86 protein-coding genes, 1 pseudogene and 1 CRISPR repeat array (1 of these 88 running past the window's edge) are annotated in these 115,343 nt (G+C 34.6%); of the genes and pseudogenes, 42 read left to right on the top strand and 45 right to left on the bottom strand.

Going from position 1 to position 115,343, the window contains the following annotated elements; all coding sequences use genetic code 11:
• A protein-coding gene (locus ACFPH8_RS11375; protein ID WP_376861053.1) for a glycosyltransferase family 2 protein crosses the window boundary here: on the bottom strand, positions 1 to 875 show its 5' portion. The gene continues 106 nt to the left of window position 1, outside the view; the window shows 875 of its 981 coding nt (coding positions 1-875); the start codon lies at positions 873 to 875; its stop codon lies beyond the left edge, outside the window.
• A 4-nt stretch (positions 876 to 879) separates the two neighbouring features.
• The gene (locus ACFPH8_RS11370) at positions 880 to 1,329 is read right to left on the bottom strand and encodes a type I restriction enzyme HsdR N-terminal domain-containing protein (RefSeq protein WP_376861051.1); all 450 of its coding nucleotides are present in this window, start codon (positions 1,327 to 1,329) and stop codon (positions 880 to 882) included.
• Between the two features lie 106 nt (positions 1,330 to 1,435).
• On the opposite strand from ACFPH8_RS11370, the gene holA reads away from it, so the two are divergent.
• The gene (gene holA, locus ACFPH8_RS11365; RefSeq protein WP_376861049.1) at positions 1,436 to 2,440 is read left to right on the top strand and encodes a DNA polymerase III subunit delta; all 1,005 of its coding nucleotides are present in this window, start codon (positions 1,436 to 1,438) and stop codon (positions 2,438 to 2,440) included.
• Positions 2,441 to 2,583: 143 nt separating this feature from the next.
• The gene (locus ACFPH8_RS11360) at positions 2,584 to 3,144 is read left to right on the top strand and encodes a type 1 glutamine amidotransferase domain-containing protein (RefSeq protein WP_376861047.1); all 561 of its coding nucleotides are present in this window, start codon (positions 2,584 to 2,586) and stop codon (positions 3,142 to 3,144) included.
• Positions 3,145 to 3,324: 180 nt separating this feature from the next.
• On the opposite strand, the gene ACFPH8_RS11355 is transcribed toward ACFPH8_RS11360, so the two are convergent.
• The 10 genes from ACFPH8_RS11355 to ACFPH8_RS11310 all read right to left on the bottom strand — a co-directional run bounded on the left by ACFPH8_RS11355 (position 3,325) and on the right by ACFPH8_RS11310 (position 18,056).
• Positions 3,325 to 3,801 (bottom strand): hypothetical protein, encoded by a 477-nt coding sequence (locus tag ACFPH8_RS11355; RefSeq protein ID WP_376861045.1) that lies wholly within the window; start codon positions 3,799 to 3,801, stop codon positions 3,325 to 3,327.
• Positions 3,802 to 3,914: 113 nt separating this feature from the next.
• A complete protein-coding gene (locus ACFPH8_RS11350; RefSeq protein WP_248398919.1) occupies positions 3,915 to 4,292 on the bottom strand; it encodes a DoxX family protein in 378 nt (125 codons plus the stop codon).
• A gap of 137 nt (positions 4,293 to 4,429) precedes the next feature.
• Positions 4,430 to 6,841 carry an alpha-ketoacid dehydrogenase subunit alpha/beta gene (locus ACFPH8_RS11345; RefSeq protein ID WP_376861043.1) on the bottom strand — a complete coding sequence of 804 codons (2,412 nt, stop codon included), beginning with the start codon at positions 6,839 to 6,841 and terminating at the stop codon, positions 4,430 to 4,432.
• Positions 6,842 to 7,026: 185 nt separating this feature from the next.
• Positions 7,027 to 9,795 carry a gluzincin family metallopeptidase gene (locus ACFPH8_RS11340; RefSeq protein WP_376861041.1) on the bottom strand — a complete coding sequence of 923 codons (2,769 nt, stop codon included), beginning with the start codon at positions 9,793 to 9,795 and terminating at the stop codon, positions 7,027 to 7,029.
• 65 nt (positions 9,796 to 9,860) lie between these two features.
• Positions 9,861 to 11,144, bottom strand: coding sequence for an endonuclease/exonuclease/phosphatase family protein (locus ACFPH8_RS11335; protein ID WP_376861039.1), 1,284 nt, complete (start codon positions 11,142 to 11,144; stop codon positions 9,861 to 9,863).
• A gap of 12 nt (positions 11,145 to 11,156) precedes the next feature.
• Positions 11,157 to 11,846, bottom strand: coding sequence for an LOG family protein (locus ACFPH8_RS11330; protein WP_248398927.1), 690 nt, complete (start codon positions 11,844 to 11,846; stop codon positions 11,157 to 11,159).
• Positions 11,847 to 12,070: 224 nt separating this feature from the next.
• Positions 12,071 to 12,241: a lmo0937 family membrane protein gene (locus ACFPH8_RS11325; RefSeq protein ID WP_148367455.1), complete on the bottom strand. Its 171-nt coding sequence runs from the start codon at positions 12,239 to 12,241 to the stop codon at positions 12,071 to 12,073.
• A gap of 54 nt (positions 12,242 to 12,295) precedes the next feature.
• A complete protein-coding gene (gene uvrA, locus ACFPH8_RS11320) occupies positions 12,296 to 15,130 on the bottom strand; it encodes an excinuclease ABC subunit UvrA (RefSeq protein WP_376861036.1) in 2,835 nt (944 codons plus the stop codon).
• Positions 15,131 to 15,311: 181 nt separating this feature from the next.
• Positions 15,312 to 15,968, bottom strand: coding sequence for a response regulator transcription factor (locus ACFPH8_RS11315; RefSeq protein WP_376861034.1), 657 nt, complete (start codon positions 15,966 to 15,968; stop codon positions 15,312 to 15,314).
• A 66-nt stretch (positions 15,969 to 16,034) separates the two neighbouring features.
• On the bottom strand, positions 16,035 to 18,056 hold the full coding sequence (locus ACFPH8_RS11310; protein WP_376861032.1) for a tetratricopeptide repeat-containing sensor histidine kinase: 2,022 nt from the start codon (positions 18,054 to 18,056) through the stop codon (positions 16,035 to 16,037).
• Between the two features lie 248 nt (positions 18,057 to 18,304).
• Here ACFPH8_RS11310 and ACFPH8_RS11305 point away from each other — a divergent pair, with 248 nt between their 5' ends.
• Positions 18,305 to 18,829 (top strand): hypothetical protein, encoded by a 525-nt coding sequence (locus ACFPH8_RS11305; protein WP_248398935.1) that lies wholly within the window; start codon positions 18,305 to 18,307, stop codon positions 18,827 to 18,829.
• A 308-nt stretch (positions 18,830 to 19,137) separates the two neighbouring features.
• Here the strand turns inward: ACFPH8_RS11305 and ACFPH8_RS11300 are convergent, their stop codons facing one another.
• The 4 genes from ACFPH8_RS11300 to ACFPH8_RS11285 are packed head-to-tail and all read right to left on the bottom strand — an operon-like array spanning position 19,138 to position 23,076.
• Entirely contained in the window at positions 19,138 to 19,854 is a 717-nt protein-coding gene (locus ACFPH8_RS11300) for a hypothetical protein (protein WP_376861029.1), read from the bottom strand.
• Positions 19,855 to 19,860: 6 nt separating this feature from the next.
• A complete protein-coding gene (locus ACFPH8_RS11295) occupies positions 19,861 to 20,760 on the bottom strand; it encodes an ATP-grasp domain-containing protein (RefSeq protein WP_376861027.1) in 900 nt (299 codons plus the stop codon).
• Positions 20,761 to 20,771: 11 nt separating this feature from the next.
• Positions 20,772 to 22,469, bottom strand: a complete 1,698-nt coding sequence (gene ggt, locus ACFPH8_RS11290; protein ID WP_376861226.1) for a gamma-glutamyltransferase — start codon at positions 22,467 to 22,469, stop codon at positions 20,772 to 20,774.
• A gap of 7 nt (positions 22,470 to 22,476) precedes the next feature.
• Positions 22,477 to 23,076: an acyl carrier protein phosphodiesterase gene (locus tag ACFPH8_RS11285; protein ID WP_376861025.1), complete on the bottom strand. Its 600-nt coding sequence runs from the start codon at positions 23,074 to 23,076 to the stop codon at positions 22,477 to 22,479.
• A 73-nt stretch (positions 23,077 to 23,149) separates the two neighbouring features.
• Here ACFPH8_RS11285 and glmM point away from each other — a divergent pair, with 73 nt between their 5' ends.
• Together glmM and ACFPH8_RS11275 are read left to right on the top strand one after the other, a co-directional pair.
• Positions 23,150 to 24,538: a phosphoglucosamine mutase gene (glmM, locus tag ACFPH8_RS11280; RefSeq protein WP_376861023.1), complete on the top strand. Its 1,389-nt coding sequence runs from the start codon at positions 23,150 to 23,152 to the stop codon at positions 24,536 to 24,538.
• Positions 24,539 to 24,563: 25 nt separating this feature from the next.
• Positions 24,564 to 26,078, top strand: a complete 1,515-nt coding sequence (locus tag ACFPH8_RS11275) for an aminotransferase class V-fold PLP-dependent enzyme (protein WP_376861021.1) — start codon at positions 24,564 to 24,566, stop codon at positions 26,076 to 26,078.
• A gap of 6 nt (positions 26,079 to 26,084) precedes the next feature.
• On the opposite strand, the gene ACFPH8_RS11270 is transcribed toward ACFPH8_RS11275, so the two are convergent.
• A complete protein-coding gene (locus tag ACFPH8_RS11270; RefSeq protein ID WP_376861019.1) occupies positions 26,085 to 26,978 on the bottom strand; it encodes a lysophospholipid acyltransferase family protein in 894 nt (297 codons plus the stop codon).
• 62 nt (positions 26,979 to 27,040) lie between these two features.
• On the opposite strand from ACFPH8_RS11270, the gene ACFPH8_RS11265 reads away from it, so the two are divergent.
• Entirely contained in the window at positions 27,041 to 27,691 is a 651-nt protein-coding gene (locus ACFPH8_RS11265) for a rhomboid family intramembrane serine protease (protein WP_248398950.1), read from the top strand.
• Positions 27,692 to 27,747: 56 nt separating this feature from the next.
• On the opposite strand, the gene ACFPH8_RS11260 is transcribed toward ACFPH8_RS11265, so the two are convergent.
• Positions 27,748 to 28,875, bottom strand: coding sequence for a redoxin domain-containing protein (locus ACFPH8_RS11260; RefSeq protein WP_376861016.1), 1,128 nt, complete (start codon positions 28,873 to 28,875; stop codon positions 27,748 to 27,750).
• A gap of 112 nt (positions 28,876 to 28,987) precedes the next feature.
• Here ACFPH8_RS11260 and mnmE point away from each other — a divergent pair, with 112 nt between their 5' ends.
• On the top strand, positions 28,988 to 30,379 hold the full coding sequence (gene mnmE, locus ACFPH8_RS11255; protein ID WP_376861014.1) for a tRNA uridine-5-carboxymethylaminomethyl(34) synthesis GTPase MnmE: 1,392 nt from the start codon (positions 28,988 to 28,990) through the stop codon (positions 30,377 to 30,379).
• 152 nt (positions 30,380 to 30,531) lie between these two features.
• Positions 30,532 to 30,921, top strand: a complete 390-nt coding sequence (locus ACFPH8_RS11250; protein WP_376861012.1) for a hypothetical protein — start codon at positions 30,532 to 30,534, stop codon at positions 30,919 to 30,921.
• A gap of 63 nt (positions 30,922 to 30,984) precedes the next feature.
• Here ACFPH8_RS11250 and ACFPH8_RS11245 read toward each other — a convergent pair whose 3' ends face one another.
• Positions 30,985 to 32,691: a potassium channel family protein gene (locus ACFPH8_RS11245; protein ID WP_376861010.1), complete on the bottom strand. Its 1,707-nt coding sequence runs from the start codon at positions 32,689 to 32,691 to the stop codon at positions 30,985 to 30,987.
• Positions 32,692 to 33,179: 488 nt separating this feature from the next.
• Here ACFPH8_RS11245 and ACFPH8_RS11240 point away from each other — a divergent pair, with 488 nt between their 5' ends.
• The 3 genes from ACFPH8_RS11240 (at position 33,180) to ACFPH8_RS11230 (ending at position 38,067) form a co-directional block, all read left to right on the top strand.
• Positions 33,180 to 33,929, top strand: a complete 750-nt coding sequence (locus tag ACFPH8_RS11240) for a hypothetical protein (protein WP_376861006.1) — start codon at positions 33,180 to 33,182, stop codon at positions 33,927 to 33,929.
• 357 nt (positions 33,930 to 34,286) lie between these two features.
• Positions 34,287 to 37,688 carry a type II CRISPR RNA-guided endonuclease Cas9 gene (gene cas9 / locus ACFPH8_RS11235; protein ID WP_376861004.1) on the top strand — a complete coding sequence of 1,134 codons (3,402 nt, stop codon included), beginning with the start codon at positions 34,287 to 34,289 and terminating at the stop codon, positions 37,686 to 37,688.
• 49 nt (positions 37,689 to 37,737) lie between these two features.
• Positions 37,738 to 38,067: a GIY-YIG nuclease family protein gene (locus ACFPH8_RS11230; RefSeq protein ID WP_376861002.1), complete on the top strand. Its 330-nt coding sequence runs from the start codon at positions 37,738 to 37,740 to the stop codon at positions 38,065 to 38,067.
• 193 nt (positions 38,068 to 38,260) lie between these two features.
• Positions 38,261 to 38,953: a CRISPR direct-repeat array (repeat unit 36 nt; unit sequence GTTGTGGTTTGATTAAAGATTAGAAAACACGATATT).
• 421 nt (positions 38,954 to 39,374) lie between these two features.
• Here the strand turns inward: ACFPH8_RS11230 and cas2 are convergent.
• Together cas2 and cas1 are read right to left on the bottom strand one after the other, a co-directional pair.
• Positions 39,375 to 39,704, bottom strand: a complete 330-nt coding sequence (gene cas2 / locus ACFPH8_RS11225; RefSeq protein WP_376861000.1) for a CRISPR-associated endonuclease Cas2 — start codon at positions 39,702 to 39,704, stop codon at positions 39,375 to 39,377.
• Positions 39,695 to 40,579 (bottom strand): type II CRISPR-associated endonuclease Cas1, encoded by an 885-nt coding sequence (cas1, locus tag ACFPH8_RS11220; protein WP_376860998.1) that lies wholly within the window; start codon positions 40,577 to 40,579, stop codon positions 39,695 to 39,697. The genes cas2 and cas1 overlap by 10 nt, the downstream gene beginning before the upstream one ends.
• A 317-nt stretch (positions 40,580 to 40,896) precedes the next feature.
• On the opposite strand from cas1, the gene ACFPH8_RS11215 reads away from it, so the two are divergent.
• A complete protein-coding gene (locus ACFPH8_RS11215) occupies positions 40,897 to 41,430 on the top strand; it encodes a hypothetical protein (RefSeq protein WP_376860996.1) in 534 nt (177 codons plus the stop codon).
• A 123-nt stretch (positions 41,431 to 41,553) separates the two neighbouring features.
• Here ACFPH8_RS11215 and ACFPH8_RS11210 read toward each other — a convergent pair whose 3' ends face one another.
• Entirely contained in the window at positions 41,554 to 42,414 is an 861-nt protein-coding gene (locus ACFPH8_RS11210) for a hypothetical protein (RefSeq protein ID WP_376860994.1), read from the bottom strand.
• A gap of 332 nt (positions 42,415 to 42,746) precedes the next feature.
• Between ACFPH8_RS11210 and ACFPH8_RS11205 the strand changes: the two genes are divergently transcribed.
• From ACFPH8_RS11205 to ACFPH8_RS11145, 13 genes are all read left to right on the top strand, one after another.
• A complete protein-coding gene (locus ACFPH8_RS11205; RefSeq protein WP_376860993.1) occupies positions 42,747 to 43,160 on the top strand; it encodes an HYC_CC_PP family protein in 414 nt (137 codons plus the stop codon).
• A 107-nt stretch (positions 43,161 to 43,267) separates the two neighbouring features.
• The gene (locus ACFPH8_RS11200) at positions 43,268 to 47,149 is read left to right on the top strand and encodes an efflux RND transporter permease subunit (protein ID WP_376860991.1); all 3,882 of its coding nucleotides are present in this window, start codon (positions 43,268 to 43,270) and stop codon (positions 47,147 to 47,149) included.
• A 138-nt stretch (positions 47,150 to 47,287) separates the two neighbouring features.
• Positions 47,288 to 47,647, top strand: coding sequence for a four helix bundle protein (locus ACFPH8_RS11195; protein WP_376860989.1), 360 nt, complete (start codon positions 47,288 to 47,290; stop codon positions 47,645 to 47,647).
• Positions 47,648 to 47,754: 107 nt separating this feature from the next.
• A complete protein-coding gene (locus tag ACFPH8_RS11190) occupies positions 47,755 to 48,918 on the top strand; it encodes a TolC family protein (RefSeq protein WP_376861224.1) in 1,164 nt (387 codons plus the stop codon).
• A 71-nt stretch (positions 48,919 to 48,989) separates the two neighbouring features.
• Positions 48,990 to 49,376 (top strand): DUF302 domain-containing protein, encoded by a 387-nt coding sequence (locus ACFPH8_RS11185; protein ID WP_248398997.1) that lies wholly within the window; start codon positions 48,990 to 48,992, stop codon positions 49,374 to 49,376.
• Between the two features lie 72 nt (positions 49,377 to 49,448).
• Positions 49,449 to 49,781 (top strand): transposase, encoded by a 333-nt coding sequence (locus ACFPH8_RS11180; RefSeq protein ID WP_376860986.1) that lies wholly within the window; start codon positions 49,449 to 49,451, stop codon positions 49,779 to 49,781.
• A gap of 30 nt (positions 49,782 to 49,811) precedes the next feature.
• Entirely contained in the window at positions 49,812 to 50,036 is a 225-nt protein-coding gene (locus tag ACFPH8_RS11175) for a hypothetical protein (protein ID WP_376860984.1), read from the top strand.
• Between the two features lie 63 nt (positions 50,037 to 50,099).
• Complete coding sequence (locus tag ACFPH8_RS11170; RefSeq protein ID WP_376860982.1) at positions 50,100 to 52,817, top strand: heavy metal translocating P-type ATPase; 2,718 nt, start codon at positions 50,100 to 50,102, stop codon at positions 52,815 to 52,817.
• A gap of 192 nt (positions 52,818 to 53,009) precedes the next feature.
• Entirely contained in the window at positions 53,010 to 53,498 is a 489-nt protein-coding gene (locus tag ACFPH8_RS11165; RefSeq protein ID WP_376860980.1) for a DUF305 domain-containing protein, read from the top strand.
• Between the two features lie 67 nt (positions 53,499 to 53,565).
• Positions 53,566 to 55,323 (top strand): efflux RND transporter periplasmic adaptor subunit, encoded by a 1,758-nt coding sequence (locus ACFPH8_RS11160; protein ID WP_376860978.1) that lies wholly within the window; start codon positions 53,566 to 53,568, stop codon positions 55,321 to 55,323.
• A 34-nt stretch (positions 55,324 to 55,357) separates the two neighbouring features.
• On the top strand, positions 55,358 to 55,807 hold the full coding sequence (locus ACFPH8_RS11155; RefSeq protein WP_376860976.1) for a heavy-metal-associated domain-containing protein: 450 nt from the start codon (positions 55,358 to 55,360) through the stop codon (positions 55,805 to 55,807).
• Positions 55,808 to 56,051: 244 nt separating this feature from the next.
• Positions 56,052 to 57,344 (top strand): aminopeptidase P family protein, encoded by a 1,293-nt coding sequence (locus tag ACFPH8_RS11150; RefSeq protein ID WP_376860974.1) that lies wholly within the window; start codon positions 56,052 to 56,054, stop codon positions 57,342 to 57,344.
• Positions 57,345 to 57,352: 8 nt separating this feature from the next.
• On the top strand, positions 57,353 to 58,561 hold the full coding sequence (locus ACFPH8_RS11145; protein ID WP_376860972.1) for a M24 family metallopeptidase: 1,209 nt from the start codon (positions 57,353 to 57,355) through the stop codon (positions 58,559 to 58,561).
• A gap of 115 nt (positions 58,562 to 58,676) precedes the next feature.
• Here the strand turns inward: ACFPH8_RS11145 and ACFPH8_RS11140 are convergent, their stop codons facing one another.
• From ACFPH8_RS11140 to ACFPH8_RS11130, 3 genes are all read right to left on the bottom strand, one after another.
• Positions 58,677 to 60,035 (bottom strand): S28 family serine protease, encoded by a 1,359-nt coding sequence (locus ACFPH8_RS11140; protein ID WP_376860970.1) that lies wholly within the window; start codon positions 60,033 to 60,035, stop codon positions 58,677 to 58,679.
• A gap of 169 nt (positions 60,036 to 60,204) precedes the next feature.
• On the bottom strand, positions 60,205 to 60,822 hold the full coding sequence (locus ACFPH8_RS11135) for a response regulator (RefSeq protein ID WP_376860968.1): 618 nt from the start codon (positions 60,820 to 60,822) through the stop codon (positions 60,205 to 60,207).
• Positions 60,823 to 60,833: 11 nt separating this feature from the next.
• The gene (locus ACFPH8_RS11130; protein ID WP_376860966.1) at positions 60,834 to 63,902 is read right to left on the bottom strand and encodes a ligand-binding sensor domain-containing protein; all 3,069 of its coding nucleotides are present in this window, start codon (positions 63,900 to 63,902) and stop codon (positions 60,834 to 60,836) included.
• 195 nt (positions 63,903 to 64,097) lie between these two features.
• Here ACFPH8_RS11130 and ACFPH8_RS11125 point away from each other — a divergent pair, with 195 nt between their 5' ends.
• The gene (locus ACFPH8_RS11125) at positions 64,098 to 67,199 is read left to right on the top strand and encodes a T9SS type A sorting domain-containing protein (protein ID WP_376860964.1); all 3,102 of its coding nucleotides are present in this window, start codon (positions 64,098 to 64,100) and stop codon (positions 67,197 to 67,199) included.
• Between the two features lie 101 nt (positions 67,200 to 67,300).
• Here the strand turns inward: ACFPH8_RS11125 and ACFPH8_RS11120 are convergent, their stop codons facing one another.
• The 4 genes and pseudogenes from ACFPH8_RS11120 to ACFPH8_RS11105 all read right to left on the bottom strand — a co-directional run bounded on the left by ACFPH8_RS11120 (position 67,301) and on the right by ACFPH8_RS11105 (position 74,750).
• Positions 67,301 to 68,554, bottom strand: a complete 1,254-nt coding sequence (locus ACFPH8_RS11120) for an FAD-dependent oxidoreductase (protein WP_376860962.1) — start codon at positions 68,552 to 68,554, stop codon at positions 67,301 to 67,303.
• Positions 68,555 to 69,216: 662 nt separating this feature from the next.
• On the bottom strand, positions 69,217 to 69,831 hold the full coding sequence (locus ACFPH8_RS11115) for a lipocalin family protein (RefSeq protein WP_376861222.1): 615 nt from the start codon (positions 69,829 to 69,831) through the stop codon (positions 69,217 to 69,219).
• Positions 69,832 to 70,093: 262 nt separating this feature from the next.
• Positions 70,094 to 71,302: a hypothetical protein gene (locus ACFPH8_RS11110; protein WP_376860960.1), complete on the bottom strand. Its 1,209-nt coding sequence runs from the start codon at positions 71,300 to 71,302 to the stop codon at positions 70,094 to 70,096.
• 1,198 nt (positions 71,303 to 72,500) lie between these two features.
• A pseudogene (locus ACFPH8_RS11105) lies at positions 72,501 to 74,750 on the bottom strand (arylsulfatase).
• Between the two features lie 366 nt (positions 74,751 to 75,116).
• On the opposite strand from ACFPH8_RS11105, the gene ACFPH8_RS11100 reads away from it, so the two are divergent.
• The gene (locus ACFPH8_RS11100; RefSeq protein WP_376860958.1) at positions 75,117 to 76,742 is read left to right on the top strand and encodes a tetratricopeptide repeat protein; all 1,626 of its coding nucleotides are present in this window, start codon (positions 75,117 to 75,119) and stop codon (positions 76,740 to 76,742) included.
• A 43-nt stretch (positions 76,743 to 76,785) separates the two neighbouring features.
• Here the strand turns inward: ACFPH8_RS11100 and ACFPH8_RS11095 are convergent, their stop codons facing one another.
• A complete protein-coding gene (locus ACFPH8_RS11095) occupies positions 76,786 to 79,044 on the bottom strand; it encodes an FUSC family protein (RefSeq protein WP_376860956.1) in 2,259 nt (752 codons plus the stop codon).
• Between the two features lie 270 nt (positions 79,045 to 79,314).
• Here ACFPH8_RS11095 and ACFPH8_RS11090 point away from each other — a divergent pair, with 270 nt between their 5' ends.
• Positions 79,315 to 79,653 (top strand): DUF4870 domain-containing protein, encoded by a 339-nt coding sequence (locus tag ACFPH8_RS11090; protein ID WP_376860954.1) that lies wholly within the window; start codon positions 79,315 to 79,317, stop codon positions 79,651 to 79,653.
• Positions 79,654 to 79,766: 113 nt separating this feature from the next.
• On the opposite strand, the gene dnaN is transcribed toward ACFPH8_RS11090, so the two are convergent.
• The 4 genes from dnaN to ACFPH8_RS11070 form a co-directional block, all read right to left on the bottom strand.
• Positions 79,767 to 80,885, bottom strand: a complete 1,119-nt coding sequence (dnaN, locus tag ACFPH8_RS11085; RefSeq protein ID WP_376860952.1) for a DNA polymerase III subunit beta — start codon at positions 80,883 to 80,885, stop codon at positions 79,767 to 79,769.
• Between the two features lie 130 nt (positions 80,886 to 81,015).
• Positions 81,016 to 83,400 carry a gliding motility-associated ABC transporter substrate-binding protein GldG gene (gene gldG, locus ACFPH8_RS11080; RefSeq protein ID WP_376860950.1) on the bottom strand — a complete coding sequence of 795 codons (2,385 nt, stop codon included), beginning with the start codon at positions 83,398 to 83,400 and terminating at the stop codon, positions 81,016 to 81,018.
• A gap of 140 nt (positions 83,401 to 83,540) precedes the next feature.
• Complete coding sequence (locus tag ACFPH8_RS11075) at positions 83,541 to 83,837, bottom strand: putative quinol monooxygenase (RefSeq protein WP_376860948.1); 297 nt, start codon at positions 83,835 to 83,837, stop codon at positions 83,541 to 83,543.
• A 3-nt stretch (positions 83,838 to 83,840) separates the two neighbouring features.
• Complete coding sequence (locus ACFPH8_RS11070) at positions 83,841 to 84,677, bottom strand: SAM hydrolase/SAM-dependent halogenase family protein (protein ID WP_248399030.1); 837 nt, start codon at positions 84,675 to 84,677, stop codon at positions 83,841 to 83,843.
• Positions 84,678 to 84,787: 110 nt separating this feature from the next.
• Here ACFPH8_RS11070 and ACFPH8_RS11065 point away from each other — a divergent pair, with 110 nt between their 5' ends.
• The 3 genes from ACFPH8_RS11065 (at position 84,788) to ACFPH8_RS11055 (ending at position 87,520) form a co-directional block, all read left to right on the top strand.
• Complete coding sequence (locus ACFPH8_RS11065) at positions 84,788 to 85,741, top strand: PhoH family protein (protein ID WP_248399032.1); 954 nt, start codon at positions 84,788 to 84,790, stop codon at positions 85,739 to 85,741.
• Between the two features lie 200 nt (positions 85,742 to 85,941).
• Positions 85,942 to 86,454, top strand: a complete 513-nt coding sequence (locus ACFPH8_RS11060; protein ID WP_248399034.1) for a hypothetical protein — start codon at positions 85,942 to 85,944, stop codon at positions 86,452 to 86,454.
• A 118-nt stretch (positions 86,455 to 86,572) separates the two neighbouring features.
• The gene (locus ACFPH8_RS11055; protein ID WP_376860945.1) at positions 86,573 to 87,520 is read left to right on the top strand and encodes a phosphoribosylaminoimidazolesuccinocarboxamide synthase; all 948 of its coding nucleotides are present in this window, start codon (positions 86,573 to 86,575) and stop codon (positions 87,518 to 87,520) included.
• Between the two features lie 64 nt (positions 87,521 to 87,584).
• On the opposite strand, the gene ACFPH8_RS11050 is transcribed toward ACFPH8_RS11055, so the two are convergent.
• Both ACFPH8_RS11050 and ACFPH8_RS11045 read right to left on the bottom strand, forming a co-directional pair.
• On the bottom strand, positions 87,585 to 88,412 hold the full coding sequence (locus tag ACFPH8_RS11050; protein ID WP_376860943.1) for a hypothetical protein: 828 nt from the start codon (positions 88,410 to 88,412) through the stop codon (positions 87,585 to 87,587).
• Between the two features lie 71 nt (positions 88,413 to 88,483).
• Positions 88,484 to 89,011 (bottom strand): DUF4833 domain-containing protein, encoded by a 528-nt coding sequence (locus ACFPH8_RS11045; protein ID WP_376860941.1) that lies wholly within the window; start codon positions 89,009 to 89,011, stop codon positions 88,484 to 88,486.
• 204 nt (positions 89,012 to 89,215) lie between these two features.
• On the opposite strand from ACFPH8_RS11045, the gene ACFPH8_RS11040 reads away from it, so the two are divergent.
• Positions 89,216 to 90,589, top strand: coding sequence for an alanine/glycine:cation symporter family protein (locus ACFPH8_RS11040; RefSeq protein ID WP_376861220.1), 1,374 nt, complete (start codon positions 89,216 to 89,218; stop codon positions 90,587 to 90,589).
• A gap of 112 nt (positions 90,590 to 90,701) precedes the next feature.
• Here ACFPH8_RS11040 and ACFPH8_RS11035 read toward each other — a convergent pair whose 3' ends face one another.
• Both ACFPH8_RS11035 and ACFPH8_RS11030 read right to left on the bottom strand, forming a co-directional pair.
• Positions 90,702 to 92,867, bottom strand: a complete 2,166-nt coding sequence (locus ACFPH8_RS11035) for a hypothetical protein (RefSeq protein WP_376860939.1) — start codon at positions 92,865 to 92,867, stop codon at positions 90,702 to 90,704.
• Positions 92,868 to 92,875: 8 nt separating this feature from the next.
• Entirely contained in the window at positions 92,876 to 94,795 is a 1,920-nt protein-coding gene (locus ACFPH8_RS11030; protein WP_376860937.1) for a transglutaminase domain-containing protein, read from the bottom strand.
• A 124-nt stretch (positions 94,796 to 94,919) separates the two neighbouring features.
• Between ACFPH8_RS11030 and acs the strand changes: the two genes are divergently transcribed.
• The 4 genes from acs to ACFPH8_RS11010 all read left to right on the top strand — a co-directional run bounded on the left by acs (position 94,920) and on the right by ACFPH8_RS11010 (position 100,200).
• Entirely contained in the window at positions 94,920 to 96,827 is a 1,908-nt protein-coding gene (acs, locus tag ACFPH8_RS11025; RefSeq protein WP_376860935.1) for an acetate--CoA ligase, read from the top strand.
• Between the two features lie 55 nt (positions 96,828 to 96,882).
• Positions 96,883 to 98,601 carry a serine hydrolase gene (locus ACFPH8_RS11020; RefSeq protein ID WP_376860933.1) on the top strand — a complete coding sequence of 573 codons (1,719 nt, stop codon included), beginning with the start codon at positions 96,883 to 96,885 and terminating at the stop codon, positions 98,599 to 98,601.
• A gap of 102 nt (positions 98,602 to 98,703) precedes the next feature.
• Complete coding sequence (locus ACFPH8_RS11015; protein ID WP_376860931.1) at positions 98,704 to 99,486, top strand: NYN domain-containing protein; 783 nt, start codon at positions 98,704 to 98,706, stop codon at positions 99,484 to 99,486.
• A gap of 81 nt (positions 99,487 to 99,567) precedes the next feature.
• A complete protein-coding gene (locus ACFPH8_RS11010) occupies positions 99,568 to 100,200 on the top strand; it encodes a MarC family NAAT transporter (RefSeq protein WP_376860929.1) in 633 nt (210 codons plus the stop codon).
• Here ACFPH8_RS11010 and ACFPH8_RS11005 read toward each other — a convergent pair.
• Positions 100,178 to 101,398, bottom strand: coding sequence for a multidrug effflux MFS transporter (locus ACFPH8_RS11005; RefSeq protein ID WP_376860927.1), 1,221 nt, complete (start codon positions 101,396 to 101,398; stop codon positions 100,178 to 100,180). The two genes, ACFPH8_RS11010 and ACFPH8_RS11005, sit on opposite strands and share 23 nt — an antisense overlap.
• A gap of 137 nt (positions 101,399 to 101,535) precedes the next feature.
• Here ACFPH8_RS11005 and ACFPH8_RS11000 point away from each other — a divergent pair, with 137 nt between their 5' ends.
• The 5 genes from ACFPH8_RS11000 (at position 101,536) to ACFPH8_RS10980 (ending at position 106,462) form a co-directional block, all read left to right on the top strand.
• Positions 101,536 to 102,636: a sensor histidine kinase gene (locus ACFPH8_RS11000; protein WP_376860925.1), complete on the top strand. Its 1,101-nt coding sequence runs from the start codon at positions 101,536 to 101,538 to the stop codon at positions 102,634 to 102,636.
• 3 nt (positions 102,637 to 102,639) lie between these two features.
• The gene (locus ACFPH8_RS10995) at positions 102,640 to 103,968 is read left to right on the top strand and encodes a sigma-54-dependent transcriptional regulator (protein ID WP_376860923.1); all 1,329 of its coding nucleotides are present in this window, start codon (positions 102,640 to 102,642) and stop codon (positions 103,966 to 103,968) included.
• 391 nt (positions 103,969 to 104,359) lie between these two features.
• Entirely contained in the window at positions 104,360 to 105,655 is a 1,296-nt protein-coding gene (locus ACFPH8_RS10990; RefSeq protein WP_376860921.1) for a Glu/Leu/Phe/Val family dehydrogenase, read from the top strand.
• 16 nt (positions 105,656 to 105,671) lie between these two features.
• Entirely contained in the window at positions 105,672 to 106,085 is a 414-nt protein-coding gene (locus ACFPH8_RS10985; RefSeq protein ID WP_248399063.1) for a GreA/GreB family elongation factor, read from the top strand.
• Positions 106,085 to 106,462 carry a hypothetical protein gene (locus ACFPH8_RS10980; RefSeq protein WP_376860919.1) on the top strand — a complete coding sequence of 126 codons (378 nt, stop codon included), beginning with the start codon at positions 106,085 to 106,087 and terminating at the stop codon, positions 106,460 to 106,462. The genes ACFPH8_RS10985 and ACFPH8_RS10980 overlap by 1 nt, the downstream gene beginning before the upstream one ends.
• A gap of 88 nt (positions 106,463 to 106,550) precedes the next feature.
• Here ACFPH8_RS10980 and ACFPH8_RS10975 read toward each other — a convergent pair whose 3' ends face one another.
• The 5 genes from ACFPH8_RS10975 to ACFPH8_RS10955 all read right to left on the bottom strand — a co-directional run bounded on the left by ACFPH8_RS10975 (position 106,551) and on the right by ACFPH8_RS10955 (position 111,550).
• Positions 106,551 to 108,092, bottom strand: a complete 1,542-nt coding sequence (locus ACFPH8_RS10975; RefSeq protein WP_376860917.1) for an acyl-CoA carboxylase subunit beta — start codon at positions 108,090 to 108,092, stop codon at positions 106,551 to 106,553.
• A gap of 103 nt (positions 108,093 to 108,195) precedes the next feature.
• A complete protein-coding gene (accC, locus tag ACFPH8_RS10970) occupies positions 108,196 to 109,638 on the bottom strand; it encodes an acetyl-CoA carboxylase biotin carboxylase subunit (RefSeq protein WP_376860915.1) in 1,443 nt (480 codons plus the stop codon).
• Between the two features lie 107 nt (positions 109,639 to 109,745).
• Positions 109,746 to 110,231, bottom strand: a complete 486-nt coding sequence (locus ACFPH8_RS10965) for an acyl-CoA carboxylase biotin carboxyl carrier protein subunit (RefSeq protein ID WP_376860914.1) — start codon at positions 110,229 to 110,231, stop codon at positions 109,746 to 109,748.
• 68 nt (positions 110,232 to 110,299) lie between these two features.
• Positions 110,300 to 110,971 carry a PrsW family intramembrane metalloprotease gene (locus ACFPH8_RS10960; protein ID WP_376860912.1) on the bottom strand — a complete coding sequence of 224 codons (672 nt, stop codon included), beginning with the start codon at positions 110,969 to 110,971 and terminating at the stop codon, positions 110,300 to 110,302.
• Positions 110,972 to 110,998: 27 nt separating this feature from the next.
• A complete protein-coding gene (locus ACFPH8_RS10955) occupies positions 110,999 to 111,550 on the bottom strand; it encodes an NUDIX hydrolase (RefSeq protein ID WP_376860910.1) in 552 nt (183 codons plus the stop codon).
• Between the two features lie 34 nt (positions 111,551 to 111,584).
• Between ACFPH8_RS10955 and ACFPH8_RS10950 the strand changes: the two genes are divergently transcribed.
• Positions 111,585 to 114,026 (top strand): penicillin acylase family protein, encoded by a 2,442-nt coding sequence (locus tag ACFPH8_RS10950; protein ID WP_376860908.1) that lies wholly within the window; start codon positions 111,585 to 111,587, stop codon positions 114,024 to 114,026.
• 144 nt (positions 114,027 to 114,170) lie between these two features.
• Here the strand turns inward: ACFPH8_RS10950 and ACFPH8_RS10945 are convergent, their stop codons facing one another.
• Positions 114,171 to 115,259, bottom strand: coding sequence for a M42 family metallopeptidase (locus ACFPH8_RS10945; protein WP_376860906.1), 1,089 nt, complete (start codon positions 115,257 to 115,259; stop codon positions 114,171 to 114,173).
• Between the last annotated feature and the right edge of the window lie 84 nt (positions 115,260 to 115,343).

Genomic DNA, 115,343 nt, shown 5'->3' with positions numbered 1-115,343 from the left:
AGGTTTTTATAAAAACTTAAATGCGCTTTTAATACAGCTAAAATATGCTGAAATTTCAACGTGAATAAAAACATAATGCTGGCAAGTCCATCTAATAAGAGTCGTGTAAAAATTAGGAAGAATAAATTGCCAGACGCATTTTTTGTGATTGTAAATAAACTATTTCTAAAGTTTAAATAGGTTTTTTTAGGGTTGGTATTTTTTAGTGTTGCGCCACCTACATGATAAACTGTTGATGTTCCTATATGAACCGTTTTTAAATCTTGATTGAAAGCGCGCCAACATAAATCAATTTCCTCCATGTGCGCAAAAAACGATTCATCAAAACCGCCTAAATTTTTAAAAACTGATTTTCTGATGAAGAAACAAGCTCCTGATGCCCAAAATATATTGGCCTTGTCATTATATTGCTTATTATCTTTTTCAAGAGTATTAAAAACACGTCCACGGCAAAACGGATAACCATATTTATCTATAAAACCGCCTGCTGCGCCAGCATATTCAAAATAAGCCTTGTTTTTATAATCTAAAATTTTTGGTTGAATGATAGCTGTTTCAGGGTTGTTTTCAAATTCTTCAAGAATCGATTCTAACCAATTTACTGTCACCTCCACATCCGAATTCAACAAACAATAGATGTCTTCCTCAACCTGTTTTAAAGCATCATTATAGCCCTTTGCGTAACCACCATTTTCAGAATTTTCGATAATGGTGATTTCTGGAAAGTTCTCCTTTATATAATGGACAGAATCATCGGTAGATGCATTATCGGCAACATAAATATTAGCTTCTTCAGAAAAAGCCATAACGGCTGGCAAAAACTGCTCCAACAGTTTTTGGCCATTCCAATTCAATATAACAACAGCTATTTTCATAGTATTAAACACGTGAATAATCGGGAATATCTTTTAAAAATGCGTAGCATTCCGCTTCTAAATCCATTTGGCAATAATAATGATTTAAACCATTGGTTACCATTAAATAGGTAGCGTTTAGGGTTAAATTATATTGCGCAATTTGGTCAAAAGTACTTTGATTAATTGGGATGCTGGGCGCTTTACATTCAACAATTAGGTGAATGGTACCATCAGAATTATAAACAACAATATCATAACGTTTCTTTAAATCGTTGACACGTAATTCCTTTTCAACGTTAATAAGCGATTTCGGATAGTTTTTATCCAGAATTAGAACTTGCAAGCAATGTTGACGAACCCATTCTTCTGGTTGTAAAATCACAAATTTTTTCCGAATAGGATCGAATATAGATACTTTATTTTCGCTATTTTTGAAACGAAACGAAAACTTCGGAAAATTGAGTGCTTGCATAGTTGCCACTTATGGTTTTGCCAAAGTTAACGTTCAATAATCAAAAACCAAATGCCTTAAGCCTTTTTTAAGATTAGGTATTTTAAATTTCGAAAAGTCAGCAATTTTGGACGAAGTTAAACAATTAGTAAGTGATATTAAGAAACGGAATTTTAAGCCTATTTATTTTTTAATGGGTGAAGAGCCTTATTATATTGATAAGGTTTCCGATTATATTCAAGAAACCGTTTTAACGGAAGACGAACGCGGTTTTAATCAAATGGTATTATATGGTCGTGATGTAACTATTGATGAAATTGTTGGTAATGCCAAACGTTTTCCCATGATGGCCGAATACCAAGTCATTATTGTTAAAGAAGCACAGGATTTATCACGAACGATTGAAAATTTAGTGGAATACGCTAAAAACCCTCAACCTTCAACCATTCTGGTGTTTAATTATAAATATAAAACAATTGACAAACGCAAATCGTTATATAAGGCATTGAATAAAACGGCTCTTGTGTTTGAAAGCAAAAAATTATATGACAACCAAGTGCCGTCTTGGATTAATAAGGTTTTGGCAGGAAAAAACTATAGTATCACGCCAAAAGGAGCGCAGATGTTAACCGAGTTTTTGGGTACAGATTTAAGCAAAATTAGTAATGAATTAGATAAACTGCGAATTGTATTACCAGAAGGTACACAAATTACACCTGAACTAATTGAGGTAAACATAGGAATCAGTAAAGACTATAATAATTTTGAGTTACACAAAGCAATAGGCTATCGTGATGTGGTAAAAGCGAATAAAATTATCAACTACTTTGGCGAAAACCCAAAGGATAATCCAATGGTTTTAACCGTTGGTTTTTTATATACGTATTTTAGTCGCGTGTTACATTTACATGGTTTAAAGGATAAATCATCAAGAAATGTAGCAGCTGCCTTAAAAATATCGCCTTATTTTACGGAGGAATATATAGTTGCGGCTCGTAATTATCCCATGAAAAAGGTCAGTGCTATTATTTCTGATCTTCGTGTTTTTGATGTGAAAGGAAAAGGCGTAGGCGCCAATGCGGTTCCACAAAGCGATTTACTGAAAGAACTTATGGTTCGGATTATGTATTAACAGTTTTTCTTCATTTTAACATCTCAACTTTATCCTTTAACATTTTTTATTAAACTTCCGTTAAATGACGGCTCAAATTCGTTGGGAGCCTAGATATCTATTATATTAAGGTAAACGAATTAATAATCTTAAAAATACTTAAAATGAAGAATTTAAATAAAAAGAGAGTAGCTATATTAGCTACAAATGGTTTTGAAGAAAGTGAATTAAGAGAACCAAAAAAAGCACTAGAAGAAGCAGGAGCTCATGTAGATATTGTGAGTTTAGAATCAGGAACTATAAAATCATGGACTGATGGTAATTGGGGTAAAACCTATACGGTAGATAAAACGTTAGACAATGTATCGCAAAATGATTACAACGCTTTAATGTTACCGGGAGGAGTTATTAATCCTGACGTATTGCGAAAGAATAAAAATGCCGTGAGTTTTGTGAAATCATTTTTTGAAAATCACAAACCCGTTGCAGCAATCTGTCATGCACCTTGGTTATTAGCAGAAGCAGATGTTTTAAAAGGCCGAAAAGTAACATCTTACGGATCTATTAAAACAGATATCACAAATGCTGGCGCAAACTGGGTCGATGAAGAAGTTGTGGTGGATAGTGGTTTAGTAACAAGTCGTTCACCGAAAGATTTACCAGCTTTCAATAAGAAATTAGTGGAAGAAGTTTATGAAGGTAAACATGAAGCACAGATGGCATAATCTATTTGTCAATCCTATATTAAAAAACGCAAGCCATAAGGTTTGCGTTTTTTTTATGTTTATTCAAACCTGCGTCATGCTGAACTAGTTTCAGAAACCCATCATTTTTTTCTAAACAATGAAAACGTAGAAATTGTACCGACTTTCATAGGCGTATAATTTAACGCCGTATTTGATTTATTATTCTTTCAACTCTTCCAATACCAGGTTATAATCATACTGTAAATCTTCATGTAGGGTTTTAACAATTTTTTCAATCATTAAAATTTGCCTTTCAAAAATATTAGTAAGCGTTACATTTCTTTTTATTGAAGGTGTCATATCTTTTAAGCTTTCACAAAAATAGAGCAGAAGCTCGACTTCCGTTTCCTTTTTTAAGGAATAGCGTGCGTACTTTTTTATGAGTCGCAAGATTTTCCGAACACTTTTTTTGATATAGAAATAACTTGTAGTATTAATGGTTGAAAACTGCAAATCGATTTCATTTTTAACAGATTCTATATAACCCGTTTCATCATGAGACTCAAATAACAAATAGGTGAGCAACTCCTTATTTTCTTTTTTAAATTTAGACAAGCGCAGCACCAATTCCATTAAATTTTTATCGGATTTATGCTGTAACTCTTTTTTTATGGTAACTACGGAAACGGCTTTCATATTTATTTCTCGTCAACCTTAATACATATAGGCATGGACGGGAATTTTTTAGTTTAATTAAATCAAATCAACCCCTCAAAATGAGGAATCGTTTTATATTTTAGGGGTCAGAATTAGCGTTTATCTAAAGCGTACTTTCCAGGTCCTGCTAAAAATATCACTAGAAATCCAACAAGGTATAAAAGTGCTTTTTCTTTGGTGCCAAAATCATCTTCCCAATGCACAATAAATGCCGCAACAAACATGGTAATGGCTGCCGGTAGCGCCGCTAATTTGGTTTTAAAACCAATGATAATGAGGATAGGAGCAACTACTTCTCCAATAAGGGCTAATATTAATGATAATGTTGGTCCAACTCCAATAGGGTCGCCAAACTCAATAGGACTTGTAAATAAACGTTCAATTTTAGGAATTCCATGAACAAGCATCATTCCAGAGAGTCCAACTCTTAAAATAGCTAAAGCTAAATCGTTGTAATTTTTTGTCAGCATAGGGTCGTTTTTTTCTGAAGCCAATATAGATAAAAAGCGTCATTGTTTTAGTTAGAGCATAAATATAATAAAAACAAAAAGACCTGATTGTTAATTTAAACAATCAGGTCTTTAAAATTACTTTTAAATATTGCGACTTATCTCAATTTTGGAAAATCGCTAGGATTTGATTCATGCATGACGTTGTAAACCGCTTCAAAAACATCTTCAACAGACGGTTTAGAGAAGTAATCACCATCCGTTCCATAAGCTGGTCTGTGTGCTTTGGCAGTTAATGTTTCTGGCTTACTATCTAAATGTTTATAGGCGTTCTGTGTATTTAAAACTTCATTTAATATATATGCAGAGGCACCTCCAGGAACATCTTCATCAATAACCATTAAACGATTTGTTTTTGCCACACTCTTAACAATATCATGATTTAAATCGAAAGGCAATAGAGATTGTACATCAATAATTTCGGCATTAATACCTACTTCTTGCAATTCTTTAGCAGCTTGCTCAATCACCCGAAGTGTTGAACCATAAGACACTAACGTAATATCATTACCTTCCCGAATGGTTTCTACAACACCTAATGGTGTTTTAAATTCACCAATATTAGTTGGCATTTTTTCTTTTAAACGGTATCCATTTAAGCATTCTACAATTAAAGCAGGTTCATCACCTTCTAATAATGTATTATAAAAACCAGCAGCTTTGGTCATGTTTCTTGGAACGAGTACATGAATCCCACGAATTAAATGAATAACACCACCCATTTGTGAACCTGAATGCCAAATACCTTCCAGTCTGTGACCACGTGTTCTAATAATTACAGGCGCTTTTTGACGACCTTTAGTTCGGTAATGTAAACTTGCTAAATCATCACTCATAATTTGCAAGGCGTACAGAATATAATCCAAATATTGAATTTCAGCAATGGGACGTAAACCACGCATGGCCATACCAATTCCTTGCCCCAAAATAGTGGCTTCGCGAATCCCAACATCGGAAACCCGTAATTCACCATATTTTTCTTGCATACCTTCTAAACCTTGGTTAACATCGCCAATATGTCCAGCGTCTTCACCAAAAATAAGCGCTTCAGGGTATTTGCTAAAAATGGCATCAAAGTTATCACGAATTACTAAACGTGCATCTACTTCTTCACTAGAATCGTCATAAGTGGGTTTCACTTCCTGAACTTTCAATGCCGATTTATCAGAATGTGAATATAAATGTGAACTGTATTTTGGTTGAACCTCCGCTATATAGCTATTAATCCACGCGGCTAATTCATTTTTAGTTTCTGATGTTTCGTTTACAACATAACGCAATGCTTTTCGTGCTGTAGATAAAATATCTTTACGAATGGGCTCTGAATTATCAGCTAAATCATTTTTAAGCTTTTCAATAAACACTTTATTAGAACTAGCTGCAGCAACTTTTTCTAGTAAAGCAACGAGTTCAATCTTCTCATTTTTTAAAGGTTGTGTAAAAGCGGTCCAAGCGGCTTTTTTACCGTCGCGAACTTGCTTTTTAATGGTTTTTTCAACAGAGGATAAATCCTCATCCGTGGCAATACCATTGGCAATAATCCATTCGCGAAGCTTGGAATTACAATCGCGTTCTACTTCCCAAGCCAAACGCTCTTCATTTTTATAGCGCTCATGTGAACCAGACGTTGAATGCCCTTGAGGTTGTGTTAATTCCTGAACGTGTATTAAAACAGGCACATGTTCTTCACGTGCAATTTTAGACGCTTTTTGGTAGGTTTCAATTAAGGCTGGATAATCCCAACCAATAACACGCAAAATTTCATATCCCTTTTCGTCATTTTCACGTTGGAAACCTTTTAAGATTTCTGATATATTTTCTTTAGTTGTTTGATGTTTAGCATGAACTGAAATACCGTATTCATCATCCCAAACACTCATTACCATTGGTACTTGTAAAACACCAGCAGCATTAATAGTTTCAAAAAACAACCCTTCACTTGTACTGGCATTTCCAATGGTTCCCCATGCTACTTCATTTCCTTCGTTTGAAAAGTTAGTGGTATCAATACCTTTTACATGTCTGTAAATTTTTGATGCTTGTGCTAATCCTAATAAGCGTGGCATTTGCCCAGCCGTAGGCGAAATATCTGAACTTGAATTTTTTTGTTCTAGCAAATTTTTCCAATTTCCATGTTCATCCAAACTCTGCGTAGAAAAATGGCCACCCATTTGGCGTCCTGCAGACATTGGTTCTTCTTTTAAATCCGTATTAGCATACAGTCCAGCAAAAAACTGCTCGATATTTAGTTTGCCAATAGCCATCATAAAGGTTTGATCACGATAATATCCTGAACGAAAATCGCCATTTTTGAATGCCTTTGCCATGGCTAATTGTGGTACTTCTTTACCATCGCCAAAAATTCCAAATTTTGCTTTACCAGAAAGCACTTCACGACGACCTAATAAACTACACTCGCGAGAGGTAACAGCTAGGTGATAATCGTTTAAAACTTCGGCTTTAAAATCTTCAAAAGAAAGGTCTTTGTTTACTTCAGGATTTGCTTTCATACGTGAATAGTTGTTTTTGCAAAGGTAATTATTATAAGTAAGATTCACAACGGGAAATACTGTTATAAAAATGCATGATTATAAGGAAATAGCCTGTTTTTCTATTAAATTAATAATAAAATGATGATTTTAAGGATTCTGTTACAGATAGTGTAGTGAATGAGAAGATGCTACTTTATAAATATTTAATACCAACGTCTCGTAAATAATCCTAACAGGGTTTTAAAATCTAAAGTCACAATAAATCTAATTTTCTCGGCATATTGTGGTTGGGTAACTTCCCATCCTAAATTGGAATACACTGGAAAATAGAGTTCAAAATAATCTTCAATTAAACTCACACGTACACCTGTATCATAAACAAATTCGGCACCATCATTATGGTTTTTCACGAAACCAACATCACCATAAGCCATGATGTATTTCCAAATAGTCATACTGCCATTTAAGGTGGTAATCCATTGGTTGGCAAAACTAGGTTCTAATTGCGATTTAAAACCACCTTCCGCAATTATAAGTTGCTGGCTGAATAACCCATCACTTTCAGAGCGTCCGTAATAGTTGTAGTCGAATAAATAATCGGTTGGTCTATCCAGAGCAAAGCTGAAGTAATCAGAATCATTGTAGGTCTTATTATAAAGAAACACACCAGCAAAGAAGCGTAAATTATATTGACGGTTGTTTTTTGAAAGCTTTCTATACTCATAATTCAGCGCTACTTTTCCGAATTTTTCCGAAAACTGCGTGTCCGCAAACCATGAGGAGTAGTTCACCAAATCTTTGTCAATATGATTATAACGCAAATTAAGAACACCATAATTAGGCTGATTGGTTTCAGAAGTCAGTAAAGCAGTAGGATCCGAATCCCTGTTAATATCCACATAGCGTAGGTTTAAATAGTGGCGCTTGTTGGAACGTAGGTTGCTTTTATCACGAAACGATAATTGAACGGCAGGTGTAAACTTCCGTACAAACAAACCATCTGCATAACTGGAATAACTGGCGCCAACACCATAATTAATGTTGAATAATGGTGAGGAATCATCAATATACTGAATGTAGTTTAGCGTAATAGAACCGGTAAGGGATTGTGATTTTAAACCATATTGTGGTGCTACTTTATAATAGAAATTTTTGCGTAACACTGTTTTATTGTAAGCTTTAACACCTAAAACAATACCATCATAAATATTATTAAATTCCACAATGGGCATGAGAAAAATCTGGTTGTAATCAGGATCTTCAATATCTTTAATTAACCGAACTTGTAATGGCCTGTTAAATAGTGCTTTTGTGAGCGTCTTGGTGTTGTTACGCATATTAAATTCTGGAACAACTTGGTCATGATTTAAAACAACCTTCGTGGTTTCTGTATCAGGAATCGTTACCGTTAGCGAATCTTTAATACTACCTAACCAAATTTTTGAGGTCACCGTTTTATCGGTGAAAGAGAATAAGGTGATTGGCACATTAATATTGCTTTTATTTTTAATAGTTACCCGAATGGAGTCGTTTTCGCGAACGGCTTTGGAAATGGTGTAATCAATATATTTTTTTGAGTGAATGTAATCGGTAAAAAACCAGTCTAAATCTTTATCAGTTTTCGATTTTAAAAAATGCTCAAAACCTTCGGTGGTTACTTCTTTATTTCTATTAGTGTTTAGAAATTCGGTTAGGGTAGAATCTACCGTGTTGTTTCCTAAATAATCATTAACATACTTTAAACCAACGCCGGCTTTATACTTATTGGCTATGTTTTCATTAAATTTTATTAGCGAATCTTTTGCCATGCTTAATGGCTGATCAATATTTTGGCGCGCCATATGCATATATAGAAAACTATATTGTGCATTGAAATCCAATTGCATAGCATGAAATGACTTGATACCCCAAATATTAGAAAGCGTTCCAGCTAGTTTCATATCTGGATAATTCTCATCCACATATTTCATTAAATAGTAGGTTTGAATCCCATCTATTAACCATTGGTCCGTTCGTGGATTAATTAGTAGTATATTTTCTAAATAATTACGAAGTCCTGTTTTTAATATTTTTAATTCGTACTGAAAGTGATCAGGGAAAGGTCTTATGAAACTCGGCAATAAATTCAATCCATAAATAGGACTTTTACGATAATCAATATCCGTAATCAATAAACGTTCATGTGGATATTCGCCTAAATTAGTGGTTAAAAACTGAACTATTTTGTCCGTAACCAATGCTTTATTCATGACACTTAGATTCTCATCATCTACATTGGAAACAATGGTGAATTGATCTGTTTCTATCTCACGATATAAAGACAGTTTGTTTAAAAACAACTTGGAATTAACACGATTTTTCCCTGAAAACACAACCGTTTGTGTGTCCTTTACATGGAAATAATCAATTTTATCTAATTCAGATTCTAGATAATAACCTAATGGACAGGTAACTTCTAGTCGGATATCTGAGGCCGGCACAAACATATCATCTAAATCTTTATGACTGCTATATTGCCAATCGCCATTATAAACAGCTGGCGTAATATACCAGTACCGAAGATTATAGTCGCCAAAGGAACTCACCCCATATCGTGTAAACTTGTCATTGGGTACTTGAACAATATAATTTAATTGAATGGTGTATGAATTGTTTGGAAGTAAGGGGTTTTCTAATTCCACCTTAACAACATCAATATGCTCTTTAACACGATCAAAACGTAATTCTTTATCATTTTGATGGATGGATGTTATTACCGAATACCCACGATCTTCATTTTTTGCAAAGTGAAACTCTGTTTTAAACTCTTCAGAAAAACGTTTTGCTAAAGGCGTACTTTTTGTTGCAAAACTGTTGCTCCAATCGTTTAAATAAATGGTTTGAAGTGTATCATTAGTTTTATTAAAATAGGTAATAGATTGCGCAATGCGTATCTGATTTTTTTCCACATCAAACGTCGCTTTAATATTCATGGCATTTTGTCCAAATGCTAGAATACTAAATGAAAAAAAGATGCTCGTTAATAGATATCGAATGCTCAATGTGTTTTAATAAACTTTAAAGGTTCAACTTGTGTGTTGTTGGCTACAATATAATAGATGCCAGCAGATAAATTTGTTAAGGTTACGTTATAAGTATACGCAGTTTTAACTGGGATGGTTTTTACGTGTTGTCCTAATGTGTTGTAGATTTTTAAATAGTTCGTTCCTTGAGGAAGCGTATTAACTTTTAAGGTTAAGGTATTTTGTATGTAGTTTGGACCAACAATTTCAATTGGCTTGCTTATAGAAGTTATAAATTCTGGGATTGATAAGGTGGCATTCGTAGAAATTTTTAGGGTTACTGGTAAGTGATCACTAAAGTAATAAAGTGCTTCACGAATGCTAACGGAAAACTTGGCTCCTGCACATTCCGAATCAATTATAGATTTATTATAGCAAGGTACATTACCATTATTACCATAAACTTGATAACTGTTTGGACTGTAATACAAATCTGAATTGGTTATCATATTTTCCGAAGTCATGATAAAATCAAAACGATCATCAAATCCGCCATTTGAACCGCCAAAACCCGTTTGGGTTCTAGTAGATTGTGTAAATACATTGACATAATTGGTGTTATTATGCCAACTTCCCATGCTATTTGCAGGATCTACAAAAGTGATTGGGTTTGTGGTGTCAATTAATTCCAGAAAAGCAGGTTCTGAACTGGTATATACATTAAAATCGCCCGCCAATAGGACATTACTATTGGTTGGTAACCCACCTAAATAGGTTGTTAAATCGTTAACCATTTGCAGCCTGGAAGCTTGATTTTGGGTTCCGTTAGATGCTTTTAAATGACAAACTATGGCATCCAAATATAGTGGGTTGGTGTCTTGGTTAACCGTATTTAGTTTTAAGCGATAGTGATTAAAATCTCTGTAAATAGTAGGTACAATTGTTTGGCTCTCTAAAGTGAATTTAGAACCATCATAATAAATCAGGTTTTGTAAATCGTTTTGGTTCCCAATAGTATCATCAGAGGTATTGGTTTGAAATGTTGCCATCTCAAAATCATTGTTAATTCTCTCTTGAATCATTTGTAAAATACTATTTGCTCCAAACTCATTGTTGAGTTCACAAACCATAAAAATATCAGGACGATAATCATCCAAAATCACTTCTAAATGAGCAATTCTATTTGGCACAGCATTTTCTGAAGGAAAGTTCAGGATATTGTAAAACATCACATTAAAAGATGCTTGAGAATATATTCCTGTAAAATTTAAGATACCGAAAAGCACCAAAAAGAATCCTTTGTTTTTTATGTAGGCCAATATGAGACGTTTTTAGAAGTTAGGCGACAATTCAGATTCCTTATAGAAACTGTCTAGAATTGGAATAACTTCATCAGCCGTATCAACGAGGTGAATTAAATCTAAATCATGGGCACTTACATTGGCAAAACCATCTAAAACGGTCGCTTTAATCCAATCCAATAATCCGGACCAAAAATCAGTTCCAACTAAAATAATGGGGAATTTTTCAATTTTATTTGTTTGAATTAGGGTAATGGCTTCAAATAATTCATCTAAAGTTCCAAAGCCACCAGGCATTACCACAAAACCTTGTGAATATTTTACAAACATGACTTTCCGCACGAAGAAATAATCGAAATCTAAACTTTTATCAGAATCAATATATGGATTATCATGTTGCTCAAACGGTAAATCAATATTTAAACCAACCGATGTTCCACCTGCAATATGAGCACCTTTATTTCCAGCTTCCATAATTCCAGGTCCACCACCAGTTATAACACCATAGCCATGTTCTACTATTTTGCAAGCTACTTCTTCAGCTAGTTTATAGTATTTATGGTCTGGTTTGGTACGAGCAGAACCAAAAATAGAAACACAAGGACCTATTTTACTTAATTTTTCATAGCCATTCACGAATTCACCCATGATTTTAAAAATAGCCCAGGAATCGTTTGTTTTTACTTCATTCCAACGTTTGTGGTGTTGTTCTTTTCTCATTCTTATTATAATTTTTTTCTAATGTTTTATTATTGAAATACTTGGGAAATGTAAATCCAAAAGCAAATTTAAGAGAAATAAGCACATTAATCATGCTTTATTTAAATCATTTCGATTTCCGGCTCCTAACTGATTTCTAATTAATATTTAAATTTTTGAGGTTAATGCATAAAAAAGACAAACCAAAATGATTCGTCTTTTAAAAATAGTTTAAATCTTTAATTTTATCTCAAAGGACCACGTCCTGAAATAAGGTTGTACAATACTACAATTATGGCAATTACCAGTAGTATGTGAATTAAATTACCTGTAGGCATTCCAGATACAATTCCAAAAAATCCTAAAATCCAAATAACAATACAAATTACGGCTACAAGCCAAAGTAAACTTCTCATATTTTTAAATTTTAAAGGGTTATCCTACTAAACTACTAAATAAATTTGAGATGTTTATTGTTTTAGTTCTTTTTTGAGAAATTGGGCTGTATAACTTTTTTTGTTTTTTATAAGTTCTTCAGGTGTGCCTTTGGCTATAATTTGGCCACCACCTTTTCCGCCTTCTGGACCAACATCTATAATATAATCTACCGTTTTTATTACATCTAGGTTGTGTTCAATGATTAAAATCGTATTTCCTTTATTAACCAATTTATTTAACACTTGCATTAAAACACGAATATCTTCAAAATGCAAGCCTGTTGTAGGCTCATCTAAAATATAAAAGGTGTTTCCTGTATCGCGTTTGCTTAATTCGGTTGCTAATTTTATCCGTTGGGCTTCACCACCAGATAATGTGGTACTTTGTTGGCCTAGTGTAATATAACCCAGTCCAACATCCTGAATGGTTTTTACTTTTTTATGAATTTTAGGAATGTGCTCAAAGAAATCAACCGCTTCATTCATGGTCATATTCAACACATCGCTAATAGACTTTCCCTTGTATCTAATTTCTAATGTTTCCCGATTAAAACGCTTGCCTTGACAGGTTTCACATTCCACATAAACGTCCGGAAGAAAATTCATTTCAATAACGCGTAAACCACCACCTTGACAGGTTTCACAGCGACCACCTTTAACATTAAAGCTAAAACGTCCAGGTTTATATCCACGAATCATGGCCTCCGGAATTTTAGCAAATAGACTTCTAATTTCACTAAAAACGCCTGTGTACGTGGCTGGATTGCTTCGTGGTGTTCTACCAATTGGCGATTGATTAATATCTATAACTTTATCAATATGCTCCAGACCCTTAATGCTTTTATATGGCATAGGTTTTTTAACGCCATTAAAATAATGGGCATTCATAATCGGGTAGAGGGTTTCATTTATTAATGTAGATTTTCCACTACCAGAAACACCGGTAACACCAACCATTTTACCCAAAGGAATATCTATAGATACATTTTTTAAATTATTTCCCGTACAGCCTTTTAAAGAAAGCGTTTTACCGTTTCCCTCACGACGTTTTTCAGGAATTTCAATCTCTTTTTTACCGTTTAAATAATCGGCCGTTAAGGTATTGTGTGTTTTTAATTCATCTGGTGTACCAATGCTTATAATTTCGCCACCATATTTACCCGCTCGTGGACCAATATCAATCACATAGTCGGCATGTTCTATCATATCCTTGTCGTGCTCTACCACAATCACGGAATTACCAATATCTCGTAATGCTATTAGTGACTTGATCAGTTTTTCATTATCACGTTGGTGTAAACCTATACTCGGTTCATCTAAAATATATAATACACCAACTAACTGCGAACCGATTTGTGTAGCTAAACGAATCCGTTGCGCCTCACCACCTGAAAGGGATTTAGAACTTCTATTCAATGATAAATAATCTAAACCAACATCCAATAAAAATTGGGTACGGGATGAAATTTCTTTAATTATCTCTTCGGAAATTTTAAGTTGCTTTTTAGATACATGTTTCGGTAAATCCTTAAACCAAGCAGCCAAATCTACAATGTCCTTATTTGCTAATTCTGCAATGTTTAAACCATTTACTTTAAAATAAAGCGATTCTTTTCGCAGTCGTGCACCGTCACAAGTTGAACAAATTACTTTGTCCATATACTCTTTAGCCCAACGTTTTAAAGAGGTTGTTTCGGCCGTGTTGTATTGATTTTCTATAAAATTAGCAACACCTTCAAAGTCAATTTTATAATCTCTGGTTACGCCTAATGTTTTATTTTCGACTTCAAATTTTTCATTTCCGCCATATAAAATCATCTGTTTGGCAGCGGCTGGAATATCTTTATACGCATCGTTTAATGAAAAATTATAGCGTTGCGCAATGGTTTCAAACTGTTTGAAAATCCAACTGTTTTTTTGTGGGCCATGTGGTACCAAAGCACCAGCTTTTATGGATAAGGAATCGTCTGGAATAATTTTATTTTCATTTACCTGATACAAGGTTCCAATACCATTACAGGTTGGACAAGCACCTTTTGGCGAATTGAATGAAAAATTATTAGGCTCCGGATTTGGATATGAAATTCCTGAACTCGGACACATTAAATTTCGACTAAAATAGCGTGCTTCCTGGGTGTCTTGGTCAATAACCATCAGGACATCTTCACCATGATACATGGCTGTATTGATGGTTTCGGTTAAGCGTTTATTATTATCTGCTGTGGCATCAATTTTAAGCCGATCTATCACAATTTCAATGTCGTGATTTTTATAACGATCCAGTTTCATGCCTTTAACAATATCCCGAATTTCGCCATCCGTCCGAACTTTTACAAACCCTTGTTTACCAATTTGTTCAAACAATTCGCGATAATGCCCTTTTCTTGAACGTACCACAGGTGCTAAAATGTTTATACGTTTGCCGTTAAAGGTTTCTATAATCAGTTCCTTTATCTGATCATCATTATAACTCACCATTTGTTCGCCTGTGTTATAACTATAAGCATCACTGGCTCTGGCGTATAATAACCGTAAAAAATCGTAAATTTCAGTAATGGTTCCAACAGTAGACCGTGGCGATTTACTCGTCGTTTTTTGCTCAATGGCAATAACGGGCGAAAGTCCATCAATTTTATCCACATCAGGTCGTTCCAGTCCACCTAAAAATTGACGTGCATAGGCTGAAAATGTTTCAATATAGCGCCTTTGTCCTTCGGCATAAATAGTGTCAAAAGCCAATGATGATTTACCACTACCAGACAAACCCGTAATAACAACCAGTTTTTCTCTTGGAATGGAAACATCTATATTTTTTAGGTTGTGAACGCGTGCGCCTTGAACCTCAATGGTGTCTTCAAATTTACTCATAGCATAGCAATCTTGTCTGATTTACAGACCAGTTTGCAAAGGTACAGATAATGCCTTTAAATATAAAACGATGTCTGTTTATGCTTTTTGGCGTAAAAGTCTTCATGGTAATTTACAAAGTGTATCATGTTACACGCAAAGGCTATTAAACAAATGGGCCTTAATGAAGGCGTATTATTAATTAACTTTTATAAGCCTTTGCCCAGTTAATTAGCGTGTCTGGCGCTGGGTTTAATTGCAGTTTTTCAATAATATTTGTCCGATGTTTTTGTATAGTTCTTGGAGAGACGCAAAGCATATCGCTAATTTCTATAGATGTTTTGCCTTCGGCTATTAATTGAACTATTTTCCGTTCAGAGGGTGTTAATAGCGCTAATTTTTTCAATTCGTTTTCAATATTTAATTCAAAATTATCAGAAAAAGAACTGCTGTAATATGAATCATTATTCAAAACGGCCGCAATACAGGTTTCAATTTCGTCCAAGCTATCTTCTTTTAAAAGATATCCATGAACACCAGATTTTTTGGCCTGTGCTACAAAGTTTTTCTCTTTGTGATACGTCATCACAATATAACGTGTTTGTAGGGCTTTGTTTTCGGTACATATGGCTATCACTTCAAAACCCGTTAGTTTAGGCATTTCAATATCTAAAAGTGCTATTTTAGGATTTAGTTCTGAGACTATATTTACAGCATCGTTACCATTTTCGGCCGTACCAATAATGCTATAGCCAGCTTGTTCCAATTCTTGCTTTAAACCTTTAAGCATGATAGGATGATCTTCAGCAATAACAATGGTAATATCTTTTTTAAGCATATTATTATTTGATGATGACATTTCTGTGCTTGGTAAAAATTTTATTGATGAAAGATAATCATTCTAGTCTTAATTGTAGATAAAATACTACATTTTTGACTTTGGTATGGCAATAACTAATTGCGTGCCTTTACCTAATTCAGATTCAACATGTAAGGAGGCCTTTATTATTTTACTACGTTCCAAAAGGGATTTCATTCCCAAGCTTTTGGAAGTCTCTAGTGCTTTTTGATAATCAAATCCTTTACCATTATCTTCTATTGTAATTAGAAGCGTATCTGATTTGATTTTCAAACTCACAAAAACGGCTTTTGCTTCGGCATGTTTTATCGTATTGCTTAATGCTTCTTGCGCCATACGATACAAATGCAAAGCATTCTCTTTAGAAATAAGGTGATTCGCATTTTCAATTTCCATAGTAAAAAATACGTCGGTATTTTCATCCAATTCGTTGACCAAATCTTCCAATGCAGATGAAAACCCTAAACGTTCCAAAGTAGCAGGATATAGGCCCTGGGAAATGGTTCTTAAATTGGCTAAAGTATCATGGGCTAAATTTTCATAATCTGGATTGTTAATCGTTTTGAGTTTCCGGGTGAGCAACATGAGTTGTTGTCCAACAGAGCCATGCAATTCAAAAGCTAATCTGGTACGTTCCTGTTCTTGTGTATTTATAATGTCCTGTGTGAATGCTTCTTGCAAAATCTGTTTCTTTTTAGCGTAATTTCGGGAGCGTATAATTGTAATAAACCCAAAAACCCCAAAAAGACCTAATCCACCAAATAGGAGCCACTGTTTTTTTAGGTTGTTTTCTGAATCTAATAGGGCAATATTGTTTGTTTGATTTTCAATAATTAAATCTCGTTTTTCAGTTTCATACTGCGTTTGATAATAGGCTAAAACGCGTGTGTTTTGAGTATTTACAATGGAGTCTTTGATTTTGGTGTAATTCTTATAATGCAGAAGCGCTTGGTTTGTATTTCCCATACGCTCATAGATTTTTGATAAAAACAAGGAAGCCTCTTGCAATTCTTCATATTGATCACTGTCATTCTTTAAATTAAAATGTTCAGTTCCATATCGTAAAGCTTCCGCATAATTTTTTTCCGCAAACGCATAATGCATTTTAGCGCTTAAATAAAATGGCCTGTTGTATCCGTTTATGTTGGTGTCATTGCGCTCTAATTCTTCAATGATGGTTTTTGCTTGTTGCAAACTATCATTTTCTGATAAACCAACGGCTAGGCCAAATTTAAGAGGAGCATCAAAATAAGCTTTATTTTTTAATCTGTTATTGGCCGCTACCGCTAATTTTAAATTTTTAATTCTGCTTTTTTCATTGTTTAGTTTATGGTCGTCTGTGGCATTATTGTAATATACTACAGGTAAATTATGATAGGAATCTGTTGTATTGGCAATTTTTATAAGTTCATCTCTTTCCCTTTTTGCTTCATCAAAGAATCCATTTTTACTGTATAATATGGAGATAGAATTTTTCGCACTTAACCAATATAGCGTGTCTTTTTTATTTTGAAACATTTTTGAAGCTTCTTGAAGTGTAATTGAAGCTGAACCAAAATCGCCTATATTTACAAGTGCCATTCCTTTTGCAAATTTGGATAACTCCATGAATTCTGACTTATATTTTTCGGCATAATAATAAGCACTATCAAACAACTTTATAGATTCATCAAATTGTCGTGAATCGTAGTAAAGATAGGCGGCTTCGTAATAAAAATCATCAATTAAATTGGGTTTCGTTACGCGAGGGACAATACGTTGAGTAGCACGAATAATTTGCTTGGCTTGATCATAATCATTGCTTCCGTAATTAAGATAATTTATAAAGTTGGTTGCATGTTTAATAGCCAAATTTATAGAGTCCAATTGTTGCGCATAACTAATGGTAACCCTAAAAACCGAATCGGCATTAAAGGTAGAGTCGTAACGAATTTCACTAGATAGACTATCTAAAAATTTTAAACGTTCGACACCAGAAGCATATTTATTGCTTAATTCCAATAGGTTTTTATTCTGATCCAAATCTCTGTCTTGTGCTAACGAAAAAAACGGAAGCACAAGCAATAGGATTATAAGGGATGATCTCATTGTATTTTTTTCGTTTAGGTAAAATTATAGCTTTTAAAGTTGATAATAACATGTCTAAAAAAAATAATTAAGCGTTTATAATGCTCTTAAATGGCGTTAAGTTAAAGCGCATATAATTAATAAATCTGGCTGAAACATGCTTTAGAATATCAAGTAATTTATTATTATTGTATATCAATTTAGATATAAACCCATCCTCAATTCTGCCTTAAAAATCAGTTATAACAGGAAATTAAAATATATATTTTATGCAAATACTAGGAATAAGCTCAAGGATTAATCACCCCGAATTTGGAAAAGGCGTCGTAACCAACGTTACCTCAAAACATTATTGGGTAACTTTTATTGAAAGCGGTTTAGAAACCATAGATATTAATTCTGAATTTGACATTATTGAAGCAGCCGAAGATGATGTGGATACGGTTAGTTTTGCCGAAGTAGAAAGTAGCTTGGTGCAAATTTTAAAGCGTTGGAGTGATGCTAGCGAAGTCGTTCATATTGCGGATAAATGGAAAGGCGGAAAACTGATTTTGGAACCAGGAGATAGTAATTTAAAGTCGAGCGAGGTGCCTATAGATACTTTTTTCCATAAGATTACCATGGTTCGTGATAGACTCCGTGTTATGGAACAAAAAATAAACTCGAGCAATTTAGAAGAACAAGAAAAAATAGATTTACAGCAATACATAACGAGAAGTTATGGTAGTTTAACATCGTTTAATGTGCTGTTTAAGCTGAAAGAACAACAGTTTGTTGGGCAGCGTTCAAAATAGGATTCAAGGTTTAAGGTTCAAGGTTTTAATTCAAGGTTTCAGGCTTAAAAGATTCGCGATACAATTCGTACACTTATCAGGTGTGAAATTCAATCCAACCAAGAGCAGGCAGGCAAATTGATGGCCGTTATTTTTGTATAATAACTCGTGTGTTCGCGTGATTTAGATGAATGAAAAATTGTGTCGAGAACTTTATCAGGTTATTTATTTAGTTTGAAACAACATTGCATCAAACTTTATTCAAGATTAAAGTAACAGATATTTATTTTAAACTGAACACTGAACACTGAACACTGAACACTGCAAACTCATTCCCTCCCAATTATATCATCCAATTTTATACCCAAAAATAACATTTCATGGAAAACGGGAAGTATGGCGCCACTTTCAGTTGTTGTCCAATCGTTCCAGGAAGCTTCTAATCCGCCAATAGGCAGGATGTCTACCCACATTCTGAATTTTACAGGTTTGTTGTTGGTATCCAAAATCCACAAATACGAATCGCCAGGCGTTGTGCCACCAGATGTGTAAGTCACCAAAAGCGCGTCTTGATTATTTTTCCACTTAACCAAACGTCTTTCCGTTCCAGGATCAAATATTTTATAAGGAGCTACTAACCAAAACGAATCGTTATTAAAATAGGTAAGTGCTGTTTCTATATGTTCAGCGGCTTGCTCACCTTTTACTTCAAAATTATGGACGTAGGCTGTGCTTAAACTTGGATTATCTAAATTTAGATCAACTTTGTAATCTTTCCAATGCACAAGGCAGGTGTTCTCATCTTTTTTCCATTTATAATGGTGTTTGTTTTTAAACGTCCATTCAATATAATTAGTTTCTAAATAGGCCTCATGATTTAATGCTTTTAGCATATTGAGAGCCAATGCTTCAGCTTGAGGGCCTTGTTTTCCATTGGGTAAGTCTTCATTGTATTTAAAATAAACGAAACCAAAAAAGAGTAAACTGGGTAAGGTGAAAAAGATTATAACGCCAACTACTATTTTAAGGATTTTTTTCGTTTTCATAAACAATTATTTTAAGCACAATGATATATGTTTGGCGAGTATTTTAGCCGCTTTAGAATCATTTCTGAACCATAATTCGGGTTCTATAAGTTCTAATTCGGATACAGCTAATTGATTTGTGTTATCAGTAAATATATCAACTCTGGCGTAAATAGGCAATTCTGGACAGGCTTTTGTTGCGTTTATAGCGAAGGCTATTTCCGTTTCAGTCGGTGCGTATGGAATTACGCTTCCGCCAAAATCATCTTGAACACGAAAATCGCCAGCCTTGGCTTGTTTTAAAACAGCATGACTGTATTCACCATTGAAAACGATAAGAGACATTTCGCCTTGCGTAACAATGTTATGTTGAAACGGTTGAAGCATCATAGATTCTTGTTGAATTAACTCCGTAAAAATAGCTTCATGTTCTGCAATATTATGTGGTGTTAGTCTATATGTATGTCTTCCTGCTCCTGAAACACATGGTTTTAAAACGGTTTCTTGCCAATTTAATTGTTGGTGTAATTCAGTGAGGGTTGATTGGGTTCCTGTTTCAATAAAAAAGGATTTGGCAACATGAATGCCTTTGGCTTTTAATTCTAATAAGTAGTGTTTGTCTATATTCCAACGGATTATTTTCTCGGAGTTTAACAACCGCGTTTTTGTTGAAACCATAGCTAACCATTTTGAAAATTCAGAAAAGCGATCAAAATAATCCCAAGTCGTTCTAAAAAGTACTGCTTTGGTGTCAGACCAATTGAAATTAAGATCATCCCAAGCTAAGCGGGTGACTTTTAAGTTTTCAGCTTTTAAGGCTTCTTGTACCAAAAAATCTTCATAAAACACGTTGTGTTTGTAGGTGTTAGTTTCAGAATCTTCTAAATACCGGTTGTCTGTAAGTATGACTATGTCAAAAGTTTTCATATATAAAAAAATTAAAATCCAACAGCTGTATCGTCACCTCTGTGGTCTGCGCCACCTTCTAATGTCTTATCATCAAGCACCAAAATACCATCTACTTTCCCAATTACCGGTGAGCGTGTTTCATTAATGGTGTAGCCTTTAGCAATTAATTGTTTCATGATTTCCGTATCAAAACCATTGGGTTCCATTCTAATATAATCTGGTAACCATTGGTGGTGAAAACGGGGCGCATCTACGGCGTCTTGCATGGACATATTAAATTCTTCAACATTTAATATGGTTTGCAAAACCGATGTGATAATTGTAGAACCTCCAGGTGTTCCTAAAGTCATAAGTAGTTTTCCGTTTTTTTCCACAATAGTTGGCGTCATAGAGCTTAACATGCGTTTTTCTGGCACAATACTATTGGCTTCCGCACCCGTTAAACCAAACATATTTGGCACGCCTGATTTGCTGCTAAAATCGTCCATTTCATTATTCAAGAAAAACCCAAGTTCCGAACAAAATAAATAGGAACCATAGGTGCCATTCAAGGTGGTCGTTACGGCAATGGCATTTCCAAACTGATCAACTATAGAATAATGTGTGGTTTCATCACTTTCAATAAACGTTACATTACCATGAGAAACATTACTAGACAGCGTTGCTTTTTCAAATGAAAAATCGCTCATACGTTTTTGAAGGTAGTCATCACTCAATAAAGTTTTAGTGGGAATATCCACAAAATCGGGATCGCCTAAATAATAATTTCTATCGGCATAGGCACGACGTTCTGCTTCCGCAAGTACTTGAATGGTTTTTAGGGAATTATGACCAAATTCTTTTAGATTATAAGGTTCAATCATTTTCATAATTTGAGCCAAGCAAATACCTCCACTTGATGGCGGTGCCATGGAAATAACGTTAATGTCTTTATATTTAAAAGCAACTGGTTCGCGCCATTTGGCTTCATATTTAGCCAAATCTTCTAATGTGATGATGCCACCTTTTTCCGATAGATAGTCCACTAGAATTTGAGCCGTTTCACCTTTATAAAATTCATCTTTACCATTAAAAGCGATGCGTTCAAGCGTTTTTGCGAGTTGTTTGTTTTTTACTGTGTCGCCCGCTTTGGTGTTTTTTGAATATAAAATTTCTTTACCATTTACAGCTCTAAAAATACTATCGTAATTATTAATGCCATTTTGCTGTTTTTCCGTTAATGCATAGCCGTTTTTAGCCAAGTCAATCACCGGTTGTAAAATGTCTTTTACTGATAATTTACCAAATTTCCGTTGTGCTTCAAAAACACCTGCCACCGTGCCAGGAACGCCAACAGCCATTTCGCCAATAATACTTTTATTAGGAATAACGTTTCCTAAAGAATCTAGATACATATTTTTTGTGGCCGCTAGAGGTGCTTTTTCGCGATAATCTAATGCGCCAGTTTCGCCAGAATGTAATCGGTAAACCATGAAACCACCACCTCCTAAATTACCAGCGGAAGGGAAGCAAACGGCCAGTGCCATTTCAGTTGCCATCATGGCATCAAATACGTTGCCTCCTTTTTCTAAAATATCGCTACCAATTTTCGAGGCTTCTTTTCTGGCAGACACCACCATCGCGTTTTGCGTTATTAACCCACGATTTTGAATTTTTTCTAATGTTTCTGGATTGTTTTTACAAGACCAAATAACTGAAATAACAAGTAGGAGTATTAAACGGTTCATCATCATATTATATAGTTGTATTGGAAAGGATTTGTAATTTTTCAGCAGCAAAAACGCGCAATTCTTCAAAGAACAGGGTGAATTCTTCTTCAAACTCATTGTAATATTTAAGGAGTTCGTGTGTAGCTTCGTTCATTTTAGATTTGTATTTCGTGCGTCTATTCATACCATCTAAAACGCTTTGGATACCTTCAATTTCTGCATAGCTTAACAACCAGTTACCAGATATCATAAAGGGTAACAGGTGTTGTGTTCGCTCTGGTAAAATATCAAAATTATCTTGTAATAATGAATAAAATCTTTGAGCATAATCGTCTAAAGGTTCGTTAGAATAGTGCGCCCAGTTTTTAGCCAAAAAATGATCGTATAAAATATCTACAATCACACCACTGTAATGACTGTAATTTTCGTGGAGCCTTTTCGTGCTCTGTCTTACAATAGGATGGGCATCTGTAAAAGTGTCAATTTCCCGATGTAATAAAATACCAATTTGGATTTCACGTGGATACTTTTTGTACTGTTTACCGCGAATACCATCAGCCATAAAATTTCCTATGGATACATTTTTATGATTGAAAGAAAGATAAATATGTGCTAAAAAGTTCATGTTTCGAATTTACAAATTCATAGGAAAGAAAACGCATAGAAAACTTATATTTGTTGAAAATAAACATAAAAATATGACACTTATAAAATCTATTTCAGGAATCAGAGGAACCATTGGTGGCGCCGTAGGCGACAATTTAACGCCAATTGACGCGGTGAAATTTGCTTCTGCTTACGGAGTTTGGTTAAAAGGACAATATAAAAAAGAAAATTATCGGGTAGTGGTTGGTCGTGATGCGCGAATTTCAGGCGAAATGATTCAGAATTTAGTCATGAACACACTTGTCGGGTTGGGAATTCATGTTATTGATTTAGGTCTTTCTACCACACCAACGGTTGAGGTTGCTGTACCAATGGAACATGCTGATGGTGGCATTATTTTAACGGCCAGCCATAATCCAAAAGAATGGAATGCTTTAAAGCTTTTGAATAATAAAGGTGAATTTTTAAATGGCGAAGAAGGTGCTAAAATTCTTGCTATTGCTGAAAGTGATACCATGAGTTTTGCTGATGTAGATAGTTTGGGGAAAATAACAAAAAATGATGCTTACATCGATTTGCATATTGATGCCGTTTTAGATTTAAAACTGGTTAACAAATCGGCCATAGAAAAAGCGAATTTTAAAGTAGTGGTAGATGGTGTAAATTCTACAGGAGGAATAGCCATTCCATTATTATTAGAACGTTTGGGTGTAGAATGTGTTACATTGTATTGTGACCCAACGGGTCATTTTCCTCATAATCCAGAACCATTAAAGGAGCATTTAACTGATTTATCTGAAGCTGTGGTTAAAGAACATGCAGATTTTGGAATTGTGGTTGATCCAGATGTGGATCGGTTAGCCTTTATAGACGAAAACGGTAATATGTTTGGGGAAGAATATACATTAGTAGCCTGTGCAGATTATGTGTTAAGTGCAACACCTGGAAATACCGTTAGTAATATGAGCTCCACTCGTGCCTTGCGGGATGTTACCGAACAACATGGTGGAACCTACGAAGCCAGTGCCGTAGGTGAAGTGAATGTCGTGGCATTAATGAAGAAAAACAATGCTGTTATTGGCGGCGAAGGAAATGGTGGAATTATATACCCAGAATCTCATTATGGGCGTGACGCCTTGGTTGGTGTAGCCTTGTTTTTAAGTTTGCTGGCAGATAAAAAAATGTCAGTCAGTGCTTTGCGTGCCAGTTATCCGAATTATTTTATGAGTAAAAAGAAAATAGCCATAACACCAGAATTAGATGTGGATGCTATTTTAAAAGCCATGGAGGCAAAATATAGCCATGAACGTGTTACGACAATTGACGGGGTGAAAATTGATTTTGAAGATAGTTGGGTGCATTTACGTAAAAGTAATACCGAGCCTATTATTCGTGTTTATACGGAAGCACCATCACAGGAAGCGGCTGATGCACTCGCTGATAAAGTTATAGCAGAAATTAAGGCTGTCGCTAATAATTAGTACCTTTGCCATTTAATTTATACGCATGATTACTACAAAAACATCTTCAGACATTCAAACGGATTTAGAAACCTATTTTGGTCAGTTTAGAAAGCACATTATTGGTGTGAATCAAACCTTTAAATCGCCTTACGGTTCTCAAAAGATTATCTATACGGATTGGACTGCGTCTGGCCGTTTATACCAACCGATTGAAGAGCGAATCAGTCATGTTTTTGGACCTTATGTTGCCAATACACACACAGAAACCACAGTTTCAGGAACCGCTATGACGAAAGCCTACCATGAAGCCAGGCATATTATTAAAGCCCATGTTAATGCACATGATGATGATGTGCTAATTGTTTCAGGTAATGGCATGACAGGCGTCGTGAATAAATTTCAGCGTATTTTAGGGTTAAAGGTTCCTGAAAATTTAAAGAAGCACACTGTTGTTCCGGAGGACCTGTGTCCTGTAGTTTTTGTTTCGCATATGGAACATCATTCTAATCAAACGACGTGGTTGGAAACCATTGCTAAAGTGGTGGTTATTCCGCCAGCAGAAGATGGGTTGTTTAGTTTGGAGAATTTAGAAAAAGCATTGATAGCGCATCAAGATTGTACCATTAAAATAGCCTCTGTTATTGGTGGTTCAAATGTAACCGGTATTCAAAATCCACATCATGATATTGCGCAAATGATGCATAAACATGGCGGCGTTTGCTTTGTAGATTTTGCCTGTTCAGCACCTTATGTGTCTATGGATATGCATCCCGAAGATGAAACCAAGGCTTTGGATGCCGTATTCTTTTCACCACACAAATTTTTAGGAGGACCCGGTTCTTCAGGTGTCCTTATTTTTAATAAGAAATTGTATAAAAATATGATCCCAGATTGTCCAGGAGGCGGAACTGTTAGTTGGACAAATCCTTGGGGAGAACATAAATATATTGATAATATAGAAGATCGTGAGGATGGTGGAACACCCGGTTTTTTACAAGCCATAAAAATAGCCCTTGCTATTAAATTAAAAGAACAAATGGGTGTTGACAATATGCTAGAACGCGAGCATGAGATTCTAAAAGTTGTTTTTAAGGAATTAGGAGCGCTTCCAAATTTACACATTCTTGCGGGTCAGCATGAAGATCGTTTGGGTGTAATTTCTTTTTATATCGATAACTTACATTTCAATTTAGGTGTGAAATTATTGAATGATAAATTTGGTGTGCAAACACGAGGTGGCTGCAGTTGTGCGGGGACGTACGGACACTTTTTACTGCATGTAGATCAAAAAACATCTCATGAATTGACACAGGAAATATCATTAGGTGAATTAACGCGTAAACCTGGTTGGATACGTATGTCTATTCACCCTACAACTACCAATGCCGAAGTGCAGTTTGTATGCGATAGCATTAAAGCACTAGCCAAAAACCATGTAGCTTGGGCTGTTGATTATGAGTATAATAAAAGGAATAACGAGTTTGTCCATAAGTCGTTATTAGATTCTGAAACCGATGACATAGATACCATGGTTTCTAGTTGGTTCCAATTATCTTAACAGGACTTAAGACTTGTATTCTGCAGGAACTTTATCACGATGTTTCCAACGTTTATGTGTCCATAAATAATATTCTGGGGCTTCGTTAATTTGGGCTTCAACTAAATCCAAGAACCTATCGGTGATTTCGTAATTTGGATAATCATTTGGGTGATACGCCAGGGTTTTAAACGAGGTTTCATAATATCCACGTTTTAATTTCTTAACACCAAAGAATACCACAGACATATCGAGCTTTTTCGCTAACATTTCGGCTCCTGTATGGACCGGAACCGTAATACCCATAAATTCATTCCAATGGAATGCTTTTTCTGCTTTAGGTGATTGATCTGAAACAAAACCACAAATGGTTATTTTCCCTTCCCGTTTAGATTGCATTAAAACAGGAATACTTTCCTTGGTAGTAATCAAGTGGCTGTTATACTTTGCACGAATACGTTTTACAAGTCTATCAAAATATTTATTGGCCAGGCGTTTGTAAATCGCGTAACCTTTGTTACTCATATAGGTTTGAAGGATAAAAATCCATTCCCAACTCCCATAATGTGCACACATAAGTGCAATACTTCTATTTTCGCTTTCCAGTTTTTGAATGAGCTCTACATTGGAAAAGGTAAAACGTTTTTTCATTTGGGCTTCAGAAATGGTCATAGATTTAATAGACTCCATAACCATATCACACAAATGGTGGTAGAATTTTTTCCGAATACGGTTTAATTCAGCATCTGATTTATGGGGAAATGCCAGTTTCAAGTTTTCTTTAACCACTTTTTTTCGGTAGCCAATAATATGGTAGATTACAACAAATAAACCATCGGAAACCGCGTATAATAATCGGAAGGGTAAGATGGAAACCAACCATAAAATGGGATAAATGAGAATATAAGCAAGAAGTTGCATGAAATAATTTTAGATTTGCAATTACAAAGATATGTTATATTCTTTTTAAACGTTTAAAATTTATGGGTGATTTAAGTATAGTAACCATGGTAATTATTGCTGCCAACGCGTTAATATCATTTAAAGGGTTTAGTGATTATTCCTTTTTTGAACAATACAAATTTAATGTAGGCGCTATTATCAGAGGTGAAAAAATACGCATGTTAACATCTGGCTTTTTACATGTGGACACGGCGCATTTATTTTTTAATATGTTTTCCTTATACTTTTTTGCCGATGTGGTAATTGCTTATTTAGGAAGCTTTCAATTTTTAATTGTTTATTTAGGGAGCTTATTGTTAGGGAATTTACTGTCCTTATATTTTCATAAAAATGAATACCATTACTCTGCTGTAGGTGCTAGTGGCGCTGTTATGGGGATTATTTATTCAGCTATACTTCTACAACCAGGTATGAGTTTATATCTATTTTTTATACCTATTCCTATTCCGGCTTATATTTTTGGTATTGGCTATTTATTGTATTCCATTTATGGGATGAAAAACAGAGTGGGTAATATTGGTCATGATGCACATTTTGGAGGTGCTATTGGTGGTTATGTAATTACCTTAATTTTGGCGACTTGGTTATTTGAAAAGAATTTACTGATGATTGGCTTATTAGCATTGCCTATTATTTTGTTGTTTGTTTTAAAGAAATTAGGAAAAATATAAGCATAAAAAAACCTTTCAAAACTGAAAGGCTTTAGTATCTATTTATATAGAAATTCTTAATCTAAAAGCTCGGCCATTTTAGCTTCTAAAGCGGAGCCTCTTAAATTTTTAGCAATTATCTTTCCATCAGCATCTAAAATATAGGTTGCTGGAATAGATTGAATATTATATTGTTTAGCGACAGGATCGTTAAAATATTGCAAGTTGGAAACTTGGTGCCATGTTAAACCATCCTTTTCAATAGCTGCTAACCATTCACCTTTAGCATCTTTTTGTCTTGGCGTACCATCTAAAGACACACCTATAATTTCAAGACCTTTTTCGTGATACTTTTCGTAAACCTTAACGACATTAGGGTTTTCTCTTCTACAAGGCGCACACCAAGCGGCCCAGAAATCAATGATAGTTACTTTTCCTCTAATGTCCTTTAAAGCAATCATTTCGCCATCTGGATTAGGGGCTGTAAATTCAGGCGCCATGCTTCCGATAGCTGTAGCCATAGCACTTGATAGCATTTCATTAATACTTTTACCAATGCGGCTGTTTTTAACAGGCTCGGTGAAATTATCATATAATTCTTTGGCTTCAGAAGCTTCAATACCTTTTGTTTTGATAAGGTTTTCTAGTATAGCTGCACTAGTTACCACATCATTATTTTGTTTAATAGCGGCTAGATTTTCCTTATTCCCCTCGTCAACAATTTTCTGAAATTCAGTTTGAATAGCCGTCATTTTCGCCGTATCACCAGCTGTTCTTGCCGCCATAAATTCCTGTCCCATTGTTTGGTTTTTTGCTCTAATAGGATCCGAGATATCCTTAAATAATTTAAAAATATCATTTTCATGACTCCCTGAAACAACAGACGTTTGTAAGCTGTCCTTATAAAACTGAATTGAAATCTCTTCATTTTCTAATACAAGTGGTACGCCACCAGGAACACCTTCAATAGTTAGTAAATATAAATCTGGAGAATCAACTTTACCTGTAAACGTTGCTTTTCCATCTTTAATTACCGTGGAATCAGAAAACGTGATATTATTTAAATCGGCATTTTGCAATCTCATTGTTTTTCCTTCTACGGATTTATCAATAGAGCCGGTTAATACATAACCTTCTTTAGTTTCTTCATTCTTACAAGACGCTACAAGAATAATTAAAGATAGTAGTATGAATTTTTTAATCATTTTCAATATTTTTTAGTTTGTGCAAATATAGTGGATTGTTAAAAAATATTTGTTAAGAATTCACTAATATCTATATACGTGTTTTCTGTGGTGATTTTAGTACTTTTGTAGCATGAATCAAAACGATACAATTGTTGCGCTTGCTACGCCTTCGGGAGCTGGTGCTATTGCGGTTATTAGGCTTTCAGGTGCCCATGCTATAGCCATTGCCGATAGCTGTTTTCAATCGGTTTCGAAATCGAAAACACTGTCTCATCAGAAAACCCACACCATTCATTTAGGCCATATTGTTGATGATAACCGGGACATTGATGAGGTTTTAGTATCTGTTTTTAAAAACCCCAATTCCTATACAGGTGAAAATGTGGTAGAAATATCCTGCCATGGTTCTAATTACATCCAGCAACAAATTATCCAGTTATTTTTACGAAAAGGTTGCAGAATGGCGGATGCTGGCGAGTTTACTTTGCGTGCGTTTTTAAACGGGAAACTAGACTTAAGTCAGGCGGAAGCGGTAGCCGATTTAATTTCGAGTGATAATGAAGCATCTCACCAAATTGCCATGCAGCAAATGCGTGGTGGTTTTTCAAGTGAAATTGCCAAGCTACGTGAAGAGCTTTTAAACTTTGCCTCGTTAATAGAATTGGAACTGGATTTTGCGGAAGAAGATGTGGAATTTGCCGATAGAACCCAATTTAAGGAACTGATAGCGCGTATTACCTTTGTATTGAAACGCTTAATAGATTCGTTTGCGGTTGGAAACGTGATTAAAAACGGGATTCCCGTTGCTATTGTTGGCGAACCCAATGTTGGAAAATCTACCCTGCTAAATGCTTTATTAAATGAAGAACGTGCTATTGTTAGTGAAATAGCTGGAACCACGCGGGATACTATTGAAGACGAAATAAGTATTGGCGGTATGGGTTTTCGCTTTATTGATACCGCAGGAATTCGTGATACCAAAGATGTTGTAGAAAGCATTGGAATTAAAAAAACCTTTGAAAAAATAGAACAAGCACAAGTGGTTATTTACTTATTTGATGCTGGAGAATTTAAGCATCAAGGTGCCAAACTTCAAGTGGAGTTGGAGAAAATTAAAAATAAGTATCCATTAAAGCCATTGCTTGTTATTGCCAATAAGATTGATAAGATTGACGATATGGATTTGGCGGAACTCCAACAGGCCATTCCAAACGTACAGCTGTTATCTGCAAAAAGTGGCTTTGGTGTGGAACAGCTAACCAATGCCTTATTGAATTTGGTGAATACAGGTGCCTTACGGAATAATGAAACTATTATTACCAATACGAGACATTATGATGCCTTATTAAAAGCGTTTGAAGAAATTCAGAAAGTTAAATACGGTTTGGATTCCGGATTGTCTGGCGATTTAATGGCCATTGATATTCGGGAGGCCTTATACCACTTTGGACTGATTACCGGAAGTGTTACTAATGATGAATTGTTAGGTAATATTTTTGCTAATTTCTGCATCGGGAAATAGCGTATTTAATTCCAAATTCCAAATGTCAGGTGATATTAGTTGCTTTAAAAGCATGAGCACTATTGGTTATTTCTTATTAAACGGATCATAAGGTTTTAGTTTATAAATGGTATTTTTGGAGCCTAACAATTATTACCCTACAATTTTAGCTTATGGCGTATCAAGATGTGTTTCTACTTTTTTGGAATCAAGTAACCGAAAGTATTCAAGAAGAACGCTTTGCTAAATTAACCATGGCAAAAACCGTGGGTAAACCAAATTTGAAAAACATTTTTGTCAGACCCATTTACGCCAAGGATGACTTTAAGGTGTTGGTGAAATTGCGCTATGCTTCCAAAGAAACGGAAGATGTTGAAGAAACACATTCTATAGAAGAAGCGTTTGAGATTGTAAAACAGCATCTAAAAGCGCCCTTTTTAACCGTGCTTTTGTTTACCACCACAAAAGATGTCACTTTTAAAATTAATAAGAAAGGTGCTGGCAGTGTTACCGAAAACGCACCTACGTTTCGGGATATAACCCAAGCTAAAACGGATGCTTAAATAACATAATAATAGCTATATATTAATTGGTCTTTGAAATGGTAAAGGACTTTAAAAATCTTATTAAGCACGGTTAACATATATTTTATTGAATTTCTGTTTCATGTCTATATTACCAAGCATGACTATTTCCGCACCATGTGGCAGTATTGTTTTTGCAGATAATAAGGTTACCACTTCATCGTTTTCTTTTATGGCAATAACAGATAGTCCCGTTTTAGCGCCTATGCCGGATTCAGCAAGGGTTTTACCTTCTAATGACTTTGGAATGGCAATAATAAATAGGGTGAAACCTTCACCCAAAACGGTTAATTCTTGACCTTTAGAAATAGATAAAACCGCTTCTGATCCCAATGTTGAGTAACTCAATACAAAATCGGCGCCTGCTTTTTGCATAATATCAATATTCCGCGCTTCCGAGATACGGCTCACGATTCGGACGTCCATATTTAATTGACGACAATAGGAGGCTAAATAAATATTCATAGTATCGTCATGGGTCGTGAGTAATACCGAAGGTGCTTTTAAAACGCCGGCTTTTTTTAATAGTTGATAATCTGCAGCATCACCAATAAATACCTCATTGCAAAATGGACTTACTTTTTTGCATATTTCTGGATCCTTATCAATTACATTTACTAAAACACCATTTTTATGTAATGATTGTGCGGCTGCCAACCCAACCTTGCCTGCTCCAATGAGTAGTACAGGATTGGGATTTACATTATAATCTAAAAACAGCTCGTCAATTTTATTAAGTTGTTCTTTGTTACCAATAATTACAAGCACGCTTTCGTGTGTTAATATTTCATCTCCTTTTATAGGTTGCAATCTCCCGCGTTCCCAAATGCCTACAATGCTTACACCGAATTTTTGTCTTAAGCCTATCTCGCCAATAATTTTAGAAACTAAAGGTGTATTGTGGATGGGTAATTCAGCAATTAACAGATCCTCATATTGTCCGATGGCATGAGATTCCGCATGCTGGGTGTTAACCCTATTGGCTAATTGTTCGCCTAGCCATTTTTTTACGGGTAGTACATGGTCCGCGCCACTTAGTTGTTGTACATCCACAGAATCTATATCCGTAGCTATAGCAACAATAGGTATATTAGGCGCCAAGTCTCTAATAGTCAGTATTATTTTGGTGTTTAAAATATCATTTCTATTGACTAATATCATTTTCGCGTCCTTAATGTTGGCATCCATAAAGGTTTTCTCGTCATCCAAGGCCCCAAATAGCACGGCAACACCATCTTCATGATTTTTTATGGCTTTGTCTAAATTGCTTTCAATTACAAAATAAGGAATGGTATCCTGGTTAAGTCGCTCGATGAGATCTCTAGCAATAATATCATAAGAACATATTAAGATGTGATCCTTTGTTCCGGCAGGTACTTGACGCAGAACTTTTTTATTCTTTTTAGATTCTAAAAGCGGAATATAGAAATGTCTAATAAATGCGAATGGTAACACAATCATTAACATGAAAATACCAGAAAGCAAAACAACAATACTAAAAAGACGACCAAGGTCGGAGGCAAAGGTAATGTCTCCAAATCCAAGCGTGCTCATAACCGTAAGTGTCCAATAAAAACCGGTTATCCAGGAATGATCTTGGCCTTCAAAAGCCATGATAAAATGGAAGAGGAGTGAATAAACTATAATGACAATTGCTAAAAGCACTAGATATTTAAGAAGAACCATGGAGTTATTTTTAAAATCCCTGTCGTTCATATAAAAGGCTAACTGACTGCCGATAAATTTCATATTCTTTATGTTTAAAATAAGTTTGCTTTAAATCCTTAAATCCCATCGTTTATGGAATGGTTTATTACATCTTGAAGCGTATTTCAAAGATAGCATTCTAATTATGCAAAGCTGCGTCTTTTCCGTAAAAAAGGGCGAGCAATTGCTATGCTTTCAAACACGTTTGATGTTCAATTTATAACTGTAAATGAGAACATAGCGTAAGGCTAGAGGTAATTTGCTTGAATGGTGCTGGGTAGTTTGGGATTCCTTTCTTCGGCAGGCAGGCGTGGTTTGAAGTTTGAGGTACAATGGCTTAATCAATATTTACTTTATGCTATAAGCTTGTTTTAATCATTATTTAAGCATACTATAACCACGCTATAACCTTTACTTTTATTTTCGTATATTTGGGTTATATACGCTTGATTATGAATTATTTATATGTGGTAGTATTGATTCTGGTTGTTGTGATTGGAACTGGGTTATTCATTTTAAAATTTCAAAGTATGGCAAAGCAACAAGGTATTATTCCATTGGTTGGGACGATTGGTGGGATTAATTTTTATTATTTGAATGGGAAACCTGTGGCGCGTGTTGCAGGTGGTGGGTTTAATGGCACGGCTATAAAAACCAAAGCTAGTATGCGGCGGGTACGTGAAAATGGAAGCGAGTTTGGACATTGTTCACGCGTAAATAAAGCCTATCGTATGGCGTTACGGCCGTTTTATACCCAGCATAAGTTTACGTTTTTTCATAGCCGGTTGATGACCATGTTTACTCAGTTGAAAACTTTGGATACTATTCATGCGCGTGGTGAACGCCGCGTTGCAAACGGTTTAACGACGGATTTGGGCAAGCAATTGCTTCAAGATTTTAACTATACACCTGATTGTGTGGTGCAACAGGTACTGCCTTTTGCGTCTTCTATGGATTGGGCTACTCATACATTAGCATTTCCTAAATTTAATATGACGCAGGTGTCTTTTATTCCGGGTGCTACCCATATTGCCTTGCAGTTTGGTATTTTGGATTTTAATTTTGAAACGTTAGATTCTGCCTTGCACTTGGCAACACCTATGGTTTTGGCTAAAGATTTTGCTGGCACTTCCTTGAGCTTTACACCTGTTAGCGTGCCGAGTGGTTTGGGTTTGCAGATAGCTGTTTTAGGTCTTCGGTATTACCAAGAAGTTGATGGACTGATGTATTTGTTACATGCGGCTAATGGCGTTGGGATTGGTGTTTTGGATATTGATTAGAGAAAAGTTAAAAGTGAAAAGCTAAAAGTGAAGTGTGAAGTTTAAAGTGGTTTATGCTGTTGTTTGCAGTTTGCTTTTTGTTGTAGTGTTTGTCTTGGTGATGAGGTCTAAAAGTTGGGAGTTATAAAGATTTTGGAATTGTTTGTTGCGGTATTTTTTTTAAATAAAAAAAGTCCTACCGAAGCAGGACTAAAGATTTTCATCTACGGCATATAGCCTTATTGTGATAAGATTAAAGATTAGAAATTTTAATCAGTTTCAAATATAAGAAAAACTTATTTAATTAACAATGCGGGATTCCGTAATGGGTAGAATTTTGTTTTTTGTACTTTCAAAGCTGATTTAATTTTAGAAATTATGAGTAAGGTATTAGGTTTGGATTTAGGGACTAACAGCATTGGTTGGACTATTGTAGATGATGATAAGAAAGAAATTCTAGGAATAGGAAGTAGAATATTCCCTGAAGGTGTAGTTAATTTAGGAGAAGGTGAAGGGAGAGAGGCCTCTAAAAATGCCAGTAGAACCGATGACAGAGGCACGAGACGTCAATTTTTTAGACGTCGGTTGCGCAAACGTTATTTGTTGCGCGAGCTTGCCAAATACAACATGTGCCCTGTTAATTATACAGCAGTGAAAATATGGAATCAAAAAGAAATTTTTAGTGATAAAAACCTGCAAGCATGGTTAAAATTAAATCCTTACGAATTAAGAGCGAAAGCAATCGGCGAAAAAATCTCTTTATTGGAATTAGGAAGGGTATTTTATCATATTATTCAACGTAGAGGTTTCCAAAGCAATAGCAGAAGTGCAGGTGCTGAAAATAATGAAAAAAGTGTCATTTTTAAAGGTGATCTTAAATCAGGTAAGATAGGTATAAGTGAGACTGCTGAAAGTATAATAGAAAGTGAAACACTTGGTAACTATTTAAATGACATTTATCCAAAAGAACATGCGCCTTTTTCCGGCGAAACCGAACGCATAAGAAATCGATATACTACCAGGCAAATGTATATTGATGAATTTGAAACTATATGGGAACACCAAAAAGCATTTCATGAAGAACTAACTGACGAACTCAAAACCATTTTTGGGGGACGTAAAAAAGATGGTTACCCTGAAGATGGTGTATTGTTTCATCAACGACCATTGCGAACACAAAAACATTTAGTAGGAAATTGTACGTTTGAACCAAAAAAAACAAAATGTCAAATTAGTGCTATTCCAAATGAGCAGAGACGTGTTCATGAATGGCTTAATACTCTGAAATGTGATTTAGCAGGAGAACCAGTTGAAATCACAAAAGAAGATAGAGAGGTAATAGTTAATCTGCTGTTTTCAAAAGAAAAAGTAAATTTTAAAGATATTAGAAAAGCTATTAATAAACTAGATGGATACTATCAATTCAATTATAAAGATGATGATAAAATTTATGGCAGTCATACTATAAGTAACCTCTCTAATAAAAAGTTTTTTGGACAACAATGGTTCATCTATTCCGATAAAGAACAAGAAGATATTTGGCATGTTCTTTACAGTTTTGACGATAGAGACAAACTGAAAAAATATGCCCTAGAGAAATGGGGTTTTTCAGAAGAAAAAGCTGATAAAATCTCAAAATTTAATTTAAAGGATGGCTATTCACAATTAAGCAGAAAAGCCATTCATAACATATTGCCTTTTTTAAAATTTGGCTTTACTTATGATGTCGCTGTAGCTTTTGGTGGAGTAAAAAATGCATTAGGAGAAAAATGGGTTGAACATAAGCAGTTTATGTTAGACAATGTTCCAGAAATAGTGCGTTCCAATTTAAAAGGAGGTTATATAGACCCTTTAAAAGCCATGCTTAAAGCAGAATGTCAAGTAACAGATAAACAATTGTTAAAATTGTATCATCATAGCAGTGCTATTGAAACTTCAAAGCTATTAGATAAATTGCCTGTAGATTCTGAAGCTGACAAAGAAATACAGCGTATTAAAAACCCTGTAGTTACAACAGCTCTTTTTGAAATAAGAAAACTGGTTAACGAAATTATTGATGATTATGGAAAACCAGAAGAAATAAAGGTAGAATTGGCACGCGATTTAAAAATATCAAAATCCAAAAGATTTGATATTAGACGAGAGCAAAAACGATTGGAACGTGAAAATGATAGAGTAAAAGCTGAATTGGATTATATAGGTCAACGTCCAACTCATGTAAATCTTCTAAAATATAAACTTTGGGAAGAGTGCAATAAAATTTGTCCTTATACTGGACGAAACATAGAGGTGAATCAGTTGTTTGGTGGCGAAGTACAAATTGAGCATATTTTCCCTTGGAGTCGCTCATTAAATGATAGTTTTATGAACAAGACTCTTTGTTTTGCTGATGAAAATAGAGCAAAAGGTGATTTGACACCTTATGAGTTTTACAGCAGGCAAGGCGAACAAAAATGGAACGATATTAAGTTGCAAGCATTAAGCTGTTTTAAAAATAAAGCCAATTATCCAAATGCTTATTATAAATTCAAGCAGTTTGTTAAGCAAAAGCATGATTCCGATTTTATAACGCGACAATTGAACGATACACGCTACATAAGTAAAGAAGCTAAAAATTACTTATCGAAAATTTGTAATAATGTTTTGGTAGCACCAGGACAGATGACTTCCAATTTACGTCATCATTGGGGATTGAATACTATTTTGAATCAAGAAGATGACATAAAAACAAGAGAAGATCATCGTCATCATGCTATTGATGCCCTAGTAATGGCTTGTTCTACCAGAAGTCATTTACAAGAATTAAGTAAATGGAATAGATACGATAGAAGTTACGAACTTGATAATTTTCCAAAACCTTGGAAAAACTTTAGGGAAGATGCAGAACAAGCAGTTAAACAAATATTAGTTTCTCATAAAAAATCAAAATCGATACTGACAGTTAGAACTCACACGACTCATAAAAATGGAGAAAAACATAAGAATATTGGTGTAGCAGCACGTGGGCAATTACATAAAGAAACAGTTTTTGGTAAACGACAAGCACCAAATAGTGAAGAAGCCTTTCATGTAAGAAAACCAATTGATAGTATAACAACTGAAAAACAGTTAGAGAAAGTTGTTGATAAAACAATTAAACAATTGATTTTTAAACGGATTCATGTGCTTGGAGGTTTTGTAAAAGGAAAAATACCATCAGAAACTTTTTTTACAGTTGATGAAAACGGTTTAAAACAATCTCAAATATTTCTACCAAATAAAAATGGGAATCCTGTTCCAGTTTTAAAAGTAAGAATGCGAGAAAACATTGGGGGTGCCGAAAAATTAAAAGATGATGTGAACCAATGGGTTAATCCAAGAAACAATCATCATGTATTGATTTATAAAGACGAACATGACAATTTAAAAGAGGACGTGGTAACTTTTTGGACCGTCGTGGAACGTAAACGGAATGGTTTTCCTGTTTATCAATTACCCGTAAATGGCAAAGAAATAGTAACAACTTTACAAATAAACGATATGTTTTTACTGGGTTTAAATGAAGATGACATTGATTGGGAAAACTTGGATTATAACGTTATAAAGGAACATTTATATAGAGTTCAGAAGTTATCTTCTAAATTTTATGAATTTAGATTAAATACTGAAGCTTCAATACAAAATAATTTTTTTCCATATTACATTAGAATTCAAAGTTTTGGAGAAGGTAAAACAGGTTGGTTAGCTTTTAACCCCATAAAAGTAAAAATCTCTGTTTCAGGAAAAATTCGAAAGGTGTAATTTGTCATTTCGAACGTAGTGAGAAATCGCATTAAGAGGCATTATAAACATGATAGGATTTAACGAAAATGAAGGCAGTCATACATACTATGTCTATATTATAACAAATCCTTACCGTACAACTTATTATATAGGAATGACCAATAATTTAGGAGAACGTTTAAAACAACATAAGGAAAATATAACGAAAGGTATTAAAAGCTTTGCGGCAAAATACAATTTACAGCATTTGGTTTACTACGAAAAATTTAGCTGGGTTCAAAATGCTATTGCAAGGGAAAAGGAGCTTAAAGGCTGGAGAAGGGAAAAGAAATTGGATTTAATACATTCGTTTAATGGTGATTTTGAATTTTTAGAGAATAGGTTTATAAAGCGGTAATTGTTGTCATTTTTAGGTATGAGAAACGTGGGTTCAACGAATCTAAATCCCATAGAATAAAATCAGCCATAACTATGTGATTCCTCGTGCCTCGGAATGACAAAAGACACGTTCTTTGACATAAGATTTTCTGCCTTAAACATCTAAACCACAACGAAAAATTGACCTTTTTAATTTTTCTTAACGATTTTTCGTTGTGGTTTGATTAAAGATTAGAAAACACGATATTCTTATGAAAACACAAGCCAACAACGACCACGTTGTGGTTTGATTAAAGATTAGAAAACACGATATTTACGTTTTCGTTATCCAAATTAGCCATAAGTTGTGGTTTGATTAAAGATTAGAAAACACGATATTTGTAAACACAAACACTAAAAGCTTTGGTGAGTTGTGGTTTGATTAAAGATTAGAAAACACGATATTTACTATGAGAGCTTTAGTTCAATCTAGTGGTTGTGGTTTGATTAAAGATTAGAAAACACGATATTAAAAGGCTCAAATATAAGTAAGAAATTATGGTTGTGGTTTGATTAAAGATTAGAAAACACGATATTAGCTTGCATGTAGTTATCATGAAATTGCTGGTTGTGGTTTGATTAAAGATTAGAAAACACGATATTGCAATGTGATATACACGTTGTTAGCAACTGGTTGTGGTTTGATTAAAGATTAGAAAACACGATATTTAACAGGTGATGGCGATATTACGCTAGCACGTTGTGGTTTGATTAAAGATTAGAAAACACGATATTTACATTTAGAATGTATGGAAACAGTAAGGGTTGTGGTTTGATTAAAGATTAGAAAACACGATATTGATAGTTATTGGAGTGCCGATGAAGTAAAGGTTGTGGTTTGATTAAAGATTAGAAAACACGATATTAGTTGGCTTGTTACCTTCTGATATGCAGTTAAATAAGATGAAATATCGTTTAAAAAAATGCTGCTTTTTTGTGCTAACACTGCAAGATTGAGGCATTTTTTTGATTATAACAGTGCTGGTTTACAAACACCACACTTTTATTTTAGAGGTGTGTTTGTGAATCGAAAAAATTATATTTCGTTAAAAGCTTTGAAATTTCGTGGTTTTTTCGATTTGATTTTCAGATTAGAAAACACGATATTTAGTTGGCTTGTTACCTTCTAGTAGTCAATAGAATAAGTTGAATTATCGTTTAAAAAAACGCTTCTTTTTTGCAGTGATAAGGCAAGATTGAGGCGTTTTTTGGTTTGTAGAAACTATAGTAATTTTTTATGAGATTCCTCGTTCCTCGGAATGACAGCATAGGGTTTGTTTTATTATTCTAAAACAATTCCAATTGGGTTGGTAATGGTTCTTTGGGAAGTTCTGCTTTTCCCCAAAAGTTCATAATATTTCCAAATTGTTTATCGGTAATTCGTAACACGCTTACTTTGCCTAATGGCGGTAATAACCGTTTTATTCTTTTTTCGTGTACATCCGCGCTTTCGCTACTAGCACAATGGCGCATATAAACAGAATACTGCATCATGGTAAAACCATCTTTTAACAAGTTTTTCCTGAAGCCTGCCGCATTGCGCCTATCTTTGGCTGTGTCCGTTGGTAAATCAAAAAATACAAATAACCACATAATTCTATAACCGTTTAATTCCATAATTTTGGATACTTTATTTTCTTTCGTTTACCCGAATAACACTGTTGCAACGAACTAGCCGTTTTTTGTAATGCCACCATTAATGGACTTTTTTCATCTTTAAAATAAACGGTTCGTGTGAGTGTTTGAAGTAAAACCGATTTAATTTCGGTATTTAATTCTTGTTCATCGTAGTGTTGCATGATGGTATGGACGGCTTCGTCTATTATGGGTCTGAAAGGTTCCATTATATCATCGGCTAGGGCAAAGGCATTGTACTTGCTTTTGTGATGAATGCCCAATGTGTTTAATAAGCCACTTCCAGACAATGCTCTTGCAGTAGCGGCTCTTAAAATAGCATATCCATAATTCAAAAAATTGTTTGGATAATCGCCAAAGCGCTCGCGTTTAAAACCGTGTTCGAAAAAGGATTTCCAATAAAAACTCGCTGCAACACCTTCCATATTTGTAGTGTCTCCACTTGTAACTTTACTTGCTAAAAACTCAAAATTGTTTTCAGATTTTGTAATCTGTTTCAATAATAATCCTTGATTTATAATTTTCTCTTTAACGGTTTGTTGCCAAAGTTGTTTTTTTAATGGTTGACTTGCGTTTATTTGATTTTTGAATAGTTCTTGTTGGATGTGATGGCTGTTTAAATTTAGAAATAAACCATTTGGTAAGTGTGTTTTTCCACATATAATTACGGCGCTGTTGTTTTCTATGAGTAAATTTAAAGCGGTAATACTTATATAGACTTCTGGATTGTCAATTATAATAAAACCTATATCCTCAATAGGAATAGTAGCTTCGCGGATTTCACTTTTTATGAGTAGTTGTAAGTTTTTACATGTAATTTGGCTCTTTTTCTCTATTAGAATTGATTTTTTTAGCATGTTAAGTACGTGAGACGCTTTTGGTTATATAACTAAAATAGTAATTTAAAAATAATTGAATGTGATATAGTAGATTTAGGTTACTATATTTCCATTTGTTTTACTACTTTATTTGTTTTCTATGTTAACCTTCAGTTTTAAATTATTTAGTTTTTGTAGCGCATTTTCTTAAATTTATATCTTTGCCTTTGTGAAGTTTCGCTATTGTTGAAAATGTTTAAACTATAGGTACCGTTCTACATGCTATTAGTAATATAGAGATTAGTAAGGTGGCTGTGCTTGCTAATAAAGAGGTATATCTAGAACAGCTAAAGGCCTTGCAATTAAAACATACCCTAACACCGACGTTTTATGAAAACGGTGTTTTTAAAGCCTATGTTTTAGATACAGGCAATTGGACTTATAATTTGCCAAGCACTTATGATAAAGAAACGGATAGTTGGTTACCCGATTCAGATTATCCCGAGATTATTTATTTTGATAGTCCATTTGCATTTTCTGTAGGTGTTTATTCATCTTGCCTAAAAGTATCTACTATTTACAGATATGGGTTTTTATACAAGCTGCAAGATTTGGATAGTTTGCGGGATTTTAGGCAAACCCTTTTTAATATTATTAGCATTTTTGGTGGTACGGAAGTGTTGTATTTAACAGATCAAGGCAATGCTGTTTTAAGCGATTATTTATGTAATTGGGTTGAGGAAGGCGCATCATATGCTTCTGTAAAACAAGATGTTATTTGCAAGGGAATTCCATTACTTACTGAATATACAGATTTAGATGAAAATAGATCTTTACGCGCAAGCAGTGAAATTATTTTGGATGATTTTCAGGATTTAAAAAGCAACTGAAACGTCTTATAAACGCCAGAAATTCATGAACATGAAAATCGCTTTAAACCCAAACTTAAACGTTTGATATTAAAGCGATTTAAATTAAAATCTAAATACAACCAACGAACCTAATTTAATGGTTTAGTTTTTCTCGAATGTTAAGTAATCGGTTCCGCCACCTCCGCCACCTCCGCCACTTACATCTATTAACTCAATTCTGGTTGCTGATTGTGATACAAAGTCCCAATCGTCATTTAAATCTTGAAAATTATTGGTAAGATTGAAATTGATGTTTAAGTCTAAATCATCCAGGCTGTCATCATTACTATTACTATCGGTTATACTCCAGGTGCCATTGTAATCCGTTGTGCCATTGTTGGCATTTAAAACACCAGAACTATTAAAGGTGAAATTATAACCTGTAAAATTGGTGGTTTCATCGGTTCCTGAATCCACGAAATTAGTAATTCGCCAGGTTCCTGTTGCCACATTATCTTGAATGGTGGTTTGTGTGGATGATGTGCAATTGCTGTTTGGAAAGCCCACCTCAAACGTTAAATAATCGGTTCCGCCATTACCACCACTTATATCTATAAGTGCTACGGAATTTGAGCTATAACTTATAATGTCCCAATCATCATTTAAATCTTCAAATTCATTGATGAGGTTGAAGTTGATGTTAAAATCTAGGTCGTCTTGGCTGTCATCATTACTGTTACTATCTGTAATGCTCCAGGTTCCTGTGTAGGTATTATTACTACTGGTTGCTGTTAGTGTGCCGTTAGCACCAAATTGAAAGGTATAGCAGGAAAAATGACCGGTTTCATCATTTCCAGAATCTACAAAGCGTGTAATGATCCAGGTATTGGCTGTTACATTGGCTTGAATTTGTGCTTGGGTGTTTTGATTGTTATTGCTGTCATCATCTGATGAACAAGACCATGCCATGATGCTTAATCCGAAAAGGAACAGGATGTGGTGCTTAAATTTGATTGGTTTCATGTTAATTGCTGTTTTATATGTTATTGTAAAATAACGAAATAGTACCGATTTCATTGTATGAGGTTGTGATTTTTTTAAAAGCATTTAGTTGATTGTTAATTATTTAGGATGTGTAATCTTGTCATATTTAAAGCATCCTGAACTTTTTATCGCATGCTCCAGTAGTGATATTTGGTATTTGTTTTATTGTTTTTTCTTATGTAAGCTTTTATTAATTATAACCTATAGGTATATAAAAGTGCTTATAAATCCAGTTGTTTCTTTTTTAAAATAGGTAAACTTCTGTTAAAGAAAATAGTGAGTTATAAATTTTTTGTAACTTCGTAATTCGTATGAAAAAAATATTCCATAATATACTATCTATTGCTATGGCATTTGTCGTGTTATTTTCGACATTGTCATTCACGGTTGATATGCATTATTGTGGTGGTACTTTGGTAGAAACCGCTATTTTTAATAAAGCCAAAGGCTGCGGTATGGATATGAATAAACCATCTACGGAAGGCTGTACGATTACCAAAAAAGATTGTTGTAAAAACGAACAAACTCTAGTTGATGGTCAAGATGAACTCCAATTACATGTTGACAAAATTTCTTTTGAGCAACAGGTATTTATTGCGTCATTTGTACAGACATACCTAAACCTTTTTGAAGATCTTGACACCCAAGCTCCTTCTTATACAACATACGAACCTCCACTCGTTATCAGGCAAATCTTCAAGCTTGACGAGACTTATTTAATTTGATTTTTAAACAATAAACCCTGTTATCCAGTGATTCATTTCATTAGGATGACTTCTTGCGTTCGATGTTTTTCTAACATCAATGTCTAACTGTTTAATAATCAATACTCATGCTGAATAAAAGCATCAAATTTTTAATAGAGAATAAACTCGTCGCTGTTCTGTTACTCGTCCTTTTTATAGGTTGGGGAACTGTGAATGCCCCTTTTAATTGGGATACTGGGTTTTTACCAAGCGATCCTGTAGCAGTAGATGCTATTCCTGATATTGGAGAAAATCAACAAATTGTATTTACCAAATGGGAAGGGCGTTCACCCCAAGATATTGAAGACCAAATTACCTATCCTTTAACGACGTCTTTATTGGGAATTTCAGGTGTAAAAACCATCAGAAGTTCTTCCATGTTTGGGTTTTCAAGTATCTATATCATTTTCGAAGAAGACGTAGAATTCTATTGGAGCCGAAGCAGAATATTAGAAAAACTCAATTCCCTACCTAGTGGATTATTACCCGAAGATGTGAATCCAGCGTTGGGTCCAGACGCCACAGGTTTAGGACAAATTTTTTGGTACACATTAGAAGGTCGTGATAAAAACGGAAACGTTACTGGTGGTTGGGATTTGCACGAATTGCGAAGCATTCAAGATTATTACGTAAAATATGCCTTATCGTCGGCAAGTGGCGTTTCTGAAGTGGCTTCTATTGGTGGTTATGTTCAAGAATATCAAGTAGATGTGAATCCAGAACTGATGCGTCAATACAATGTGGGGTTAGACCAAGTTGTAAAAGCCGTTAAAGAAAGTAACAAAGACATTGGTGCGCAAACATTAGAAATCAATCAAGCCGAATATTTAGTGCGTGGTTTGGGTTACGTAAAATCTATTGCAGACATAGAAAATGCTGTTGTGGCTTCCGAAGATTTCACATCCCTAAAAATTAAAGACATTGGTAAGGTATCATTAGGGCCTGCAGCACGACGCGGCATATTAGATAAGGAAGGTGCAGAAGTTGTTGGAGGCGTTGTTGTGGCACGTTATGGTGCAAACCCGATGGAAGTTATCAACAACGTCAAAGAAAAAATCAACGAATTAAGTTCTGGATTGCCATCGAAAGTTTTGGCAGATGGTAGTACATCCCAACTGACTATTGTACCATTTTACGATAGGAGTGAACTGATTCAAGAAACTTTAGGCACACTAAACGAAGCCTTAACATTAGAGATTTTAATTACCATTTTGGTGATTATCATTATGGTATTTAACCTTCGCGCTTCTATTTTAATTTCTGGCTTATTACCCGTTGCGGTTTTAATGGTATTTATCGCCATGAAACTCTTCAATGTCGATGCCAATATTGTGGCACTTTCAGGTATTGCTATTGCTATTGGAACCATGGTGGATGTTGGTGTCATACTTTCAGAAAACATCATCAGGCATTTGGAAGTTGAAAGTGAAAAGCGAACAGTTAAAAGTGAAAAAGTAAAAATTAAAAATGATTATAGCGACGCAGATTCTGAAGGTGAGATTCTTCACGCTGTTCAGAATGACAAACGTTCAATAAACCAAATTGTTTACAACGCTACAGCGGAAGTTTCTGGAGCCATTGTAACGGCCGTGATGACAACCATTATTAGTTTTATTCCTGTGTTTACTATGATTGGAGCCGAAGGCAAACTATTCAGACCATTAGCCTTTACAAAAACCTTTGCATTAACCGCTTCCCTTATTGTGGCTTTATTTATAATTCCACCTTTTGCAGCCTATTTATTCCGAAGAAAAAGCATCAAAACGCGTTTTAGTTACCTTATACATGCAGCTTTAATAATAACAGGAATAATGGGTCTTATTTATGGCTATTGGTTAGGAATCATTTTGATAGGTTTTGGAATTTCAGGTCTATTAAAACTTCAAAACATAGTTGAGGAAAAGCGCGCAAATATTATTAATATAATCATTTCTGCAGCTGCTATCGTGTTCCTTTTAGCTGAATATTGGAGACCATTAGGAGTCGATAAAAGCATCTTTTGGAATCTCATTTTTGTAAGTGTCATTTGTTTTGGATTGTTGGGTGGTTTTATGTTATTCCGAAGTTATTACACACGTATTTTAAGATGGTGTTTAGATAATAAACTATTGTTTCTATCTGTTCCAACGGCGATTGTAATTGCTGGTTTTTTCATCATGAAAAACACAGGAAAAGAATTTATGCCATCATTAAACGAAGGTTCTTTCTTATTGATGCCAACCTCCATGCCACATTCTGGAGTTGAAGAAAATAAACGGGTGTTACAGCAATTGGATATGGCCGTTGCCAGCATTCCAGAAATTGAAACCGTTGTTGGTAAAGCAGGACGAACCGAATCGGCTTTAGATCCGGCACCTTTATCGATGTATGAAAACATGATTCAGTATAAACCGGAATATATGCTGAATGATGATGGCGAGCGTCAGCGTTATAAAGTGAATGATGATGGTTTGTTTGAATTGACCGATGGACGATTGGCGTACGATGGAAGTGAAAGATTCAAGGAGACGTCAGGTCGAGTGTCACGAGGCACGAGTGATGTATCGAGACCCAATACTTCTCGATACAATTCTGATAAAAAATCAGAATCACTCGAAGTGACAACTAGCGTTAAACAATCTCAACTAATAGAAGACAACGATGGTGAATTCTACCGAAACTGGCGACCAGAAATTACATCACCTGATGATATTTGGAATGAAATTGTAAGAGTCACCAAATTACCAGGCGTAACGTCAGCACCAAAACTACAACCTATTGAAACCCGATTGGTCATGCTTCAAACAGGCATGCGTGCACCCATGGGAATCAAGGTAAAAGGACAAGACTTAAAACAAATTGAAGCTTTTGGCGTGCAATTAGAAACGATATTAAAAGAAGCTGAAGGTGTTAAAAAAGAAGCGGTTTTTGCCGACCGTATTGTTGGGAAACCGTATTTGCTAATTGATATTGACAGAGAAAAAATAGCCCGTTATGGTATTTCTATTCAAGATGTGCAAGACGTAATACAAGTCGCAGTTGGTGGCATGGTACTAACCCAAACCGTTGAAGGCAGAGAACGCTATGGTGTTCGTGTGCGTTATCCAAGAGAATTACGAGGCAATCCGTCTGATTTAGAACAAATTTATATTCCTGTTTCAACAGGTAGTCCTATTCCTTTAAGTGAATTGGCAAGCATTCGTTATGAACAAGGTCCACAAGTGATTAAAAGTGAAGACACCTTTTTAGTCGGTTATGTATTATTTGACAAGCAAGCTGGTTTTGCAGAAGTAAGTGTTGTTGAAAACGCACAAGCTTTAATACAAAGTAAAATAGCTTCTGGTGAATTGATTGTACCTAAAGGGATTAATTACCAATTCACAGGAACCTATGAGAATCAGTTGCGAGCCGAAAAAACCTTATCGGTTGTTGTGCCTTTAGCTTTAGCAATTATCTTTTTGATTCTGTACTTCCAATTCCGTTCTGTAACCACGTCTTTAATGGTGTTTACCGGAATTGCGGTTGCCTTTGCAGGTGGATTCATCATGATTTGGTTGTATGGACAAGATTGGTTTTTAAACTTCAATGTCGCTGGAGAAAATATGCGCGACTTGTTTCAGATGCATCCAATTAATTTAAGTGTGGCCGTTTGGGTTGGGTTTATTGCGCTCTTCGGAATTGCAACTGATGATGGTGTGGTTATGGCGACTTATTTAACGCAAACATTTGATAGAAATACGCCACAAAATAGAAAAGAAATTAGAGCATCTATTGTGGAAGCCGGCGAAAAACGCATCAGACCCTGTTTAATGACCACAGCAACCACCATTTTAGCATTATTACCCATTTTAACATCTACAGGACGCGGAAGTGACATCATGATTCCGATGGCTATCCCAAGTTTTGGAGGCATGTTAATTGCACTAATCACCTTATTTGTGGTTCCCGTATTGTATAGCTGGAGGGCGGAGTTGAAAGTGAAAAACTAAAAGTGAAGAGTGAAAAGTGAAAAGTGAGAAGTGAGAAGTGAAAAGTGAGAAGTGAAAAGTGAGAAGTGAAAAACTAAAAGTGAAGAGTGAAAAGTGAGAAGTGAAAAGTGAGAAGTGAAAAACTAAAAGTTTAAAGTTATGAGTAAAAGCATTTTAAAAGATAAAAGTTATGCCTTTGCAGTTTTGGTAGTAAAGTTGTCCCAATTATTGGTAAATGAGCGAAAAGAAAATGTTTTAAGCAATCAGTTTTTGAGAAGTGGAACTGCAATTGGCGCATTAATTCGTGAAGCGGAATTTGCTCAAAGCAAGGCCGATTTTGTACATAAAATGAGTATTTCACTGAAAGAAGCTAATGAAACATTGTATTGGTTGGATTTGTTGAAAGATACTGGTTATATACATGAAGACGCACATCAATTACATGTTGGTTTTAATAAAGAATTAGTTGCCATGTTAGTAAGTTCTATTAAAACCACTAAATCAAACATTCAAAAATGAAACAGTTTATAAACATATTACGAATACCAGTTTTTAATTTTCCGCAAGTCACCTGTCCTTTGCGAATTGTTTTGATTTGTAGTTTTTCACTTTTCACTTTTCACTCTATGAGTGCTCAAGAGTTAAACACACTCATAAACGAAGCTCTAGAGAACAATCCCGAAATTCAAAAGGTTGATTTTCAATATCAAATTGCTTCCGAAAAAGTAAACGAAGTCAACAGTTTGCCAAACACCGAATTTAATTTGGGCGTTATGGCTGTGAAACCTGAAATGGAGATGCCTATGGAAAACTTTAGGGTATCCGTTATGCAAATGCTGCCTTGGTTTGGAACTATAACTGCACGAGAAAATTATGCAGCTTCTATGGCTGATGCGCAATATATAGACATCACCATAGCCAAACGGAAATTAGCATTGGCTGTGTCGCAATTCTATTATCAACTGTATGAAATAAGCGCCAAGCAAGACGTTCTTGATGCCAATATTAGCTTATTAAAAACCTATGAACAATTGGCATTGACTTCGGTAGAAGTCGGCAAAGCATCAGCCGTAGATGTCTTACGTTTACAGATTAGACAAAACGAATTACAACAAGAGAAAGAGGTGTTAATTCAACAACATACAGGTATTCAAGCTGCTCTGAATAGTTTACTGAATCGGGACTACGATGTTGAGGTGTCTGTGGTTTCAACCATGAAAATTCCGGAAAGCGACAATTTGTTTAGCTATGATAGTTTATCTATAAACCCAGAATTACTCAAGTATGACAAGTTGTATCAATCTGTGGAACAGTCCGAATTATTAAACCAAAAAGAACGTGGACCCATGATAGGTTTTGGTGTAGAATACATTAATCAAGAAAATAGCCCCATGATTACCAGTTCCTATAAAGATATGGTAATGCCCATGCTGACGGTTTCTATTCCCATTTTCAATAAAAAATACAGCTCACAAAGCAAGCAAAATGAATTACGGAAACAGGAAATACAATCTCAAAAGGCGGGACGCTTAAATATGCTAAAAGCGGAACTGTCGAAAGCCATTTCGCAGCGTAATCAGTCGCGAATTAAATTCGATACGCAGGAGAAAAATCTAAAACAAGCCAAAGATGCTGAAAGGATTTTAGTGAAAAGCTATGAAACAGGAACCATTGATTTTAATGATGTTTTGGATATTCAGGAATTACAATTAAAATTTCAAATGAATCAAATAGAGTCCATAAAAACTTATTACGTTCAAACGATACTTATAAATTATTTAACGAGTTAATTTTTCGTATTTTAAGATTGAACAGACCTGTTAGTTCTAAACTATATTATTAACATTAAAAACAGCACATTATGACGTATTATTTTAACAAAACAGTAAAAGGAAATTTTAACGACGCTATAGAAAACGTAACAGAAGCACTCAAAACGGAAGGCTTTGGCGTTTTAACGGAAATTGATATTAAAGCAACGCTTAAAAAGAAACTGGATGTCAATTTTAACGACTACAAAATTTTGGGAGCATGTCATCCAACGTATGCGCATAAAGCACTATTGGCAGAAAATAAGATTGGCACCATGTTACCTTGTAATGTTATTGTACAGAGGTTGGAATCTGGCGATATTGAAGTTTCCGCCGTAAATCCTATGGCTAGCATGCAAGCTGTAGAAAATGATGATTTAAAGGGGATTGCCGAAGAAATAACCAATAAATTGAAATCGGTTATTGATACGCTTTAATTAATAAACCAGACCTAAAAGACCTAACAGGTTTTTGAAACCTGTTAGGTCTAAATAATAACACAAATAAAAATGAAACATCAACCTTTTGAAGCAGAACATTTTTTCCATCTATACAATAGAGGGAATAATGATGAAAACATTTTTTTAGAACAAGAAAACTACAGCTATTTCTTGGTTTTAATGAAGAAGTATTTGCTTTCTGAAGCGGATGTTTACAGCTATTGCTTACTACCAAATCATTTTCATATTATTATAAAATTCAAAGAGGAATCGCAACAAGAAGTTGGTAAAAATAATAGTAAAATCAGTTTGCACCAACCTATTTCAAACATGATGAACGCTTATACTAAAGCCATTAACAAAAGGTATAATAGAAGAGGAAGCTTGTTTCAAGAACATTAAAAGCGAATAAAAATTACAGAAGAGAATTACTTGAGAAACCTTATTATATATGTAAATACAAATTCTACCCATCATCAAATAGAAGATTATAGAACATATAAACATTCATCTTATGATGCCTTGATAAGCGATCAAGAAACGTCTATAAAAAGAGATGAAGTAATAGAGCTATTTAGTGATGTGAATAATTTTAAGCATGTATTAAGTTCCAAAAAGTTGAATATTGAGACGTTGCAGGAATTAATTTTAGAATAAAAAAATATACCAGACCAGACCTAACAGGTTTCAAAAACCTGTTAGGTCTATAAAACAACAAAAATGAAACACACATATCACATACACGGCATGACTTGCAACGGTTGTCGTAGTCACGTTGAAGACATACTTTCTAAAGTAGAAGGTGTTTCTAATGCAACCGTCAATTTAGAAAAGGCAGAAGCTACGATTGAAATGGCATCGCATATTCCTATTGAAACCTTTCAAGAGGCTTTGAAAATGGATGGTGACACTTATACGATTCACATTCAGAACGATGACGAGATGAAACACACATATCACATACACGGCATGACTTGCAACGGCTGTCGCAACCACGTTGAAGACATACTTTCTAAAGTAGAAGGTGTTTCTAATGCAAGTGTCAATTTAGAAAAGAAAGAAGCTACCATTGAAATGGCATCGCATATTCCAATTGAAACCTTTCAGGATGCCTTAAAAAAAGATGGAGGAAATTACAGCATTCACAAGCAAGGCGAAAAACCAGTTCAAGATAAAAAAGTAAAAAAACCTAAAGGCATAGGCACTGGAACATTTTATTGCCCAATGCATTGTGAAGGCGATAAAACCTATGACAAAGCTGGCGATTGTCCGGTTTGTGGAATGGATTTGGTAGAAGAACAAAACCTTTCAACTTCTAATGCAGAACAATGGACTTGCCCAATGCATCCAGAAGTTATTAAAGATGAATCTGGTTCGTGTCCAATCTGCGGAATGGATTTAGTGCCTATGGAACCCGACTTATCTTCAGAAGAAAAAACTTATAAAAAACTCTTGAAGAAATTTTGGATAGCATCCCTATTCACCTTGCCAATTTTTATTATTGCCATGAGCGAAATGCTCACCAACAATCCATTATACAACCTTATGGATCAAGTCAACTGGAATTGGGTACAGTTTGCGCTATCCATTCCGGTTGTATTTTATGCTACTTGGATGTTTTTTGAACGTGCTTACCGAAGCATCAAAACGTGGAACCTCAATATGTTCACGCTTATTGGTATTGGAGCTGGTGTGGCATGGTTATTTAGTGTGTTTGGGATGTTCTTTCCTGACTTTTTTCCAGAGCAATTTTTATCAGAATCTGGCGCAGTTCATGTCTATTTTGAAGCTGCAACGGTTATTTTAACCTTGGTATTACTAGGGCAATTGTTAGAAGCACGTGCGCATAGTAAAACCAATTCAGCCGTAAAAGAATTGTTAAAACTGGCACCAAACAAAGCCACAAAAGTTGTAGATGGCGAAGATGTTGAGGTAAGTATTGATAAAATAGAATTAAACAATATTTTAAAAGTAAAACCAGGAGATAAAATTCCTGTAGATGGTTCCATAACCGAAGGTGAAACTACGGTTGACGAATCCATGATTTCTGGAGAACCAATTCCTGTTAACAAAACGGTTGGTGATAAAGTAAGTAGTGGTACCATAAATGGGAATCAAGTGTTCCTGATGAAAGCCGAAAAAGTTGGAAGCGACACCTTGCTTTCTCAAATTATCCACATGGTGAACGATGCGAGCAGAAGTCGCGCACCCATTCAAAATTTAGCCGATAAAGTGTCTGGTTATTTTGTGCCAGTTGTGGTTATCATTTCATTAATAACCTTCGTAGTTTGGGCCATTTGGGGACCAGAACCCGCTTATGTGTATGCCTTTGTGAATGCTATTGCGGTTTTAATTATTGCCTGTCCATGCGCATTAGGATTGGCAACACCTATGTCTGTTATGGTTGGTGTTGGGAAAGGCGCTCAAAATGGTGTGCTGATTAAAAATGCCGAAGCCCTCGAAAAAATGGACAAAGTAGATACTTTAATTGTAGATAAAACAGGAACCATTACCGAAGGCAAACCCACCGTGGAAAAAGTTGGTGCTTTTGGAAATGAATATTCCGAAGAAAAAGTCCTTCAATATATTGTGTCCTTAAATAGTAATTCTGAACATCCATTAGCTGAAGCAACCGTTAAATATGGAAAAGATAAGAATGCCGAATTATTGAAGTCTACTGATTTTAGTGCTGTAACAGGTAAAGGTGTTGAAGGAACCATAAACGGTAAAACCGTAGCATTAGGAAACCCTAAAATGATGGAACATGCAAATGCTGAAATTTCTTCGGAAATGGAAGACGAAGCAAAAAGCTATCAAAAACAGGGTAAAACCGTTTCTTATTTAGCCATTGGCGAAAATGTTGTTGGTTATGTCGTCATTGGCGATAAAATCAAAACCACAAGTGCCAAAGCCATTAAACAGCTTCAGGACAAAGGAATTGCGGTTATTATGTTAACAGGCGATAATCACAATACAGCACAAGCAGTTGCAACCGAACTTAATCTTGCCGATTTTAAAGCCAGCATGTTGCCCGAAGACAAATTAAAGGAAGTCGAAAAACTTCAAAAACAAGGTAAGGTGGTTGCCATGGCTGGTGATGGTATTAACGATGCCCCAGCATTAGCGAAAAGTGATGTTGGTATTGCTATGGGAACAGGAACTGATGTCGCCATTGAAAGCGCTATGATTACTTTGGTTAAAGGTGATTTGCACGGCATTGTAAAAGCCAAAAATTTAAGTCATGGTGTTATGAAAAACATCAAACAAAACTTGTTTTTTGCATTGGTCTACAACACACTAGGCGTTCCAGTTGCAGCAGGCGTTTTATTTCCGTTTTTCGGATTATTACTATCGCCAATGATTGCAGCACTGGCCATGAGCTTTAGTTCGGTTTCTGTTATTGGGAATGCCTTACGATTGCGAAGTGCAAAAATTTAATAATTAATGCAAAACGAATTAAAATGAAAACGATGAGTTCTCTAAAGTATAAATTTAGCGCGAAACCAAACCTAACAGGTTTTAATCCCGATAGCTATCGAGGACTGTTAGGTTTCAAAATTCCGATAACGATTATGGACTATTAAAGAACAACAAAAATTTAAACGACTATTAATTTAAAAACTTAAAATCATGAATACACAAGAAGATACAAGCAAAAACGGAATGAACAATTACACAAAATTCTTTCTAATGTTGGTTTGCTCATTTATAGCCATGTATATTACCATGTACTTAAACACTTATGAGTTTGACCATGTCTGGTTCAGTTTAACCAGATTTTATATGGTCTGTTTAGGCATTGCAGCCATGGCCTTAATTATGTTCTTCTTTATGAAGACTATGTATAAGGATAAAAAGAAAAATCTGGGAATAATCATTGGTAGCATCGTCCTTTTTCTTGGTGCTTTAGGTTTGGTACGTGACCAAAAATCAACCGTTGGCGATGTGTTATGGATGAAAGGTATGATTCCACATCATTCCATTGCGATTTTAACAAGTGAACGCGCAGATATCAAAGACCCAGAAGTCAAAAAGTTAGCAGAGGATATTATTGAAGCACAGCGAAAAGAAATTGAAGAAATGAAGGCAATGATTAAGCGTTTGGAAAATGAAAAATAATTACAATCCTAATCCAGACCTAACAGGTTTCAAAAACCTGTTAGGTCTTGGTCAAAAAGAATAAAGTATGAAAAAATATAGCATTTACATCGCAATTTTAGGAGTAGGATTACTTTTAGGTTGGTTAATTTTCGGTAATTCATCCAATACAAAGCGTGAACACAATCATAACCAAGTCGCGGAAACCAATCAAATGTGGACCTGTTCTATGCATCCACAAATTATGCAACCCGAACCTGGCGATTGTCCTATTTGTGGCATGGATTTAATTCCTGCAGAAGCTGGTGCAGATGGTTTGTTAGCCGATCAGTTCAAGCTCACCGAAAACGCCATGGCTTTGGCAAACATTCAAACCTCTATTGTTGGAAGTGGGCAAACAGAAGGTAATACCATCAAATTATCTGGAAAAATTGTGGAAAATGAAGAGGCAAATGCCGTACAAGTCAGTTATTTTTCAGGACGGTTAGAACGCTTGAACGTGAATTCTACAGGCGAAGAAGTTCGTAAGGGTCAGTTATTAGCAACTATTTACTCGCCAGAACTGTATGCCGCACAACAGGAACTCATTACAGCCTCGTCTTTAAAAGAGTCGCAACCTGCTTTATACAAAGCGGTTCGTAATAAATTGAAGTTATGGAAATTGTCTGAAAACCAAATCAATCAAATTGAAACATCGGGAAACGTACAAGAAAATTTTCCTGTGTATGCAACCGTTTCTGGTACGGTTTCAGACAAACTGGTTGAACAAGGCGACTATGTTAAACTAGGTCAGCCATTACTTAAAATAGCCAATCTCAATACGGTTTGGGCAAGTTTTGATGTGTATGAGAATCAAATTGATTTATTTAAAAAAGGTCAGGAGATTTCTATAACAACAAATGCTAATACCAATGAAGACATTAAGGCGAAAGTCGATTTTATAAACCCGATTTTAAATACCCAAACACGGACTGTAAAATTAAGAGCGGTTTTAAATAATAAAGAGAATATCTTTAAACCAGGTATGTTTGTTGAAGGGCAAATTAAGGGTGTTACTTCAACTAAAGATGAGGTTTTAACCATTCCAGCTTCAGCGGTTATGTGGACAGGTGAACGCTCTGTGGTATATTTAAAAACCGATCCTAATCAACCCATTTTTGAAATGCGTAACATTACTTTAGGTACTAAGATAGGTGATAACTACCAAGTTTTAGAAGGCCTATTTGCTGGAAACGAAATCGTAACCAACGGCACATTTACCATAGATGCCGCAGCACAATTACAAGGGAAAAAATCCATGATGAATAAAGCGTCAGGTCACGAAGCACATCAAAATATGGAAGAAACAGCTTCAATTGAAACTAAAGCGCCTTTCAATTTGAATGAAAGGGTCAACGTACCAAAAGCATTTCAAAATCAATTAAAAACCGTTTTTAATGACTATATCCAATTAAAAGATGCTTTAGTTGAAGATGATTCCAAAAAGGTACAAAGCAAATCAAAAGAACTTATAGAAAATACAGCTAAAGTGGATATGAAACTTCTAAAAAATAATGATGTTCATAACCATTGGATGGCTTTAGAAACCGACATAAAAGCGGCAGCCATAGCCATTTCCAAAACGACAGATATTAAAGTTCAAAGAACTAATTTTAAAAGCCTATCAAGGCAATTAACCAATGCTATTGAAGTCTTTGGTATTAATGAAAAAGTGTATCATCAATACTGTCCGATGGTAGATAATAATAAAGGCGCTTATTGGTTAAGTAAGGAAGAAACCGTTTTCAATCCGTATTTTGGAGACGCTATGCTTACTTGTGGCGACGTAAAACAGGTAATAGAATAAGTAAACACAATAATTAATAATTAAATTTTAAACTATGAATTTTTCAAACAAACACGTAATTTTAGGTGTAGCGCTATTAGCAGCTATAGGTTTCACAAGTTGTAAAAACGAAGCGAAACAAGAAACAGAAACAACAACCGAAGTATCACAAGAACTAGCTATGGCAGAGGTTTCTTTTGGTGTAAGAGGTAATTGTGGAATGTGTAAATCCACTATTGAAAAAGCCGCGAATGGTGTGGAAGGTGTGTCTAGCGCCAATTGGGACGTTGATAAAAAGAAAATCGATGTGACTTTTGATGATGAAAAAACAAACGAAATGGCCATTCATAACGCCATTGCAGCATCGGGTTACGATACGGAAAAAGCAACAGGTGATTTAGATGCTTACGAAAATTTACCAGGCTGTTGTAAATATGACCATGATATGGAAATGAACCAATCTGGTGACATGAAAGCGGAAGATCATACTAATCACGACGGTTAATTCTTAAATAATGAAAAAAGGCTGACTAAAACTTATATTTTAGTCAGCTTTTTTATATAAAAACCTACGCATATTTTCGTGAAAAGCTTAATTCACAGCAACGCATTACACGACTATAAAAGTTGGAGGTGAGCGCCTAATTTCAGTATCAATACCAGCGCAACGGATTGCTATTTTCAAATAAAAGGATTACTTTCGATTTTATCCATTTTACAGCTACGTTATATTTACACAAAATTTCAATATGAGATACGACTCCATTCCAAATACCTTATTCAAAAAAAACAGAACGAACTTTATTTCTAAAATGCAACCTAACACCATTGCTATTTTAACATCTAACGATGTAAAACATAACAATGCCGACGATGTTATGGGTTTTACGCAAAACAATGATTTATTTTATCTCTCTGGAATTGATCAAGAAGATACGATATTAGTGCTTTATCCGGATGCCTACAAAAAAGAAAATAAAGCCATTCTATTTATCAAGGAAACCAATGAACAGATAAAAGTTTGGGATGGTGAAAAACTCACCAAAGAACAAGCCATAGAAATTTCAGGAATTGAACGTGTTGAGTGGATTCATGATTTTGAAATGACCTTACAATACATGTCTTTTGAAGCCGATGGGTTTTATCTAGGACATAATGAACATTTAAAACGAGTTACCAAGGACCAAGAAACGCAACAAGACAGAATGATTAAATGGTGTAAAGAAAAATATCCTTTGCATGATTATTATCGCGCTGCAAAAATAACAAGAGCGTTACGCCCCATAAAACATGAAGAAGAAATTCTTCAAATTAAGAAGGCTGCAGCTATTAGCGTTGTTAGTTTTATGCGCGTTTTAAAAGCGTGCAAACCAGACATCAAGGAATACGAATTGGAAGCTGAATTATCCTATAATTTAATTCAATCGGGCGCAACCCGACATGCCTTTAAACCCATTGTGGCTTCAGGAAAAAATGCCTGTGCTTTGCATTATAATGCAAACGATGCCTTATGTAAATCTGGCGATATGATATTATTAGATTTTGGCGTGTGCTATGCCAATTATAATAGTGATACAACCCGTTGTTTTCCGGTAAACGGTAAGTTTTCAGCAAGACAAAAAGAGGTTTATTCGGCTGTTTTAAAGTGTTTAAAAGAAGGGAGTAAACTATTAAAGCCAGGTGTTTTACCTTCAGATTACGAAACTCAAATGGCGCGATTGGTGGAAACTGAATTGATAGCTTTAGGGTTATTAAACGTTGATGAGGTTGCAAATCAGGACCCAGAAAAACCCTTGTATAAAAAATATTTTATGCATGGTACGGCACACCATATTGGATTAGACGTGCATGATGTTGGGCTGTATTCACGACCTTTAGAAGCGGGAATGGTACTCACTTGCGAACCTGGGATTTATATTCCTGAAGAAGGTATTGGTTGCAGGTTAGAGAATGATTATCTCATTACAGAAAATGGAACTATAAATTTAACAGAAAAAATGCCAATCGAGATTAGTGATATTGAAGCATTAATGACCAAATAATAAATAAGATGATAGGAATAGGAGGATCAACAATAGAAGCAGAGTTAAACGCTATTAAACCAACAGCACATTTAATTAAGCCCATAGAAAAAGAAGAATTTCAACAGCGTATTGACAAGGCGTGTCAGTTAATGCAAGATCAAAATATACCAGCGATGTACTTGAATGCTGGGACCAATTTATTTTATTTTACAGGCATGAAATGGAGTGCTAGTGAGCGCATGGTAGGTGCTTTATTATTTCCAAATGGAACCCTTATTTATATAGCGCCTGAATTTGAAAAAGGAACCATATTAGATTTTATGTTGATTGACGGCACTATTGCATGTTGGATAGAGCATGAATCGCCTTACAAACTATTTGTAGACATCCTGAAAAATAATGGGGTAGAAGCAGGTAAAATTGCGATGGATGAATCCACACCCTTTTTTGTAATTGATGGCATTAAAAATGTGCAAAACGCTTATAATTTAATCAACGCAAAATCCATTACGGCTGGGTGTAGAATGGTAAAGTCTGAAACAGAAATTGCAATTATGCAACATGCTATGGATATTACGCTGGAGGTTCAAAAAGCGACAGCTCGAATTTTACGCGTGGGGATTTCGGCAAAAGAGGTTACAGATTTTATTCATGAAGCTCATAAAAAGCACGGCATTCCAACAGGTTCATATTTTTGTATCGTGTTGTTTGGTGTCGATTCCTCCTTTCCCCATGGCGTAAAAGCGCCTAAAGATTTAGCAGAAAATGACATGGTATTGATTGATACCGGTTGTATGCTTCATGATTATCTTTCAGATATTACCAGAACCTATGTTTTTGGAACTGCTAATGAGGAGCAAACCCGTATTTGGAATATTGAGAAAGAAACCCAATTAGCGGCTTTTAAAGCGTCTCAACTAGGGAATACCTGTGCAGATATTGATAAAGCAGCTCGCATTGCTTTAGAAAAACATGGTTTAGGCCCTGATTATAAATTACCGGGATTACCACATAGAACAGGTCATGGCATTGGTTTAGGCATTCACGAATGGCCATACATTGTTAAAAATGATCTCACGGTTTTAGAGCCAGGCATGACATTTAGTATCGAACCTATGATTTGTGTTCCAGATACTTTTGGAATCCGTCATGAAGACCATGTTTATATGACGAAATCGGGACCAAAATGGTTTACTCAACCTATACACAGCATAGACAACCCTTTTGGTTATTAATTTAATTGTTTAGTAATAAACCATTAGATTTCCATTTTATATACAAATAATCAAACTTCTAGTTCGCCTTCTTTTCGGGAGGCGGCATAGTTTGTATCCATCGCGAACGTGAAGGCTATTCAGCTAACCAATGATCTATAATGGTGTAAATTTCTTGTTTCGTTTCTGGCTTAAAGCTATTGATTCTTGTGGTATGACTTCCTTTAGGATTTATATATTTATAAACGGCTCTTTTTGAAGCGTCTTCAGTAAGCTCTACGGCCGTTGCACTCCAAGAATCGTATTCACCATAAATAAACAACATATCTTGGGCGGTGGTATCTAAAAAGGTTTTAATATCCTGCATCGGTTTTAAATTATATGTTTTGCTAATGCCTTCTGGAAATGCCCAATCGAATTTATAAATTTCTTCGGTGTTTAAATACGTTTTAAATGGTGCCGTTTCATATCCGTAAATGCCTTGTTCGGTTAGTGCCGCCCAAAAATAAGGTTGTAAACTAGCCACGGATTGTTCTTCAAAAAAGCCATAACCAACCACATCTATTAAATGCTTGTATAGTTCTTCCACTTTAACATCTCCAGATGGAATACTATCAACTGATGTTCCCCATTGCCAAAAGGCGAATGAATATTCTAAAATTGTGTAATCTATGGCGTTTTCAACCCCAAATTCCCAAGATAATCCTTTTTCTTGACCCACTTTTTTCATCATTTCTAACAGCGCCTGTCTATTTTCAAAACATAAATTTTGAAAGGCCTTAATTTTCTCACGATCGTCTTTAGTGCCAACACTTTTTAGAAATGAATATACTCTTGGATCTTCACGTTGGTAATTTAAAGGTCCCACATAACAGACACTGGCATCTACCGTATTTGGAAAATACGTTCTGTGTGCCATAGTCGTTTGGCAGCCTTTAGAGATTCCTGTCGTAACAAACTTCGCGTCGGGATAGAGCACATTTTTAATTTCATTAATAATAAAATTCTGATCTTTTGCCGCATTTTCAACGGTTAAAGTATTCCAGTCAATGTTTTCAGGACGTGAATCATTAAAATAGCGATGCTCTATAGTTAACTGATTGGCTTGATAATGATTGGCGAGTTCCCCAGCTTTTTCAGAACCAATACCATAACCGCGAAGCTCAACAATTACGGGTTTGTTAATATTTTCGAAACCTAAAAAAACACGTTGCTTAAAAGTGCCTTTGGTTAAATCATTATGATCTATGGGCTGTTGAAACCAAATTTCATAGTTTTCATCAAAATGATTAACGGCTTCTCTTTTTTCAATACGCACCACATTTTTCAGGCTTGCTAATTTCTCGAAGATTGATGTTTCAATAGTCGATTCATTCGCCGTTTGCATTGTTTTACAACTCACGAATACTAGTGCAGTAGCTACTATAATAAAGGCTTTGGTCACTTTCATCGTTGTAGTATTTAGGCTTGTTTTATGTTTTTTGAATTGGGTCATTGCTATAAATTTCAGGTTCTAAATATACTCATATTATAAGCAAACATGCCTTCCATTCTTAATTTCAGCAGGACTTTAACAATTTAAAAAAAACCTGTTGATTTCATCTGACGAAATCCTACAATAAAGTTATAATGCTTTATTAGTTAAATTCTTCGTGGGTTCGGAATTAATCACTCAACACATACAACCTAGAGGTTAATGCAAAATTAATTAACTCGCCAATGGTTACCAGGTTCAGTTTTTTTCTGATGTTTTGTTTGTGTTTTTCAACGGTTAGCACCGAAATATTTAGGGTAGCGGCTATTTCTTTACTTAATTTCCCCGAGGCTAGGACGACCAAAATTTCCTTTTCACGCTTGGTTAGTGTTTTTACTAAGGCGGCATTTTCGTCTGATGGTTCTAAATTATCTTGGTGTTTTTTAAAATTCAATAATGCCAAATTGATGGTTAATTTAAGCTGATTCAGGTTAAACGGTTTTAAGATATACGCAAAGGGCATCGTTTTTTTAGCGCGTTCTACAATGTCTGCATCGGAATAGGCGGTTAAATATACCACAGGAATGACCTTAACTTCACTAAATTTTTCGATAATAGCAATACCATCCATATCAGTTTTTAAATTAATATCTGAAATGACTAAATCATAGTCATTCTTTAAAAATAATGCCATAGCCGTTTCATAATTCCTTGCTGCATCTAATCTTGCGAATTGGTTTTTTTGAAGAGACACTTGCAAATCTTTGGTAATTATCAATTCGTCCTCAATAAGTAGTATCTGTAACATATATTTTTGTATTAATTATTTTCATTTTCAAGTGGAATGGTTATCGTATTAACCGTTCCGTCATGACTTGCAATTTCCAATGTTCCGTTCATTTGTGAAACCATATCTCGAACCAGCTCCAAACCCAGAGCGTTTGTTAATACCTCATTTTCAGAATAGCCCTTTCCGTTATCTTTAATTAATAACGTGAGTTGGTTATTTTCTTTTGAACAGGATATGATTACTACATTAGCCTCATTTAAATCAGTAAAAGCATGTTTGGAGATGTTGGTTAATAATTCATTTAATATCAACCCGAAGACTGTTGTATTCAAATTGTTTACTTGAAAATTTTCTATTTGATAGATTACTTTAAATTTCAGCTCATGCGATTCGCCTAGCGCTTGTAAGATGCTATTGCACAAATTGGTGATAAATGTTTTAATGTTAACATGTTTGGAATCTATTTTTAAAGCATCTTCCACATAAGCAATGGCTAAAATTCTATTTTTGGCCACTTTTAAAGCATCATAAGCAATAATATTATTTATATGTTCAGATTGAATGTTTAATAAGCTAGATACAATTTGCAAATTGTTTTTTACGCGATGCTGCAATTCTCGCATCAGGAATTTGATGTTTTCCTTTTGCATTACGGAAACGTCATAAGCGGTATTGAGTTGGTCATTTTTTCCTTGTACTTCTTTAGTACGCTCTGTTATCAAGCTTTCTAATTCACGTTTTTCCACTTTTAAGCGATAGGTTTTGTAATAATAAAAACCGAAACCACTGGCTATCAGGAGTAGTATAAATAGTATTCTAAAAAGATTGGTTTGATACCATGGTGGAATTATAATGAGCTGCATGGTATCTTCATGAGGACTCCAAACGCCATTGGAGTTGGTGGCCTTCACTTTAAACGTATAAGAGCCTGGATTTAGGTTGGTATAGGTAATATTTTTATCTTTTGTGATGGGACGCCAAGATTCATCAAAACCTTCCATATAATAGGCATAATCTACTTTGTCTGAATTTAAGTAATTAACTGATACATAATTAAAAGTTAATACATTCTCATCACTATTAAATTCTAGTTTGTTAGAAAACAGTTCGTTTCTATTTATTTTTTTATTAAACAATTCAACAGACTCAATATGTGCTTTTGGAAGGTGTGGACTTATTTTTATGCTATTAGGTTGAAATATATTGATACCATCAATACCACCAAAATAAAATGTACCATCGGCATCTTTAAATCCTGCTTTTCCATTGAATTCATTATTCTGCAAGCCATCATTTTGTGTGTAATTGGTGAATGTATCGTTTTCTACATTTAACACAGAGATGCCGTAATTGGTACTGACCCAAATATGATCTTTATCATCCACCAAAACAGTGTAAATAAAATCGTTAGGAAGGCCTTTCTGCTTGTAGTAAATGGTTGTTTTTTGTGTGTTTACATCTAATTTTGTTAAGCCTACGCTGGTGCCGAACCACATATTGCCTTTAGAATCTTCGGCGATTCCAAAAATACGATTACTACTCATATTTTTGGGATTTTCTGATGTTGAGGTAAAGGTCTGTACGTCTCCTTTTTCATGGAGCATAAAAACGCCTTCATCTGTTCCTAACCACAAATTAGCTTTAGAATCTACAAAGGACGTACGTGCTCGGTTTAAAGGTTTTCCATTAACCAAAAACTCGGTAAACCTATTGGTTATTATATTGTAGGTATAAAGACCACCAGACCACGTAGCAACTAACAATTCGGTTTTGGAGCGTGGTGTGATTTGAATGACATCTCTATCCGAGATATTATTTTCTGAGCTCTTTATTTCTATAAATTTATCGGTTTTAGGATTGTATTTTAAAAGACCTGTTGTAAAGCCTCCAGCCCAAATAATGCCATTGTGGTCTTCGGTTATGGTATATATTAATTCGCTTTTATGGTTTGGATATTGTTGGAATTTTTCAGTTTTAAAATCATATTTAATTAAGCCTATGGTGCTACCAATAAATAAGGTAGCGTCTTGGTACGGCAGAAATTGAAAGGTGCTAATCTTTTTAGATGCAGAATAACCTGGAACTTTTAATTTGAGTGTTTTAAATTTTTCGCGATAGGCGTTATAATGCAATAAGCCTTCACCATCCGTTGCAAACCACAGATTACCAGCACCATCACCTTGTATATCATTTATTTCTATGGGTGTGAAACTGCTATTGTTTTGTCCAATAAATATCTGTTTAGTTAATTGATTGAACTGCATATTGTAGGCATAAGAACCTGTGTCGGCACCAATTAAAATACGGCCAGGATTTCCCAAATAGAAACAATTAACACCGTCATTTTCAAAAATTGTGGTTACTTGATTAGTTTTTAAATTTAAACTATAAAATCCCTCATCTGTTCCAATATACATGTAGTTTTCTTCCCAATAAATAGCATTATGAGAAGTGTTATCTAACATTCTGTAGTTATTAATATTGCCCGTTTTAATGTTAAAATTCAAAAGCCCAGAAGCTGTGGTTGCCAATATGTAATTTTCGGTATCTAACGGATAGACGTCTTGAACGTAATTTTCAAGATTTCCTTTAGGTAATGGAATTGTTTTTTGTGTTTTAGTATGCCTATTGAATAGTATGAATGCATTTCGCAAGGCGAATAACAAGGACGATTTTCCAGGCGGTAGTATTTTATAGGACGTATTGGTATGGGGAAGTTCTGAATTTTTGGAAGGATTGATAAATGTGTCTGTTGCCAATTTTAATCCGAAAACACCTTTAGAATTAGAGGCTATAAACAGCGTGTCATTTACGATATGCAAATCCCTAGCATGATCTTCAGGTATACTCAAGGAATCTAAAGGATTGTTGATATAGACTTTAAAATTCTTACTGTTGTAACGATGTAAACCATCTTCTGTAGCCAACCACAGATAATCTAAATTATCTTTAGCTATCGCTTTTACATTGAGTTGCATTAATCCGTCTTCTTGACCTATTTGCCTAACTTTTAGGGTGTCTACTGTAAAGTTAATTTGCCCTAGGGCAGAACTAGTTACAAGAAAAAATATTATAAAGCGGAAAATTTTTTGAAACAATAGGCGGAAATTTTTATAGAGTTGGGTATTTATAGCACATAAATATATGAAAAAAAATACCAATAATTAGGTATTTTCTTACGTACTATTGAAACATATCTTTGTATTCCAAACTGTTTAACCTATTTATTGACCTTATTGATTCATTTAATAGGATAGATAGTTCAAATTTATTTTTAACTAAATCTATTAATTATGAAAACAAATTTACTTGTATTATTTGCAGTTTCCAGTATGTGGATGCATGGGCAAACAACTCCCATTCCAGATCCTAATTTTGAGCAAGCGCTTATAACTCTTGGTTATGACACCAATGGTTTAAATGGCAACATTTTAAATAGTGATGCCGAACTCGCTACCACCTTATATGTTAATAACAGTAATATTTCATCTTTAGAAGGTGTTGAAGCCTTCATTAATGTTACCGATTTACGATTTTCAGATAATTCTGTAACAACAGTTGATTTGAGCAGTAATGCGGCTTTAAATATATTGGTATCGCAAAATAATCCGTTAGTTGCTCTAGATTTATCTCAAAACTTTAATTTAACATTGCTGTTTTCTGATAATACGGATATTGCCACGATTACGTTTTCAAATCCAAGTGCTCTTGTTTCCCTTAATTTGGCAAATGCACCGGCATCATTTTTAGATTTATCTAATATGCCTAATTTAGAAAGTATAGATATTACAAATTCCAATGTATCCAATGTTAATGTGTCTAGCAATCCGCAATTAGATGCATTGTATATGGCTGGAACAAATTCTTCGAATTTAGATTTATCTCAAAATCCTGATTTACAAGTATTGAGTCTATATGATAATAATTTTTCAGCTATAGATTTTTCTAATAATCCAGCCATAACAACTTTATATTTGGGTTTAAATAGGTTCACAACTTTTAGTACTTCAGATTTACCAAACTTGGTTGAATTTGCAATACAAAATCAGCAACCAGGTTTTAAGTTAACGTCTATTGATGTTTCTGGTTCACCCGTATTAACGACTTTGTATGTAGAAGAAAATGAATTGACTTCAATTGATTTAAGCGCCAATGCGCAATTAGACTTGTTAAATATTGGATTAAACACTTTTACAGCTTTAGATGTTTCTAATAATTCAGTTCTACGCATTTTAAATGCCTATGTTAATAATTTGGAAACTGTGGATTTAAGTGGGAATCCTGCCTTAACCGTTGTAAATGTTAGTGATAATGATTTAATAGCTTTAAATTTAGCCAACGGTAACAATGCTGCAATAAACACGTTTTTCTCTGGAAATAATCCTAGTTTATCTTGTATTCAAGTGGATGATCTGCAGGTAGCTTATAATAAACAAGCCAGTGAATTATGGTTTAAAGATGATGTGGTTTTGTATGAAACCGATTGTAATAACCCAGGCGTTTTAACGATTTCCGTTCCAGATGATAATTTGGAGCAAGCGCTTATAGATTATGGTATTGACAGATCAGGAATTCTAGATGATACCATCACGCTTTCAGAAGCCTTAAATACTACTTTTTTAGATTTGAATGGACGTGGAATTAATGATGCTACAGGTTTACAATCTTTTAAGCACCTAACAGGGTTAAATATTGCTGTAAATAATTTATCATCTATGGATGTAAGTGCTATGAGCCGTTTGGTATATTTAGATGTATATGATAATAATTTAAGCAGTTTAAACGTAGACAACAACCCGGAAGTGTCAGAGCTTTACTTGGGACTAAACAACATATCTAGCATTGATGTGAGCCAACTTAATTTACGAGACTTTTTTATCCATGAAAATCCTATTGCATCAGTAGATTTGGCAAATAGCACAAATTTGGAACGTTTTTATGCCTACGATTGTGAGTTGGTTTCTGTTGATGTTAGCAATAGTCCTAATTTAGAAGTATTAAGTTTAGATAGAAATAATTTATCTGATTTAAACTTGGCTAATGGAAATAACGCTATTTTAAATGAATTTTTTGTATTCGATAATTCAAACTTATTTTGCATACAAGTAGATAATGTAGAACAAGCTTATTTGAAACGCGCTGATGGTGTTTGGGGTAAAAACGACCAAGCATTATACCAAACAGATTGTGCTAATCCATCAACAGACCTAACGTTTGTGCCAGATGATAATTTTGAACAAGCATTGATAGATTTTGGAATTGACCGTTCAGGCGTTATGGATAATTACATCACAAAATCCGAGGCACTAAATGTTGGCTTTATGGATTTAAGTAATCGTGGTATTTTTGATCCTAATGGATTGCAAGCGTTTAAATACTTAACAGGTCTAAATCTTGCTAACAACAATCTATCTACTATTAATATAAGCACATTAACAGCTTTAGATTATATAGATGTTTATAACAACAATTTAAACAGTTTGGACATTAGTAATAATCCAAACCTGCAACGTCTTTTTTTTGCCGAAAATAACTTAACAAGTATTGATGTTGGTGCTCTTAACTTGATAGAACTGTCTATGGATAATAATAACATTGCGTCTTTAGATTTATCCAATAGTACAGATTTGGAACGTTTTTATGCTTATAATAATAATTTGAATGCCATTGATTTTAGCAACAACCCAAATCTTGAAGTGGTGATGCTAAATGAAAATGCCAACATAGGCACAATAAATTTATCGTCACAAACGGAACTTATTGAATTTTCAGCAGGAGGTACTGGAATCTCCACTATTGATGTTTCTGCAAATCCTAATTTAACCGATTTAAACTTGTATAGCAACGCATTTACAACAATTGATGTATCCAACAACTTAAATTTAGTACGTTTAGATTTAAATAATAATGACGTAACTGGGTTGGTAGATTTAAGCAATCATCCAACATTGGAAATTGTTCTTTTTGAAGGTAATAACTTGTTAGAACTAGATTTGAAAAATGGAAATACCAATGCTATAATTGAATACGATACACGAAATAACCCAAGTTTAAACTGTGTACAAGTAGATGATGTAGCATTTGCCAACGCTAATTTCTTGCAACGAGATGGTTTTACAGGATTTAATACGGATTGTAACTTTACGCTTTCTATTGAGGATGTGTTTTTGGAAAATACTTTTAGTCTGTATCCCAACCCTGTACAATCAGAATTGCATATTTCTACAACAGAAACTATTGAAGCTCTTGTAATTGTTGATCTTACAGGTAAGGTTATTAAGAATGTTTCTGGTGATGTTAAAACGATTGATGTTTCAGATTTATCAACAGGAATGTATATCGTAAAAATTCAGACCAATGCCAATAGCTTTTCTCAAAAAGTGATTAAGAATTAAATGGCATCCTAAAAATTTAAAAGAAGCTATTAGTCAGTCCTTTGCAAAATCATTCATGATGGCGCAAAGGACTTCTTTTTCTTATAAAATTCAGATAAATTTTAAGCGTGTTTTTCAGAAATAGCTTCAATGACTCCCAAAGCTGCACTTTCGCCTGAAAGCATCGCTGCATTTAACGATCCGTTTAAATGAACGTCTCCAGCCAGATAGATATGCTGTGAGTATTGCGTTTCGGAAGGATTCAAATTATAGCTTAAATTAGTCAATTTTGGCAACGCTTTTGAAATAGCGTAGTGCTTTATAAACCGAAAGGAATTTTGGGTGTCATAAGCTTTTAATTCGTTTACAACTTGTTCTGTTAATGCTTCAGGTGTTAACTGGTGATCCTTGACTACAGTGACTGATAACAATTCTTTACCGCCTGTTATGTTTGTTTCTAGACTTGAGTGGTAAAATATGTTATTAATCAGCGCATTTTTATCTGCCATTAAACCAATGAGTGGTTTTTTTATATTTCTGCTAGTCGTTTCAAAATATAGGGTGTCACAGGATTTCCATTCGGTTTCTCCTTTTGTAGTGTTTTCCAAAAGTCGACTTGGCTCTGTTGTAATTATGGTATAATCGCTTTCTAAATGTGTGCCATTTTCAAGGATTATTTGATGATTTGCAACAGATTTTACGGCTGTATTAAATTGAAAGCTCGTCTGTTTTAAATTCGCTTTTAGCTGTTTTGGAATGGCTTCAATACCTGCTTTTGGCAATGCGGCAAATCCTTCGCCAAACATTTTATAAACAAACTCAAACATTCTGCTGGAGGTTTCTAGTTCCGGTTCTAGGAAAATGCCAGCAAAGAAAGGTTTAAAGAATTTAGTTATCATGCTATCTGAAAATCCAAAATCCACTAAATACTGATAGGTTGTTTTTTCAGGTTTTTCAAAAATGGTGGAAAGTGTTGTTTTTTTTAGGGTGGTATTCAATTTAAGAATATTCAATTTATCTAAAAACGTACCAATACCTGAAAATAAGGTAGGAAAGAGTAATGATAAATCACGTAAAGGATCGCCTAACAAATTCTGTTTACCTTGATTAAAAATAGCAGCACCTGGCATAAAATTCTGCAAGGTTAAGGCATCAAAATCTAAATATTTTTGAGCAGCAGGATAGGCGGTAAGGAGTACTTGAAAGCCCTGGTTTAACTGGTAATTTTCAACTATATCGGTTTTAACGCGTCCGCCAACACGATCTGTTGCTTCTAACATAATTGGACTATAGCCTTCATTTTCTAAAACTTTGGCTGCTATAAGTCCGCTAACACCAGCACCAATAATGTGTATTTTATAATTTTCCTGTTTCATTTTTGAACGCTTGAGGATTTATTTAATATGGTTTCACTTTTAGATTGCAATTAGAACAACGAATATAATACTAATAAAGGTTTCCGTAAAGAAGAAAAGACTTTCAAAACAGTCTAATTTAAAAAAACAGAACCCATATTTTAAGAAGCTTTAGAGTTTTGGAATTTGAAGATTTAATAATATATAAGAGTTTATCGTATCCAATACCTAATTGTATTTTAGTCTTCATAATTTAATTATACTTTTGACCAAAACTGCCTCCAATTGTTTGAACAAGTAGAAGGCAGTTAATTTAAAAACTCAAAAAAATTATAGGTGCTTACATGTTTTTAATAATCTATTTTGCTAGTTCTGAAGTTTTAGCAATCATGGCATTCGTATCCAAAGGATTGTACTCTATAGGTGAAACAGATAGTGATACATAAAAAAATAACCTTTGGAAGCTACACCTAGTTGGCCACCACCCAATTTGCTCCATGACGATTTATCTCCTAAATTAGAAACATTATGAAAACCATGTTTTTTATACACGTTTTCATTTTGAGATTCACAAACCTGAATGATTGCAGCATGGTTTCTATGATCTCCTCATGCAAAATTTAGCGTAATGGAAAAAAATGGCCATTCCAAATCTGTTTTTGAAACGGCCGGATTTTTTATTGTTACTTAATAAAAGTTGCTATAGTTCCACTTATGTTTAATACCAACTCTGTTGGTGAAATAGATTGGATATCCCAAAACTGAGTATAACCATTGGCAGTTATCTCAATTTGAAATCTATCGATAACTTGGTAGGTGCCATTTTCACTCGTCATTAACACGCAATTGTCGTTTGTATCTTCGTCATAGTTGGTTATTTGAAAGAATAAGTCATTTGTAAAATTGATAAATGAATTTTTTTTACATTCTGTTACTGGCGGTGCTCCAGCCTGACTCTCAAAATACCACTTTCCTAATATGGCTTCACCAGTAGTTAGCTCTCTGGTTGTAAACGCATCTATATTACTTTGGGTGGTGTTTCCATTAGCATCTTTTGCTACAACCATCCAATAATATGTGGTTTCTGCTTGTAAATCTGTTTGCGTGTTAAAAGACGTTACATTTAAGTTATTTGCAATAGCCATTTGGGGTGGATTTTGAGTATCTAAAAAAACTTGGTAAGAAACAACATCGCCCTCTGGATCTGATGCAGTTTCCCAGGATAACTGAAGTTGCAAATCAGCATCATTAGCTACGTCAATAACATTAAAATTGTTGGGTGCTTGATTTGTTTGTATACTATCATCATCGCTACTACAGTTTGTAAAAGCGAGGCTCGATACTAGTACTAAAAATAAGATTTTGAAATTTACTTGTGTGTTTTATATAATTATAAAAATTTTAATTTTTGAGTTTTGTGATTATCCTAAAAGCACACCTTTATGAATGTAGCCATTGTAATTTGCTTTGTTTTCAAAAAGGTGTTTTTTTAGGCGTGGTTTAAAACATGTTTTAGACTATTCATGCGATATAAAATAAATCAATTTAAGGGCTATTTAATTAGTCATTACACATGTAATCACCGTTTACATTTACTGTAGTATTATTACTTTCGTTAAGGTTTGGATTTGTAGGGTCATAGCGGTTATATAGTGCACAAGCATCAATATCCTTGAATGTTGTGTTTGTAACTGTTAAAACGGGATCTACCCACATCTCAATAGCTCCTCCAGCACCTGCGCCACCTGCGTATTCAATTAGAACGTTATTGAATTGCGTTAAAACAGAGGAAGACCTATGGATAGCAAGTGCTTTCCAAGCGCCTGGCGCTTTTGTCACACCTGTAAAGGTAATTGGGTTCGTTGGAGTTCCTACTGCAATTAAAGCGCTACTTTCATTAAAAAGTTTATCTAGTTCAAGCCCTTTGCCATCTTCAAATTCTAAAATAACACCTGGTTCTAACGTTAATTCTGCGCCGTTTTTAATTACGATATCATCAGCAGTACGATAAGGTACACTTAATGTTTTCCACGTTTGAGAGGTTATTATAGAACCATCCTGACCTGCACTTAAACGAATGACATCCGTTGAGTTTCCTGTAAAATTGCCTCCAGAAATATCTTTTACCATATTGGTGTCTACATATAAAGGAATATTACAATTATTTATAACTGTATTATTAATCTCTACATTATAGTCAAAGCCTGTTGCAGCAATGCCATTGCTTAAACTGTTCTTAATAGTTACAAGATTCAATCGGAAATACGTGTCTGTCATTAAAATGAGGCTTGCTGGCTCACTATTACTGGTTAATCCACTAGCACCAGCATACTCCATAGTTACAAACTCGAAGCGGTTGTTCAGACTTTCACTAGAAACCATGATGCCTTTCCATGCGCCTTTTTCTTTGGTTGTTCCTGAAAATCTAATTGGATTACTTGAAGTGGCCATGGCATTTATAGAGCCACTTTCTTTAACTTTCATACCGGATCCGTCAGAGAATTCTATTATTACGCCTGGTTTTATTAATAAATCAATTTCTACCGATGCCACGCAGTTTATAATATAATCTACACCATCGTTAACATTTTCTAACACCAAAATAGCTTCAGCATTGTTGCTTTGAAAAGCATCACACTCTAAAATTACTGTTGGGTTCAGGTTTTGTGGTGGTTCATCTATGGAGTCGTCACTGCTACAATTTAATGCTACAAAACCAAATAATAGCATAGTTAATAAGGGTTTAAAATTCATTTTTAAAATATTCATTTTCATTTTTTTTAAGGGTTAAAAAACACATTTATACAAATTTATCTTTTGAGTTATCTTTCTTAAGAATCAATCGGGGCTTGATAGGACTTGTTGCTTATTGGTAATTATGGGTTAGAATTAAGTTTTTTAACTAATTTGGAACTGCAATTTTTTTAACGTGCTTTCCAAAAATTTTCAGATTTAAAAATTGATACTCATAAAGACCGCAGAAGCTTGATTTTTTTTTCATATTTATTTGGGTTTTCATTTTATGTTATATTATTGTTTAACAACTCGTTTTTCAAAATTTTCTGATTATTAATTATGCCCGATGCATTAGTTTTTAGAAAGATTTCTCTACTATTTGTGTTTTACGAATAAAAAGGTAAACACGTGCAGTCCAAAAATTTTAAAATAATTTTGGATTAAGCATATTGTTCTTAAAAAAAGGCTTTAGAAGTGAAGCCTTTGGTGACATATATAATTTTGAATGTTTGCCAATCTATAAGTGTCAACTGGATATATGTTAATGAAAAACATAAAAAAATCCATTTGTTTATGGACTCAAATTAATTTTAAAATATATTTTGCTATTCCATGCATTATGAACATAATTATATTAGGTTGCAATAAATAGTATTTGGGATATATTTCGTTATATAAATCTGCAAGCCGTCTAAAACATCATGTATTTTAATGATTTTTTATCGAAAAAAAATTAGTCTGATGCTTTGCTAAAAGGCCTTATCGCAATTTGCGTTTTTGATGTTTCTCCTTTTTTCAAATATATGTTGCGAGCCAATATCTTTTAAAACGTTTTTGTCCACATTTTATATATTACTTGAAGTTACCACTTTAAAAAATGCTCTTATTTGTCCACGTAAGAGATGGTTTCCATTCAAATCGATATTTTAACCCTGCGAAAACCAAGCGTACATTTTAGTTTTCTATTTTTTGTTCGTGTAAATATGTTTTTTACAATTAAAGTCATGCTCATCTTTTTGCTCATCCGTTCGCTTTCATTTACTATTTTCAACGTTTGCTCATATTTTTGATAATTAATCATGAGCATTTTGACAGCCGTACTTGACTAGATTTTAAACCAATAGGGCTGGTTTATTCTATTTCAAAATGTAATGACAGAAACCAAATAAGCCCTTAAAATTAAGGGCTTATTTGGTTTAACTTTCACAATTAAAGTGTTAGGTGATTTTTTCTATTTTTTAAGATACCAGATTTTTGAAATGCCTATGGTTCCATTATAATCAAATGGTGCATCATCATAATAATCAATTGAAACAGGCGAACCTAAATCGCTTCCAAAATCGAGGCAATCATTTGCAGTAAAGACCAATGGTGCTGTAATAGGAACTGTTCCTTTTGCAACTTCTTTTCCATTTACTTTAAGTGTTATGTTCATTGGAGAACCGGGTTTTGGAGAAGCTAATCTGGAAACGACATCTATTTTAACTTTACCAATTGGTAATTTTGTTTTAGATTTAATTTGAGTTCTATCAATTTCAAAGAGGTTATATTCATAGCATAAATATCCATCTTTTACGTAGCATGACAAACCTCCAGAGAAACCTCCAAGCGCATATAATACGCCGTTTGCATTTTCTGGAACTGTTATTTCCATGTTTACATCATTATCAAATTTACCTAATTTAGGTGCGGTAAATTCTGGCATTCGCTCAATTCTGCCCGTAAAAGTCCAATCTGTATATGGTGTGGCAGGGGCATCTTCTGGATGGTAAATTACAGACCATAAGCCACCACCAATAGGTAAGTTTTTGTTTTTAGCAGATTCTACTAAAAACATACTCTTCATTTCTTCCAATTTTTCAGGATTCTTTTTAGCTAAATCATTAGCCTGACTCCAATCTTCATTAATATTATATAACTCCCAGGTATCCTCTTCAGGATTCCAAGTAGCCGCACCTGCTGGAAGTCCGGGAACCCATGGATTACGAATACCAAAGGCCGAAGCAAACCAACCGTCGTAATAAAGACCACGGCTTCCCATAATATCAAAAAACTGCATTTTACGTGTGCCTTCAGCGTTAGAATCTGCGAAGGTGTAATTCATACTTACGCCATGAATTGGGTCTTGTGTAAACCCATTTACAACTTTAGGCTCTTCAATATTTACAGCCTCAAAGATTGTTGGAGCTATATCTATTACGTGATGAAACTGTGGTCTTGGCGTATTGTCATGTTTAATTTTTTTAGGCCAAGAAACCGCCATAGGTTGACGCGTACCCCCAAAGTGCGCTGCCACCAATTTTGTAGATTTGTAAGGTGTGGAACCAGCCCAGGCCCACCCGGCGTGATACATATTGTCTGTTTTAGCTGAACCCAAAACGTCCAAGCCACCAAGGTCTTCTAGGGCGTCAATGTGCTGTTGGATAGTGGTTGTAATGCCATTTTGTGCCAAGAGTTCACTGATAGTTCCGTTTTGTCCTTCGGCCGAGGAACCATTATCACCCCAAATATAGAAAATTAAGGTGTTGTCCATTTTTCCTTGCTGCTCTATTTCATCGAGAATTAAACCTACGTTATAATCTGTATGTTCAGTAAATCCAGCCATAACTTCCATTAATCTCCTTTGGAATGGTTTTTCAGATTCCGGAATATCAGACCAAGCCGCCATAGTTTTATCACGCGGGGTCAACTGCGCATCTTGTGGAATCCAACCCATTTCCTTTTGTTTTTTAAAGGCTCTCTTACGGTATTCGTCCCAACCATCATCAAATTGTCCCTTATACTTATCTGCCCATTCTTTGGCTACGTGATGAGGTCCGTGCACAGCGCCAGGAGCCTAATACATCAAGAAAGGTTTATCAGGCGAAAAAGCCTGTTGTTCTCTTAACCACTTGATGGCATCTTCGGTGATATCTTCCGTAAGGTGGTAGTAATCGTGACCTTGTGTAGTATGTGGATGATTTACTACTGCTGTATTTCTAACCATGTGAGGTTCGTATTGTGAAGCTTCTCCGGCAAGAAACCCATAAAAATACTCAAACCCATATCCCGTAGGCCAATAATCGAACGGACCTTTGGATGTGGTTAATTCGGCAGGTGTATTATGCCATTTTCCAAAAGCAGACGTATTATACCCATATGCTTTTAAAACTTCGGCAATTGTGGCAGATGTTTTCGGGATTGTTCCACTATATCCATCCCAATCGTTGGTAAGTTCAGCAATTTGGCCATTACCAACAGCTGTATGATTTCTACCTGTAAGTATGGATGCTCTTGTTGGAGAGCACATAGCCGTGGAGTGAAATCGGTTATAAGAAATTCCCATATTGGCCACACGACTTAAATTTGGTGTATTTATTTCTCCCCCATACGTTGATGGTGTTGCGGGACCAACATCATCAATAAGAACGATGAGAATATTTGGTGCATCTTTTGATAAACGCTCCTTTTCTACACGTTTGTTATACGTAGAAGTTTGCATGGTTAAGCCAGCTTCACTTGCTGATGGTGTTGGAGGGAAGGGTAACACATCTTGCGCGTGTACCAAACCAGTTCCAAAAAACAGCGCGGAACTCATGACAATGGTTAAAAAGAATGTTTTAAGTTTCATGTTGCTATAGTTGATTAATTTTTTATAAAAATTCTAAATTAAGATTATGCCAACTACAATACAAGTGTAATACGGTTACTTAACCGTAAAATGGGTTTACCAAATACTGTTGAAAACTGCGTTATTTACAGAGAAACAAGAAAATTAAAAATTAATTTTCCCTATATTTGATAGTAGAAACTAAATTAAAAATAGACGTTTCTGTACCTATTTAACCACAAATTAAATTATCCTTTCATGTTGTCTAAACAATCAGAAAATTGTTCCGTAACCGATTATTCGAGGAAAGAGATTATAGAAGAATTGAATCATATTCTATCAAGTCCGTTATTTTCTCGCTCGGTAGTTTTAACAAATTTTCTGAAATTCATAGTGGAAGAAACTTTAAATGGTAAAACGGAGGGCTTAAAAGAATACACCATTGCCGTTAATGCATTAGGAAAACCTTCTGATTTTAACCCGCAAATAGATGCTATTGTTCGTATTCATGCGGGAAGACTGAGGCGTTTGTTAAAAGAATATTATGATGATTTAGGAAAATTCGATACTATCAAAATAGAAGTGGTTAAGGGTACATATGTGCCTATATTTCGAACAAATTTTATTCCAGAAAAAAAGTCTGATGTTAGTATTGGAAAGATGCCTAATCAGTTTTCCCGTGCTAAACTTACGCTTGCTGTGTTGCCTTTTCGTAATTTATGTCCTAATGGTGAGTACCAATTCTTTGCTGATGGATTTGGAGAAGAGCTTACCCGAACCTTTAGTAATTTTCAGGATATAGCTGTTGTTGCCCACCATTCTACACGCATATATGCTTCTAACCATGCCGATGTAAGAATTATTGGGTCAGACCTAGGGGTTCACTACCTTATTACAGGTTCTGTTAAGCGTTCCTCTACCGCAATCAGAATAAATGTAGCATTAATTGAAACGATGAAGGGGATGCAAGTTTGGTCTGAAACATACAATCACGAATTAAATATTGATAATCTGATTGACATCCAAGATCAAATTATTAGTAATGTTTGTTCTATATTAGGTGGCTATTATGGGTTTATTATTCATGAAAATTGGAAAACGCATCGCAAAACAATTTTAAGTGTTGATTCATTTGATGCCGCACTTTGGAATTATTACCTCCATATGAATTTTTCATTAGAGACCTATATGCAAACACGGCTAGCGCTTGAGGAAGCCTTAAAGATTAATCCTAATTATGCAACTGGCTTAGCTATGTTGTCAGAATTATATTTGGATGCTTACTCACTTGGATTTCCCACAGTTACAGAGCCTGTAAAAGAAGCCTATGAACTCGCGAAAAAGGCGGTTAAGATGGATCCTCAATGTCAGCATGCCTATCAGCAGTTAGGTTGGGCAAATATCTATATGAAAAGAAAAGAAGAAGCAATTAAAGCATTAGAATATTGTTTATCATTAAATCCTTCTTCCGTTTCTACGATAGGCACTGTTGGTTTTGGAATGGCTTGTGTGGGTGAATATGATAGAGCACTTGAATTACTGCTTCAGTCTTTAGATCTTAACCCACATTGTCCTTGGTGGTTTTACCTTGGTTTTTTCTTTGTGTATTATCATAATGGTGATTACGTTAAGGCACTTGATTATGCCAATAAAATAGAAACAATGGATGTCTTTTATGAACCTTTATCCAAAGCTATTGCTAAAGCCCAACTTGGCTTACTTCCTGAAATAGGTGAGGATGTAAATATATTAACTGATAAATATTCCGATATTTTAGCGAATCTGAAAGCGGCGTTAAGTACAACCTTGTATGACACGGATTTAGTTGAAAAAATTATTGAAGGGTGTAAAAAAGCTGGGCTTATTGTAGGTGAAAAAAATTAAGAAGTAGAAGTACCGAACATTTAATTTTTATACGTCCTACTCATCATGATTCCACACCATCCAAAACCATCTTATACTGCTTGGTAGCTTTCTTTAAATTTTCAGATAAGGTTTTTAACCAAATAAGTTGATTGGATATTAAATAGGCTTCTTGTAATTGGTTTAAGGTATCCGTATCTATTTCCGTATTGCCATCTTGGATATCTTTATCCCGTAAGCACGATAAGTTCTGATAGGCTCTTAACAAGGATTCTTCCGCACGGATTATCGACTTTTTATCTAGGCTATTTTCGGGAACAGTACCTTCTAACACTTTGCAGGACTGATGTAGGTTATCTACAATATGTAATAATACGGCATCAAACTCTTCAGATGCTTTTGTGGTATTATGATTTAGAATAAAACTACCAATGGAGGCAATAGCGGAAACCATGGTTTGGTTTAAGGTTACTAAATTATAAATTAACTGAAATTCCTTTTGCTTTGATTTTGGGTCTTGTGTTAACCTTTGGAATGCGGCATTCAGATTGCTAATAGCCAAAAACACTTCTTTTCTAGCAATTTTATAGGCTAGCTGATTTTCATTTTTTTCATGGTATAAATCTTTAGTGGCTAATAAGTAAACTTTGTTTTTTTGAATGGTGCTTAACAATACATCTTTTAAATTATTGCTTTCCCAACATGGCCATAAAAAATAGTTTGCAATGACAGCAATACCCGCGCCAATAATGGTGTCAATTATTCGGTATTGAATAACTTCAAACGTATTCGGATTCATTAATGAATACACAAAAATGATATTAATAGTCAGGAATGCAGCTCCCGATTTATAGTTTTGCTGAATTAAAGCAAATGTTAGGGTTAATGATATAATAGCTAACACACCATACACCATAATGTTTTGGGTTATTAATACAATACCAATGGCAAAGGCAGAACCTATTAACGTGCCTATAATACGATCTTTGGAGCGCTCTTTCGTTAAACCGTAATTGGGTCTCATAATCACAATTATGGTTAATAGAATCCAATAGGTATTATGAATATTAAAAACTGTTCCTAAAATAAAGGCAAATACTATAGCTACTGTAAAACGAAGGGCGTGACTAAATAATGTTGAATTGAAGCTTAAGTTTTGGAGAATAACATTAAAACGATATTCTTGAAGCGTTAAGAATTGCTTGGCATCTTGGCGCTTTAAAGATACTTTAGAAGCATGTTGTACGTTTGCCATGACACGCCTAATGGATCGTATTTCTTCCAGTAAAAGCTCTTGATAATCGTAATGATTCCGTAAAAGAAGTGAACCTTCTAGAGCCTTTGGAAGTTTAACATCGTTAACATAATCTGTAATAGCTTGACGTCCATTTGCAAGTGCTTTTAATAAATTATCTCTATTGGGTAGCTCATCATTCTGAATTAATAATTCTGACAACTTAATCAGGTGGTTGCCCATTACGGTATTCAGTTTTTTAGCAGCTTTAAGATGCTTTTTATTATTGCCAAACAATCTATCTAATTCATTGTAATCTAAATGCTTGGCCTCAATGAGTTCAAATATATTTACAGATGATATAAAGATTAACACCTGTTTTTCATCGTAATGCGAACGACCAGATCGTTTTCTTCCTGTAAAAAGAACTTCTCTTAAGGTTTCGTGTTTCTCATTAATTTGTGTTTGAAGTACAAAGGTTTTCTGAATAAGTTCTTCACGCTTACTACTTTTAGTTAATAGCCGTGCGCGCAGTTTTAAATAGTCGCCAATAAGTAAAAGCGTGTCTGATAGGAGTTGGTTTTCTTCTTTTTTGGGTGCTAATTTTTGAAATAGAAAGGACACTAGTAAATACCAAAATCCACCAATTCCCATGAGTCCAATATGAATGAAAATTTCTTGTGCTGTTTTTTTCTCAATTGCAAATGCCAGTACCATAGCAAGTAATCCAGAGAAAGACACCAAGGAAGCGCGGAATCCATAAATCGAAATAAAAGATACAACAAAGGATATAACGGCTAGGGCTACAACTAAAAGTGGGAGGTATGGTTTTAGAAACAAAATGACAGCTGTAATTAGCATGGTTAAACCAATACTAATTAATATGGCATTTACTTTTCGTTTTATACTGCCAGCAATATCACCTGGTGCATTTAAAAAAGCACCAATTACTATGGCAGGCGCAAATTCAAAATAGCCTATAAAATTAAATGCTATTAGAGGAATTAAAACAGCAAAAGTAATTTTAAGTCCTCGGTAAAAATCGGAGCCTTTTAAAAATAGCTCTATGTTTGTTAGGAATTTTTTCAATATTATAATGTCTTAAGAGCAAAGGTACTTTAATTATAGTAGGGTGTTTTTAATTTTATATAGATTATGTGAAAATTGAAAACACTATAAGTAATCCTGAAAGGTATCTATTTGCTTAAAATACTGAAAAACACTGCCAGTTTAATTGACGTTTTGAATAGGGTAATCTATAAAAATAATTTTTAAATCAGTAATTTAATATATATTAGGTGTAACATTTAATCCTGTTTCACGTCCTATTAATACATCAATCTATAAACAATAATCATCATGAGAGAAGATAATCAATTATTAGTTTTAACGCATTTAAGTCAACTACTAACGTACATTACTGGTTTTGGCGGACTCATTGTACCTCTTATTATTTGGTTAACCCAAAAAGATAAGGTTTTCAAAATGGACGACCATGGAAAGAAAATAGTCAACTTTCAAATCAGCATTTTTATTTATGCTATTTTAAGTATTCCTGCCATTATATTATTAGGTCTTGGTTTTATTATGTTGATTGTAATTGGCCTTATTGCTTTTGTTTTCCCTATTATGAATGCCGTAAGGGCAAGTAATGGTGACCCTATTAATTACCCGTTATCAATTACGTTTTTGAAGTAAATTTAGCAAGCAGAGATATTTTAAATATATAAAAACCACAGCTAAAAAGTTGTGGTTTTTTATATTATTATTTTATCCTTCTAAAAACTATTACAATCGCGACATAGGGTTTTTTAGCTATTAAGCATTACCGGCATGACCAACATGGTTACTTGTTCGCCTTCATCTAAACCATCAACAGGTGTAAGAATACCTGCACGGTTTGGTAAACTCATTTCAAGCTGAACTTCATCACTTGTAAGGTTGTTTAACATTTCTGTTAAAAAACGTGAGTTGAACCCAATTTGCATATCGTCACCTTGATAATCGCAGGTTAAACGCTCTTCTGCTTTGTTTGAGTAATCTATATCTTCCGCAGAAATATTTAATTCTGCACCAGCAATTTTTAAACGAATTTGGTGTGTTGTTTTATTTGAGAAAATACTCACACGACGAACCGAGTTTAAAAACTGATTTCTATTTATAACAAGTTTGTTTGGATTCTCCTTTGGGATTACCGCTTCATAGTTTGGATATTTTCCATCAATTAATCGGCAAATTAATTCTACGTTTTCAAAGGTGAATTTCGCATTCGAATCGTTGTATTCAATCGTGACATCGTCATCACTTGCGGCTAAAATACCCTTTAATAAATTTAAAGGTTTTTTAGGCATGATAAATTCTGTGACTTCAGACGCTTGCACATCCGCACGCGAATATTTTACTAATTTGTGTGCATCGGTAGCTACAAAGGTTAAGCCTTCGGTAGAAAACTGGAAAAACACACCACTCATTACAGGACGTAAATCATCATTTCCTGCGGCAAAAATAGTTTTGTTGATAGCCGTTGCTAAAATGTCACCATTTAAGGTTGTGGCAGTAGCATCCTCTAGAGTTACTGGTTTAGGAAACTCGGCACCATCAGCATATGCTAATGCATATTTACCGTGATTAGAGCTGATTTCAATTGTATTATTTTCTTCAACCACAAAAGTTAAAGGTTGCTCTGGAAAGGTTTTTAATGTATCTAACAATAGTCTTGCAGGTACTGCAACGCTACCACTATTATCACTTTCCACTTCTAATTTAGAAGACATGGTTGTTTCTAAATCACTCGCAGAAATAATAAGTTCTGATTGGTTTAATTCGAATAAAAAATTATCTAAAATAGGTAAGGTGTTCGAACTATTAATAACACCACCAAGAACTTGTAATTGTTTCAGTAAATAGGTACTTGATACTATAAATTTCATCTATGTAAAATACGTTTATGAGTTCAATAAGTTAATCATACAAATATATCCTAAACCGATTAATATAGGAAACAAACTTATTAACAAATCATTCCCATAAAAAAGGGAATCTCATCTAGGTATTATAGGCTTATCTCGCGTATTTTCGTTTCCTGAAAAAGTTGTATAATAATCCGAAAACCGCTAAAAACACTAGCGGTAAGACCATATTAATAATTTGCCATTTGGTTTTTTCGTCCGCTACTTTTTGATAGTCTAAAAAAGCCAAAGAAATATCTTTAGATCGAATGTTTATAAGTCCACTATCGTCTAACAGGTAATTTACGGCATTCAGTAAAAAATCCTTGTTACCATATTCTTGTCCTGTCCAACGATCAAAACCTAATTCCAGAGGCCCATTTCTTCCTACATCATTTTTAATGACATCGCCATCTGCAATCACAATCATTTTAGTTGGAATACTGGTGTTTTTAATATCAGCAACATGAAATGGTTTCACGCGATTATGGTAAACGGATGTAAAATCCCCTACTAATAAAACGGCCAAATTTTGAGGACCATTTACATACTTATTTGGGTCTGGCTCCTCGTTTGTCATAGCTAAACTCACTTCACGAGGTGTGCCATCAATTTTGGTAAGTATGGAACTTTGTAATAATACTGTTTTTTGAATATCGTTTTTCAGCGTGTCAATTTGATTGGCAAAATCAAATTTTATCAAGTTCAAATTATTAACAATGGGATGCTTGGAGGTGGCCGTCACCAAGGGTGAATAAAACCATGGTAGTTGTTGAAATTGCGATTGGCTGCCGTCTCCAGTTGCCAAGGTAATAGGCGCGGAGTAGAGATCGTTTATTAATACTGGATTGATGCGGACTCCGTATTTGAAAAAGAAATCGGTTAAATTCAAATCGCGAACAACCGCAATATTTTTTCCTTCCGCATTAAACAAACTATCCTGTTCAATTACCACTCTATCCAACAGCCACAGACTTTTTCCACCCGACATGGTAAATTGATCCAATACCAATTTTTCAGCTTCTGAAAAGGCCTCTGTTGGTTTGGCTGAAATAATTAAATCGTAAGATTTTAAATCATCCAACGTTTTTTGTGGTGTGCTTTGAACGCTATCTAAAGTAAAGGCTGCTATATAATAATAGTCTTTTATAGTTTTTGCAAAATCGAAAATTTGCGCATCCTTCAACTGATTATTTCCTTTAAGAATTGCAATTTTACGACGTTTTGGATTCACCAGCTTGCTTAAACCATCTGCAAATGCATACTCTAAATGCTGAATGGAATTACTAGCTAATTCTTGCACATCAGCGCCAATTTTATTTTTAATTAAAGGAATTTTAATAGTTACTTCATTATAACTTGCCAAAGCCCATGGAAAAATAACTTCTTGACTGGATTTCCCTGCATCTTGAACGGTAACTTGCATGGGTTTTAAACCACGCTCATTTAAGGCCTGAATACTCTGTTCGCGTGTTTTATCATCTTCTAGTGGGTTGATAAAATTGAAATAAATTTGACTATTTTCCGATTTAAACTCTTCTAAAAGTTGACGTGTTTCCGTTTGTAAACGTCTGAATTCTGAAGGGAGGTTGGTACCATCTAAAAATACATCAATAATAATAGGCGATTCCACCGATTCTATAATGCTTCGAGAAGCTTGACTTAAGGTGTAGCGTTGGTCTTTAGTTAAATCAAAACGCTCATAAAAATTATGTGTAAAAATATTCAATACAAGTAGGCCTAAAGGAAGTAGTACAAGTGTGGTCAATTCTTTTTTGTGGAATGGTTGGGTGGTTATAAACCGAACTGTAAAAACCAAAAACACTAAAATGATACTTATAAAGTACAGTAAATCGCGTGTATCAATAACACCACGACTAATGCTTTTATAGTGGGCACTCATACCGAGTTGGTCTATAAAACTACTAGAAACAAAATCGGCAATACCTTCTAAACCAATATAAAAGAAGAAACACAAGAATACAGCAGATATAAAAGCTACTATTTGATTGTCTGTTAAACTAGAAGCAAACACACCAATTGCCGTGTAAGCCGCAGCCAGAAATAATAAACCTATATAGGAACCAAACGTACTTCCAAAATCAATATTTCCTACTGGGTTTCCTAATTGGTACACCGTGTATACATAGAGTAGCGTAGGAAGTAAGGCTAGGATAATAAGTATAAAAGCCCCTAAATATTTTCCTAAAACAATTTTAAATAAGCTGATGGGTTTGGTGACTAATAGTTCTAAAGTGCCTTGTTTTTTTTCGTCTGAAAAACTCCGCATGGTAACCGCAGGAATTAAAAACAACAGAATCCAAGGTGCTAATAAAAAGAAGCTAGACAAATCAGCAAAGCCATTATCAAGGATGTTAAATTCCCCTATAAAAAGCCATAAAAATAAACCGTTTAAAATGAGAAAAATGGCAATCACTAAATAGCCAATCGAGGAGGCGAAGAAGGCATTTATTTCTTTTTTAAGGATTGCAAACATGTTTTTTTAGGTATTAGGTATTAGGTAATAGTTGTTAGCGGTGCGTAAAATAAAAGAAATTTTTTTGTATTGTCATAAAAAAACAAATTCACTATTCACTATTCACTATTCACTATTCACTATTCACTATTCACTATTCACTATTCAAGCGATTCCAGCTTATCAACACTCCAAGCTTCAGGTTTCATATTAAACATGGGTTTGGTTACAGACCATATGCTTTTAAATAATTGAGATTGCCTGTAATTTTCTAAATCGTTTTCACTTTTCCAATAACTATACGTAAAAAACACATGGGTATTGTTTTTATCGCGATATAATTCTAGAAACTGGCACCCTTCAAAATCTCGAATAGCCTGTTTGTTTTTATGGAAATTTTCTAGAAAGGTATCAATATGTTTCGGTTCAAAGCTCAATTTCACAATACGTACAAACATATTTTATTCTTTTAAAAAATTAACGGAAATAGTATCCATAAGTTCTAAACCTAACAATGATGAGGCGCTACCGGTGGTATTTGGATTGCTCTTGTAAACGGCAATTTCTAGGTAACTAGAGGAATTAAAAACCACCATTCTATGACCTTCAATATTCCGTGTTTCGGGCGCTTTACTAAAATCTACCACATCACTATATTTGTTATAAATTTTATTGAAAGTTTTGTTTCTCGCGGAAATTTCAAACGAACGACCCAATTGCACTTTTTCAAAAAAGTTACGTTTAATATTAGTTATCACATTCCCGTAATTGTCAATATAAATAATATGACCAATTATCTGCGTGCGTTCATCATTAACAAACGGAATGATATTTTTTATAGGTTTTATCGTGTTAATTACCTTTCCAATTACTTCCAGCGTACCACCTCGAGCAATATGGCAGGCTACTTTTACAAACACATCTAAAACCGGAAAACTGGTTATAATAGCGTCATGGATATTAATTTCTACAATTTTCTCGGGTGCTATTTCGGCACAAATCATACTCATAATACCATTGTTGGCACAAATAAAATAATGACCATCTAATTTTACGGCTATATGTTTATTCTCTTCATTTAATTCTGAATCCACACCTATAATATGAATGGTGCCTTTCGGGAAACTACTAAAAGCGTTTAATATAATATAAGCTGCCTCAGGAATACTAAAAGGCGAAATGGAATGTGAGATATCAACAATTTTTACATCAGGTAATTCGCTATAAATAGCACCTTTGGTTGCGCCTGCAAAGTGATCTCTCTCCCCAAAGTCAGTTGTTAATGTAATGATTGCCATTTAGAATTGTTGATATTTTTTTAACCCAACACGAAATTAAAATGTGTATTTTTGTTTAAACACAAAACTAATAAAACTAAATAGATTAATTTAATTAAATCGCCTAGCTTTTGAACGAAATCATAATCGAACTTGAAGACGTATCACCAAAGGATTTTTTTGGTGCACAAAACGTTAATATAGAACTCCTTAAAAAGTATTATCCAAAACTAAAAATTGTTGCCAGAGGTAATAAAATCAAAGCCTATGGCGATGAAGATTTACTGGAAGAATTTGATAAACGCTTTAATATGCTCATGGAGCATTATATGAAATACAATAAGATAGACGAAAATGTTATTGAACGCGTTTTAACCAGTGATAGTAAAGCGGATTATGAGACTAGCGCTAAAAGTGGCGAAGTGATTGTTCATGGTGTTAACGGCCGATTAATTAAAGCCCAAACAGCCAATCAGCGTAAATTGGTAGAAAGCATGCGTAAAAACGATATGGTTTTTGCTATTGGTCCAGCTGGAACAGGAAAAACATACACCGGTGTGGCTTTAGCGGTTCGTGCCTTAAAAAATAAAGAAGTTAAACGGATTATTTTAACACGTCCAGCGGTTGAGGCTGGTGAAAATTTGGGGTTTCTTCCTGGCGATTTAAAGGAAAAATTAGATCCCTACATGCAACCTTTGTATGATGCCTTACGCGATATGATTGCGCCTGAAAAATTAGCGCATTATATTGAAAACGGCACCATTCAAATTGCACCTTTAGCTTTTATGCGTGGACGAACTTTGGATCATGCATTTGTTATTTTAGACGAAGGTCAGAACACCACACATGCCCAAATGAAAATGTTTTTAACACGTATGGGTAAAGATGCCAAGTTCTTATTAACAGGAGATCCTGGACAAATAGATTTACCAAGACGCACCATTTCCGGACTAAAAGAAGCCTTGCTCATTTTGAAAAACGTAGAAGGTGTGGGGATGATATTTTTAGATGATAAGGATGTTATTCGCCATAAATTGGTAAAAAAAGTTATTGAAGCCTATAAAAGTATTGAGAACGTGGACTAATACCTACAAACTAATTTTTTTACTTTTAAAAGTCGGTTTTCTAACTGGCTTTTTTATTCTGGTGTTTTACGCTGTTAGTCAGGTGTTTGAAGTGGTTTTCAATGGTGATTTCCTATAATTCTATAAACATAGCCTTGAATGCTGTAAGATAATTCTCTGTTTATTGTCCAACTTTGTACTCTAATCAAAAAAGAGACAAAATGAAAAAATTATTTTTAGTAGCATTATTATTTGGATTTAGTCCAATGTTTGCACAGGATGACAATGTAGATTTAACACCAGATAACTCTTGGTTAAAAGTTGGCTTAACAGCTGGTATTCCGGTAGGGGATGCAAGTGATGTTTCCGATTTTACAGTAGGGGCAGACATTAGAGGACAATATTTGTTTAATCCAAATGTTGCCATAGGTTTTGCATCTGGTTACACCCATTATTTTGCAAATGACGACTTCGAGGACTTTGGTGTTATTCCAGCTGCCGCCTTTTTTAGATATTACTTTACACCAGACGGTTTATTTTTTGGTGCTGATGTAGGTTACGGTTTTTTAGCCAATATAGATAATAATGATGGTGGCTTGTATCTTAACCCACAAGTTGGTTACCATAACCGCGATTGGAATTTTTACGCCTATTACCAAAATACCTTTGCAGAAAACGATTTAAATTTATCAAATGTTGGAGTTGGTGTAACGTACAACATCCGATTCAATTAATATAAATATATCAACAGCTGATAAAAGGGAGAACAAATAGTTCTCCCTTTTTACATTTAGATTTGTTTGACATTAAGAAACAATTTACTTTTACCAAACAAACAACAACCAACTTTAAATGAATACAATTACGGATACTAATTTTAATTTTCCCGGACAAAAAAGCCTTTATAAAGGTAAAGTACGAGAAGTTTATAATATAAACAATGAGCAGCTCGTTATGGTTGCAACAGATAGGTTAAGCGCTTTTGATGTGGTGATGCCCAAAGGAATTCCATATAAAGGACAAATTCTGAATCAGATTGCGACAAAAATGATGAAAGCCACGGAAGATGTGGTTCCAAACTGGCTTATAGCTACTCCAGATCCAAACGTAGCGGTTGGCCATTTATGTACGCCTTTTAAAGTAGAAATGGTAATTCGTGGATATATGTCCGGTCATGCAGCTCGTGAATATAAAGCAGGAAAACGCATACTGTGTGGTGTGACTATGCCAGAGGGGATGAAAGAAAATGATAAATTTCCTCAACCAATAATCACGCCTGCAACCAAAGCAGATATGGGAGATCATGATGAAGACATTTCACGAGAAGACATTCTGAAAAAAGGTATTGTTTCTGAAGCGGATTATCGTGTTTTAGAAGATTACACCCGCAAATTATTTCAGCGTGGTTCCGAAATAGCAGCTTCTAGAGGACTTATTTTAGTAGACACCAAATATGAATTTGGAAAAACACAAGATGGACACATTGTTTTGATTGATGAAATTCACACCCCAGATTCCTCACGTTATTTTTATGCAGATGGTTATCAAGAGCGTCAAAATAGAGGCGAAGCTCAAAAGCAATTGTCCAAGGAATTTGTGCGTCAGTGGCTTATTGCCAATAATTTTCAAGGATTAGAAGGACAAACTGTTCCGGACATGAGTGATGCATACATCCAATCTGTTAGTGAACGCTATATTGAATTGTATGAAAACATTACAGGAGAAGCCTTTGTAAAAGGTGATGTAACGGATATTCAAAATCGTATTAAAACGCATGTGGAAGCCTATTTGAATAGATAATTTATGCATTTGATTTTTTTTTAATATCATATTTATATCTCTGTATCTGAATGCTACTAGAATTTTATTTTTTATATCTGAATTTATATTTTAAAATCATTTTCAAAACACCATTCTCAAAGTATCTTTTTTCAATGCAATTTCCATATTTGTCATATATAAAATCGGTTTGGTTATGACTTATCAATTTCGTTTTACCATCCAAAAAATTATATCTTTTAACTGCTATTTTATCACCTTTATCGTTGAAGGTTGTTTCGTAAAAATTTTTAAGCGAATTATCACTCCTATACCATTTACTTAAGATTTGATTCTTTTTTTTATCATAGAAGAATTCTATTCTTGATTTTTGTTCACCTGACTCAAGATAGGATGTTAGCTCTATTTCTTGCCAATCTTTATTATATTTAAACATACTACTATCAAAGAAGATACTATCATTTTTTACCATGATTGATTTACTCATTCTTTTTTTTCGGTCATAAACGGAATTTGTTACCATCTTGCTATTTTCTCTGATATTCTCTTTTTTTATTATTTGCCCCTGTTTATTATAATAATAATTTAATTGGTTTGATTTTTTATTGGTGTTGTTGAATGATGCTACTTCCGTTAGGTTTCCAAATTTATCATAGGTAAAAAGGCGGTATCTAGTGCTTGGTCCGTCCGCTTTAAATGATGTTGTTTTTAGTAATCTACCTTTTCTGTCATAATAAGAGATACTTTTTGAAGATGCTCTGATAGTTTTTATACTGTCCACAGTGCTTACTCTATAATATTGTAATTCAACCTCCTTAGGCTTATTAGCATACCCTTCAAAAGGGGTCAAATATTTCAAATTTGAGCAGCTGCTAAAAATTAAATATAGGATTATAAAATATTGAGTTTTCATTAATGGAATTTGAGATAAAAATTGATTGTAATTGGGTTTTTATTAGAATATTCACAATTTATTTTGTGAAATTAGTCCATTAAAACCTTTTCCATAGCAGGTTTTCCTGAATAAAAATCTGTGCCATAAAATAGAACGTAATCGGCTTTAGCATTAATAGAAAACAAACCAGCTTTAAGTTGAATAAACATTTTTTCTAAAAATATTTTACGAGTATTAACTGTAACAAATATTTTGGCGCCTTCATTTTTGGTAACTAAAAGATGAAAAAGTAATTTGTTAGATGCGGCAAGGCGAAACGTGAATAAATTGGGTTGAGAATCTACGCGAATTAATCCATAAGCTCGACTTTTCTGCAAGGTTGTCAGTGGCCTTTTTATACCATTTTCAGTATAAATAATGCGGTACTCATTAATAGGTTCTAATTGATTAATAACCTTGCCATTTAAATTAACATCATAGACATAAGTATTGTGGTTGTTACTATGCTGAATATAAAACAGTCTAGTTTCTGTCTTTTCTGGTTCTGGATATCCAGCTTGCGCTAAACTGATAAAACAGCTAAAACATATGATATACAGTGAAAAAATAAATTTCATTTTAATTAATTTTTAATCTGGGCCGTTAATAAAAGAAAGCTTTTGTTTTCTTTAAAAAATGCGTATAATTTTCTAATTATTGAACTCCAAAGTTAACTTTTAATAAATAGAATCCGAAGAAACAAGCCGCGAGAATGGTTTAAACTTTTAAAAACACCCAAAAATTGTAATGACTTTGTTACATTTATGACTACAAATAAATTTATGGAACAACTCAATCAATACATTTCTGATTTCGCCTCGTTTGCTTGGGGTTTGCCATTACTTATTTTGCTTATTGGAGGCGGATTGTACTTATTAATTCTATCCAGATTCTTACCCTTTCGGTTTTTTGGTCATGCCATTAACGTGTTGCGTGGTAAATATAATAACCCAGACGATCCAGGTGAAATTACACATTTTCAAGCTTTAACAACCGCTTTATCTTCTACCATTGGTATGGGGAATATTGCGGGAGTAGCCGTTGCCATTTCCATTGGTGGACCAGGAGCCGTTTTTTGGATGTGGGTGAGTGCTGTAATTGGGATGTCTACCAAATTCTTTACATCTACCTTAGCCATTATGTATCGTGGTAGAGATAGTGCTGGCGATTTGCAAGGTGGTCCCATGTATTTTATTACCGAAGGTTTAGGTAAATCATGGAAACCATTAGCTGTATTCTTTAGTGTTTGTGGTCTAGTTGGTGCGTTACCCGTTTTTAATGTAAATCAGTTAACCCAAGCCATTAATGATATTTTATTGCGTCCTAATGGCGTGGAAGTTGGTTTTACTTCTAATTTAGCAGTTGGTATTGTTTTAGTAATTATTACCTCAATTGTTATTTTAGGTGGGTTGAATAGGATTAGTAAAACAGCTTCCAAACTCGTGCCAGCTATGGTATTATTGTATTTTGTTTCGGTTGTCATTATTCTGATTGTTAATTTTGAAGAAGTGCCTAAATATTTTAGTCTCATTTTTACCGATGCTTTTAGTGCTAGCTTTTATAAAGGCGACACCTTTTTAGGTGGTGTTATAGGTGGTTTAATGTTATTAGGTATTCGTCGTGGTGCGTTTTCTAATGAGGCGGGAATTGGTACAGCACCTATGGCTCATGGCGCAACAAAAACTTCGGAACCAGTCCGTGAAGGTTTAGTGGCTATGTTGGGACCAGCTATTGACACCTTGGTGGTTTGTACCTTAACAGCTTTGGCTATTTTAGTAACCGGAGTTTGGCAAACAACGGATGCTAATGGTGTGAGTTTAACAGCGTCTGCATTTGGAAATGCCATGCCAGGATTTGGTAAATACTTGCTATTAATTTGTATTGCCGTTTTTAGTATTTCATCCCTATTCTCCTATTCCTATTATGGTAGTAAATGTTTGTCGTTTTTAATTGGAGCCGATAAAAAACACTATTATAACTACATGTATATCGTGAGTATTATTTTAGGAGCAACCACGTCTTTAAGTATGATGATTAATTTAATTGATGGCTTTTTTGCTCTCATGGCTTTTCCAACTATGTTTACAACGCTTATGCTAGCACCTCGCGTGGTTAAAGAAATAAAAGCTTATAAACTTCGGACTTTTAATGCATAGAAAAAGCTGTCTGAAGGTTTAGATAATTCTCGTCAATCTGAATTGGTTTCAGTTTGACAATTTATATTATCATTTTTCAGACAGCCTTTTAAATTAACACGAATAAGAATTCTTAATTTTTTTTCAATAAGATTTTTTCATTGGTAAATTGGAAGGCTTCATCTAGAAACGCCATCATTAATGGCCAATCGGCATGGTCTTCATAATTGTTTTTATATTGTTTTGTAGAAGTGATAATTAACTGATTACCCGACATTGATGCGGTACTGATAAAAGCGCCTGTTTTGTTATCAACCGATTTGTTTAGTTTATCCAAACCAGATACGGAATACCCTTCAGGAATATTTAGTGTTATGTTGTAATTATAACTTCGTGGATAGTTCATGTGCACATTTTCAGTTCGTTTGCGTTCTTCATCAGATAAATCCACCTGACCACCAATTAATTTACCAACTTCTAAAATGTAATTAGGCCCTGCTTTTTTAATGAGTGCATCTGAAACCGTGAAGTTTTCATCATAAGTAAAGTACGTATCAAATCCATAACGCCCTGTTTCTTTAATAGTATAAGTATAATCTGAAACCTCTGTAATATCTAATTCAGCTTCTATATTTTTCTTTAAACTTTCAGATTGTTTCTCACGAAGTTTTTCAACTAACGCAGCAAGTTCTTTTCTGGTTTTTTCGCGTGTTTTTTTATTTCTTATTTTATCCATAAAAGGTTCTGTTCCATACTTTTGGTAATCCTCATCAACGTAATCTTTAAAAATAAGTTTGTCATATTGATGATCTGCTTTTTCGTAACCCTTGTATTTGTTAATACCTTGATACGTAAACCCTGAAATATCATCGTTTAATGTAATTGTAATGTCCTTCAAGGATTCATTTTCCTTATAGGTTGATTGTGGTAATTTTCCGGTTGCAATTTGATCCAATCGTTTTCTGCTTGCTGATAATTTATACACATCGGTACCTTCTAATAAATGATGAAATTGATTGGCATCCGAATGAATTTTGAAAGCCTCTAAATAAACAGGTATTTCTGTGTTGACTTTGATAATAACTTTGGTGTTTCGCTCGAGAAGCAAATCATTTAAAGATCCATCATAGCGTTTTTTACCCACGATAACGTCATAATCATAATCAGATTCATATAAAAAAGCCATAAAATGCCGTATAAACGATTTCTCATTTGAAAATAAATACGGAACCGTTCTTGTCGTAATAAATGGTGAGGCCAGAATATTCGCTTCACCAACAATAATACCTTCTACATATTGCGTTAGAAAATGATGGCGCGCAAAATAGTAAACAGCTATTATCTTTTCGCGCTCGCTTGCAAAGTCGTTTTCTTTAACAAAACGCTCCATGGAACCTAAATCCCCATAAGCAGTGTATCTTTTATAAAAGTCTAAAATCTCTTCTTTTGAAACTGTTTTCTTAATTATTTCTTCTTTCTCGGGAAGGAAAGCTTTGGCATCGTTTTCAAATCTGCCCGATCTGGCAAAATATACCTGAAACTTATAACAAGGCAATTCTACTAAAGGATAAAACCAACGTTCATATTTATGTTTATCAATGTCTTTTTCAGTCAATTCATACCGTCTCATATTATTCTTTTCGGTGGGAATTTCTTTTAGTTCTGGAGCACCATTATAGGAGTTGAAATTTATAAAAAAGTCATTTTCCGTTTCAAAATATAGCTTGTAATCCATTATGGGATATTCCTCACTTAATGTTTGCTCCACAGGATTAAAACCAAATGCCTCAATAGATTTAAATGGTTCAACACTATAATAGAAATAGTCAATTATATCACCAATTTCCAAATTAGCCATTGCTACTTTAGTTTCACCATCAACTTCTACGGCTTCTTTTTCAATATCAATAATGGTTTCAGTACCATCTGGCTTTATAATTTTAATACCTACAATAACATTAGATGGATTGTAAACATAAACGCCTTTTGAGGAGTTGAATCGTTTTTGATAAGTGAAGGTTGAAAATTCAGTAACAGATGCTTGATCTAATAGCTTAATCCGTTTGCGAATGGACGACTTGTATTCCACACGTTTACCAAACTTATGAAAATCATAATTTTCATTCTTATAGATAATTACAGCCGATTCATTTTCCCATTTTTCAGGAATATCAACCGCGTTTTTAAAGGTGTCATTTTCTCCCCAAAAAAATGTTTGAGCTTCTATTTCTAGTTTAGATTGACCAAAAAACAGGGTTGTGCACGCAAATGTGCATAATAGGAGTAATTTAATTTTCATGTGTTTTTTTATTGTTTGGTTAAGGTGATTTGTTCGTTATAAACAGAATTAAGATTTTTTATAAAATCATTCCATTCATTAAAACCGTCCTTTTTAATAACGCTTTCCGTGATTTCAAAATCCTTTTTATAAATAATGGTAGTATCCGTTTGGGTAAAGGATACTTTTAAGTTGTAATTGTCATTGGAAATAGCAATATCCTTTGGAAGGCTTCCAATTTTGTAACCATCTGGAATTTTTAACGTCGTTGTGGATTCTAAATGTTTTTTATAATCGAAAACATAATCGGTTTTGCGCTTTTCAAAATTATAACCTGATAATTCTTTCTCTAAATCCAAATCAATATACATGGTATCATCGAAGGATGAAACCGCATTATTTATCGTAATGTTGTAATCGATATTTATAGGTATTTCTCTATCGGTTAAATTAGATGTTATAATATCCGTTACTTTAATATTTGAATCGCCTCCATCCAAATACCACATTAAAAAGGTGTCTTTTTTATCGGTTTGCAGCTGACTTAAATACTGTAATAATCCCGAACGACTTTCGCCATTAAAGGTTTTGGAAACGGTTCCACTTAATTGTTCATTTTCAAGGGATAAATTATAATTAACGGTCTCTTTATTGAAATTGGCTGCTGTTTTTGGTACGATGTTTAAAATGAATTCATCACCATTTTCAATTAATACTTGTTTGCCCTGAATTCTGTTTGCGTATTCTTTGTAAGCGTTGAATTTTTCGGTTCCATCTAAATATGTAGGTTCTCCATTTGTATAAATAGTACAAATCATGTGGTTGTCTACAGATAGGCTAGGCGTTGAATAATCGTAAGCAATTCGGTTGGTGCCAATCCATGTTAGGCGTGCGTCAAAACCAGCTTCAATTAGCATTTGTTTGGTCAGGTTTGCCATCCCTTTACAGTCGCCATACCGTTTTTTGAAAACTTGCGACGCTTCATCAGGTTTAAAGCCTGCAATTCCATCCACAAAGGCGATGTAGCGAATATTATCTTGGACCCAATAGTAGATGTTTTTTATTTTTTCTTCGTCAGTTGCTGCATCTTGGGTTAATTCAACCACTTTCTCCTGTAAATCCGTATTGTCATTTTCTAAACTATTTACCAATGTTTTATACCAATTGTATAAATCTTGCGTGGATTCAAAGATGTTTGTTTTTACAGCATCTATAGTAAATGATTTTGCTAAAATTAAAATATGCGGATAAATGTAGGATGGTCCAGGCGCACTGCTATCATCAAACATAGCTGGTACGTTTTCTATTATAAACGTATGGATTTTACCATCAGTATCCTCATTCGCTTTTACTGATTTTTGAATTGGAAAGCCGTCAAAATTCATTTCTTTTAATTCTAAATCTAACCAATTTGGAATAGCAATAGTAAACGTTTTTTTTACAGCTGGATAATCATCATTAAAATACAAACTGGTAAAGTATTTAATGTCCTTATAACGCTTAACAGTTTCAATTTGATACCTGTAGCCTTTAAGTGGGAAATCTATATTTGTATATTTTACGCGGGCATCATTGTGAAACAAATCATCACTTTTCATGGCTTCATCTTTAATGTAAAAATCAGCATCACGATCCGTTTTATATTTTATTTCAAAGGATTCAATTTCCGATTCGCCATTATAAAAACTATATACTTGAATGTCTGCTCGAGAATCTAAACTGATGAGTTTTTTGGTAATAGTTTCTAGGACCTCGACTTTTTCTGTTTTTTTGTTGTACTCAAATGAAATATGATAATTCTCACTTTCCGAAGCAACGTGATCATCTGGATATGTTTCTTTTAGCGTTTCGGCAAGTTGAATTTCTTTAGGTGTTGGTTCTGTCTTTTTTTGAGCAAATGAAAATATAGTAAACGTAAAAACGAGTAGGAGCGTGAGGTGATTTTTCAAGATTTCAGGAAGTTTAGATTGCTAATATAAAAATTAATGTAAAAAATCTATACACTTTTTTAATAACGTTTTTTTTTGATTGTTTTCGGCTTTGTCCTATCTTTTCATCATAATTATAATTCACATGAGTAACTACCATATTAAACATTTAGAAGAGTACTATCAAATTTATAGAAAATCCATTCGTGAGCCCGAGAATTTCTGGGAGGAAATTGCTGAAGAGCATTTTTTATGGCGAAAAAAATGGGACAAGGTTTTAAGTTGGGATTTTTCAAAACCCGAAATAAAATGGTTTGAAGGTGCCGAATTAAATATCACTGAAAACTGTTTAGACAGGCATTTAGCAACCCGAGCTAACAAAACGGCTATTTTATTTGAACCGAATAATCCGGAGGAACCAGCAGAACATATTACATATCAACAATTATATGAACGCGTAAATCAAATGGCAAATGTGCTCAAAGATCAAGGCATTCAAAAAGGCGATCGCGTATGTATTTATGTGCCTATGATTCCGGAATTGGCGATTGCCATTTTAGCCTGTGCTAGAATTGGTGCCATTCATTCTGTGGTATTTGCTGGTTTTTCGTCAAAAGCCGTAGCTACACGAATTAATGATTCGGATTGCAAGTTAGTAATAACAGCAGATGGCTCGTATCGCGGAGCTAAAACCATCGACTTAAAAGGTATAGTGGATGAAGCATTAGAAAACTGCGATGGTGTAAAATCCGTTTTAGTGGTAAAACGCATACATTCCGAAATTAGCATGAAAGCCGGTCGCGATTTTTGGTTGCAACCTTTACTTGATAACGCATCTAAAGCCGGACAGGCAGAAATTATGAAAGCCGAAGATCCGCTATTTATTCTATATACGTCTGGTTCTACGGGTAAACCGAAAGGCATGGTACATACCACTGCTGGTTACATGGTTTATACGGCGTACACGTTTAAAAATGTATTTCAATATAAGGAGGATGATGTGTACTGGTGTACCGCTGATATTGGCTGGATTACAGGCCATAGCTACATAGTTTACGGTCCGCTTTGTAATGGAGCAACAACAGTTATGTTTGAAGGCGTACCGAGTTATCCCAATTTCGGGCGCTTTTGGGATATTATTCAGAAGCATAAAATCAATCAGTTATATACAGCGCCCACAGCTATTCGTGCTTTGGCAAAACAAGGAACGGAGTTAATAGAGCAGTATGATTTGTCATCTTTAAAAGTTTTAGGTTCCGTAGGCGAACCTATTAATGAAGAAGCGTGGCATTGGTATAATGATAATGTTGGAAAACGAAAAAGTCCAATTATTGATTCCTGGTGGCAAACCGAAACAGGTGGTATCATGATTACACCACTTCCGTATGTTACGCCAACCAAACCAACTTATGCAACTTTACCATTTATAGGTGTGCAACCGTGCATTATGGATGAAAACGGAGAGGAACTAAAAGGCAATCAAGTGGATGGTAGATTGTGTATTAAGTTTCCGTGGCCAAGTATAGCCCGAACTATTTGGGGAGATCATCAACGTTATAAAGACACGTATTTTTCCACCTATAAAAACATGTATTTTACTGGCGATGGTGCACTTCGTGATGAAGTTGGTTACTACCGAATTACGGGTCGTGTGGACGATGTCATTATTGTATCGGGGCACAATTTAGGAACGGCGCCTATTGAAGATGCTATTAATGAACACCCAGCAGTTTCTGAATCTGCCATCGTTGGATTTCCGCATGATATAAAAGGAAATGCGCTGTATGGTTATGTGACGTTGAAGGAATCTGGCGAAAGTCGGGATCATACTAATTTACGAAACGAAATTAACCAAATTATTACCGAACATATAGGACCCATTGCCAAACTGGATAAAATTCAGTTTACAGAATCTTTACCTAAAACACGCTCGGGGAAAATTATGCGACGTATTTTAAGGAAAATTGCAGAAAAGGATACCTCTAATTTGGGTGATATTAGTACCTTATTGAATCCAGAATGTGTACAAGATATTATTGATGAGGCGCTTTAATTTGTAACATTTTACATTCCTAATCGTCCTATAAATATATCTAACCATCCATATCATGAAAAAACACATCATATTATTCGTTGCAGTTTGTTTATTTTGTACCACTTTTTCGCAAGCGCAACTTATTTCGCAAGCGGTTAAAAATCATATTCAAACACGCGTAGAAAGTGGTGTTAATGTTGGTGTAGTTGTTGGTGTAATTGATGGTGAAACCATTGAATATTATAGTTTTGGTACAACAGACATAAAATCAGGAAAACCGGTTGACGAACATTCCGTTTTTGAAATTGGTTCTATTTCCAAAGTATTTACAACCACGTTATTGGCCGATGAAGTTTTAAAAGGCCATATGACATTAACAGATCCTGCTTCTAAATATTTACCAAAATCCGTAAACCTACCAACCCGAAAAGGCAAGGAAATTACATTGAATGATTTAGCTACACATACATCGGCTTTACCAAGAATGCCAAATAATTTCAACCCAAAAAACGCTTTAAATCCGTATGTGGATTATACTCCAGAAATGATGTATGCATTTTTAAACCAGCTAGAATTGACTAGAGATATTGGTGTAGAATATGAGTATTCTAATTTAGGCATGGGGTTGTTGGGTCATATATTGGAATTGCATACAGGAAAAAGTTATGAAACTTTAATCAAAGAGCGGATTACAACACCTTGTGGTATGCCAAACACGGCATTAAAGCTATCTGATGATATGCGGAACCATTTAGCTTTTGGATATAGTGAGGGTGTACAAGTTTCTAATTGGGATTTTGATGTCATAGCTGCAGCAGGTGGCATTCGTTCCACGGCTGTTGATATGGTGTCGTTTTTAAAAGCCAATTTGGAAATTTCTAAAACACCTATAAATCCTGCCATGCAATTGGCACATCAAGAAGCTTTTTCTAATGTGGATAGCACATTTAATATTGGTTTAGGCTGGCATTATGAAAACAGGGGGAATGTCACTTGGCATAACGGACGAACAGGTGGTTACACAGCATTTACTGGTTTTGTTCAAGGCACAGAAAAAGGCGTAATTGTACTAACTAATGCTACCGAAAACATGAATGCTTTAGGTTTTCATTTATTGGGTAGTCCAACGCCTTTAGTGAACCCGAAACCGTCTATTGTCATGTTACTGAAAAAAGAAATGGCAATGAATGGTATCGATTCGGCTATTGCCCTATATCATCAAACCAAGAAAGAATCACCATTTGCTTATAATTTTGAAGAAAGCGAACTCAACCGATTAGGTTATGAGTATTTAGCTATGGACAACGGAGATCATGCACTAAAAATTTTAAAATTAAATGCGGAAATTTACCCAAAGTCATCAAATACTTTTGATTCTTTAGGTGAAGCCTATTTAAAACAAGGTGATTCAGCTGCAGCGATTTCAAATTATATAAAATCTTTAGAACTAAATCCTGCCAATCAAAATGCCATAGACGTTCTTAACTCCTTGGATATTGATCTCAGCGAAGTCGTACCTGATATGCAGGTTTCAGATGCCGTTTTAAACACCTATTTGGGAAAATATCAACTGGCGCCAGGTTTTATTATAACTGTAACGCGAGAAGGTGCGCAGCTTTTAGCACAGGCTACAGGACAGCCGCAGTTTCAATTGTTTCCTGCGGCAACCCATAAATTTTATCTAAAAGTTTTGGATGCGCAAGTTACTTTTCATGTAACTAATGAAGGTGTTGTGGAAAGTTTAACACTTCATCAAAACGGACAAAATATACCAGGAAATAAAATAGAGTAAGAGGTCTTGTTAATTATTCTTACTGAAATAAGCAATCAAAAAACTGGGTTTTAAATGGCAGTTTATTAACTTTACGAAATACAGACTAACTAAAATGACACAATGGAAATTAAACTAGCAGTGCTAATTGATGGCGACAATATACCATCCGCTTACGTAAAAGAAATGATGGAAGAAATTGCCAAATATGGTAACCCAACAATTAAACGTATTTACGGCGATTGGACCAAACCACATTTAGCAAAATGGAAAAACATGCTACTTGAAAATGCCATTACACCTATTCAACAATACGGATATACAACGGGGAAAAATGCAACTGATAGCGCCATGATTATTGACGCTATGGATATTTTATACAGTGAAAAAGTTAACGGTTTCTGTTTGGTTTCTAGTGATAGTGATTTTACGCGACTGGCCACCAGACTGCGTGAAGCTGGTATGAAGGTATATGGTATTGGAGAAAAGAAAACACCTAAACCATTTATTGTTGCTTGTGATAAGTTTATTTACATTGAAATTTTAAAGCAAGCTTCTAGTGATTCCGATTCGGACACTGATCCCGAAGACAAAAAGAAATCTTCAAAAGATTCCTACGACAAAATTACACCAAAAGTTATTCGTTTAATCTCCCAAACTATTGAAGATCTAGCTGATGATGATGGTTGGGCTTTTTTAGGTGATGTTGGAAGTTTATTGCAGAAAAAACAACCAAACTTTGATTCCCGTAATTACGGTTTTGCTAAACTAACACCATTAATTAACTCCATTGATGATTTTGAAATTGATAAACGTGAAAGCGGTAATGGTCGTTTTAAATTAGTGTATGTTCGGATAGATGAAAAGAAACCGAAAAAACATACACGTCGTAAAAGAACCGATTAAATTTAACAATTCTCATATCATAGGTTAAAATTCGCGTAACCTTAAACTTGATAAAAAACAGTGAATTTGTAGTAAAAAACTATGGATTTATTTTTAATCAGTTTTGGAGCGTTATTTTCCATTATGAACCCACTAGGCACTGTTCCTGTGTTTGTTGGTTTAACCCAAGAAAATACCAAGCGTCAGCGTGCATTAACAGCATTTTGGACGGCGTTTAATGTGTTCATTATTCTATTGCTTTCCTTTTTTGCAGGCAAGTATATTCTGTCCTTTTTTGGTATTAGTTTAAATGCCTTGAAAATTGCTGGAGGACTCATTATTGCATCTTCAGGATTTGCATTATTAACAGGAAAGTTTAGGGAGCATAAAGGTATGAAACGAAATAAAGTTCAAAAAGATATTCATTCGCGTGATGCTATTTCTTTAACACCTTTGGCTATTCCTATGTTAGCCGGTCCTGGAACAATTTCTTTATTAATTACCTTTAATCAGGAGTATCAAAGCTCATTACAAATCTGTATAATATTAATGGCCATGTTGGTAACAACAGTGAGTATTTACCTGATTTTAAAATCATCATATTTTATCGTAAAATTTTTAGGAGCATCTGGAATCAATGCTTTATCACGCGTTATCGGATTTATTGTAATTGCTATAGGCGTGGAGTATATTATTTCATCGGCTGTTGATATTATTCAGAGAATACAGTTTTAATAGGCTTTTTAACTGAAAGAAATAATATCACAGAAATACTACCACATATTGAAAACCCTATAAATAAAGGCAACACACTTTCAGTTACAAAACTACCTATAAAACCAGCAATAGGGACAGCCATAATGGTACTAAAAAAGCCGTTGATTGCGGCGCCAACTCCAGCAATATGACCAACAGGCTCCATGGCTAATGATCGTAAATTTCCAAATAAAAATCCGATAGCTGTAAATTGTAGGGCAAAAAATATCACTAATATGGATAAGTCTGGATTTATGCCTGACGAAAATATAAGAACATATAAAAGGGATATAATGGAAAAGCAGACGGCAGCAGTGAAAGCAATTCGTCTCATTCCAAAACGAATAACCAATGTGCTGTTTATAAAAGTAGAAAATCCTACAGAAATGGCTAAACTAGCAAAAATGTACGGGAACAATTCAGCTAACTTATATTGGTATTCAAAAATTTGTTGAGATGTGCTTAAATACACCATAAAAGAACCCGTAATTAAACCCGAAATCACGGTGTAGGCAACCGCATCTTTATGTCTGTAAAACTCTTTGGCACCTGCTATAAAAAGTTGCGGTGTTAATTTGGTACGCTTTTCTTTGGTGTGCGTTTCGGGTTGTTTTTTCCAAAACCAAAACATCACGGCAATGCCAAATATTAAGTTGACATAAAAGATAGAGTGCCAATCATAAAACGTTATTAGAAACTGTCCTAAAGTGGGCGCAATTACTGGAACTAAAATAAAAATCATAACCACGAAGGACATCACTTTAGCCATATAATCACCGCTATAAGAATCCCGCACCATAGCAATACTAATGGTTCTAGGCGCAGCTAATCCCACACCTTGAAGAATACGGCCAAGAATCAAAATCTCAAAACTTCCCGTTGTAACACATAAAATACTCGCAAATACAAACAGTAGAAATCCAACATAGATTATAGGTTTTCTTCCAAAACTATCAGAAAGAGGGCCAAAAATAAGTTGACCAAAACCCAAGCCCAAAAAAATCATGGTTACCAAAAGTTGATTTTTTGAAACATCAGTTACACCAAAATCAGATGCAATGTCTGGTAGAGCTGGAAGCAGTGCATCAATGGAAAGTGCTACAATAGCCATTAATGATGCCATTAATGCAATAAATTCTATATTAACTTTTTCTGTACGGGGTTTTTTATTTTGCATCCTGCAAAAGTATTTATAAATTATCAGGATGCTTGATTTTAATAACTAATTCATTGTTAAATAATCTTAATTGTATGACGAATCTTGAATACTATTTTTTAAAAATGTAATTTTACATATCTACCATAAAAAACAATATGTCACAATTAATAACGGCTGAAGATAAATTAAAAGAACGCATTAAGGAATTATCCTGTTTATATACCATCAGTTCGCATATATCCAATTGTGATTTAGATAATTTGGAACCCACACTTCAGGCTATTGCTTTAAGTTTGCAGGAAGCTATTCGGTTTCCAAAAGAAGCTTCTGTGGAGCTAACTGTTGCCGATTTTCATATTGAAGTTGGGCAGCAGTCCGAAGATAAAGTCTTTATGTTATCTGCTATTAAAGAATTTAATATTGCAATTGGCTCCATTAAAGTAGGGTATTCTAAATCTAAATTTAACGAAAACAGTTTTTTAAATGAAGAAAAACGACTGTTAGCCAAGATTACGTTAGAACTGGGTAATTTATTTGAACGTAAGCAAATTATAGAAAAGGAAGTCGTGTCTAGACGCCAAGTAGAGCGTGCCGATAGATTGTCTATTTTGGGTGAGATTACAGCTGGAATAGCGCATGAACTCAATACACCATTGGCTAATATCTTAGGTTATTCGGAATTGTTAAAAGATCAATTTCACGAACAGAAAGCGGTTTTAAACGATTTAGATAAAATAATGAATAGTGCTATTTATTCGCGGGAAGTGGTCAAAAAATTGATGTTTTTTTCTTGCGATATGCCTCACCAAATGGAATTAACTAATATGACACCGATTATAAAGGATGCTATTAGTTTATTGAAACCTAATTTCTCTAAAAAGGATATTACGTGTCATGTAACCATTACCGATGAAAATATTCCTTTGCGTGTAGACGCTATTCAACTTACACAAGTTATTTTTAATTTAGTGATTAATGCCATTTATTTTTCACCAGAAAAAGGTGTTATAAATGTAACTGTTAGTCAAAGTGACAAACAAATTATAATTGAAATTAGTGATGAAGGGCCAGGTATTGATCCAGAAAAAGGTGACAATATTTTTAACCCTTTCTTTACAACAAAACCAGTTGGTGAAGGTTCCGGTTTAGGGTTAAGCGTTGTTCATGGTATTGTGAAAAGTCATAAAGGCACCATAAAACACAGACAAAACTCTCCAAAAGGCACTATATTTCATATCAGTTTTCCAAAAAATTAAATTATGTCATTACATCAAGAAAATATATTGTTAGTAGATGATGATGTTCATATTTTAGAACTCCTACAGCGTCATTTGCAAACCTTAAATTATCATACGTTTAAAGCCGTTTCTGTAAAAGAAGCTATGACTATTTTACAAGATGAATCCATCGATTTACTCATAACCGATTTAAAAATGCCAGGTGTTGATGGCTTGGAGTTGGTGAAATATGTGTCTGAACATTACCCAACTATTCCAAAATTAGTTGTTACAGGTTATCCTTCCGTTGACGGAGCTTTAGAAGTTATGAAATCTGGAGCCATGGAATACCTTACCAAACCATTTACCAAAGAAGAACTTAAATTAGCTGTTATAAAAGCATTTGAAAGTAGACCAAAACGAGTTGCTAGCAAATCAGAGAAACCTAGAGACATCCAAAGTTATGGTGAGTTAATTGGGCAATCAGAAGCCATAAAACGAGTAACGGAAATTATAGATCGGGTTAAAGACAATAAAGCAACTATATTTATAAAAGGAGAAAGTGGAACAGGAAAAGAATTGGTGGCACGTTCCATTCATTATTTAGGAAAATATGCGTCGGCACCATTTATTGCGGTAAATTGTGGTGCCATTCCTGAAAACCTATTAGAATCCGAATTATTTGGCTATGTTAAAGGCGCCTTTACGGGAGCTGATGAAAATAGAAATGGTTTTTTTCAAGCCGCTAACAAAGGCACTATTTTTTTAGATGAAATAGGAAATGCGTCTTTAGCTACACAATCCCGCTTACTTCGTGTGTTACAAGAAAAGGAAGTAACGCGTGTGGGATCTCAAAAAATTGAACCTGTGGATGTTCGTGTAATTGCGGCAACAAATAGCGACTTAAAGGAACTTATTGATAAAGGGCGTTTTCGGGAAGATCTTTATTACCGATTAACCGTTGTTGAAATTGATGTGCCATCATTGCAAGAACGAAAGGGCGATATTTCCTTATTAACAGATAAGTTTCTATTTAAATATGGTGTGGAATATAAGGACAAACTAATTTCTATAGCACCCGATGCGTTAGCTGTTTTGGAGCGTTATAATTGGCCAGGGAATATTAGGGAATTAGAAAATGTTATCCAACGTGCGGTGATAATGTGTGACAAGCAAATTACGATGGCTGATTTACCCGAAAATTTAAAACACCACATATCCTTTCCCGAATATGATAATGAGCTGTTGCCACTTAAAGAAATTGAAAAAAAATACATATTAAAGGTTTTAGAGGCTACAAACAACAATAAATCTCAAGCGGCTAAAATTCTCCAAATTGATAGAAAGACTTTAAGTGAAAAAATAAAATAAGCAATGGTCTTAAGTGGGTAATTTTTACACAGCTGGTTAATAATTCCTCAAAACAGTTTTAAGAAGTTTTATCTGGTCTTTGTTTATTGGTCTAATAATCAGTTAATTGCATTTGTAATGTAAATTGTATTTTTAATTGGCATACCTATTGCCTTTTGGTTCGTGGAAATTAAAGGTTAGTTTATGAATCATATTATGGAAAGAAGTTTGTGCCAAGATTGTACGTTTGTACAAACGTGCAACTTAACGACAAATAAAAGTTCTATTTGGTCCTGTAGTGAATATGAACTGGCCAAAATAGACATGAACAAATATTCTAAAAATAATATTCAAAAATTCGACCGTGTGTTGAATAATCCTACTGTTGAACTTATCTAAACAAATAAAAAAAATGACTTTAACAAAAGAAGTAAAAAAGAAAAAACAACCTAAACAAGGCATGCTAGAAAATGTTATGAAGCAATTCAATGCTGCTGCAGATATGGTTGACTTAAACCCAAACATTAAAAAAATATTAGCTGTAACGAATAATGAGTTAATTATTCATTTCCCAGTTCGTATGGACAATGGTGAAGTAGAAATTTTTAAAGGTTACCGCGTACAGCATAACAACGCTTTAGGGCCTTATAAAGGTGGATTGCGTTACCATCCAACCATTGATATCGACTCCGTTAAAGCATTAGCGATGTGGATGACATGGAAAACGTCTTTAGCTGGTTTGCCTTATGGTGGAGCTAAAGGAGGGATTCAAATGGATCCTAAAAAATATTCTCATTCAGAATTAGAGCGTATTACAAGACGTTTTACTTATGCTTTAGGTGAAAACATTGGGCCAGAGCACGATATTCCAGCGCCAGACGTTAATACAAGCGCACAAACTATGGCTTGGATTGCAGATACGTATATGTCTACTAAAGCGCCATCAGAGCGTTCAAAAAACCAGCACGTTGTTACTGGTAAGCCAATTGGTTCTGGAGGATTAGAAGGTCGTGATAGAGCTACTGGTTTTGGTGTGTTCTTAACGATTAAATATTGGGCTGAAAGCAAGAAAATAGATTTAAAAGATAAGCGTTTTATTGTTCAAGGTTTTGGAAATGTGGGCTATTGGGCTGCACACTTTTTAGAATTAGAAGGCGCTAAAATGGTTGGTGTTCAGGACGCTTTTGGATCTATAAGTAAAGCAGATGGTTTATCGGTAGAGCATTTATTCGAGTATACTAAAAACAATAACGGATCTGTTCAAGGATTCACTGGATCTACTGCCGTAGAAAAGGACGACTTCTTCGGTTTAGACTGTGATATTTGTATCCCTGCCGCTTTAGGAAACCAAATTACGGCTGAAAATGCCTCTCAAATTAAAGCATTTTTAATTGCTGAAGGTGCAAATGGACCAACAACAGTTGAGGCAGAAAAAGTATTGCGTGAAAAAGGCATCACTGTTATTCCAGATATCTTATGTAATTCTGGTGGTGTTATTGGAAGTTATTTCGAGTGGTTACAAAACCGTAATGGCGAACTTTGGGAGCTTGATGAAATACTTGCGAAAATTGACAAAAAAATTAGAGAGGTTTTTAGAAAAGTTTTAAAAACTTCCGAAGAGAAACAAATTGATATGCGTTCAGCTGCTTACTTTATAGCAATAGAGCGTATTGAGAAAGCATATATTCAACGTGGAATTTTTCCATAATAAACTTTAATTTAAAATGAAATACGGAAGCTTGATTTTAGAAAAAAAGGAGTATGTTGTTTTAAAACGCCTATTAAACTTATCTATTAATTATAAAGAAGATACGCGTAAATACTCTGTAAAAAGACTAGAAGCCGAATTGCAGAATGCTGTAATAAGTGATGAAGAATTAGTTCCTCAAGACGTTATTAGATTTAACTCTGTAGTTACAGTGGCAACGGATGATGGTTGGGAAAATACTTTTGAACTGGTAACACCCAATGATAAAAACTATCAAAACAATAAGGTTTCGGTGTTAACACCAATGGGATCTGCTGTTATGGGCTATGCTCAAGGCGATGTCATTGACTGGGAATTTCCTGGCGGAATCAAAAAGCTCCGTATTGTTAATGTGAAGCAAAATAAATCAAACAAACACTATCAATTATAATGGAATCAAATACCTTTTTTAATCATGATACTGATGAAGAAATAATTCATGTAAAGCGCACACAAGAGCTGGACGTTTGGATTTCTCATTTAAGTTACGTGACCGACGAGAGTGATTGGCTAGCGAAAATAGCATCTAATAAATTGAATGACAAAGCGTTGAGAGATAGGCTTTTGGAGGAATCCGAACAGAATGCAACTATATTAAACGAGTTATACAATTATAGAACATCTATTGTAAAGTATAATGAATGTGATGATTTAGAATGTGATGTATATTACATTAATTTACACGACACCTATCTTTCTAAATATGTGAAGCATATTGAAAGCTACAGAAAGGTTAAGAATGAGGTTTATTTAAAAATTCTCATGTAATAGTTTTTTTAATAATTACTTAAATTGAATAAGCCATACTTGAAAACGTATGGCTTATTTTTTTACTTATTTAATCTAGTAATTTACCTTACAAGGGAATATTTCCATGCTTGCGTTTCGGTTTTTCAACCTGTTTGTCCTCTAACATTGCAAATGCTTTAATTAATTTACGTCGCGTTGTTTCTGGTAAAATGACTTCATCTATAAACCCACGTTGAGCAGCACTGTAGGGGTTGGCAAATAAATCGGCATATTCGGCTTCTTTTTCTTTCCATTTAGCATCTTTATCATCGGCCGCATTAATCTCCTTTTTAAAGATAATTTCGGCTGCACCTTTGGCACCCATAACGGCAATTTCGGCACTTGGCCATGCGTAATTTATATCAGCTCCAATATGTTTGGAGTTCATAACATCATAAGCACCACCATATGCTTTTCTAGTAATAACTGTTATTCTTGGAACCGTTGCTTCGCTAAAAGCGTACAACAATTTGGCACCATGAACAATAATACCATTCCATTCTTGGTCTGTTCCCGGTAAAAAACCGGGTACATCTTCTAAAACTAGAAGCGGAATATTAAACGCATCGCAAAAACGAACAAAACGAGCCGCTTTTTTGGCGCTATTTACATCTAAAACACCAGCTAAAAACATGGGCTGATTGGCAACAATACCAATACTTTTCCCGCCCAACCTAGCAAAACCTACTATAATATTTTCAGCATAATCTTTATGGATCTCGTAAAATGAATCTGTATCAATTATTCCCGAAATAACCGCATGCATATCATAAGGCTTATTCGCATTATCAGGAATGATTTGTGATAATTCGTTACGCATTTCATCCCCTAATTCGAAAGGGAGATCCTTCGCTTTTTCCTGATTATTTTGAGGCAAATAGCTCAATAATTTTTTAATGTCTTCTAAACATTCCACATCATTGGTTGATGTAATATGAGCGACACCAGATTTGGTTGCATGTGCACTGGCACCACCTAATTCTTCACTGGTTACGTTTTCATTGGTAACTGTTTTAACCACATTGGGCCCAGTAACAAACATATAACTGGTATCTTGAACCATGAGTGTGAAATCTGTCATAGCTGGCGAATACACAGCACCTCCAGCACAAGGCCCCATAATAGCCGATAGCTGCGGAATAACACCCGATGCTTGCACATTGCGATAAAATATATCAGCATAACCGCCCAATGAACGCACGCCTTCTTGAATTCGAGCACCTCCAGAATCATTGAGTCCGATAATTGGTGCGGCAACTTTTACAGCTAAATCCATCACTTTGCAAATTTTCTCCGCATGGGTTTCAGAAAGCGAACCTCCAAAAACCGTAAAATCCTGTGCAAAAACATAAATTAATCTGCCTGAAACCGTTCCGTAACCTGTAACCACACCATCACCATAATATTGTTGCTTGTCCATACCAAAATCTTTGGTTCGGTGTGTAACTAATGCACCAATTTCTTCAAATGAACCCGTATCTAAAAGATATAAAACGCGCTCGCGAGCTGTTAGTTTTTTATTAGCATGTTGCTTTTCAATTCGTTTTTCGCCACCACCTAAATAGGCTAGGGCTAGTTTTTCGTTGAGGGTTTTTATTTTTGAATCCATTTTTTTTATGTTTTCTCGCCAAGGCGCAGAGGCACAAGGCTTTTAAAATATTTTGTGTTATTTACTCGTTGTTCATTGGAAACTATTATTACACGTTTGGAAGTTACTTTAAGGGTAATCGTAGTAATTTCTGTTCTTCCAAATACTGTTTTACGGCAATCATAGCGGCCATTTTTGCTTCAGCTTCTTGACTTTCTTTTAGTGCTTCTGGCGAATAAAAGTTTTTTACAAAATGCGTATCGAAATTTCCGGAACGAAACGCTTCATGTTTGCAAACAAATGATCCAAAAGGTAAGGTTGTTTCTATACCTTCAATATGATAATCTGCAATGGCAGAAATCATGAGCTCTATAGCTTCTTCACGTGTTTTCCCGTAGGTAATGAGTTTAGCGAGCATGGGATCATAATAAATTGGGATATCCATACCTTCTTCAAAACCGTTATCCACACGAATGTTTTTGCCAACAGGTAATTTATAAACTTCAAGGTTTCCAACGCTTGGTAAAAAATCGTTTAAAGGATCTTCAGCATAGACGCGTAATTCTAATGCGTGACCGTTTATTTTTAAATCCGTTTGAGTGATTGGTAAAACTTCACCTCGCGCTACACGAATTTGTAATTCCACTAAATCGGTATCAGTGATTAATTCAGTAACCGGATGTTCTACTTGCAACCGTGTATTCATTTCTAGAAAATAGAAATTATGATCGTCATCCAATAGAAATTCAACCGTTCCCGCACCAAGATAATCGCAGGCCTTGGCAACTTTTATTGCTGCTTCTCCCATTTCCTGTCGTAATTCAGGTGATAATACGGATGACGGTGCTTCTTCCACTACTTTTTGATGACGACGTTGAATACTGCATTCGCGTTCAAACAGATGAATATTATTTCCATGAGCATCGGCCATAATCTGAATTTCAATATGGCGCGGTGAGGTAACATACTTTTCAATAAACACAGAACCATCACCAAAAGCAGAGGTTGCTTCACTAATGGCACGATTCATTTGGGACTCGAAATTTTCTTCTTTTTCAACGATACGCATGCCTTTTCCTCCACCACCGGCAGACGCTTTAATTAGAATAGGAAATCCAATTTCTTTAGCTATTTTTTTAGCCTCTGGAATATCTGTTATAGCTTCTTCAGTTCCAGGAACCATAGGGATATTGTAGTGTTTCACAGCTTCTTTGGCTGCTAATTTACTACCCATAATTTTTATGGCTTTAGATTTTGGTCCAATAAAAATGATGTTATTAGCCTCGCATGATTCAGCAAATTCGGCATTTTCTGAAAGAAATCCATATCCTGGATGAATAGCATCTACATTGAGGCTTTTTGCAACTTCAATAATTTTATCCCCTAATAAATAGGATTGGTTAGAAGGTGCTTCGCCTATTAAAACAGCTTCATCTGCATATTTTACGTGAGGCGCATTTCGGTCTATAGTTGAGTAAATAGCCACCGTTTTAATGCCCATTTTTTTTGCTGTTCGCATGACACGAATAGCAATTTCACCACGATTTGCAATTAGTATTTTTTTCATCGATAAATTTATTATCGTTCCTGAAGAAACAGGAATCTTATTTTTTATTACGTATTCCCTGAAGGGATTATACTTTTTTCAAGCGAACAACATGAACGCTTTAAAGTTTAGTCAAATTCTATTAATAGTTGATTTTTATCAACGGCATCGCCTTGATTCACGGAAACCGATTTTATAACACCACTTCGCGGTGATGTAATTACGTTTTCCATTTTCATGGCCTCTAAAATAAGTAAGGTATCATCTTCATGGACTTCTTGTCCGACTTTTACCGCTATATCTAAAATTAATCCTGGCATAGGTGCTTTAATATCGTTTACTTGTTTTGAAGCGCCAATTTCGAAACCTAAATCTTTAATAAGCACATCTAAATAATCTTCAATGGCTATTTGATACAGGGTGCCATTAATTTTTATTTGATATTGTTTCGCATTAAAATTACGTTGTATAATTTCAGCTTTATACGATTTGTTTTTGCTTAAAATATGATAGTTATTGGCACTTTCTTGAATACTGTCTAGGGCTTCAATAGACTCCTGTTGTAAATCGAAATCGTAAATGTTGTTAACTTTTGTACGGTAAGTTTGACTCATTAATTTAATTTTAGAAGTGTAAATATAAGGAATATGAACCGTTTTGTTCAAACGGTTTTTAGATTTAACTAGAGTTTAAAATGCGAATTGTTTTGATGACGTTTAATGGCATTTCGGGATAAAACCAGACCAATAAATAAGGATACAAAAGCGCCAACCCAAATACCAGGTATAAAATCGATAAACAGGAAAAAATCATAAGCACCATGAAAGATAATAGCGAGCATCAAACCAAATATGTTTAGCAATCTTTTATTTTTTGAAAACTTGGCTTTCCCCATATAATATCCCATTAATATCCCAAAGGTTGCATGAGCTGGAATGGCCGTAAAGGCTCGTAAAAACGCTGCTTCAAAACCGCCTTCCAATACATACATAATGTTTTCAGTAGCCGCAAATCCCATGGAAACCATTACGGCATATACAATCCCATCAAAAGGTTCGTTAAAAGCATCTTTTGGTTGGGCATAATAACGAACGATAATATATTTGCTAAATTCTTCTGTTAAACCAACGACAAAAAAGGCTCTTATAAACATATGAAGAACACTTGCTTTATCTAGGAAGAAGTAATAATCAAATAAAATATATAATATTGTTGTTAAAATTACACTAACAAATGCACCGAAAAGAAAGGAGTAGAAGAGTAGGAGCTTCGGCTCTTTCTCATACTTATCTTTTAAATAAATATAGAGGATGATGATGCAAACAGGCGCAATGGCAACTAGGAATAGATTCATGGTTGAAAAGTAAATAAAAATTGGGACTTACAGCGTGAACGATGTTATGGCTTTTAAAACCGTTTCATAATATCCAACATTTGTAACCACGAAATAACCATTGGTCTCACTTTGTTCTAAAAGGGATTTAAACTGATTAAGCGTTACTAATTGCAAGGCTTCAACTTCGCCAGGTTGGGGTATTAAATTTTCCATTGAAACTTGTAATTTCACTAAAAAGGTATGGTGAAATTCATTATCAATTATCCCATTTTCATAGCTTTGAAAACAAGGAAAAACACCAATTTTATGCAAATCCGTTTCGGAAATTGTCAGGCCTATTTCTTCTTGAATTTCACGGACTGCAGCTTGTTCAATGGTTTCGCCAGCGTCTACATGTCCAGCAACGGAAACATCCCAAAGCAATGGGTAAATAGCTTTACTTGCTGCACGTTGTGCTAATAGTATCTGGCCATCTTCTGTATAAAACCAAATATGTGCTGTATTGTGGTAATAGCCTTTACTGTGAATTTCCGATTTTAATGCGGTTTTTCTAGTTGGTTCTCCGGTTTTGGTAACAATGTCAATATTTTCTTCCATGTACTAATTGGTTTTCAAACTAGGAGCAAATTTAATGAAGATAAACACAAAAGGTATTATATTTACAGATTACCTCTATACATCCAAATTTATTATGATTAAAAAGATTTTAAAAGTATTAGTTTTTTTAGTACTCCTTATTTTAATTAGTGGTTTTGTCTATACGCGTTATCAAAAACCAACCTATTCTGGCGCCATTGATTTAAAAAACATTTCGGAAGGTACAGAAGCTTATTTTGATGCCTATGGAATTCCGCATATTTATGCCAATAATAATTTAGATGCTATGACTGCTTTAGGGTATCTACATGCCCAGGATAGATTATGGCAAATGGAGTTAATGAAGCGGATTGCTCCAGGTAATTTGTCGGAGATTTTAGGCGAAAAATTAATTCAAACCGATAAATTTTTTAAAACATTATCTGTTGATGAAGCTACCGAAGTAGCCATAAACAAACTCGATAAAACAGGTAATCCCTATTTAGAAGCTATGGCTTATTTAGATGGTGTTAATCAATTTATAGACGAGGGACCAACACCCATAGAATTTACTTTGGCGGGCGTAGAAAAAGAACATTTTACTTTGACTGATATCTATAATGTATTTGGGTATATGGCATTTAGTTTTGCACAAGCTCAAAAAACAGATCCTGTAATTACCAATATCAAGCAAAAGTTAGGTGATGATTATCTTCTAGATCTAGATGTTTTGCCTAATAGTCAAACAACCCTTATAAAGAATAGTGTAGAACTCCCTGAAACGGTTTTGGATGACATAGCACAAAACATCCAATCTGTCACAGAAAACCTGCCAATTCCGTTATTTATAGGAAGTAATAGTTGGGTTATTTCGCCAAATAAAACCAAGTCTGGTCGTGTTATTTTAGCCAACGATCCACATATTGCTTATGCGCAACCTGCGGTTTGGTATGAAGCCCATATTACAACACCTAACCGAGAAATTTACGGGTATTATTTAGCTGGAATTCCGTTTCCTGTTTTAGGTCATAATAGAAACTATGCCTATGGAATTACCATGTTTGAAAACGATGATATAGATTTTTACAAAGAAGAAAATCATCCAACAGACTCCACGCTTTATAAAACAGCAGATGGTTATAAAAAATATGCCAATACGACTAAAACTATTCAGGTGAAGGATCAAGACCCCATTGATTTGGTGGTCAAAAAATCCTATCACGGACCGATAATGACTGATATTCAAGATGAAATTACTGGAGATAGTCCCATTGCCATTCAATGGGTTTATACTCAATTAGACAATAATCTTCTTGACGCTATTTATAAAATTTCGCATGCCAAAAACATGAGTGAAGCCAAAGCAGGTGCTTCTTTAATTCATGCACCAGGTTTAAATATCATGTACGGCGATGCCAAAGGTAACGTAGCATGGTGGGCAACAGGTAAGCTTTATAAACATAAGCCTCACGTGAATCCGAAGTTTATTTTAAATGGCGCATCTGGTGAAGATGATCCTATTGAATATTTAGATTTCAAGGACAACCCTATGGCTGAAAATCCCAATTGGGGCTATGTGTATTCAGCTAATAATCAACCAGACTCTACTGCAAATATGTTATATCCGGGTTACTATTTGCCTGAAAACAGAGCCAAACGTATTGTTGAATTATTGGATCCAAAAAATGATTGGGATATGGAAAGTACTTCCAATATGATGAATGATGTTACATCACCAGTTCATTTAAACATCATTGCGCATGTATCGAATTATATTTCAAATTCGGATTTAAACGAACAAGAAATGGCCGCTTTAGATGTTTTAAAAAGTTGGAAAGGAAATAGTAATACGAATGAAGTAGCACCAACCATTTACACCAAATTTATCTTTCGTTATTTAGAAAATACCTATAAGGATGAATTAGGCGAAACACTTTTTAATCAATTATTAAAAACCCATTTGTTAAAGAGAACCATTATTAAGCAGCTCGTTAATGATAGTTCTATATGGTGGAATAATATAGCAACGAATACCACAGAAACCAAAAGCGCTATTTTAACACAATCCTTAAAAGAAACAGTGGCGGCTTTAGATGCGCAACTAGGAACCGATATGAAGGCTTGGACGTGGGGAAAGGTGCATACTTTAGAACACAATCATGCTTTAAGTGCTGTTGAAGCCTTAAAACCACTTTTTAATGTTGGTCCATTTCCTGCGGAAGGCAATAAAGAAGTTATAAATAATATATTATTTGACTATACCGATTCTGGTTTGTATGAAGCAAAAGGCGGTCCTTCTACACGCCGTATTATAGATTTTTCCGATGTGGAAAACAGTATGAGTATACTACCAACCGGTCAATCTGGAAACCCGTTTAGTGAACATTATTCAGACCAAGCAGATATGTATATTAATGGGGAATTTAGAAAAATGCTACTAAATAAAGAGGAGATAATAGAGCAATCCAGAAAAATTGAATTTGTGCCAGCAAAATAAAACAGGTCAAAAAGTCGTACTAGTTGGTATTTGTTTATAATTTGTCAAACTGAACGAAGTCGAGGTTTTATTATTTGCTAATATTTCGACTTCGCTCAAGGTGACATTGAGGGCTACATAGCTTATTCTATGCTTTAAAGCTTCTTATTTAAAATACGAATACGTTTCGCCTTCTTTCATTTTTAATAATGTTTCATAAATCATTTTAATAACATTTTCAACATCGTCTTTATGAACCATTTCCACAGTGGTATGCATATAACGCAGCGGTAATGAAATTAGAGCAGAAGGCACACCACCATTGCTATACGCAAAGGCATCTGTATCTGTTCCTGTTGCTCTAGAGAGTGCAGCACGTTGAAACGGAATCTTTTTCTCTTCAGCCGTTTCCGTAATTAAATCCCGCAGTTTTTGTTGAACAGCTGGAGCATACGCAATAACAGGACCAAGACCCATTTCCACATATCCTTCTTTTTTCTGTTCAATCATTGGTGTTGTTGTGTCATGGGTAACATCGGTTACAATAGCCACATTAGGTTTTATAGTTTGAGTAATCATTTCAGCACCACGTAAACCAATTTCTTCTTGAACCGAGTTGGTAATATATAAACCAAAAGGTAGTGTTTTCTTATTTTCTTTTAAAAGCCTCGCTACTTCTGCAATCATAAATCCACCCATACGGTTATCTAAAGCACGACAAACAAATTTATCGTTGTTTAGGATATGAAATTCATCCGGGTAAGTAATAACACAACCGACATGGATGTCCATTTTTTCCACTTCTGCTTTGTCTTTTGCACCCACATCAATACAAATATTATCAGGTTTTGGTGCCTCTTCTTTGGATTTGTTTCTGGTATGAATTGCAGGCCATCCAAAAACGCCTTTTACAATACCATTCTTCGTGTGAATATTAACCACCTTACTTGGTGCAATTTGATGATCGCTACCACCATTACGAACTACATAAATTAATCCATTATCTGAAATGTAATTTACATACCAAGAAATTTCATCCGCATGACCTTCAATCACAACTTTGTATTTGGCTTTCGGGTTAATAACACCAACTGCTGTACCGTAGGTATCGGTAATAAACTCATCTACATACGGTTTTAGGTAGTCCATCCATATTTTCTGACCTTCCCATTCGTAACCCGTAGGAGCTGCATTATTTAAATATGTCTCTAGAAAGTCCATAGACTTTTTATTTAATATACTCTTTTTTGCCATCTGTATAATTTTTGCACTAAAATAACAATATTAATAGTATTTTAAGGTTAAAGGGTTTTTAAATTATTAATTTTACACTTCCAA

Origin of the sequence: Bizionia hallyeonensis, from assembly GCF_042657385.1 — a bacterium.
Classification (GTDB): domain Bacteria; phylum Bacteroidota; class Bacteroidia; order Flavobacteriales; family Flavobacteriaceae; genus Algorimicrobium; species Algorimicrobium hallyeonense.
This window is presented reverse-complemented; position numbering and strand designations above follow the sequence as displayed.

Coding starts and splice junctions, on each gene's coding strand:
- ACFPH8_RS11000 (WP_376860925.1), top strand. CDS start 101,536: ATGTCACAATTAATAACGGCTGAAGATAAATTAAAAGAACGCATTAAG.
- ACFPH8_RS11285 (WP_376861025.1), bottom strand. CDS start 23,076: ATGAACTTTTTAGCACATATTTATCTTTCTTTCAATCATAAAAATGTA.
- ACFPH8_RS11245 (WP_376861010.1), bottom strand. CDS start 32,691: ATGAAATTTATCGGCAGTCAGTTAGCCTTTTATATGAACGACAGGGAT.
- ACFPH8_RS11330 (WP_248398927.1), bottom strand. CDS start 11,846: ATGAGAAAAGAACAACACCACAAACGTTGGAATGAAGTAAAAACAAAC.
- ACFPH8_RS11340 (WP_376861041.1), bottom strand. CDS start 9,795: ATGAATATTAAAGCGACGTTTGATGTGGAAAAAAATCAGATACGCATT.
- ACFPH8_RS10990 (WP_376860921.1), top strand. CDS start 104,360: ATGACTTTAACAAAAGAAGTAAAAAAGAAAAAACAACCTAAACAAGGC.
- ACFPH8_RS11345 (WP_376861043.1), bottom strand. CDS start 6,841: ATGAAAGCAAATCCTGAAGTAAACAAAGACCTTTCTTTTGAAGATTTT.
- ACFPH8_RS11370 (WP_376861051.1), bottom strand. CDS start 1,329: ATGCAAGCACTCAATTTTCCGAAGTTTTCGTTTCGTTTCAAAAATAGC.
- ACFPH8_RS11200 (WP_376860991.1), top strand. CDS start 43,268: ATGCTGAATAAAAGCATCAAATTTTTAATAGAGAATAAACTCGTCGCT.
- gldG (WP_376860950.1), bottom strand. CDS start 83,400: ATGTTTGCAATCCTTAAAAAAGAAATAAATGCCTTCTTCGCCTCCTCG.
- ACFPH8_RS11050 (WP_376860943.1), bottom strand. CDS start 88,412: ATGAAAACTCAATATTTTATAATCCTATATTTAATTTTTAGCAGCTGC.
- ACFPH8_RS10980 (WP_376860919.1), top strand. CDS start 106,085: ATGGAATCAAATACCTTTTTTAATCATGATACTGATGAAGAAATAATT.
- dnaN (WP_376860952.1), bottom strand. CDS start 80,885: ATGAAATTTATAGTATCAAGTACCTATTTACTGAAACAATTACAAGTT.
- ACFPH8_RS11035 (WP_376860939.1), bottom strand. CDS start 92,867: ATGAAAATTAAATTACTCCTATTATGCACATTTGCGTGCACAACCCTG.
- ACFPH8_RS11075 (WP_376860948.1), bottom strand. CDS start 83,837: ATGTTTGTACGTATTGTGAAATTGAGCTTTGAACCGAAACATATTGAT.
- ACFPH8_RS11060 (WP_248399034.1), top strand. CDS start 85,942: ATGAAAAAATTATTTTTAGTAGCATTATTATTTGGATTTAGTCCAATG.
- ACFPH8_RS11070 (WP_248399030.1), bottom strand. CDS start 84,677: ATGGCAATCATTACATTAACAACTGACTTTGGGGAGAGAGATCACTTT.
- ACFPH8_RS11355 (WP_376861045.1), bottom strand. CDS start 3,801: ATGAAAGCCGTTTCCGTAGTTACCATAAAAAAAGAGTTACAGCATAAA.
- ACFPH8_RS11100 (WP_376860958.1), top strand. CDS start 75,117: ATGTTGTCTAAACAATCAGAAAATTGTTCCGTAACCGATTATTCGAGG.
- ACFPH8_RS11300 (WP_376861029.1), bottom strand. CDS start 19,854: ATGAAAACGAAAAAAATCCTTAAAATAGTAGTTGGCGTTATAATCTTT.
- ACFPH8_RS11020 (WP_376860933.1), top strand. CDS start 96,883: ATGAAAAAACACATCATATTATTCGTTGCAGTTTGTTTATTTTGTACC.
- ACFPH8_RS10945 (WP_376860906.1), bottom strand. CDS start 115,259: ATGGCAAAAAAGAGTATATTAAATAAAAAGTCTATGGACTTTCTAGAG.
- ACFPH8_RS11160 (WP_376860978.1), top strand. CDS start 53,566: ATGAAAAAATATAGCATTTACATCGCAATTTTAGGAGTAGGATTACTT.
- cas1 (WP_376860998.1), bottom strand. CDS start 40,579: ATGCTAAAAAAATCAATTCTAATAGAGAAAAAGAGCCAAATTACATGT.
- ACFPH8_RS11135 (WP_376860968.1), bottom strand. CDS start 60,822: ATGTTACAGATACTACTTATTGAGGACGAATTGATAATTACCAAAGAT.
- ACFPH8_RS11140 (WP_376860970.1), bottom strand. CDS start 60,035: ATGACCCAATTCAAAAAACATAAAACAAGCCTAAATACTACAACGATG.
- ACFPH8_RS11260 (WP_376861016.1), bottom strand. CDS start 28,875: ATGATTAAAAAATTCATACTACTATCTTTAATTATTCTTGTAGCGTCT.
- ACFPH8_RS11360 (WP_376861047.1), top strand. CDS start 2,584: ATGAAGAATTTAAATAAAAAGAGAGTAGCTATATTAGCTACAAATGGT.
- ACFPH8_RS11310 (WP_376861032.1), bottom strand. CDS start 18,056: ATGAGATCATCCCTTATAATCCTATTGCTTGTGCTTCCGTTTTTTTCG.
- ACFPH8_RS11155 (WP_376860976.1), top strand. CDS start 55,358: ATGAATTTTTCAAACAAACACGTAATTTTAGGTGTAGCGCTATTAGCA.
- ACFPH8_RS11305 (WP_248398935.1), top strand. CDS start 18,305: ATGCAAATACTAGGAATAAGCTCAAGGATTAATCACCCCGAATTTGGA.
- ACFPH8_RS11250 (WP_376861012.1), top strand. CDS start 30,532: ATGGCGTATCAAGATGTGTTTCTACTTTTTTGGAATCAAGTAACCGAA.
- ACFPH8_RS11195 (WP_376860989.1), top strand. CDS start 47,288: ATGAGTAAAAGCATTTTAAAAGATAAAAGTTATGCCTTTGCAGTTTTG.
- ACFPH8_RS11270 (WP_376861019.1), bottom strand. CDS start 26,978: ATGCAACTTCTTGCTTATATTCTCATTTATCCCATTTTATGGTTGGTT.
- ACFPH8_RS11185 (WP_248398997.1), top strand. CDS start 48,990: ATGACGTATTATTTTAACAAAACAGTAAAAGGAAATTTTAACGACGCT.
- ACFPH8_RS11205 (WP_376860993.1), top strand. CDS start 42,747: ATGAAAAAAATATTCCATAATATACTATCTATTGCTATGGCATTTGTC.
- ACFPH8_RS11190 (WP_376861224.1), top strand. CDS start 47,755: ATGAGTGCTCAAGAGTTAAACACACTCATAAACGAAGCTCTAGAGAAC.
- ACFPH8_RS11010 (WP_376860929.1), top strand. CDS start 99,568: ATGGATTTATTTTTAATCAGTTTTGGAGCGTTATTTTCCATTATGAAC.
- accC (WP_376860915.1), bottom strand. CDS start 109,638: ATGAAAAAAATACTAATTGCAAATCGTGGTGAAATTGCTATTCGTGTC.
- ACFPH8_RS10995 (WP_376860923.1), top strand. CDS start 102,640: ATGTCATTACATCAAGAAAATATATTGTTAGTAGATGATGATGTTCAT.
- ACFPH8_RS11240 (WP_376861006.1), top strand. CDS start 33,180: ATGGCAAAGCAACAAGGTATTATTCCATTGGTTGGGACGATTGGTGGG.
- ACFPH8_RS11005 (WP_376860927.1), bottom strand. CDS start 101,398: ATGCAAAATAAAAAACCCCGTACAGAAAAAGTTAATATAGAATTTATT.
- acs (WP_376860935.1), top strand. CDS start 94,920: ATGAGTAACTACCATATTAAACATTTAGAAGAGTACTATCAAATTTAT.
- ACFPH8_RS11170 (WP_376860982.1), top strand. CDS start 50,100: ATGAAACACACATATCACATACACGGCATGACTTGCAACGGTTGTCGT.
- ACFPH8_RS10955 (WP_376860910.1), bottom strand. CDS start 111,550: ATGGAAGAAAATATTGACATTGTTACCAAAACCGGAGAACCAACTAGA.
- ACFPH8_RS11265 (WP_248398950.1), top strand. CDS start 27,041: ATGGGTGATTTAAGTATAGTAACCATGGTAATTATTGCTGCCAACGCG.
- ACFPH8_RS11145 (WP_376860972.1), top strand. CDS start 57,353: ATGATAGGAATAGGAGGATCAACAATAGAAGCAGAGTTAAACGCTATT.
- cas2 (WP_376861000.1), bottom strand. CDS start 39,704: ATGGAATTAAACGGTTATAGAATTATGTGGTTATTTGTATTTTTTGAT.
- ACFPH8_RS10950 (WP_376860908.1), top strand. CDS start 111,585: ATGAAGATAAACACAAAAGGTATTATATTTACAGATTACCTCTATACA.
- ACFPH8_RS11045 (WP_376860941.1), bottom strand. CDS start 89,011: ATGAAATTTATTTTTTCACTGTATATCATATGTTTTAGCTGTTTTATC.
- ACFPH8_RS11315 (WP_376861034.1), bottom strand. CDS start 15,968: ATGTCATCATCAAATAATAATATGCTTAAAAAAGATATTACCATTGTT.
- ACFPH8_RS11015 (WP_376860931.1), top strand. CDS start 98,704: ATGGAAATTAAACTAGCAGTGCTAATTGATGGCGACAATATACCATCC.
- uvrA (WP_376861036.1), bottom strand. CDS start 15,130: ATGAGTAAATTTGAAGACACCATTGAGGTTCAAGGCGCACGCGTTCAC.
- ACFPH8_RS11325 (WP_148367455.1), bottom strand. CDS start 12,241: ATGAGAAGTTTACTTTGGCTTGTAGCCGTAATTTGTATTGTTATTTGG.
- ACFPH8_RS11230 (WP_376861002.1), top strand. CDS start 37,738: ATGATAGGATTTAACGAAAATGAAGGCAGTCATACATACTATGTCTAT.
- ggt (WP_376861226.1), bottom strand. CDS start 22,469: ATGAACCGTTTAATACTCCTACTTGTTATTTCAGTTATTTGGTCTTGT.
- glmM (WP_376861023.1), top strand. CDS start 23,150: ATGACACTTATAAAATCTATTTCAGGAATCAGAGGAACCATTGGTGGC.
- ACFPH8_RS11150 (WP_376860974.1), top strand. CDS start 56,052: ATGAGATACGACTCCATTCCAAATACCTTATTCAAAAAAAACAGAACG.
- ACFPH8_RS11120 (WP_376860962.1), bottom strand. CDS start 68,554: ATGAAACAGGAAAATTATAAAATACACATTATTGGTGCTGGTGTTAGC.
- ACFPH8_RS10965 (WP_376860914.1), bottom strand. CDS start 110,231: ATGAGTCAAACTTACCGTACAAAAGTTAACAACATTTACGATTTCGAT.
- ACFPH8_RS10975 (WP_376860917.1), bottom strand. CDS start 108,092: ATGGATTCAAAAATAAAAACCCTCAACGAAAAACTAGCCCTAGCCTAT.
- ACFPH8_RS11090 (WP_376860954.1), top strand. CDS start 79,315: ATGAGAGAAGATAATCAATTATTAGTTTTAACGCATTTAAGTCAACTA.
- ACFPH8_RS11110 (WP_376860960.1), bottom strand. CDS start 71,302: ATGAATATTTTAAAAATGAATTTTAAACCCTTATTAACTATGCTATTA.
- ACFPH8_RS11040 (WP_376861220.1), top strand. CDS start 89,216: ATGGAACAACTCAATCAATACATTTCTGATTTCGCCTCGTTTGCTTGG.
- ACFPH8_RS11165 (WP_376860980.1), top strand. CDS start 53,010: ATGAATACACAAGAAGATACAAGCAAAAACGGAATGAACAATTACACA.
- ACFPH8_RS11295 (WP_376861027.1), bottom strand. CDS start 20,760: ATGAAAACTTTTGACATAGTCATACTTACAGACAACCGGTATTTAGAA.
- mnmE (WP_376861014.1), top strand. CDS start 28,988: ATGAATCAAAACGATACAATTGTTGCGCTTGCTACGCCTTCGGGAGCT.
- ACFPH8_RS11055 (WP_376860945.1), top strand. CDS start 86,573: ATGAATACAATTACGGATACTAATTTTAATTTTCCCGGACAAAAAAGC.
- ACFPH8_RS10985 (WP_248399063.1), top strand. CDS start 105,672: ATGAAATACGGAAGCTTGATTTTAGAAAAAAAGGAGTATGTTGTTTTA.
- ACFPH8_RS11125 (WP_376860964.1), top strand. CDS start 64,098: ATGAAAACAAATTTACTTGTATTATTTGCAGTTTCCAGTATGTGGATG.
- ACFPH8_RS11350 (WP_248398919.1), bottom strand. CDS start 4,292: ATGCTGACAAAAAATTACAACGATTTAGCTTTAGCTATTTTAAGAGTT.
- ACFPH8_RS11275 (WP_376861021.1), top strand. CDS start 24,564: ATGATTACTACAAAAACATCTTCAGACATTCAAACGGATTTAGAAACC.
- ACFPH8_RS11180 (WP_376860986.1), top strand. CDS start 49,449: ATGAAACATCAACCTTTTGAAGCAGAACATTTTTTCCATCTATACAAT.
- ACFPH8_RS11210 (WP_376860994.1), bottom strand. CDS start 42,414: ATGAAACCAATCAAATTTAAGCACCACATCCTGTTCCTTTTCGGATTA.
- ACFPH8_RS10960 (WP_376860912.1), bottom strand. CDS start 110,971: ATGAATCTATTCCTAGTTGCCATTGCGCCTGTTTGCATCATCATCCTC.
- cas9 (WP_376861004.1), top strand. CDS start 34,287: ATGAGTAAGGTATTAGGTTTGGATTTAGGGACTAACAGCATTGGTTGG.